Origin of the sequence: Pseudomonas sp. W2Oct36 (assembly GCF_041060465.1) — a bacterium.
In the GTDB taxonomy this organism is placed as follows: Bacteria; Pseudomonadota; Gammaproteobacteria; order Pseudomonadales; family Pseudomonadaceae; genus Aquipseudomonas; species Aquipseudomonas graminis_B.
The window spans coordinates 115344-229384 of sequence record NZ_JAUERW010000004.1; the positions used below are offsets into that span (position 1 = coordinate 115344).

At 61.4% G+C, this 114041-nt stretch carries 106 protein-coding genes, 4 tRNA genes and 5 pseudogenes (2 of these 115 cut by a window edge); 49 read left to right on the forward strand and 66 right to left on the reverse strand.

Translation table 11 applies throughout. The features are described 5' to 3' along the window. The 25 genes and pseudogenes from purF to QWI18_RS08380 all read right to left on the reverse strand — a co-directional run. A protein-coding gene (gene purF / locus QWI18_RS08260) for an amidophosphoribosyltransferase (RefSeq protein WP_065986403.1) crosses the window boundary here: on the reverse strand, window positions 1–865 show its 5' portion. The gene continues 644 nt to the left of window position 1, outside the view; 865 of the gene's 1509 nt are visible here — the first part of the coding sequence; the start codon lies at window positions 863–865; the stop codon falls past the left edge of the window. Between the two features lie 12 nt (window positions 866–877). After that, a complete protein-coding gene (locus QWI18_RS08265; protein WP_065986402.1) occupies window positions 878–1465 on the reverse strand; it encodes a CvpA family protein in 588 nt (195 codons plus the stop codon). Window positions 1466–1672: 207 nt separating this feature from the next. Further along, the gene (locus tag QWI18_RS08270) at window positions 1673–2377 is read right to left on the reverse strand and encodes an SPOR domain-containing protein (protein WP_296308549.1); all 705 of its coding nucleotides are present in this window, start codon (window positions 2375–2377) and stop codon (window positions 1673–1675) included. Beyond that, a pseudogene (folC, locus tag QWI18_RS08275) lies at window positions 2361–3667 on the reverse strand (bifunctional tetrahydrofolate synthase/dihydrofolate synthase). Before folC ends, QWI18_RS08270 begins: the two are co-directional and overlap by 17 nt. Beyond that, a complete protein-coding gene (gene accD / locus QWI18_RS08280) occupies window positions 3664–4584 on the reverse strand; it encodes an acetyl-CoA carboxylase, carboxyltransferase subunit beta (protein ID WP_065986414.1) in 921 nt (306 codons plus the stop codon). The pseudogene folC and the gene accD overlap by 4 nt, the downstream one beginning before the upstream one ends. Window positions 4585–4868: 284 nt before the next feature. Then, the gene (locus QWI18_RS08285; RefSeq protein ID WP_192136084.1) at window positions 4869–5489 is read right to left on the reverse strand and encodes a phosphoribosylanthranilate isomerase; all 621 of its coding nucleotides are present in this window, start codon (window positions 5487–5489) and stop codon (window positions 4869–4871) included. A gap of 59 nt (window positions 5490–5548) precedes the next feature. Then, window positions 5549–6373: a tRNA pseudouridine(38-40) synthase TruA gene (gene truA / locus QWI18_RS08290; RefSeq protein WP_065986413.1), complete on the reverse strand. Its 825-nt coding sequence runs from the start codon at window positions 6371–6373 to the stop codon at window positions 5549–5551. A 209-nt stretch (window positions 6374–6582) separates the two neighbouring features. Beyond that, window positions 6583–9399 carry a FimV/HubP family polar landmark protein gene (locus QWI18_RS08295; RefSeq protein WP_369318603.1) on the reverse strand — a complete coding sequence of 939 codons (2817 nt, stop codon included), beginning with the start codon at window positions 9397–9399 and terminating at the stop codon, window positions 6583–6585. Between the two features lie 116 nt (window positions 9400–9515). Then, window positions 9516–10526: an aspartate-semialdehyde dehydrogenase gene (locus QWI18_RS08300; protein ID WP_369318604.1), complete on the reverse strand. Its 1011-nt coding sequence runs from the start codon at window positions 10524–10526 to the stop codon at window positions 9516–9518. A 97-nt stretch (window positions 10527–10623) separates the two neighbouring features. After that, on the reverse strand, window positions 10624–11187 hold the full coding sequence (locus QWI18_RS08305; RefSeq protein ID WP_369318605.1) for a DUF1285 domain-containing protein: 564 nt from the start codon (window positions 11185–11187) through the stop codon (window positions 10624–10626). Between the two features lie 10 nt (window positions 11188–11197). Further along, window positions 11198–11803 carry a DUF4823 domain-containing protein gene (locus QWI18_RS08310; RefSeq protein WP_065986396.1) on the reverse strand — a complete coding sequence of 202 codons (606 nt, stop codon included), beginning with the start codon at window positions 11801–11803 and terminating at the stop codon, window positions 11198–11200. 117 nt (window positions 11804–11920) lie between these two features. Next, the gene (locus tag QWI18_RS08315; RefSeq protein ID WP_065986395.1) at window positions 11921–12595 is read right to left on the reverse strand and encodes a TetR/AcrR family transcriptional regulator; all 675 of its coding nucleotides are present in this window, start codon (window positions 12593–12595) and stop codon (window positions 11921–11923) included. A 466-nt stretch (window positions 12596–13061) separates the two neighbouring features. After that, complete coding sequence (locus QWI18_RS08320) at window positions 13062–13847, reverse strand: TatD family hydrolase (protein ID WP_192136070.1); 786 nt, start codon at window positions 13845–13847, stop codon at window positions 13062–13064. A 15-nt stretch (window positions 13848–13862) separates the two neighbouring features. Beyond that, window positions 13863–14219 carry a PilZ domain-containing protein gene (locus tag QWI18_RS08325; protein ID WP_065986393.1) on the reverse strand — a complete coding sequence of 119 codons (357 nt, stop codon included), beginning with the start codon at window positions 14217–14219 and terminating at the stop codon, window positions 13863–13865. A 43-nt stretch (window positions 14220–14262) separates the two neighbouring features. Further along, window positions 14263–15249: a DNA polymerase III subunit delta' gene (locus QWI18_RS08330; RefSeq protein ID WP_369318606.1), complete on the reverse strand. Its 987-nt coding sequence runs from the start codon at window positions 15247–15249 to the stop codon at window positions 14263–14265. Next, window positions 15242–15886: a dTMP kinase gene (tmk, locus tag QWI18_RS08335; protein ID WP_369318607.1), complete on the reverse strand. Its 645-nt coding sequence runs from the start codon at window positions 15884–15886 to the stop codon at window positions 15242–15244. Before tmk ends, QWI18_RS08330 begins: the two co-directional genes overlap by 8 nt. A gap of 43 nt (window positions 15887–15929) precedes the next feature. Further along, on the reverse strand, window positions 15930–17168 hold the full coding sequence (gene mltG / locus QWI18_RS08340) for an endolytic transglycosylase MltG (protein ID WP_369318608.1): 1239 nt from the start codon (window positions 17166–17168) through the stop codon (window positions 15930–15932). 3 nt (window positions 17169–17171) lie between these two features. Further along, window positions 17172–17990, reverse strand: coding sequence for an aminodeoxychorismate lyase (gene pabC, locus QWI18_RS08345; protein ID WP_369318609.1), 819 nt, complete (start codon window positions 17988–17990; stop codon window positions 17172–17174). Then, window positions 17987–19231, reverse strand: coding sequence for a beta-ketoacyl-ACP synthase II (gene fabF, locus QWI18_RS08350; RefSeq protein WP_065993132.1), 1245 nt, complete (start codon window positions 19229–19231; stop codon window positions 17987–17989). The genes pabC and fabF overlap by 4 nt, the downstream gene beginning before the upstream one ends. 107 nt (window positions 19232–19338) lie before the next feature. Beyond that, window positions 19339–19575 (reverse strand): acyl carrier protein, encoded by a 237-nt coding sequence (acpP, locus tag QWI18_RS08355; RefSeq protein ID WP_016973676.1) that lies wholly within the window; start codon window positions 19573–19575, stop codon window positions 19339–19341. Between the two features lie 186 nt (window positions 19576–19761). After that, entirely contained in the window at window positions 19762–20499 is a 738-nt protein-coding gene (gene fabG, locus QWI18_RS08360) for a 3-oxoacyl-ACP reductase FabG (protein WP_065993130.1), read from the reverse strand. 15 nt (window positions 20500–20514) lie between these two features. Then, entirely contained in the window at window positions 20515–21453 is a 939-nt protein-coding gene (fabD, locus tag QWI18_RS08365; protein ID WP_065993128.1) for an ACP S-malonyltransferase, read from the reverse strand. A gap of 138 nt (window positions 21454–21591) precedes the next feature. After that, window positions 21592–22599 (reverse strand): phosphate acyltransferase PlsX, encoded by a 1008-nt coding sequence (plsX, locus tag QWI18_RS08370; protein WP_369318610.1) that lies wholly within the window; start codon window positions 22597–22599, stop codon window positions 21592–21594. A 4-nt stretch (window positions 22600–22603) separates the two neighbouring features. Continuing rightward, complete coding sequence (gene rpmF, locus QWI18_RS08375; RefSeq protein WP_003179396.1) at window positions 22604–22786, reverse strand: 50S ribosomal protein L32; 183 nt, start codon at window positions 22784–22786, stop codon at window positions 22604–22606. Between the two features lie 13 nt (window positions 22787–22799). Then, entirely contained in the window at window positions 22800–23327 is a 528-nt protein-coding gene (locus QWI18_RS08380; protein ID WP_065993122.1) for a YceD family protein, read from the reverse strand. Between the two features lie 106 nt (window positions 23328–23433). Here QWI18_RS08380 and QWI18_RS08385 point away from each other — a divergent pair, with 106 nt between their 5' ends. Continuing rightward, the gene (locus tag QWI18_RS08385) at window positions 23434–24012 is read left to right on the forward strand and encodes a nucleoside triphosphate pyrophosphatase (protein ID WP_065993121.1); all 579 of its coding nucleotides are present in this window, start codon (window positions 23434–23436) and stop codon (window positions 24010–24012) included. Window positions 24013–24082: 70 nt separating this feature from the next. Here QWI18_RS08385 and sppA read toward each other — a convergent pair whose 3' ends face one another. Genes sppA through rluC form a run of 3 tightly spaced genes read right to left on the reverse strand, consistent with a single transcriptional unit; the run spans window position 24083 to window position 26712 of the window. Continuing rightward, window positions 24083–25075, reverse strand: coding sequence for a signal peptide peptidase SppA (sppA, locus tag QWI18_RS08390; protein WP_369318611.1), 993 nt, complete (start codon window positions 25073–25075; stop codon window positions 24083–24085). Between the two features lie 7 nt (window positions 25076–25082). Continuing rightward, window positions 25083–25763 (reverse strand): HAD-IIIA family hydrolase, encoded by a 681-nt coding sequence (locus tag QWI18_RS08395; RefSeq protein ID WP_065993119.1) that lies wholly within the window; start codon window positions 25761–25763, stop codon window positions 25083–25085. Next, entirely contained in the window at window positions 25753–26712 is a 960-nt protein-coding gene (gene rluC / locus QWI18_RS08400; RefSeq protein WP_369318612.1) for a 23S rRNA pseudouridine(955/2504/2580) synthase RluC, read from the reverse strand. The genes QWI18_RS08395 and rluC overlap by 11 nt, the downstream gene beginning before the upstream one ends. A 722-nt stretch (window positions 26713–27434) precedes the next feature. On the opposite strand from rluC, the pseudogene rne reads away from it, so the two are divergent. Beyond that, window positions 27435–30728 (forward strand): annotated as a pseudogene (gene rne, locus QWI18_RS08405) (ribonuclease E); the annotation flags it as partial. Window positions 30729–30865: 137 nt separating this feature from the next. Here rne and QWI18_RS08410 read toward each other — a convergent pair. From QWI18_RS08410 to QWI18_RS08445, 8 genes are all read right to left on the reverse strand, one after another. Then, the gene (locus tag QWI18_RS08410; protein ID WP_369318613.1) at window positions 30866–31462 is read right to left on the reverse strand and encodes a nucleotidyltransferase family protein; all 597 of its coding nucleotides are present in this window, start codon (window positions 31460–31462) and stop codon (window positions 30866–30868) included. A 59-nt stretch (window positions 31463–31521) separates the two neighbouring features. Next, complete coding sequence (gene murB / locus QWI18_RS08415) at window positions 31522–32541, reverse strand: UDP-N-acetylmuramate dehydrogenase (RefSeq protein WP_192133668.1); 1020 nt, start codon at window positions 32539–32541, stop codon at window positions 31522–31524. A gap of 46 nt (window positions 32542–32587) precedes the next feature. Next, window positions 32588–33352, reverse strand: a complete 765-nt coding sequence (gene kdsB / locus QWI18_RS08420; protein ID WP_369318614.1) for a 3-deoxy-manno-octulosonate cytidylyltransferase — start codon at window positions 33350–33352, stop codon at window positions 32588–32590. Then, complete coding sequence (locus QWI18_RS08425) at window positions 33349–33534, reverse strand: Trm112 family protein (protein ID WP_003174668.1); 186 nt, start codon at window positions 33532–33534, stop codon at window positions 33349–33351. The genes kdsB and QWI18_RS08425 overlap by 4 nt, the downstream gene beginning before the upstream one ends. A gap of 17 nt (window positions 33535–33551) precedes the next feature. Beyond that, entirely contained in the window at window positions 33552–34547 is a 996-nt protein-coding gene (gene lpxK, locus QWI18_RS08430; protein ID WP_369318615.1) for a tetraacyldisaccharide 4'-kinase, read from the reverse strand. Beyond that, window positions 34547–34978 carry an ExbD/TolR family protein gene (locus QWI18_RS08435; RefSeq protein WP_369318616.1) on the reverse strand — a complete coding sequence of 144 codons (432 nt, stop codon included), beginning with the start codon at window positions 34976–34978 and terminating at the stop codon, window positions 34547–34549. Before QWI18_RS08435 ends, lpxK begins: the two co-directional genes overlap by 1 nt. Continuing rightward, window positions 34975–35649: a MotA/TolQ/ExbB proton channel family protein gene (locus tag QWI18_RS08440; RefSeq protein ID WP_192133675.1), complete on the reverse strand. Its 675-nt coding sequence runs from the start codon at window positions 35647–35649 to the stop codon at window positions 34975–34977. Before QWI18_RS08440 ends, QWI18_RS08435 begins: the two co-directional genes overlap by 4 nt. Window positions 35650–35733: 84 nt before the next feature. Then, complete coding sequence (locus tag QWI18_RS08445) at window positions 35734–37950, reverse strand: DNA internalization-related competence protein ComEC/Rec2 (protein WP_369318617.1); 2217 nt, start codon at window positions 37948–37950, stop codon at window positions 35734–35736. A 153-nt stretch (window positions 37951–38103) separates the two neighbouring features. Here QWI18_RS08445 and QWI18_RS08450 point away from each other — a divergent pair, with 153 nt between their 5' ends. Beyond that, entirely contained in the window at window positions 38104–38619 is a 516-nt protein-coding gene (locus QWI18_RS08450) for a DUF2062 domain-containing protein (RefSeq protein WP_369318618.1), read from the forward strand. A gap of 94 nt (window positions 38620–38713) precedes the next feature. On the opposite strand, the gene QWI18_RS08455 is transcribed toward QWI18_RS08450, so the two are convergent. From QWI18_RS08455 to QWI18_RS08465, 3 genes are all read right to left on the reverse strand, one after another. Beyond that, window positions 38714–39493 carry an ABC transporter permease gene (locus QWI18_RS08455; protein WP_369318619.1) on the reverse strand — a complete coding sequence of 260 codons (780 nt, stop codon included), beginning with the start codon at window positions 39491–39493 and terminating at the stop codon, window positions 38714–38716. Further along, a complete protein-coding gene (locus QWI18_RS08460) occupies window positions 39490–40422 on the reverse strand; it encodes an ABC transporter ATP-binding protein (protein ID WP_065993102.1) in 933 nt (310 codons plus the stop codon). The genes QWI18_RS08455 and QWI18_RS08460 overlap by 4 nt, the downstream gene beginning before the upstream one ends. 229 nt (window positions 40423–40651) lie before the next feature. Further along, entirely contained in the window at window positions 40652–41275 is a 624-nt protein-coding gene (locus QWI18_RS08465) for a glutathione S-transferase family protein (protein ID WP_296309448.1), read from the reverse strand. Window positions 41276–41488: 213 nt separating this feature from the next. Here QWI18_RS08465 and QWI18_RS08470 point away from each other — a divergent pair, with 213 nt between their 5' ends. From QWI18_RS08470 to QWI18_RS08485, 4 genes are all read left to right on the forward strand, one after another. After that, window positions 41489–43933 (forward strand): acyl-CoA dehydrogenase, encoded by a 2445-nt coding sequence (locus QWI18_RS08470; RefSeq protein WP_369318620.1) that lies wholly within the window; start codon window positions 41489–41491, stop codon window positions 43931–43933. A gap of 199 nt (window positions 43934–44132) precedes the next feature. Then, window positions 44133–44336: a hypothetical protein gene (locus tag QWI18_RS08475; protein ID WP_369318621.1), complete on the forward strand. Its 204-nt coding sequence runs from the start codon at window positions 44133–44135 to the stop codon at window positions 44334–44336. 64 nt (window positions 44337–44400) lie between these two features. Beyond that, entirely contained in the window at window positions 44401–44811 is a 411-nt protein-coding gene (locus tag QWI18_RS08480; protein WP_065993096.1) for a PA2817 family protein, read from the forward strand. A gap of 752 nt (window positions 44812–45563) precedes the next feature. Then, the gene (locus QWI18_RS08485; protein ID WP_369318622.1) at window positions 45564–46652 is read left to right on the forward strand and encodes an LLM class flavin-dependent oxidoreductase; all 1089 of its coding nucleotides are present in this window, start codon (window positions 45564–45566) and stop codon (window positions 46650–46652) included. A 114-nt stretch (window positions 46653–46766) separates the two neighbouring features. Here QWI18_RS08485 and QWI18_RS08490 read toward each other — a convergent pair whose 3' ends face one another. The 3 genes from QWI18_RS08490 to QWI18_RS08500 form a co-directional block, all read right to left on the reverse strand. Next, window positions 46767–48224: a M10 family metallopeptidase C-terminal domain-containing protein gene (locus QWI18_RS08490; protein WP_369318623.1), complete on the reverse strand. Its 1458-nt coding sequence runs from the start codon at window positions 48222–48224 to the stop codon at window positions 46767–46769. 273 nt (window positions 48225–48497) lie between these two features. Continuing rightward, a complete protein-coding gene (locus tag QWI18_RS08495) occupies window positions 48498–49496 on the reverse strand; it encodes an NAD(P)H-quinone oxidoreductase (protein ID WP_296312189.1) in 999 nt (332 codons plus the stop codon). A gap of 96 nt (window positions 49497–49592) precedes the next feature. Then, window positions 49593–50768 (reverse strand): trans-acting enoyl reductase family protein, encoded by a 1176-nt coding sequence (locus QWI18_RS08500; RefSeq protein WP_296312184.1) that lies wholly within the window; start codon window positions 50766–50768, stop codon window positions 49593–49595. Window positions 50769–50878: 110 nt separating this feature from the next. On the opposite strand from QWI18_RS08500, the gene QWI18_RS08505 reads away from it, so the two are divergent. Then, complete coding sequence (locus QWI18_RS08505) at window positions 50879–51778, forward strand: LysR family transcriptional regulator (RefSeq protein WP_192134041.1); 900 nt, start codon at window positions 50879–50881, stop codon at window positions 51776–51778. Between the two features lie 32 nt (window positions 51779–51810). Here the strand turns inward: QWI18_RS08505 and QWI18_RS08510 are convergent, their stop codons facing one another. Further along, window positions 51811–52716, reverse strand: a complete 906-nt coding sequence (locus tag QWI18_RS08510) for a LysR family transcriptional regulator (protein ID WP_296312181.1) — start codon at window positions 52714–52716, stop codon at window positions 51811–51813. Window positions 52717–52927: 211 nt separating this feature from the next. Between QWI18_RS08510 and QWI18_RS08515 the strand changes: the two genes are divergently transcribed. The 3 genes from QWI18_RS08515 to QWI18_RS08525 all read left to right on the forward strand — a co-directional run bounded on the left by QWI18_RS08515 (window position 52928) and on the right by QWI18_RS08525 (window position 56441). Then, window positions 52928–53536 carry a cysteine dioxygenase gene (locus QWI18_RS08515; protein ID WP_369318624.1) on the forward strand — a complete coding sequence of 203 codons (609 nt, stop codon included), beginning with the start codon at window positions 52928–52930 and terminating at the stop codon, window positions 53534–53536. Beyond that, window positions 53533–55113 (forward strand): rhodanese-related sulfurtransferase, encoded by a 1581-nt coding sequence (locus tag QWI18_RS08520; RefSeq protein ID WP_369318625.1) that lies wholly within the window; start codon window positions 53533–53535, stop codon window positions 55111–55113. The genes QWI18_RS08515 and QWI18_RS08520 overlap by 4 nt, the downstream gene beginning before the upstream one ends. Before the next feature lie 305 nt (window positions 55114–55418). Further along, on the forward strand, window positions 55419–56441 hold the full coding sequence (locus QWI18_RS08525; RefSeq protein WP_369318626.1) for an ABC transporter substrate-binding protein: 1023 nt from the start codon (window positions 55419–55421) through the stop codon (window positions 56439–56441). 121 nt (window positions 56442–56562) lie between these two features. Here the strand turns inward: QWI18_RS08525 and QWI18_RS08530 are convergent. From QWI18_RS08530 to QWI18_RS08545, 4 genes are all read right to left on the reverse strand, one after another. Continuing rightward, a tRNA-Gly gene (locus QWI18_RS08530) sits at window positions 56563–56638 on the reverse strand. A 3-nt stretch (window positions 56639–56641) separates the two neighbouring features. Then, window positions 56642–56717 (reverse strand) — tRNA-Glu (locus QWI18_RS08535). A gap of 103 nt (window positions 56718–56820) precedes the next feature. Continuing rightward, window positions 56821–56896: transfer RNA gene (locus tag QWI18_RS08540), tRNA-Gly, on the reverse strand. A gap of 2 nt (window positions 56897–56898) precedes the next feature. Further along, window positions 56899–56974, reverse strand: a tRNA-Glu gene (locus QWI18_RS08545). Window positions 56975–57238: 264 nt separating this feature from the next. Between QWI18_RS08545 and QWI18_RS08550 the strand changes: the two genes are divergently transcribed. Then, the gene (locus tag QWI18_RS08550; protein ID WP_065993078.1) at window positions 57239–58012 is read left to right on the forward strand and encodes a hypothetical protein; all 774 of its coding nucleotides are present in this window, start codon (window positions 57239–57241) and stop codon (window positions 58010–58012) included. Between the two features lie 48 nt (window positions 58013–58060). On the opposite strand, the gene QWI18_RS08555 is transcribed toward QWI18_RS08550, so the two are convergent. Both QWI18_RS08555 and QWI18_RS08560 read right to left on the reverse strand, forming a co-directional pair. Further along, a complete protein-coding gene (locus tag QWI18_RS08555; protein ID WP_065993077.1) occupies window positions 58061–58543 on the reverse strand; it encodes a GAF domain-containing protein in 483 nt (160 codons plus the stop codon). Continuing rightward, window positions 58540–59433: an ATP-binding protein gene (locus QWI18_RS08560; protein WP_065993074.1), complete on the reverse strand. Its 894-nt coding sequence runs from the start codon at window positions 59431–59433 to the stop codon at window positions 58540–58542. The genes QWI18_RS08555 and QWI18_RS08560 overlap by 4 nt, the downstream gene beginning before the upstream one ends. 87 nt (window positions 59434–59520) lie before the next feature. Between QWI18_RS08560 and QWI18_RS08565 the strand changes: the two genes are divergently transcribed. Next, window positions 59521–61839 carry a response regulator gene (locus QWI18_RS08565; RefSeq protein ID WP_369318627.1) on the forward strand — a complete coding sequence of 773 codons (2319 nt, stop codon included), beginning with the start codon at window positions 59521–59523 and terminating at the stop codon, window positions 61837–61839. A 12-nt stretch (window positions 61840–61851) separates the two neighbouring features. On the opposite strand, the gene QWI18_RS08570 is transcribed toward QWI18_RS08565, so the two are convergent. Both QWI18_RS08570 and msrB read right to left on the reverse strand, forming a co-directional pair. Then, on the reverse strand, window positions 61852–62352 hold the full coding sequence (locus QWI18_RS08570; RefSeq protein WP_192133707.1) for a glutathione peroxidase: 501 nt from the start codon (window positions 62350–62352) through the stop codon (window positions 61852–61854). Window positions 62353–62436: 84 nt separating this feature from the next. After that, a complete protein-coding gene (gene msrB, locus QWI18_RS08575) occupies window positions 62437–62835 on the reverse strand; it encodes a peptide-methionine (R)-S-oxide reductase MsrB (RefSeq protein WP_296310297.1) in 399 nt (132 codons plus the stop codon). Window positions 62836–63027: 192 nt separating this feature from the next. On the opposite strand from msrB, the gene QWI18_RS08580 reads away from it, so the two are divergent. Further along, complete coding sequence (locus QWI18_RS08580; protein ID WP_369318628.1) at window positions 63028–64239, forward strand: pyridoxal phosphate-dependent aminotransferase; 1212 nt, start codon at window positions 63028–63030, stop codon at window positions 64237–64239. Between the two features lie 268 nt (window positions 64240–64507). Continuing rightward, window positions 64508–65395, forward strand: coding sequence for a protease HtpX (htpX, locus tag QWI18_RS08585; protein ID WP_369318629.1), 888 nt, complete (start codon window positions 64508–64510; stop codon window positions 65393–65395). 74 nt (window positions 65396–65469) lie between these two features. On the opposite strand, the gene QWI18_RS08590 is transcribed toward htpX, so the two are convergent. After that, window positions 65470–66126, reverse strand: coding sequence for a thiopurine S-methyltransferase (locus QWI18_RS08590; protein WP_369318630.1), 657 nt, complete (start codon window positions 66124–66126; stop codon window positions 65470–65472). A gap of 105 nt (window positions 66127–66231) precedes the next feature. Between QWI18_RS08590 and QWI18_RS08595 the strand changes: the two genes are divergently transcribed. After that, window positions 66232–66999, forward strand: coding sequence for a class III extradiol ring-cleavage dioxygenase (locus QWI18_RS08595; RefSeq protein ID WP_369318631.1), 768 nt, complete (start codon window positions 66232–66234; stop codon window positions 66997–66999). A gap of 332 nt (window positions 67000–67331) precedes the next feature. Then, window positions 67332–67436, forward strand: a pseudogene (locus QWI18_RS08600) (dioxygenase); the annotation flags it as partial. A gap of 412 nt (window positions 67437–67848) precedes the next feature. Here the strand turns inward: QWI18_RS08600 and QWI18_RS08605 are convergent. Then, entirely contained in the window at window positions 67849–69525 is a 1677-nt protein-coding gene (locus QWI18_RS08605; protein ID WP_065993064.1) for a DEAD/DEAH box helicase, read from the reverse strand. Between the two features lie 415 nt (window positions 69526–69940). Here QWI18_RS08605 and QWI18_RS08610 point away from each other — a divergent pair, with 415 nt between their 5' ends. After that, window positions 69941–70732 (forward strand): crotonase/enoyl-CoA hydratase family protein, encoded by a 792-nt coding sequence (locus QWI18_RS08610; protein WP_369318632.1) that lies wholly within the window; start codon window positions 69941–69943, stop codon window positions 70730–70732. 40 nt (window positions 70733–70772) lie between these two features. On the opposite strand, the gene QWI18_RS08615 is transcribed toward QWI18_RS08610, so the two are convergent. Further along, window positions 70773–71528 (reverse strand): spermidine synthase, encoded by a 756-nt coding sequence (locus QWI18_RS08615; RefSeq protein ID WP_065993059.1) that lies wholly within the window; start codon window positions 71526–71528, stop codon window positions 70773–70775. Window positions 71529–71756: 228 nt separating this feature from the next. Here QWI18_RS08615 and QWI18_RS08620 point away from each other — a divergent pair, with 228 nt between their 5' ends. After that, the gene (locus tag QWI18_RS08620) at window positions 71757–73103 is read left to right on the forward strand and encodes a class II 3-deoxy-7-phosphoheptulonate synthase (protein ID WP_065993057.1); all 1347 of its coding nucleotides are present in this window, start codon (window positions 71757–71759) and stop codon (window positions 73101–73103) included. 128 nt (window positions 73104–73231) lie between these two features. Here the strand turns inward: QWI18_RS08620 and QWI18_RS08625 are convergent, their stop codons facing one another. Together QWI18_RS08625 and QWI18_RS08630 are read right to left on the reverse strand one after the other, a co-directional pair. Then, window positions 73232–74479, reverse strand: coding sequence for a winged helix-turn-helix domain-containing protein (locus tag QWI18_RS08625; protein WP_369318633.1), 1248 nt, complete (start codon window positions 74477–74479; stop codon window positions 73232–73234). A 49-nt stretch (window positions 74480–74528) separates the two neighbouring features. Next, complete coding sequence (locus QWI18_RS08630; protein WP_244657006.1) at window positions 74529–74762, reverse strand: DUF1127 domain-containing protein; 234 nt, start codon at window positions 74760–74762, stop codon at window positions 74529–74531. Window positions 74763–74858: 96 nt separating this feature from the next. On the opposite strand from QWI18_RS08630, the gene QWI18_RS08635 reads away from it, so the two are divergent. Beyond that, window positions 74859–75713: a LysR substrate-binding domain-containing protein gene (locus tag QWI18_RS08635; protein ID WP_065993052.1), complete on the forward strand. Its 855-nt coding sequence runs from the start codon at window positions 74859–74861 to the stop codon at window positions 75711–75713. 19 nt (window positions 75714–75732) lie between these two features. Here the strand turns inward: QWI18_RS08635 and QWI18_RS08640 are convergent, their stop codons facing one another. Further along, window positions 75733–76479 carry a sulfite exporter TauE/SafE family protein gene (locus QWI18_RS08640; RefSeq protein WP_296311872.1) on the reverse strand — a complete coding sequence of 249 codons (747 nt, stop codon included), beginning with the start codon at window positions 76477–76479 and terminating at the stop codon, window positions 75733–75735. A gap of 224 nt (window positions 76480–76703) precedes the next feature. On the opposite strand from QWI18_RS08640, the gene QWI18_RS08645 reads away from it, so the two are divergent. The 9 genes and pseudogenes from QWI18_RS08645 (at window position 76704) to QWI18_RS08685 (ending at window position 83425) form a co-directional block, all read left to right on the forward strand. Beyond that, window positions 76704–77177 (forward strand): MarR family winged helix-turn-helix transcriptional regulator, encoded by a 474-nt coding sequence (locus QWI18_RS08645; protein ID WP_369318634.1) that lies wholly within the window; start codon window positions 76704–76706, stop codon window positions 77175–77177. 69 nt (window positions 77178–77246) lie between these two features. Further along, window positions 77247–77372, forward strand: a pseudogene (locus QWI18_RS08650) (organic hydroperoxide resistance protein); the annotation flags it as partial. 244 nt (window positions 77373–77616) lie between these two features. Next, on the forward strand, window positions 77617–78114 hold the full coding sequence (locus QWI18_RS08655) for a hypothetical protein (protein WP_369318635.1): 498 nt from the start codon (window positions 77617–77619) through the stop codon (window positions 78112–78114). Window positions 78115–78222: 108 nt separating this feature from the next. Beyond that, window positions 78223–80085, forward strand: coding sequence for a PAAR domain-containing protein (locus tag QWI18_RS08660; RefSeq protein WP_369318636.1), 1863 nt, complete (start codon window positions 78223–78225; stop codon window positions 80083–80085). Continuing rightward, on the forward strand, window positions 80072–80740 hold the full coding sequence (locus QWI18_RS08665; protein ID WP_369318637.1) for a DUF2931 family protein: 669 nt from the start codon (window positions 80072–80074) through the stop codon (window positions 80738–80740). Before QWI18_RS08660 ends, QWI18_RS08665 begins: the two co-directional genes overlap by 14 nt. Next, entirely contained in the window at window positions 80727–81413 is a 687-nt protein-coding gene (locus tag QWI18_RS08670) for a DUF2931 family protein (RefSeq protein ID WP_369318638.1), read from the forward strand. The genes QWI18_RS08665 and QWI18_RS08670 overlap by 14 nt, the downstream gene beginning before the upstream one ends. 112 nt (window positions 81414–81525) lie before the next feature. After that, window positions 81526–81768, forward strand: a pseudogene (locus QWI18_RS08675) (MarR family winged helix-turn-helix transcriptional regulator); the annotation flags it as partial. A gap of 166 nt (window positions 81769–81934) precedes the next feature. Beyond that, entirely contained in the window at window positions 81935–82354 is a 420-nt protein-coding gene (locus tag QWI18_RS08680) for an organic hydroperoxide resistance protein (protein WP_065993050.1), read from the forward strand. A gap of 51 nt (window positions 82355–82405) precedes the next feature. Further along, window positions 82406–83425, forward strand: a complete 1020-nt coding sequence (locus QWI18_RS08685) for an alpha/beta hydrolase (RefSeq protein ID WP_369318639.1) — start codon at window positions 82406–82408, stop codon at window positions 83423–83425. Between the two features lie 102 nt (window positions 83426–83527). Here QWI18_RS08685 and QWI18_RS08690 read toward each other — a convergent pair whose 3' ends face one another. Both QWI18_RS08690 and earP read right to left on the reverse strand, forming a co-directional pair. Continuing rightward, on the reverse strand, window positions 83528–84097 hold the full coding sequence (locus QWI18_RS08690) for an elongation factor P (protein WP_065993048.1): 570 nt from the start codon (window positions 84095–84097) through the stop codon (window positions 83528–83530). Between the two features lie 87 nt (window positions 84098–84184). Continuing rightward, window positions 84185–85330 carry an elongation factor P maturation arginine rhamnosyltransferase EarP gene (gene earP, locus QWI18_RS08695; RefSeq protein ID WP_369318640.1) on the reverse strand — a complete coding sequence of 382 codons (1146 nt, stop codon included), beginning with the start codon at window positions 85328–85330 and terminating at the stop codon, window positions 84185–84187. A gap of 122 nt (window positions 85331–85452) precedes the next feature. Here earP and QWI18_RS08700 point away from each other — a divergent pair, with 122 nt between their 5' ends. The 12 genes from QWI18_RS08700 (at window position 85453) to QWI18_RS08755 (ending at window position 96652) form a co-directional block, all read left to right on the forward strand. After that, window positions 85453–85848, forward strand: coding sequence for a hypothetical protein (locus tag QWI18_RS08700; RefSeq protein WP_065993046.1), 396 nt, complete (start codon window positions 85453–85455; stop codon window positions 85846–85848). Between the two features lie 46 nt (window positions 85849–85894). Continuing rightward, a complete protein-coding gene (locus tag QWI18_RS08705; RefSeq protein WP_369318699.1) occupies window positions 85895–86377 on the forward strand; it encodes a transcription elongation factor GreAB in 483 nt (160 codons plus the stop codon). A gap of 123 nt (window positions 86378–86500) precedes the next feature. Next, a complete protein-coding gene (locus tag QWI18_RS08710; protein ID WP_065993044.1) occupies window positions 86501–86707 on the forward strand; it encodes a hypothetical protein in 207 nt (68 codons plus the stop codon). A gap of 102 nt (window positions 86708–86809) precedes the next feature. Beyond that, the gene (locus QWI18_RS08715; RefSeq protein ID WP_369318641.1) at window positions 86810–87370 is read left to right on the forward strand and encodes a DUF1003 domain-containing protein; all 561 of its coding nucleotides are present in this window, start codon (window positions 86810–86812) and stop codon (window positions 87368–87370) included. A gap of 222 nt (window positions 87371–87592) precedes the next feature. Next, the gene (gene dkgB, locus QWI18_RS08720; protein ID WP_369318642.1) at window positions 87593–88396 is read left to right on the forward strand and encodes a 2,5-didehydrogluconate reductase DkgB; all 804 of its coding nucleotides are present in this window, start codon (window positions 87593–87595) and stop codon (window positions 88394–88396) included. A 330-nt stretch (window positions 88397–88726) separates the two neighbouring features. Then, window positions 88727–89464: a FadR/GntR family transcriptional regulator gene (locus QWI18_RS08725; protein WP_065993032.1), complete on the forward strand. Its 738-nt coding sequence runs from the start codon at window positions 88727–88729 to the stop codon at window positions 89462–89464. After that, complete coding sequence (locus QWI18_RS08730) at window positions 89461–90465, forward strand: ABC transporter ATP-binding protein (RefSeq protein WP_192133746.1); 1005 nt, start codon at window positions 89461–89463, stop codon at window positions 90463–90465. Before QWI18_RS08725 ends, QWI18_RS08730 begins: the two co-directional genes overlap by 4 nt. Continuing rightward, complete coding sequence (locus tag QWI18_RS08735; protein WP_192133748.1) at window positions 90462–91595, forward strand: ABC transporter ATP-binding protein; 1134 nt, start codon at window positions 90462–90464, stop codon at window positions 91593–91595. Before QWI18_RS08730 ends, QWI18_RS08735 begins: the two co-directional genes overlap by 4 nt. Beyond that, on the forward strand, window positions 91592–93091 hold the full coding sequence (locus QWI18_RS08740) for an ABC transporter substrate-binding protein (protein ID WP_192133750.1): 1500 nt from the start codon (window positions 91592–91594) through the stop codon (window positions 93089–93091). The genes QWI18_RS08735 and QWI18_RS08740 overlap by 4 nt, the downstream gene beginning before the upstream one ends. Window positions 93092–93134: 43 nt before the next feature. Next, window positions 93135–94079: an ABC transporter permease gene (locus QWI18_RS08745; RefSeq protein WP_037011865.1), complete on the forward strand. Its 945-nt coding sequence runs from the start codon at window positions 93135–93137 to the stop codon at window positions 94077–94079. Then, complete coding sequence (locus QWI18_RS08750) at window positions 94079–94987, forward strand: ABC transporter permease (RefSeq protein ID WP_243842309.1); 909 nt, start codon at window positions 94079–94081, stop codon at window positions 94985–94987. The genes QWI18_RS08745 and QWI18_RS08750 overlap by 1 nt, the downstream gene beginning before the upstream one ends. A 69-nt stretch (window positions 94988–95056) precedes the next feature. Continuing rightward, a complete protein-coding gene (locus QWI18_RS08755; RefSeq protein ID WP_369318643.1) occupies window positions 95057–96652 on the forward strand; it encodes a gamma-glutamyltransferase family protein in 1596 nt (531 codons plus the stop codon). 200 nt (window positions 96653–96852) lie between these two features. Here QWI18_RS08755 and QWI18_RS08760 read toward each other — a convergent pair whose 3' ends face one another. From QWI18_RS08760 to QWI18_RS08770, 3 genes are all read right to left on the reverse strand, one after another. Continuing rightward, entirely contained in the window at window positions 96853–97203 is a 351-nt protein-coding gene (locus QWI18_RS08760; protein ID WP_369318644.1) for a DUF202 domain-containing protein, read from the reverse strand. Then, window positions 97200–97640 carry a YidH family protein gene (locus QWI18_RS08765; RefSeq protein ID WP_366927143.1) on the reverse strand — a complete coding sequence of 147 codons (441 nt, stop codon included), beginning with the start codon at window positions 97638–97640 and terminating at the stop codon, window positions 97200–97202. The genes QWI18_RS08760 and QWI18_RS08765 overlap by 4 nt, the downstream gene beginning before the upstream one ends. A 245-nt stretch (window positions 97641–97885) precedes the next feature. Next, on the reverse strand, window positions 97886–99196 hold the full coding sequence (locus QWI18_RS08770) for an L-fuconate dehydratase (protein WP_065993022.1): 1311 nt from the start codon (window positions 99194–99196) through the stop codon (window positions 97886–97888). Window positions 99197–99360: 164 nt separating this feature from the next. On the opposite strand from QWI18_RS08770, the gene QWI18_RS08775 reads away from it, so the two are divergent. The 4 genes from QWI18_RS08775 (at window position 99361) to QWI18_RS08790 (ending at window position 105536) form a co-directional block, all read left to right on the forward strand. Then, the gene (locus QWI18_RS08775; RefSeq protein WP_369318645.1) at window positions 99361–100263 is read left to right on the forward strand and encodes a LysR family transcriptional regulator; all 903 of its coding nucleotides are present in this window, start codon (window positions 99361–99363) and stop codon (window positions 100261–100263) included. A 238-nt stretch (window positions 100264–100501) separates the two neighbouring features. Beyond that, the gene (locus tag QWI18_RS08780) at window positions 100502–102055 is read left to right on the forward strand and encodes a UxaA family hydrolase (protein WP_192133758.1); all 1554 of its coding nucleotides are present in this window, start codon (window positions 100502–100504) and stop codon (window positions 102053–102055) included. A 284-nt stretch (window positions 102056–102339) separates the two neighbouring features. Next, window positions 102340–103665, forward strand: coding sequence for an MFS transporter (locus QWI18_RS08785; RefSeq protein ID WP_369318646.1), 1326 nt, complete (start codon window positions 102340–102342; stop codon window positions 103663–103665). 359 nt (window positions 103666–104024) lie between these two features. Further along, window positions 104025–105536, forward strand: coding sequence for a diguanylate cyclase (locus tag QWI18_RS08790; protein WP_296309860.1), 1512 nt, complete (start codon window positions 104025–104027; stop codon window positions 105534–105536). Here the strand turns inward: QWI18_RS08790 and QWI18_RS08795 are convergent. Continuing rightward, window positions 105514–106296, reverse strand: a complete 783-nt coding sequence (locus QWI18_RS08795) for a DeoR/GlpR family DNA-binding transcription regulator (RefSeq protein WP_192133764.1) — start codon at window positions 106294–106296, stop codon at window positions 105514–105516. The two genes, QWI18_RS08790 and QWI18_RS08795, sit on opposite strands and share 23 nt — an antisense overlap. Before the next feature lie 432 nt (window positions 106297–106728). Next, window positions 106729–108006, reverse strand: a complete 1278-nt coding sequence (locus tag QWI18_RS08800; RefSeq protein ID WP_065993011.1) for a serine/threonine transporter — start codon at window positions 108004–108006, stop codon at window positions 106729–106731. A 357-nt stretch (window positions 108007–108363) separates the two neighbouring features. Here QWI18_RS08800 and QWI18_RS08805 point away from each other — a divergent pair, with 357 nt between their 5' ends. Beyond that, on the forward strand, window positions 108364–108813 hold the full coding sequence (locus tag QWI18_RS08805; RefSeq protein ID WP_296310710.1) for an SgcJ/EcaC family oxidoreductase: 450 nt from the start codon (window positions 108364–108366) through the stop codon (window positions 108811–108813). Between the two features lie 92 nt (window positions 108814–108905). Here QWI18_RS08805 and QWI18_RS08810 read toward each other — a convergent pair whose 3' ends face one another. Together QWI18_RS08810 and QWI18_RS08815 are read right to left on the reverse strand one after the other, a co-directional pair. Next, on the reverse strand, window positions 108906–110240 hold the full coding sequence (locus QWI18_RS08810) for an ATP-binding protein (protein WP_369318647.1): 1335 nt from the start codon (window positions 110238–110240) through the stop codon (window positions 108906–108908). Continuing rightward, a complete protein-coding gene (locus QWI18_RS08815) occupies window positions 110237–110920 on the reverse strand; it encodes a response regulator (protein ID WP_065993005.1) in 684 nt (227 codons plus the stop codon). Before QWI18_RS08815 ends, QWI18_RS08810 begins: the two co-directional genes overlap by 4 nt. A gap of 153 nt (window positions 110921–111073) precedes the next feature. On the opposite strand from QWI18_RS08815, the gene dsbD reads away from it, so the two are divergent. The 3 genes in view from dsbD to dsbG are tightly spaced (at most 5 nt apart) and all read left to right on the forward strand, a layout consistent with a single transcriptional unit that may run on beyond the window. Continuing rightward, window positions 111074–112861 (forward strand): protein-disulfide reductase DsbD, encoded by a 1788-nt coding sequence (gene dsbD, locus QWI18_RS08820; RefSeq protein WP_369318648.1) that lies wholly within the window; start codon window positions 111074–111076, stop codon window positions 112859–112861. After that, window positions 112861–113736 (forward strand): prolipoprotein diacylglyceryl transferase family protein, encoded by an 876-nt coding sequence (locus tag QWI18_RS08825; protein ID WP_369318649.1) that lies wholly within the window; start codon window positions 112861–112863, stop codon window positions 113734–113736. The genes dsbD and QWI18_RS08825 overlap by 1 nt, the downstream gene beginning before the upstream one ends. 5 nt (window positions 113737–113741) lie before the next feature. Continuing rightward, window positions 113742–114041, forward strand: partial view of a thiol:disulfide interchange protein DsbG gene (gene dsbG, locus QWI18_RS08830; protein WP_369318700.1) — the 5' end (the start) only. Its footprint extends 459 nt past the window's final position; only the first 300 of its 759 coding nucleotides appear in the window; the start codon lies at window positions 113742–113744; its stop codon lies off the right edge, out of view.

Sequence of the window (114041 nt, forward strand, 5' to 3'; positions counted from 1 at the left end):
GCTCGCGCAGGATCTTGTCGGCCAGCTTCTCGCCCATGCGCAGACGCGCCTTGTAGACCGAGATGCCGTCGATGATTGAATCAGGACGCGCCAGGTAGACGTGCTCGAAAATGCACGGGGCGTATTTCGGGTTGGTGGCGCACTGGCGGGTGTGCAGCTTGCCGTCTTCGGTGATGTACACCGCTTCGCCCGGGGCGAGGTCACGAATCAGGGTGAAACCGAGCACGTCCAGGGAAACGCTTTCGGACGCGATCATGTACTCGACGCCTTCGTCGGTGTGACGCTGACCGAAGACGATCGGGCGGATGGCATCCGGGTCGCGGAAGCCGACAATGCCGTAACCGGTGATCATCGCCACGACCGCGTAACCGCCACGGCAACGCTTATGCACGTCAGTGACGGCCGCGAAGATGTCTTCTTCGGTCGGCTGCAACTTGCCGCGCACGGCCAGCTCGTGGGCGAACACGTTGAGCAGCACTTCGGAATCGGAATTGGTGTTGACGTGGCGCAGGTCGGATTCGTAAATCTCCTTGGCCAGTTGCTCGACGTTGGTCAGGTTGCCGTTATGCGCCAGGGTGATGCCGTAAGGCGAGTTGACGTAGAACGGCTGGGCTTCGGCCGACGTCGAGCTGCCCGCCGTTGGGTAACGTACGTGACCAATGCCCATGTGCCCGACCAGGCGCTGCATATGGCGCTGGTGGAACACGTCACGAACCAGACCGTTGTCCTTGCGTAGAAACAACCGGCCGTCATGGCTGGTCACGATACCGGCAGCGTCCTGGCCGCGGTGCTGGAGGACGGTGAGCGCGTCATAAAGCGCCTGATTGACGTTCGACTTGCCGACGATACCGACGATGCCACACATGCGACACAACCCCTACTTAGTGGAACTGGATTTACCGAGCACTTCCGGCGGCGTTGTAGGCGGCAGGAGGTGATCCTTGAACGGGATGTCAACAGGTACGCTGACTCCGCTGGCTAGCCACTTGCTGGACATCCCGAGAATCAGGTTTTTCGACCAGTCAGCGACCATGACAAATTGCGGGAGCAGCCTCGACTGCTGCCACCATTGATCCTGTTGCACCGGGCCCAGGCTCAACAGCCCGACCGCAACGACAACCAGCAAGGCTCCGCGCGCCGCGCCGAAGACCATGCCCAGAAAACGATCGGTCCCGGACAGCCCGGTGACGCGAATCAGTTCTCCAATCAGAAAGTTGACCATGGCGCCGACCAGCAGTGTGGCGACGAAAAGAATGGTGCAGCCCGCAATCACGCGCGCCGAAGGTGCTTCGATGTAGTTGACCAGATACTGGGCCAGCGATCCGCCAAACATCCAGGCGACGGCACCTGCGATGATCCACGTCAGCAAGGACAATGCTTCTTTGACGAAGCCGCGCTTGAGACTGATCAAAGCGGAGATGGCGACAATTGCAATGATCGCCCAGTCAACCGGAGTAAATGACACGTCGCAGCCTACAGACTGATAAGGCGGCGGATTTTAGCAGAGCACTCGCCTGCCGGTAAGCAGCGATTGCGGATGAAGGGCATTTAAGGCGAACTATTGGACTTTGTTGGGGATCGGCCGGGGTTAAACCCGAAATCGATGACGTCAGATCGAGCCCCTTCCCGGCTGAAGCCGGTCCTACCAAGGGAAGGCGTCGGCCGGGGACGCTTACTTACGCTCCGGCTGGAAACGCACAACGATGCCTTTGATCTTCTGCTGTTTTTCCAGCGTGTCACGCAGACGATCAGCTTCGACGCGTTCGATCACCGGGCCGACGAAGACGCGGTTCACGCCATCGGAGGTGCGGATGTAGGCGTTGTAGCCCTGAGTGCGCAACGTCTTCTGCAGATTGTCGGCATTGGCGCGGTTGGAAAGGCTCGCCAGCTGTACCGCCCAGGTGACCGACAAACCATTGGCATCGACCCGGCTGGTCTCGGCTGCCGGTGTGACAGGCGCTGCCGCTTGAGCGGGTGCCGGCGTCGGTGCCGGAGCAGGCTTCGCGGGCGCGGTCTGAACGGGTTTCGGCGCAGCAGCCACAGGCTTGGAAGGCGCAGGGGCAATGGGCATGGACGGCGGCTGTTGACTGGTGCGCTGCTGAACGGGCTGGGCAGGACGCGCGGACTGAGCAGGCTGCGTCAGCTCGTCATCGCCTGGCACCGGCTCCTGCGGCAATGGCTGCTGTTCAGGCACGCTGACGGGTTCGACCTTGATCTGCGAGGTGGCCGGCGCTTGCGGCGCGGCAGGCGCATCGACCTGAACACGGCGGGCTTCGTCCTGACGCGAAAACAGCATCGGCAGAAAAATCACCGCGATGGCAATCAGCACCAATGCCCCAACCATCCGCTGTTTGTACGCTTTATCCAGCAAAGCCATGTGTCACTTCCTCCGTGACGCGCCAGCAAGCCATTCCAGGGCTTCGGCTACGCAGTAAAAAGACCCGAACAGAACAATCTCGTCGTCGGCTGTCGCGTGGGCGCACTGAGCTTCAAGTGCCAGCGCGATACTCGGGTGAGACGTCACGCGAGCGCCAAGGTTCTGCAACGCCTGTTCGATCTCTTGCGCCGGACGGCTGCGCGGCGTTGGCAGCGGTGCGACGGCCCAACTGCTGAACGTCTCGCTCAGTTCCGCCAGAACGCCCGGCAGGTCCTTGTCACTGAGCAAACCGAACACCGCCAGACGCTTGCCCGCCACCGGTCGCTGATTCAGGCGCTGGGCGAGAAACGTTGCTGCATGGGGGTTGTGGCCCACGTCCAGCAGCAGGCTTAGGGATTTCCCCTGCCAGTCGACGCTGCGACGGTCAAGGCGACCGGTGACGCGCGTATTGACGAGCGCATCGCGAAGGGTCGACCCATCCCACGGCAAATCCAGCCGCAGGTAAGCCTGCAGCGCCAGCGCGGCGTTCTGCATGGGGAGGTCGAGTAACGGCAGCGAATGCAGTTCGATTGTGCGGCCCTGTGCATCAGTGCCCGACCAGTCCCACCCCGTCGCGTTGATCTGCAGATTGAAATCGCGACCGCGCAGCGACAGCGGACAATGCAGTGCCTGCGCTTTGTCGAGCAACGGCTGCGGCGGATCAAGATCGCCACACAGTGCAGGCCGTCCCTCACGGAATATCCCGGCCTTCTCGAAGGCCACGGTCTCACGGGTATTGCCGAGGAATTCCGCGTGGTCAACGCCAATGCTGGTGACCAGCGCCATGTCGGCGTCGATCAGATTGACCGTATCAAGCCGCCCGCCGAGACCGACTTCCAGCACGACCGCATCCAGCCCGGCCTGCTCGAAAAGCCAGAAGGCTGCCAGCGTGCCCATTTCGAAATAGGTCAGGGAAATGTCGCCGCGGCCGCGCTCGACCACCTCGAACGCCGCGCACAGCGCGGCGTCGGTGGCTTCGACGCCCAGCACCTGCACACGCTCGTTGTAGCGCAGCAGGTGCGGCGAGCTGTAAACGCCGACTTTCAGGCCCTGGGCCTGCAACAAGGAAGCAACGAATGCGCAGGTCGAGCCTTTGCCGTTGGTGCCGGTGACCGTGATCACTCTGGGCGCCGGCCGGGTCAGGCCCATCTGAGCTGCCACCTGCTGCGAACGCTCCAATCCCATATCGATGGCCGACGGGTGCAGGTGTTCCAGATAGCTGAGCCAGTCGCTCAACGAGCGTGCGGTCATAGGTTCGCCGGAACAGGCGGTACAACGATCGGCTCAACTGTCGGCGCCACGAATTTCGGCGTCGGCAGCCCCATCATCTGGGCCAATACGTTACCGAGACGCTGACGCAGTTCCTGACGGTGAATGATCATGTCGATCGCGCCGTGGTCGAGCAGGAATTCGCTGCGCTGGAAACCTTCCGGCAGCTTTTCGCGCACGGTCTGCTCAATGACGCGAGGGCCGGCGAAGCCGATCAGGGCCTTTGGCTCGGCGACAATGATGTCGCCCAGCATCGCTAGGCTGGCAGAAACACCGCCGTAGACCGGGTCGGTCAGCACGGAGATAAACGGCAGGCCCTCTTCACGAAGACGCGCCAGAACGGCCGAGGTCTTGGCCATCTGCATCAGCGAGATCAAGGCTTCCTGCATGCGCGCACCGCCGGATGCGGCGAAGCAGATCATCGGGCAGCGGTTTTCCAGCGCGTAGTTGGCAGCTTGCACGAAGCGCTCACCCACCACCGCACCCATCGAGCCGCCCATGAAGGAGAACTCGAATGCGCTGCACACCACCGGCATGCCCAGCAGGGTGCCGCTCATGGAAATCAGCGCGTCCTTTTCACCGGTCTGCTTCTGTGCCGCGACGAGGCGATCCTTGTACTTCTTGCCGTCGCGGAATTTCAGACGGTCCACCGGCTCCAGATCAACGCCGATCTCCTGACGGCCTTCGGCGTCCAGGAAGATATTCAGACGGGCGCGGGCGCCGATGCGCATGTGGTGGTTGCACTTCGGGCAGACGTCCAGGGTCTTTTCCAGCTCCGGGCGATACAGCACCGCTTCGCAGGACGGGCACTTGTGCCACAGACCTTCGGGCACCGAGCTCTTCTTGACCTCGGAACGCATGATCGAAGGGATCAGTTTGTCTACCAACCAGTTGCTCATGCTTTCTTTCTCCAGTACCGATGGCTCGAACGCGATGGCAATAGGTGCCATGCGCATGCCCTTAAACCAATGTCATGTAAGGTGCCGCGAAATGCCGTACAACGATCGGCGCGAAGCCTGACCTGCCGAGACAACACTCGCAAACACCCCTCTCAACTTCCATCACGAGACGCAAGACGTCTTCGCTCAATCAATTCGGCCACGCGCATCAGCGGATGGCAGGCTAGTGGACGGCGACCGTTGGTCCGCCGTCACATCCCAGCCGATGTTGCCGGGCAAACGACCTAGGCGCCGTGTACTGCACTCATGAACGCACGGATCTTGTCGTGATCCTTCAGGCCTTTGGATTTCTCCACCCCGCCACTCACGTCCACGGCGTAGGGATGCACCTGCGCAATGGCCTGGGAAACGTTGGCCGAGGTCAGCCCGCCGGCGAGGATCACCGGCTTGCTCAAATGTTTTGGAATCAGCGCCCAGTCGAAGGTTTCCCCCGTCCCGCCCGGAATGCCGGCGACATAGGTGTCGAGGAGGATGCCGCAAGCGTTGGCGTAAGCATCGCAAGTGGCCGCGATGTCGTCGCCGGCCTGGACACGCAGCGCTTTGATGTACGGGCGGCTATAGCCTTCGCACTGCTCCGGGGTTTCATCGCCGTGAAACTGAATGAGGTCGAGGGGAACGACATCGAGCAGGGCTTTCAAGTCAGCGCGCTCTGCATTCACGAACAGGCCGACAGTGCTGACGAACGGCGGCAGCGCGGCAACGATTGCCTGGGCCTGCTCGACCGTCACGAAGCGCGGACTTGGGGGGTAAAACACCAGCCCGATGGCATCGGCTCCCGCGTCAACGGCGGCCAACGCATCTTCTATGCAGGTAATCCCGCAGATCTTGCTGCGAACGGCTGACATGTAGTGGAGACCTCAAGCCTTGCGAAAGTCACGGATGGTAGCAAATGCAGTCACCCGCGTCAGCCGTCCAGTTCCGTGAAGCCGGTGAGAAAATGCGGGCCGATGTAGCGATCCGGTAACGGGAACTCGTCGCGGTATTCCACCTGAACCAGATACAGGCCGAAAGGATGAGCCGTCACGCCGCCGGTGCGTCGGACCCGACTTTCCAGCACCTCCCTCGCCCACTCGATTGGCCGCTCCCCTGCCCCGATGGTCATCAGCACACCGGCAATGTTGCGCACCATGTGATGCAGAAAGGCATTGGCGCGGACATCAATGACGATCATCTTGCCGTGGCGGGTGACGCGCAAATGATGAAGCTGCTTGATCGGCGATTTGGCCTGGCATTGACCGGCACGGAACGCGCTGAAATCGTGGGTGCCGACCAGATACTCGGCCGCCAGCGCCATGCGTTCGGCATCCAGCGGGCGATGGTTCCAGGTGATTTCCTGGCCCAGGTGCGCCGGACGGATCTGATCGTTGTAGATCACATAGCGATAACGTCTGGCGATGGCCTTGAAGCGCGCGTGAAAATGCGCGGGCATGACCTTGGCCCAAGTCACGCTGATGTCATGGGGCAGATTGATATTGGCGCCCATGGTCCAGGCTTTCATGCTGCGCTCGGCCTGGGTATCGAAGTGCACCACCTGACCGCACGCGTGCACACCGGCATCGGTGCGCCCTGCGCACATCAGCGACACCGGCGAATCCGCAACTTTCGACAGGGCGTTTTCCAGCGTTTCCTGGACGGTCAGCACACCGGTCAACTGGCGCTGCCAGCCGCTGTAGCGCGAGCCCTTGTATTCCACGCCCAGGGCGATTCTGGAAAAACCTTCGGCCGCCAGTTCGGCTGCCGCTGTTTCTGCCTCGGTGTCTGTAGTTGCCAAGAGCTTAAAGCCTGTCGATGTGCGCAAGGGCGGCCATTATACGGATCGAAAAAAAAGACGCCATCGGCAGCGCTGGTGAACCCGCACGCACGCGAAAAGCCGAAGGGCCCGACCCGGAAACGCAAACGACCGCCGAAGCGGTCGTTTTTTTGCAGCGGTGTATACCGTCAGACGAGGCGCGACAGCATGTCCCGCGCCTCCGTCTTCTGGCCATCGTCACCTTCGGCCACCACCTCATCAAGAATGTCGCGAGCGCCGTCGGCGTCACCCATCTCGATGTATGCCCGGGCCAGGTCCAGCTTGGTGGCCGCTTCATCGGTACCGGACAGGAAATCGAATTCCGGCTCGTCATCCGCCAGCAGCGCATCGTCTTCAGTGAAACGCGGCGACGCGTCCACCGGCTTGTCCAACGCGGTGTCGAACGGCTTGGCAATCGGCGGCTGTTCCAGGCTCTGGGAGAGACGGTCCAACTCGGCATTGACGTCGTCGATCTCGGACGCAAATGCCTCGGACGCTTGCTCGGTCTCCATCTCGTCCGCCAGGGAGAGGTCGAAATCGGCAGGCAACTCAATGTCGTCTTCCGGCCCCGGCTTGTCGGCGCCCAACGATGCAGGCTGTTCGAACGGGGGCAGATCACGCAGATCGTCCTCCATCCCCAGCAAATAATCGTCTTCGGCCTTCAACGCCGGCTGATCTTCCGCCAGGTTGAGGTCGAAATCGTCCAGGTCGGCGGGCTCAGCAGGGCCGGATGTCGCCTGTTGTTCGCGCAGAATCGCGTCGAAGTCCAGGTCATCAGACGCCGATCCGGCAAACGGCGCATCCAGGTCCAGATCGTCGAGGGCAGCGGTGTCCTGTGCCGCAGCGCGGGTCGGCGCAGCAGCAGGCGATTCGCTGTCCAGATCATCAAGGCTCAGGTCAAAGGCGTTGTCGAACTCTTCGTCCAACGGCACTTCGGTCACTGTTTCTGCCACCGGAGCAGGCTGCGCCGCGACTTCAGCTTCGTCGTGAAGCAGGTCCTCGACGTATTTTGCGTCCATTTCCGCCGCCAAAGCCGCTGTGGCCGCCACCCCTGCTACCGCCGCAGCTGCTGCTGCCATGGACGGATAGCGGGATTTCAGCTCTTCGACTTCAGCGTGGTTCTTTCCCGTGGCCACCAGTTGCCGCTCCTGCGCGACAAACCCGGATTTGTTGTCCTGCTCGGCATAGACCTCCATGAGCTTGAGGCGCAGATCGCTGCGCTGCGGCTCATGCTTGATGGCCTCTTCAAGAACGGCAGCAGCCTGATTGCTCCGGCCGTAGGCAATGTGGATTTCGGCCTGAACGAGCGCGTCAGCCGGGTGCTCGCGGACCGGCTCGGCGACGGCCGGCGCCGGCGGCGTCTTTGCGTTGGGCACCGGCGCCTCCAGGCCTTCAAAGCTGCTGGCAGGCATATCCATGTCGGACGCGAAGTCCGACTCTTCGGCCAACGCACGCGCCATCTGGCGATGCCGTTCGGCTTCGATCAGCGCATTGCGTCGGCGAGCCATCAGCAACAGAAGCAGCAGCAAGACCAACAGCGCGCCGCCACCGATCAGGCCCATGAGCATCGGGCTGGCGAGGATCTTGTCGAGGGCGCTGCGGTTGTCTTCATCGACCACCGGCTCAGTCGGTACGATCAGCGCTTGATCAGGCGTTGCACTGGTCACCGCCGCACCGTCAACCGGCAATGCGTCTTCGGGCGCGATTTCGTCAGGTGCCTTCCCGGCAACATCAGGCGCCGCTGCATTCGGCACCACCTGGGCCTGCATCGCCGGGTTGGCGGCGTTGTTGGGGTTGGTCACGCTGTTGGGGCTGACAGCGGGATTGGCAGGATTGGGGGCATCAATGGGCGGCGGAACCGCTGCGCCGGACGCCTGCATTTTCGCCAGTTGGTCATTCTTCAGCTGAATCAGGCGCTGCAGTTTGTCGACCTGGCTTTGCAGATCAGTCATGCGGCTCTTCAGCTCGGCATTGTCCCGACGCGTGGTGTCCAGGCTTTCCTGAGTAGTCGCCAGCTGGTTGCTGATGTCGGCGTTGTCGCTGGCTTTGCCTTTCGCTCCAGCCTTATTGGCAGAGACAAGGCTGAGGTTGTCCTTGGCGTCGATCTGTGACGGCGCTGCGCCCGCACGGTCGCGACGGGTGGCATCGACCTGACGGGCGCCGCTCGGCAGGCGTCGGCCTTCGCGCCAGGCACGATTCTGCTCGGCCACTTCGGCCACCGCGCGAGGCTGAGCCAGCGCGGTTGATTCCTGCGGCGACGGCAAACGCAACACCTGGCCTTTTTTCAGGCGGTTGATGTTGCCGGCAATAAACGCATCAGGGTTCAACGCCTGAATCGCCAGCATGGTCTGTTGCACAGTGCCGCCATTTTTCACGCGCGCGGCAATTTCCCACAGCGTGTCGTTATTAGCGGTGGTGTATTGGGTGAACTTGGGTTCCGGGGCAGGCGCTGGAGCGGGTGTCGAAGGCGCAACGGCTGGCGTCTCGGCGGCGGGTGCCGGGGCAGGTGCGACGCTCGGTGCGGTCGACGGCAATTGCGCGGCGGCCGCAGCGGCCTGTGGCGAGAATTTTGGCGGGTCCAGCAACAGGCTGTACTCGCGCAGCGCCCGGCCGTTGGGCCAGAGCACTTGAACGAGGAATTTTACGTAGGGATCGCGGATAGGCTTGGTGGAGGTGATGCGCAACACACTCTTGCCGCCGGGATTGACGACCGGGGTAAAGGTCAGGTCATCCAGAATCGCCACCCGGCCAACGCCGGCCTGAGCGAACTCCGCAGAGGTCGCCAGACTCGGCACCACCTGGGAGGCATTGAGGTCCTGCACTTCTGTCAGCTCGATTTCGGCCAACAACGGCTGATTCAGGGTCGACTTCACGGTCAGACCGCCGAGGCCGAGCGCTTGTGCCATTCCCGATGACAGCGCCGAAGCCGCAGCGATTGCTAAAACGAGTTTACGAACCTGAACCATAGCCCATCCCTTGTTTGAAATTTCCCCGGCAATCGCGAAGATAATGCCTGCTCGGGTGTAAGGCGTATCGACACGCCGCAGCTAGAATGATTCTTCGAATTGTGGGCAAGTATCTTTTACGCAACATCTTTTATCAACAACTCAGCCACCTGCACAGCGTTCAACGCTGCGCCCTTGCGCACATTGTCCAGCGTGACCCAGAAATTCAGCTCACAACCGTCGTCGACGCCCCCGCGTAAACGTCCTACATAAACAGCATCCTGTCCTACGGCGTCGCCCACCGGCGTCGGGTAATCACCGGGCTCAACCAGCTCGATGCCCTCGGCCGTTTCGAGCGCGGCGTTGACCGCCTTGATGTCGACCGGCTCGCGGGCCTGCACCGACACGCTCAGGCTGTCGCCGAAGAACACCGGCACCTGGATGCAACTCACACCGACCTTGATTAAAGGCAGCGAGAGCAACTCGCGCAACTCGCTGACCAAACGTTTTTCCAATGGCACATGACCCTCGGCGTCAGGCTTGCCCACTTGGGCCAGCACGTTGAACGCCATCTGCCGGTCAAACACCTTCGGCTCCAGCGGGCGAACATTGAGCAGCTCGGCGGTCTGCCGAGCCAGTTCGGTGACCCCCTCTCGGCCCATGCTCGACACCGCCAGGCACGCCGTCACGGTGATCCGCTCGAGGTTCAGCAGTGCGCGCAACGGCGTCAGCACCAGCGCGAGGGCGGCTGCGCTGGAACTCGGGCATGCCACCTGCTGCGGCTTGGTCAGATCAGCCAGGCGGGAGCCATTGACCTCGGGCACTACATTGGGTGCCTGCTCCACGGACAATCCGGCGGACAGGTCGATCACCACACACCCGGCGGCGGTGGCGCGCTCGGCATAGCTGCGGGTCACCGTGGCGCCTGCTGCAAAGAATGCGATCTTCGCCTTGCTGAAATCAAAGGCGTCGACTTCACGCACGCGGACGTTCTTGCCACGGTACGGCACTGAACTGCCGGCCGATTCGGCGCTGGCGAGCAGGTGCAAATCGCCAACCGGGAAGTCGCGCTCTTCGAGAATCTGGACGATGGTTTCGCCGACAGTACCGGTGGCGCCGATCACGGCGATATCAAAGGACTGACTCATGGAAAAACCTCAGGAAAAATCGGGGGGCGGCACTTTAACTGCCCTGTGGTAGTCAGGCAATTGGGCGCAAGCGGATAGCCAGTTTGACAGGGGCCGATCAGGGCTCGAGACCGATGGGGAAAAATTCGCCACCGCTCCACACCCCCAGCCAGCGCTGGCCGTCGATTTCCCGCACGACAGCCAGGTCAACCAGCTGATAGAAGACATTACGGTGGATCAGCGCTTCGAGGTTGTTGCGCACACGGATATAGGGCGCTGGCTCCTGGGTCTGCGGATCGAGGTCGATACGCAGCGGATGTTCAGCCCCCGCCTCTGCCACGTCTTCGACATTGGTGGTGAACCGCAACAACTGCGACTCCCCACTGCCTTCAACGTCCAGCAGCACCGCCACAAAAGGCGCGTCGTCGACCTTGATGCCAACCTTCTCGACTGGGGTAATCAGGAAATAATCGTCGCCGTCACGGCGAATGATGGTGGAAAACAGCCGAACCATCGGCTTGCGACCAATGGGCGTGCCCAGATAGAACCAGGTGCCATCACGGGCGATGCGCATGTCGATGTCACCGCAGAAATCCGGGTTCCACAAGTGCACAGGCGGCAAACCCTTGCCGCTCCTGGCAATCTGGGCCAACAGATCGTTGGCTTTGTCCTGCCCACTCATACGCCACTCCTCAGCGGGCTTCGACGCCCAGCAAACCCCGAGCGTAAGCTTCCATCGGGGGTCCTAGCAAATCCTCGGGCTTGGTGTCGTACAACGTCAGCAGGCCACCACGGAGGTGAATGCGGGCCGAATCGATAAGGTAGCGGGTGTTGGTTTCGATCAGCATCAGCTGTATGACGCCGTTGTCGATGCCAAGACGGTCCACTGCTTCCTGATCCGACCACTCGTCAAACGTGCCGATGCGGTCATCAGCCTTGGCAAAACGGGTGTACAGCAGATAATGCGCGCCGGCAGCCCGAGCCTCGGTCATCGCGTCATCCAGACCTTCCGGGGCGCGGGCGCGGCGGACCATCGGGAAGTATTCGATAAAACCGTTGAAGGCTTCTTCGGCCACGACGTTGGGACGCGGGTAGGCGCTGCCCGGGGGAGCAAAGGCGCCTTGGGCGATATAGATGAACGAGTCAGGTTGCACGCGAAAGTTGTTCAACCGGCGGGTCGAACTGTGATCCAGCAGCCCGGCGTCACTGAGTTCATCGTGAGCGCCTTGTGCCAGATCGCTGACGTGCATGCAGCCACTCAACGCCAGTAGAGCCAGCAGTAAAACCAGGCTACGCATGTTTATCTCCAAAGTCCGGCGACGGAAAACCGGCGAATGGCCGGTTAATGCAGCTTTTGCGCCATGTCGGACCTGGAGAAGGCTTAGCTCGCGGAATCGGGTTTGCGTGGCTTCGCTTTACTCAGCAGCGGGGTCGGGTTGAGCGCCGGGTTTGGTCTCGTGCCCATGATCAATATCCCGCTTGCGTTTGTTGCCCATGCGCACACCGATGTCCATCAGGAACTGGAAGAAACCTTCCTGATCTTCAAGGACATTGCTCCAGAACGGCGAGTGGTACAGCGCCACCGCGCCGTGCACCAGCGCCCAGGCGGCGCAGTAATGGAAGTACGGAGGGACGTCTTCGAGCTTGCCTTCGGAAATCCGTCCCTTGATCAGCAAGGTCAGGTGTTCGAAGTTCGAAGCGCGGATCTTGTGCAGCTCCTCGACCAGCTCCGGCACCTGATTGCCTTTTACGACTTTCTCTTCCAGGCGGTCGAACAGGCGATAGCGCTGGGGGTCGCGCATACGGAATTCAAAGTAGGCGCGGGACAGCGCTTCTTTGTCCTTGTCGACATCCGCCGAATGCAGCAGCTCGTTCAAATCCCGCTCGTAGTCGAGCATAAGGCGCAGATAAATCTCGGCCTTGGATTTGAAATGCTTGTAGATGGTGCCTTTGCCGATACCCACGGCGTCCGCGATCATCTCGACGGTGACGCTGTCTTCGCCCTGTTCGAGGAAAAGCTTGAGCGCGGTGTCGAGGATCTCCTGCTCACGGCGGCGAAACTCACGGACTTTACGAGGTTCTTTCTGCATAGGAGGGGACTGTGGATTCGGGAATCGGAAGCGGCACATTATGCCTATCCCGCAGCAGAATGCACGGATCATCCGACCTGTATCCGTTTTCTGACGGATTTAGCCGCCAGTACGCTAAAACGAAACGCAAAGTGCCCCACCAGTCTCTTTTTTGGCGGGATGGCCTGAGTGGTCAGAAATTCGGGACATCAGTGGGATTGCGGTATCAGCAGCGCGTCAGGTATTCCAAAACTGTTTAAAAATCGTACAGCGGTCGGCTGGACGCCTGCGGATTATAGCCAATACTTATATTCGCCAACGCAGCATCTCCCCCAAGTGCCAGCGTTGGCAAGGACACCAATGGATAGCGTGTCTTTGTTTTACTCCTAATGGTCTTAACCCGGATTCACCCCCCAGAACCCGGGTTTTTTTTGCCCGCGATTTGCGCAGCGCTCGGGGCCTGGCAAGCGGCGCTGTACACGGGGGATCAGCTTTTAACGCGCGCCAGCGGGAACAGCCGCTTGAAGTTTTCGCTGGTCTGTTCGGCAAAACGCTCGTACGTCTCGCCACGTAGCATCGCCAGGAACTCGGCCACTTCACGCACGTATTGCGGCAGGTTGGGCTTGCCCCGATACGGGATCGGCGCCAGGTACGGCGAGTCGGTCTCGACCAGCAGCCGGTCGGCGGGCACCTTGCTGGCGACGTCCCGGAGCGCGTCGGCGTTGCGGAAGGTGACGATACCGGACAGCGAGATATAGAACCCCAGATCCAGCGCGGCTTTGGCCATGTCCCAGTCTTCGGTGAAGCAATGCAACACGCCGGCTTGAGGCAACGCGGCCTCACGCAGCAGCGCCAGCGTGTCGGCCCGCGCGCCGCGGGTGTGGACGATCACCGGCTTGCCGGTCACGTTGGCGGCCTGCAAATGAAGCCGGAACGAGGCCTGTTGCAACTCGGCAGCCTCGGGTTCGTAGTGATAATCCAGACCGGTTTCGCCGATGGCCACGACGCGCGGATGATTCAGCTCGCCGAGCAGCCACTCCAGCGCAGGCGCTTCGCCGGGCTTGAGGTCCAGTGGATGGATGCCGACCGAGCAATCAACGTCGTCGTAGCGGTCAGCCAGCGCTTTCACGGCACCGGCATTCTCGGCGCTGACGCCGATGCACAGAAAGTGCCCGACGCCCCGCTCTCTCGCCGCATGCAGCGCGTTGTCGAGGGAGCCGTCATGGGCACTGAGGTCGAGGCGGTCGAGGTGGCAATGGGAATCTACAAGCATGGCGGCAGGGGCAACTTACATCGTATGGGTAGGACGGTCGGATTTCAGGGCTCCGGCCAGGTAGTTTTCAATCATGTTGCGCGCGGTGTTGTCGCCGTCGTTGAACTGCACCCCAACGCCTGCGGCGCGGTTGCCCTGAGCGCCCTTCGGCGTGATCCAGGTGACCTTGCCCGCGACCGGAATCTTTTCAGGCTCGTCCATCAGGTTGAGCAACATGAACACTTCATCGCCCAGCTTGTAGCTTTTGCTGGTGGGAATGAACAGGCCGCCGTTCTTGATGAATGGCATGTATGCGGCGTACAGGACGGACTTGTCCTTGATGGTCAGGGACAGGATGCCGTTACGCGGACCTGGACTCGGTGGCACGCTCATCTCGTTTCCTCAGGCAATGCATGATGCCATGCAGAGGGCCAGTCTAACCTTGTCCGGTCAGGCCTGCCCACTGCACCAATAACGCTTCGAGCAACAGAACCCGGTTCAGGTTCGCTTTTGACATGACCTTCTGGCGCTGCAGCAGCACCCAGTCCTGAATCGCCAGCACATTGCGCTGGGACGATTTCTGCGCCAGATACTGCACGACCTTGCGCATGTCGGTCAGGCCCAGGCCCTCTTCGTCCTGGGTCAGTTGATAGCGCAGGATCAGGCTTGACCAGTCGCAGAACCAGTCAAACAGCAACAACAGCGGAATGTCTTTCCAGCCTTCGGCCAGTTGAGTCGGCGATTGCTGGCCCTTGAGCAGCTTTTTAACGCCCTCCACCACCAGCGCCCGCTGCTCATGCACACCCTGGGCGTGCAGCTTGACTGCGACCAACGGCGAACCTGCTGCGAGGGTCAGCAGATCGACACGCTCCTGCTCGTCGCAATCTGGCAGTGCATCGGCCAGCCAGGCGATGCTCATGGCGTCGCTGGGCAGCGGACACGCCTGTTGCACGCAGCGGCTCTTGACCGTGGGCAGCAGCCGGCTCGGCTGATGGCTGACCAGCAACAGAATAGTGTTGCCCGAAGGCTCTTCCAGACTTTTCAGCAGAGCGTTGGCGGCGTTGATGTTCATCGCCTCGACCGGCTCGATCAGCACCACCTTGCGCCCGCCCATTTGCGCGGTCTGCACCACGAAGCTGACCAGGTCGCGCACCTGATCGACCTTGATCGCCTTGTCGGCCTCTTCAGGCTCCAGCACGTAATGATCGGGGTGACTGCCGGCCGCCAGCAGCGAGCAGGATTTGCATTGGCCGCACGCCTCAAGGCCTGTCGGGTGCTGGCACAACAGCAGGTACATCAAACGCTCGGCCAGCGCCCGCTTGCCGATGCCGGCCGGGCCGTGGAGCAGGTAGGCGTGAGCATGTTGCTTGCGGCCTGCCAATTGCTGCCACAGGCCGTGCTGCCAGGGATAAGCCTCAGCCATGCCGGCGAGCCGCCAGCAGAGCAATCAGTTCGGGAACCAGCCCATCAAGGGACGACTGGACTTCGGTCAGCGGCAGCGCCGCGTCCACCAGGCGATAACGCTCGGGTGCCGCGGCGGCGCGCGACAGGTAGGTGCTGCGCACGGCATCGAAGAACGCTCGGCCCTCCTGCTCGAAACGGTCCAGCTGACCACGGGCGGATGCGCGGGCCAGGCCTATCTCGATGGGCAGATCGAACACCAGGGTCAGATCCGGACGCAGCGCGCCCTGGACAAAATCTTCCAGCACGGCGATGCGCTCGATGGGCAGGCCTCGGCCGCCTCCCTGATACGCGTACGTGGCATCGGTGAATCGGTCGCAAAGCACCACGGCACCCCGCGCCAGCGCCGGGCGAATCAGGCCAGCGAGGTGTTGCGCGCGGGCGGCGAACATCAGCAGCAGCTCGGTATCCACAAACATCTGCTCGCCGCCGGGCGTCAACAGCAGCTCGCGAATGCGCTCGGCCAATGGCGTACCGCCGGGCTCGCGGGTCAGGACCACATCAATGCCTTCACTGCGCAGGCGCTCGGCCAGGTACTCGCGGTTGGTGCTTTTGCCCGCGCCTTCGGGGCCTTCCAGGGTAATAAACAAACCGGTCACGGGCAGTCCTTGGTGAGATTCATGGCGAGTGTGCTCGCGGTTGTCATTGGCCGGGGTCACTGGCCGGGGTCGACGGAGCCTCAGCGTCCGTCTGCGGCTTCGGCGGTTGCTCGCTCGCGCCCGGCTCTGCGTCCCTGGGTTCTGCCGCTTTGGATTCTGTTGGCTGCACATCAGCAGGTTTCGGATCTGTGGGCTGCTGCTCGGACGCGGGCTTATCGACGGCGTCCACGGGCAGCGCCGGTGCATCGACAGGCGCCGGGCTGGAGCGGTAGTCCGCACGACGCTTGAGCTGGAACGCCTTCACCGCCGCGTTGTGCGCATCCAGATCGGCGGAGAACACGTGACTGCCGTCCCCTCTCGCCACGAAGTACAGGCTGTTGCCGGCCACCGGGTGCATCGCCGCATGGATCGCCTCACGCCCGACCATGGAGATCGGCGTTGGCGGCAAGCCGGAGATGACATAGGTGTTATACGGCGTAGGCTCCTTCAGCAACGCCCGGGTGATCTTGCCGTTGTACCGGTCGCCGAGGCCATAAATGACGGTCGGATCGGTCTGCAGCAACATGCCCTGCTGCAAGCGACGCACGAACACACCGGCAATCTGGCCGCGTTCCTGGGGCACACCGGTTTCCTTTTCCACCAGCGACGCCATGATCAGAGCCTGGTAAGGATCGGAGTACGGCACATCGGCAGCACGCTTCTCCCATTCCTCCTGAAGCACTTCATCCAGGCGGCTGTAGGCTTGTTTCAGCAACTCGACGTCAGTCATGCCGCGCACGTAGCGATAGGTGTCCGGGAAAAACCGGCCTTCGGGAAAGACGTCCGGATGCCCCAGCTTCGCCATAAGCTCCGGGTCGCTGAGATCGCTCGCCGTTTGCTCCAGCTTGACCTGTTTAGCCAGCGCCGCGCGCACCTGACGGAAAGTCCAGCCCTCCACCAGGGTGACGCTGTACTGAACCACTTCGCCTTTTTGCCAGAGATCGAGCAGTGACTCGGCGTTCATGCCTGGCGCCATACGGTATTCGCCACTGTGCAGCGACTGCCCTTGCAGATTGAAGCGCCAGTACAGCCGCAGCCAGAATGCATCCTTGATGACGCCGTCGGCCTGCAGCCGATTCAGCACGCCGGTGGGCGAAGAACCCGACGGCACATCCAGCAGTTTTTCCTGGGTCAGATTGAGTGGCTGCCGCAGCACGCTGCTCTGCTCCCAATAAGCCAGTCCCAGCAATAGCCCTGCCAGAACCACACCTGTTTCCAGCAAGACGAGTAATTTTCGGATCACGAATCAGATATCCAGAAGCCCGCGAACAAGGTGTTGGAGTTTACGGGTCAGCGGCCCAACCGGCCAGTTCAGATGCTCGACGCCGCGCACCGGCCAGATGCCGTACACGCTGTTGCAGACAAACACCTCATCGGCCTTTTGCAGGTCGGACATTTGCAGCTCCAGCTCGCGGGCCGGCATGTTCTCGCGCTCCGCCAGCGCCAGAATCTCGGCCCGCATCACACCAGCCACGCCACAGCGGCGCAGGTCCGGCGTCAGCAACACCCCGCCCTTGACCATAAACAGATTGCTGTAGACCGCCTCGACGATCCGCCCCGACACGTCCCGCATCAGCCCTTCGGCGTACTCGGCACCTTGCCATTCCCCACGGGCCAGCACTTGCTCAAGGCGATTGAGGTGCTTGAGCCCGGCCAGCAGCGGCTGTTCGGCGAGACGGGTCTGACAGGCGAACAGTTTGACGCCCTGCTCTGCATGGGCCTCGGGATACACCGGCAGCGCACTTGCCTGGAGGATGCGTCTCGGCTGTGCGTCCGCAGCGGGTGCATAGCCACGTACGCCGTCGCCACGGGTGACGATGAGTTTCATCACGCCTTCACCCAATTGAGCGGCGAAGCGGCAGCACTCCTCCTCGACCAATGCCAGATCGAGGTTCAACGCCAGGCGCTGAGCACCCAGTGCCAGACGCTGCAAATGACGCTGGAAGAGCAATGGCTGTCCGGCCTTTACAAGGACAGTCTCGAAGAGACCATCGCCGTACGCCAACCCCCGGTCCTTGACGGCCAGGGAGTCAGCTGTAAGGCCATCGATCCAGCTCACGGTCATTCGGCGTACCGGCGGAAGACCAGCGAGCCGTTGGTGCCACCGAAGCCGAAGGAATTGGAAATCACCACGTCGATCGGCATTTTCCGCGGTTCGTGGGGAACGAAGTCCAGGTCGCAGCCTTCATCAGGCTCGTCGAGGTTGATCGTCGGTGGCGCGACCTGATCCTTGATCGCCAGCACACTGAAAATCGCTTCGATGGCCCCGGCGGCGCCCAACAGGTGGCCTGTCATCGACTTGGTCGAACTGACAGCCAGTTTGTAGGCGTGCTCGCCGAATACCTTCTTGATGGCGCTGACTTCGGCCAGATCGCCCGCAGGCGTGGAGGTGCCATGGGCGTTGATGTATTGCACGTCCTCGGGACGAATCTTGGCATCGCGCAGCGCGTTGGTGATGCAGCGCGCGGCACCGGCGCCGTCATCCGGCGGCGAGGTCATATGAAACGCATCGCCGCTCATGCCAAAGCCGATCAGCTCGGCGTAGATGGTCGCGCCACGCGCTTTGGCGTGCTCGAGCTCTTCGAGGACCATGGCGCCAGCACCGTTGGACAGCACGAAGCCGTCGCGGCCCTTGTCCCAGGGACGGCTGGCGCGCGCCGGCTCATCGTTGCGGGTAGACAGCGCGCGCGAGGCGCCGAAGCCGCCCATGCCCAGGCCGCAGGCCGCCATTTCAGCGCCGCCGGCGATCATCACATCGGCTTCGTCGTACGCGATGTTGCGCGCGGCCATGCCGATGCAGTGCGTGCTCGTGGTGCAGGCGGTGGCGATGGCGTAGTTGGGGCCCTGTGCGCCGAGGTGGATCGACAGGAACCCGGAAATCATGTTGATGATCGAACCCGGTACGAAGAACGGGGAGATCTTGCCCGGCCCCTGCTCATGCATCAGCCGGCTGGTGTTCTCGATGTTGGTGAGGCCCCCGATGCCTGATCCCATCGCCACGCCGACGCGCTCGCGATTGGTGTCGTCGATCTTGATACCGGAGTTGCGCACGGCCTGAAAGCTGGCAGCCAGCCCGTACTGAATGAACAGATCGAGTCTGCGGGCCTCTTTGGCCGACAGGTATTCCTCGACATTGAATCCCTTGACCGAACCGCCAAAGCGGGTGGTGTATTGGGACAGGTCCGTGTGTTCGATAGGCCCAATGCCACTCTGGCCAGCCAGAATGCCTTGCCAGGTGCTCGGCACATCCGTGCCCAAAGGCGTCAGCATACCCATACCGGTGACCACGACGCGTCTACGCGACACAGGACTCTCCTTTCTTCTATTGATGAAACGCTGCCCTATTCAAAGAAAAAACCGCACGCCAGGGGCAGTGCGGTTTCTCCAGGACAGCAAACTACGATTACAAAATCTTACGCCTGGTGGGCAGTAACGTAATCGATAGCCGCTTGAACAGTGGTGATCTTCTCGGCTTCTTCGTCAGGGATTTCGGTCTCGAATTCCTCTTCCAGAGCCATTACCAGCTCAACGGTATCAAGGGAGTCGGCACCCAGGTCTTCAACGAAGGAAGCACTGTTGGTGACTTCCTCTTCCTTGACGCCAAGTTGTTCGGCAACGATTTTCTTGACGCGCTCTTCGATGGTGCTCATACCGTGTTTTAACTCCTAGTGGACAAATTCAGGCAGCTGGCCGATGGGTAAGTGTATAGAAGAGGTTTTGCGCATTTCAAGCTAAACGCAATTCCCGCTACGCCCGACAGCCTTCTGCCCCTTAAAAGATTTCAGCTTTATAACGGATTTTAGACAGCCCGTATGACATTTTTTCGATACGACCGGTCACATGTACATGCCGCCGTTAACGGGGATTGTAGCCCCGGTCACGTAGCCTGCACCTTCCGAGGCAAGAAAAGCGACAACATGCGCGATCTCTTCTGCCTGCCCCAGTCGGCCCAGAGGAATCTGGGCCGTCAGGGAATCACGTTGCGCTTCTGGCAGCTCGCGGGTCATGTCGGTGTCGATGAAACCCGGCGTCACCGAATTGACCGTCACTGCACGCGACCCTACTTCACGTGCCAGGGCACGGCTGAAGCCTTCCAGACCCGCCTTGGCGGCTGCGTAGTTTACTTGACCTGCGTTGCCCATGGCACCCACCACGGAGCCGATGCTGATGATCCGGCCCCAACGCGCCTTGGTCATCCCGCGCAGGACGCCCTTGGACAGGCGGAACAGACTGCTCAGGTTGGTGTTGATGACGTCGTGCCACTCGTCATCCTTCATGCGCATCATCAGGTTGTCACGGGTGATACCGGCGTTATTGACCAGGATCAACGGCGCGCCAACGCGTTCGGTGATCTGGGCGAGCGCGGCGGCAACGGATTCGTCGCTGCCCACGTCCAGCGCCAGACCGAAACCTTCGATGCCGCTTTCCTTGAAATAAGCGGTGATTTTCTCGGCACCGGACTCGGAAGTCGCCGTGCCCACGACGATGGCGCCGTTACGACCCAGCTCAAGGGCGATCGCCCGGCCAATGCCACGGCTCGCGCCGGTGACAAGTGCAACTTTACCCTGACTCATGCAGGCGTCTCCTAATCAGGCCAGCGCCGCACGAGCGGCGGCGAAGGCGTCTGGGGTATTGAGGTTGTGGGTGGCCACGCCATCGGCGCAACGCTTGTTCAATCCGGCGAGAACCTTGCCCGGGCCGCACTCGACCAGTTGCAGGGCGCCCTGGGCGGCCAGGGTCTGGATCGATTCGACCCAGCGCACTGGCTTATAGAGCTGCTGCAGCAGATCGGCTTTCAGCGTACCGAGGTCGGACACGACACTCGCGGTGACGTTCTGCACCAGCGGGATCTGAGGCACCTGCCAGTCAATGGCAGCGATCGACTCGGCGAAGCGTTCCGCCGCCGGGCGCATCAGCTCGCAGTGCGAAGGCACGCTCACCGGCAACGGCAAGGCACGCTTGGCACCCTTGGCCTTGCAGATTTCGATGGCGCGCTCCACGGCGGCCTTGGCGCCGGCAATCACGACTTGTCCGGGCGAATTGAAATTCACCGCGCTGACCACGTCGCCCTGAGCCGCTTCGGCACAGGCAGCAATGACCACCGCATCGTCCAGGCCGAGAATGGCCGCCATGCCGCCCTGCCCCGCAGGCACGGCTTCCTGCATCAACTGACCCCGGCGCTCGACCAGCTTCACCGCATCGGCAAGGGTCAGGCTACCGGCTGCGACCAGTGCGCTGTACTCACCCAGACTGTGCCCGGCGACATACGCAGGGCGCACGCCGCCTTCCGCCAGCCACAGACGCCACAAGGCAATCGATGCGGTGAGGATGGCAGGCTGGGTTTTATCGGTCTGGTTGAGGCTCTCTTCCGGGCCCTGCTGGGTCAGCGCCCAGAGGTCGTAGCCCAGAGCAGCGGAAGCTTCTTTGAACGTCTCCAGCACCAGCGGATGCTGCGCGCCCAGCTCGGCCAGCATGCCGAGGGACTGCGAGCCCTGGCCCGGAAAGACAAATGCGACGGAAGCAGACATTAACAAGCCCCTGATTATTCTCGTCAAAATGAGCGTCCGGCGGGCCGAACGCGAGGTAATTCAATGTGTTGCGGTGGACAGTTGGATGACCACGCGGTCACAGGCGTCACATTCTAGCCCAAGACTCGCGTCGAAGCCCTAAAGCAGATCCTCGAGACGACCGCGCAAGCGCTGGGGCAGGTTTTCCTGAATCTCGATCAGTGCCCGCTGTATTGCGCTCTGGAAACCCTGGGCATCGGCCGAGCCGTGGCTCTTCACCACAATGCCCTGCAGCCCGAGAAAACTGGCACCGTTGTGACGCGCCGGGGCCAGGTCGGTCTTGAGCTGGCCGAGCACAGGCATTGCCATCAACCCCACCAGCCGCGACAGCACGTTGCGGCGAAACAGCCCCTCGATACGCTCGCCAATCATCAGCGCCAGTCCTTCGCTGGACTTCAGCAACACATTGCCGACGAAGCCGTCACAGACCACGACATCCGCTTCACCCCGATACAGACCATCGCCTTCGACAAAACCGATGTAGTTCAGCCCCGGCGCAGCCTGCAACAGACCGGCAGCCAGCTTGACCTGCTGATTGCCCTTGATGTCTTCGGTGCCGACGTTCAGCAGTGCGACTCTGGGTCGCACTACGCCCAGCGCCTCGGCCGCCACCGAACCCATCACGGCAAACTGATAAAGATGCTCGGCGGTGCAATCGACGTTCGCACCCAGATCCAGCAACTGGCAATAACCGCCCCGGGTCGGCATTGCTGCCACCATGGCCGGGCGGTCGATGCCCGGCAAGGTTTTCAACACGAATCGGGACAGCGCCATCAACGCACCGGTATTGCCTGCACTGACACAGGCGTGGGCCTTGCCCTCGGCGAGAAGCCCCAACGCGACACGCATCGACGAATCAGGTTTGCCCCGCAAGGCCTGGGACGGACGCTCGTCCATGGTGATGATTTCACCGGCGTGCACAACGTGCAGGCGCGAGCGATCGACACCGGAGTGGCGTGCGATGAGGTCTTCAAGAAGGGAGGATTGACCAACAAGGGTCAGGTTTAGCGAGGGGCTAGCAAGCAGGCAGGCGACGCAGGCCTGAACAATGCTGCGGGGACCGAAGTCCCCGCCCATTGCGTCGATCGCGATGACCGGAGCAGACAAGAAATTACTCGTCAGCGCCCTTGTCGATCACTTTACGGCCACGGTATACGCCTTCTGGCGATACGTGGTGACGCAGGTGAACTTCACCGGTGGTTTTTTCTACAGACAGAGTGCTAGCCTCGAGAGCGTCGTGAGAACGACGCATGTCACGGGCAGAGCGGGATTTTTTGTTCTGCTGAACAGCCATAATTGATTAACTCCTAAACGTTTGGGTCACGCTTTAACTGCGCCAATACACTGAACGGGTTGGACCGCGTTACCTCGTCCTCGCTCGGCTCGGACTCGTTGAGGTCCGCCGGCGGCTGGCATTCTTTCGGATCATGAGTTGGAACAATGGGCAAGGCGAGCAGAAGCTCATCCTCGATCAAAGCCAGCAGATCCATGGGATCTTCGCCGAGTTCCAGCACGTCATAGCCTTTCGGCAACGACTGGGTGTTTGCACCCTCCTTCACCACCGCATAACTGCATTCGCTGTGGATAGGAAAGGTGACCAGCTCAAGACAACGCTGGCAAACCATTTTGACTTCGACGTCAATTGCACTGTGGATAACCACAGCGCGCTGCTCGTCACGCTCAAAAACGAATTTCGCCTGCACCGTACCGAGATTGTCAGCAAGCGGGTCGCAGAGTCTCTCCAAATCAGCCAGCAGCATCTCTCCCTGAAGAGTAGTGCCACGATCAGCTAATTTGCGCGGGTCAACGTGAGGTGGAATCGGGTCATTCAACATAGGCGCAGCATTCTAGGGACGACCCTTGCGACTGTCAAAGGAAATTCAGGCCTGTTCGCAACCTGAGCCGCTGATTACACTCGACTTTCATGTTACGGAGACACCCATGCTGCCTCTACTCCTTGCTTCCAGCTCGCCCTACCGCCGCGAATTGCTGAATCGCCTGCGGTTGCCATTCGTCTGCGCGTCGCCCGACATCGATGAAAACCGTCGGCCAGACGAGCCGGCAATCGACCTCGTGATTCGCCTGGCACGCGAGAAAGCCATGGCACTCGCTGAACAATTCCCCGACCACCTGATTATCGGTTCAGACCAGGTGGCCGTGCTTGGCGAGCAGATCCTCGGCAAGCCGCACACGTTCGACCGCGCGCTGGCACAGCTGAAGGCGAGCAGCGGCAACAGCGTCAGCTTCCTCACCGGCCTTGCGCTCTTCAACAGCCGTACGGGTGAGTGCCAGGTTGATTGCGTGCCTTTCACCGTGCACATGCGCCAGCTGGACGACGCCCGCATCAGCCGCTACCTCCACGCCGAGCAGCCATACGATTGCGCAGGCAGCTTTAAGGCCGAGGGACTGGGCGTCAGCCTGTTCCGCAGCACCGAAGGCCCGGATGCGACCAGTCTGATAGGCCTTCCTTTAATACGCCTGGTGGACATGCTGATGAACGAAGGCATCGAGCTGCCCTGACCTCGATAAAAAATAGATGCGAAAAGCCCGACCAATGGCCGGGCTTTTCATCACATCAACACTGTAGCGATCAGCGCAGGGACGGCCCTTTGAAGCCTGCCCACATCGCGATCTGCTCAGCGACGCTGGCGCCCATCTTTTTCGAGAAGCGATCGAATGGCGACTCTTTAACCGTGTAATCGACCATCTCTTTCTCGCCAATGATGTCGCGCGCCACATAGCTGGCACTGCCAAGACCATCGACCAGCCCCAGGCCGACTGCCTGCTCACCGGTCCAGACCAGGCCCGAGAACAGCTCCGGATGGTCCTTATCTTTCAGGCGATCACCGCGGCCCGCTTTTACGCTGGCGATGAACTGGTTGTGGGTGGTGTCCAGGACACCCTGCCAGAAAGCGGTCTCGTCAGGCTTCGGCGGCTGGAACGGGTCAAGGAAGGCCTTGTGCTCGCCCGAGGTGTAGGTACGACGGTCAACACCCAGCTTCTCCATCGTGCCGACAAAACCGAAACCGGCCGCCGTGACACCGATCGAGCCCACCAGACTGGCCTTGTCCGCGTAGATCTGGTCGGCGGCGCTGGCGATGTAATACGCACCAGACGCGCCGAGATCAGTGATCACCGCGTATACCTTGATGTTCGGCTTCTGCGCACGAAGACGACGAATTTCATCGTAGATGTAGCCGGACTGCACCGGACTGCCGCCCGGGCTGTTGATGCGCAGAATCACGCCCTTGGTTTTTTCGTCTTCGAACGCGGCCCGCAGGCTGCCAACGATATTGTCGGCACTGGCGGCCTCGGTGTCGGCGATCATGCCCTTCACTTCAATCAGCGCGGTGTGGCTGGTGCTGCGTGAAGCGCCCTTGCCGAAATCCATCAGCGGCGAGAACAACGCCAGCGCGCCGAACAGATAAAGAAAGGTCAGGGATTTGAAGAAGATCCCCCAGCGCCGCGACCGACGCTGCTCCTGCACGCTGACGAGCAGGGTCTTTTCCAGCAGTTTCCAGCTCTTTGCATCCCCTGCGTCGTCGCGCTCTGGCGAAGACGGAGATTTCCATTCGTCCGACATAGATCAGTTACCCCAACAACGAAGTTTCAGCAGTCCGCGCACCCAACCAGGTGCGCAATTCGGAAAAGTGTTCGATCGCCAGACGCGGCCGGTATTGAAGCAGCGAGCCAAGCGCTTGCGCGCCATACCCAACCGCCACCGAATCCATCCCGGCGTTGCGCGCCATGAGCAGATCGAACGAAGCATCGCCAACCATCAGCGCCCTTTCGGGCCTGACGCCGCAATGCTGCAGGATTTCATTGAGCATCAGCGGATCGGGCTTGCTGGCCGTTTCGTCCGCTGCGCGCGTGGCGTCGAAGAAGTCGAGCCAGCCGTGGGCCTTGAGGACCCGATCCAGACCACGCCGGGCCTTGCCTGTGGCGACCGCGAGGCGATAGCCCTCGGCACGAAACACCTCCAGCGACTCACGCACCCCGTCGAACAGCTTCGAAGGCTCAACGTCCATGGCCATGTAACCGTCAGCGTAGTGCTGGCGGAAAACGATCAGGTCGCTGTCGGTGATGTCCGGGTACAGCGTGCGTATCGCCTCCGGCAAACCCAGTCCGATGATGCCCTTGATTGCGTCATCATCACGCACCGGACGACCGGCAAGGCGCGCGGCGGCCTGCATCGAATCGACGATACGACCGACGGAATCGGACAGTGTGCCGTCCCAGTCGAAGATCAGCAGTTCGTAATCAGGGCGCAAGCAGCAGTCGCTCCACGGTCTTGGCCCACATCTCGTCGACGGGCGCTTCGAGCTTCAGCTCGCCGCCATCGGGCAGCGGCACCGTCAGGGCATACGCATGCAGAAACAGGCGCTTGCCGCCGAGGTCACGGATTTCGCGACTGAAATCCTCGTCACCGTATTTGGGGTCACCGGCAATACAGTGGCATGCATGCAAAGCGTGAACGCGAATCTGGTGGGTACGGCCAGTGATGGGCCGGGCTTCGACCATGGTGGCGAAGTCTCCGAAGCGACGCAGCACCTTGAACAGGGTCAGCGCCTCCTTGCCTTCATCATTGACCTCGACCATGCGCTCGCCAGAGCGAAGGTTGCTCTTGAGCAGCGGCGCACGGACCTGCTTCTGGGCGGTCGGCCAGTTTCCGCGGACCAGCGCCATGTAGCGCTTGTCCACGCCGTCGCCGCGCAACTGCTCATGGAGGTGACGCAACATGCTGCGTTTCTTGGCGATCATCAGCAGCCCGGAGGTGTCACGGTCCAGACGGTGGACCAGCTCCAGCTCCTTGGCATCGGGCCGCAGCTGACGGAAGGCTTCGATAACGCCAAAACTCAAGCCGCTGCCGCCGTGAACCGCGATGCCAGCAGGCTTGTTGAGGACGATCAGGCCTTTGTCTTCGTGGACAATGGCGGCCTCGAGGCGCTGCAGCAGACCCTGGGCAACCGGCACAGGCTCGTCGCGCTCAGGCACGCGAACGGGTGGCACGCGCACGACATCGCCGGCCTGAAGCTTGTACTCGGGCTTGATCCGCCCCTTGTTCACACGCACTTCGCCCTTGCGCAAAATGCGGTAAATCAAGGTCTTGGGAACGCCCTTGAGGTACGTGATCAGAAAGTTATCGATGCGTTGACCGGCAAATTCCGGCGCAACCTCTACCAGCCGGACGCCGGGGGTTGGGGGGGTGAGATTTGTCATGGCGCAAATCATAACAATTTTTTATGGATTTGAAGCACTTAATGATTGCTGCTATAGTCGCGAACGCCGCCAAAAGCGGCCTGGACAGCGGACAAACGGTATGACAGCCGGCCCTGCCCAACGCAATTCACGAGGGCGCGAGGCCGTCCTACGGGGCTTTCGGTGACAACGGAAGATATGCAAGCGTAACGAGCGCAGGTGACATGAGGCCTGAAACAAGCCCGATCGCAGAGTGAGTCACTCGCCATCGAGGCCCACGTTCAAGGCCAGTTCACAAAGTGCAGTCGCTGGCAGTCGCACCGGGCGAATGCTTCGGAAACCACGCCTTATTTGAGCCATGACGCGCGAACTTCCCATGGAAGCTTGCGATAAATGCAACCCGCTGCGGATTCAGCGCGCGGCAGCACCCGAATTATCAGGGATACGTGTGGGGTGGAGACGCACAACCGTCGGACTGTGTAGCACAAGGCTTTATTCAAGACGCTTCATATCGTCCGCTACCGATGGTTGATTCCTCCTCCTGACAAAGCTTTTGCTGACAGGGTGTCATTTGTCACCACAGCAAGCAGGAACGTCGTCGCGACTCGGCCCCGCTGGCCGAACCTCGTTAGACACTGGAGTGTTCAAGCACTCCTGACGTGCCCTGACACCGACCGTGAGAAGTCGTGTGTGCCGAACGCCGTTTCCGGCAGCCCGGAAACCGACGGTACTACATGAAAAGAATGCTGATTAACGCAACTCAACCCGAAGAGTTGCGTGTTGCGCTGGTAGACGGCCAGCGCCTCTACGACCTGGACATCGAATCCGGGGCCCGCGAACAGAAGAAGGCCAACATCTATAAAGGCCGGATCACGCGTATCGAACCCAGCCTTGAAGCCGCGTTTGTCGACTTCGGCTCCGAGCGTCACGGCTTTCTGCCGCTGAAAGAAATCTCCCGCGAATACTTCAAGAAGTCGCCTGAAGGCCGCGTCAACATCAAGGACGTCCTGAGCGAAGGCCAGGAAGTCATCGTTCAGGTCGAGAAAGAAGAACGTGGCAACAAGGGCGCAGCCCTGACCACGTTCATCAGCCTCGCAGGCCGTTACCTGGTCCTGATGCCGAACAACCCGCGCGCCGGCGGCATTTCCCGTCGTATCGAAGGCGAAGAGCGCAACGAACTGCGTGAAGCGCTGAACGGCCTGATCGCCCCTGCCGACATGGGTCTGATCGTTCGTACTGCCGGCCTTGGCCGCAGCAGCGAAGAAATGCAGTGGGACCTCGATTACCTGCTGCAGCTGTGGACCGCGATCAAAGAGGCTTCCCTCGACCGCTCCGCGCCGTTCCTGATCTATCAGGAAAGCAACGTCATCATCCGCGCCATCCGCGACTATCTGCGCCAGGATATCGGCGAAGTGCTGATCGACAGCGTCGAAGCCCAGGAAGAAGCGCTGACGTTCATCCGTCAGGTGATGCCGCAGTACGCCAGCAAAATCAAGCTCTACGAAGACAGCGTCCCGCTGTTCAACCGTTTCCAGATCGAAAGCCAGATCGAAACCGCGTTCCAGCGCGTCGTCGAACTGCCGTCCGGTGGGTCCATCGTCATCGATCCAACCGAAGCTCTGGTGTCCATCGACATCAACTCGGCGCGCGCCACCAAAGGCAGCGACATCGAAGAGACCGCCCTGCAGACCAACCTTGAAGCGGCTGAGGAAATCGCCCGTCAACTGCGTCTGCGTGACATCGGCGGCCTGATCGTCATCGACTTCATCGACATGACCCCGGCCAAGAACCAGCGCGCCGTGGAAGAAAAGGTCCGTGAAAGCCTGGAGGCCGATCGCGCCCGCGTTCAGGTCGGTCGCATCTCGCGCTTCGGCCTGCTGGAAATGTCCCGTCAGCGTCTGCGCCCCTCCCTGGGCGAGAGCAGCGGCATTGTCTGCCCGCGCTGCAACGGCACCGGCATCATCCGTGACGTTGAATCGCTGTCGCTGGCCATCCTGCGCCTGATCGAAGAAGAAGCGCTGAAGGACCGCACTGCCGAAGTGCGCGCCCAAGTGCCGATTCCGGTCGCTGCATTCCTGCTCAACGAAAAGCGCAACTCGATCACCAAGATCGAACTGCGTACCCGCGCGCGCATCATCATTCTGCCGAACGATCATCTCGAAACTCCGCACTTCGAAGTGCAGCGTCTGCGTGATGACAGTCCGGAAGCGCACAGCCTGCAGACCAGCTATGAAATCGCTGCCGCTGCTGCTGAAGTGGAAGAAGTTGCACCGCCTGCCGCCGCTACCCGCACCCTGGTTCGCCAGGAAGCCGCAGTCAAAACCGCACCGGCCCGCGCCAACGCACCGGTTCCGGTTGAAGCCGCTGCGCCGGTTGCCGCTGCGCCTGCACCGGTCGCCCATGAGCCAAGCCTGTTCAAGGGTCTTGTGAAATCGCTGGTCAGCCTGTTCGCTTCCAAGGAAGAGCCTGCTCCTGCGCCTGCCGCCGTGGTCGAAAAACCGGCTGCCGAGCGCCCTGCGCGCAACGACGAGCGCCGTAACGGCCGTCAGCAGAGCCGCAGCCGTAACGGCCGTCGTGACGAAGAACGCAAGCCGCGTGAAGAACGTGCGCCGCGTGCCGATCGCGAAGAACGCGCACCCCGTGAAGAACGTGCCCCACGTGAGGAGCGCGCGCCTCGTGAAGAGCGTGCAGCGCGCGAGCCGCGTGAAGCCCGTGACGAAACCACTGCACCGCGCGAAGAGCGTGCAGCCCGTGCTCCTCGCGAAGAGCGTCAGCCACGTGCCGGGCGTGAAGACCGCAAGCCGCGTGAAGAGCGTGTGCGTGAACTGCGTGAGCCGATCGACGCCGCACCGGCTGTCAACCTGCCCCGCGAAGAACGCCCTGAACGCGCCCCGCGTGAAGAGCGTCAGCCGCGTGCACCGCGTGAAGAGCGTCAACCACGGACCGAGCAGGCTGCAGTGGCTGCCGAAGACGAAACCCTGCTGACCACCGAAGAGCAACAGGATGACAACCAGGAGCACGCCGAAGGCGATCGCCCTCGTCGTCGTTCACGCGGCCAGCGTCGTCGCAGCAACCGTCGCGAGCGTCAACGTGATGCCAACGGTAATGAAATCGAAGGCAGCGAAGGCGTTGAGGGTTCGGAAGGTTCTGAAGCACTCCACGGCGAAGGCAGCGAGCCGGGTCATGAATCCCGTGACGAAGTGCACGCGAACGCTGACCGTGGCAACGTTGCCGCCAGTGCAAGCGTTGCTGCTGTAGCGGAGCGCGTCATCAGCGCCACCGCCGAAGCCGATGCCCACCGCCAGGCTGAACGTGCGAACACGCCCGTTGAAGCCAGCGCAACTGAAGCGGCACCTGTCGCTCAGGCCTCCGAAGCAGCGCCTGAAGCGCCGGTCGTCGAAATCCCTGCGCCTGAAGCCAAGCGTTCGGTGATGCCGGAAGTGGAAGTGGCAACCTTCGACGCCTCGTTGAGCCCGTTCGAGCGTCAGGTGAAAGCAGCCGCTGAAGCCGAGTCGACCGACGCGCCAGCCAGTGCCGAGATCCCGGTCGCTGTTGAAGCGCCAGCGGTTGTGGAAGCCCCTGCGTTTATGCCAACTCCTGCGCTGGAGCATGAGGCGGTTGAGGTAGCCGTCGCTGAGCCGGTTCACGTCGTTGAGCCTGTCAAAGCGGCTGAGCCTGTTCAGGCTGCCGAGCCTGCCAAGGCACCTGAGCTTGTTCAGATTACTGAACCGGCTCAGGCCGCAGAGCCAGAGCACGCCAAGGCGCCGGCAATCGAAGCACCGAAAGCCGTCGAGCCCGTTGCTCAGCAGCCAGTGGTCGCTGAACCGGTCATCGCGCCAGCCGTCGAAGCAGCCGCTCAGACCGCGGCACCGGAGATCGTCGCCGCACCAGTGGCGGTCGAACCTCCTCAGGCGCCGGTTGCAGAACCTGTCGCTGAAGAGGCGCCTGCGCTGCCGGTTGCCAGCAATGGCCGTGCACCGAACGATCCTCGTGAAGTGCGCCGCCGTCGTCTGGAAGCCGAGCGTCAGCAGAAAGAGGCGCAAGCCTCGGATGAGCCTAAACCGCTCGTTTAATCGGCCGTGACCAAAAAGCCCCACCTGTGTGAGCAGGTGGGGCTTTTTTGTGCTTGACGGTCAGGACCGCGGCATGGAGGGCGGTTCGGCCGGGGTTGAGATCACCGCGGTTGAAAGGTCAACGCCGCAGGCACGTCCACATCCCATAACACACCCGGGTCGTCGACCTCGATTTCCTTGATGCGCGCACCCTGGAAAAGCCGCTTGGCGCCCTTCTCCCCGGCCAGTGCCATGAGCGCTGGCCCGAACGCACGACCAAAGGCGACGGGATGCCCATACTGTCCGGCATGGACCGGCACGCTGATGGCATCGTCTTCCACCGAGCGGGCCACGCGTTCGAGTGTGTCAGCATGAATGAAGGGCATGTCGCCCAAGGCAATCAGCCAGCCGCGATGGGCGGGCTCGGCGGAAACGGCAGCGGCGATGCTGTCGCCCATGCCGGGGGAATCCAGCACCACCACTTCATAGCCATGGCGCAGGCCCAACTCGGCCACACTGCAGTAATCGGCTCGGGTCAGCAGGACGGTTTTATCGGCAAGGGCGCTGACGTTGACCAGCACCTGCTCCAGCACCGAACGCTCCGTGCCGTCACGCCCGAGGCATTGCGCCAGCAGCTTGTTGCGGTGCTGACCGGCAACCGCTCGGTAGCGGCTGCCGAGACCCGCTGCCAGCACGATGGCACACAGGGTTTCACTCATGCTCAACCCTCACTGAGTACAGGCGAAGTGGCGCTCAGACCGGAAGACGACGCAGCCGGTCAATAAAGGTTGGGTTCCATTTCCAGCGCAACACCGAAGCGCTCCAGAATGTCCGCCTGAATCCGCTGCGCGAGGCCGAGCAACTGTCCGCCGGATGCTTCGCCATAGTTGACCAGCACCAGAGACTGCAACGCATGGACGCCGGCGTCGCCGTCACGAAAGCCTTTCCAGCCCGCCTGCTCGATCAACCAGCCGGCCGCCAGCTTTACCTGGCCATCGGCCTGAGGGTAGCCGACCACGCCTGGGTGCGTGAGTTTGATCACGGCAACCTGCTCAGCGGACACCAGCGGGTTCTTGAAGAAGCTCCCCGCATTGCCCAGCGTCGCGGGGTCCGGCAGTTTTTCGCTGCGAATGGCGCAGATCGCCCGGCTCACGTGCATCGGCGAAGGTTCTTTGATGCCCTGCTCTTCCAGCCGCTGCCGCACCGGACCGTAGTCCAGATGCAGACTCGCAGAATAGCTGAGCTTGAAGCGAACCCGCAGGATCAGCCAACGGTTTGGCTGACGCTTGAACAGGCTGTCTCGATAACCGAATTCGCAGTCAGCCAGGGTAAATTCCCGCAGCTCGCCGCTGTGTCGATCCATCGCGGTCAGGCTGTGGAAAACATCCTTGAGCTCAACGCCGTAAGCGCCGATGTTTTGCATCGGTGCAGCGCCGACGGTGCCGGGGATCAGGCTGAGGTTTTCCAGCCCGGCCAGCCCCTTGGCGAGGGTGTCCAGCACGAAAGGATGCCAGGGCTCGCCCGCCTCCGCTTCAACAATGGCGCCGCCGCAGTCCTCATGGGTGATGCGGATGCCACGGTTGGCCATGCGCAACACGAGGGCGTCGACATCACGGGTCAGCAGCAGGTTACTGCCACCGCCAATGACCATCAGCGGCACGTCGTGGCCAGACGAATACGCCAAGGCCTCGCGCACGTCGTCGTCGCTGAACGCCTCGGCAAAACGCCGGGCGCGCACCGCCACGCCGAACGTGTTGTAAGGCTTGAGTGGCACGTCGTGCTGCACATTCAGCGTCATGGGTGCATCCGCGAAAACAGTGGAAGAACGACCAGACCCATGCTCATCACACCTCCAGCAGACGACGAACGCGTTCCAGGTCTTCAGCGGTGTCGACGCCGGCCGGTGGCGCTTCCAGGGCGTCGGCCACATGGATGCGCACGCCATGCCAGAGCGCACGCAATTGCTCCAGGTTTTCGGTGTTTTCCAGCCAGCAAGGACCCCAGCTGACGAAATCGTGGAGGAACCCGGCGCGGTAGGCATAGATGCCGATGTGACGGCGGTACGGCACGCCTTCCGGCAGTACGTCGCGGGACTTCGCCAGCGCATCGCGAGCCCAGGGCAGCGGCGCGCGGCTGAAGGTAAGGGCCAGGCCACTAAGGTCCGAGCAGACCTTGACCACGTTGGGATTGAACAGCGATGCCACGTCCTCGATCGGCTCGGCGAGGGTCGACATGCGCGCTTCAGGGTGTGCGGCGAGGTTGTCGGCAACCTGATCGATCACGGCCGGCGGGATCATCGGTTCATCGCCCTGAACGTTGACCACGATGGCGTCGTCGGCCAGACCCAGCTGGGCGGCGACTTCAGCCAGGCGATCGGTCCCGGAATTGTGATCGTCGCGTGTCATCAGTACTTCGGCGCCGAACGCCCGGCAGGCCTCGACGATGCGCTGATCGTCAGTGGCAACCACGACACGCTCTGCGCTGCTTTTGCGCGCCTGTTCCCAGGCGTGCTGGATCATCGGCTTGCCGGCGATGGTTTTCAGCGGCTTGCCGGGAAAGCGACTCGACCCATAGCGCGCCGGAATGACAACGGTAAACGCTGCGGTCATTTGTCCAGACGCTCGTCAGTGGTGAGGGTGCGCGCTTCGCTCTCCAGCATCACCGGGATGCCGTCGCGGATCGGGTAGGCAAGGCCGGCGCCTTTGCTGATCAGCTCGGTTTTGTCGGCGCTGAGCTTGAGCGGACCTTTGCAGATCGGGCAGGCAAGAATGTCGAGCAATTTGGTGTCCATAAGAGATCCTGAGCGAGTCATGGCAAAAGACGGGTTAACTGCGAATCAAACCAACTGACGAACGCCGGCGAAGGCACGGCTTCCACGGCCAGGTACCACCAGTCCGACGCAGCAAAGGACGCGCATTTGACGGCGTCCTTCTCGGTCATGACCACGGGCAATGCCGGGGTAAACGACAGGGCCTGGGCGCTGAACACGGCGTGGTCGGCGAACGCATGTGGAACAGGCCGCCAGTGTAGTCCTTCGAGGGTGTTGAAGAAACGTTGCGGATTACCGATACCGGCCACCGCGTGGACCTGCTGCCCCGGCGGGAAATGATCGACCGGCCGGCGTTCACCGCTGACCAGGTTGACCAGCGCCGAGGGCTTGAGTTGAAACCCGAAGCCGTCTTCGCGTTCGGAGCCCGCGCCGTTGTACAGCAGCGCATCCACGCTTTGCAGCCGCCCGACCGGTTCGCGCAGCGGGCCCGCCGGCAGGCAACGGCGATTGCCAAGGCCGCGGACGGCATCGATCAGCACCAGTTCGAGGTCGCGGTTCAGGCGATAGTGCTGCAGGCCGTCGTCCGAGAGAATGAGATCGAGGGGCTCTTCAGCCAGCAAGGCGCGCACGGCCTGCGAGCGGTCCGGGTCGATCATCAGCGGCACGCCAGTGCGATTGACGATCAGCAGCGGTTCATCGCCCGCGTGCGCAGCGGCCTGTTGCGGCAGCACGCGCCAAGGCAGGCTTGGCGGTTTAGCGCCGTAACCGCGACTGACCACACCGACGCGCAGCCCGCGGGCCCGGCAATGGTCGATCATCCACAGAATCAGCGGCGTCTTGCCGGTGCCGCCAATGGTGATATTGCCGACGACCACGACCGGAACAGGCGCTTTGTAAATGCTGCCCTGCCCGGCGAGAAAACGCGCGCGTTTGCGGTTCACCACGCGCCGGTACAGGCATTCGAGCGGGCGCAGCAGCACCAGCGCCGGATGGCCGTTGTACCAGGCGTCGAGCAGTCGGTCGGTGAATGCCATCAGTTAGCCGATGCGGCCTCAACCGTGGTCATGCGCAAATGAGCGAAACCGAGTTTGCCGGCGGCATCCATGGCGGTAATCACCGCCTGATGGGGGGTCTTACCGTCAGCGCTGATCGACAGCGGCAGACTGGTGTCGCCCTCGGATTTCTTTTGCAGGGCATCGATGAGGGTTTCCAGCTTGCTGTCGCCCAGCAGCGTGTTGTTCACCGAATAAACGCCATCGGCGTTGATGGTGATGTCGAGGTGTTTTTTGTCGACGTCATCGGCTGAAGCGCCGGTCACCGCCTGGGGCAGGTCGACGCGCAGCTGAGTTTCCCGGGTGAACGTAGTGGTCACGACGAAGAACAGCAGCAGGATGAACACCACGTCGATCAGCGACACCAGATTGATGTCGATGGTCTCCCTGGGCTTGCGACGGCGGAATTTCACTTCTTCTTGCCCTCGCCACGCGCGGCAGCCTTGAGGTCCGGCTTGGCGTCGGTGAGGTCGACGTCACGATCGCCCTGCACGACTTCCACCAGCTTGATGGCTTCCTGTTCCATGCCGACCACCAGCTCATCGACGCGGCTTTGCAGATAGCGGTGAAAGAAGATGGCGGGAATCGCAACGGTCAGGCCCGAGGCCGTGCAGATCAGCGCCTTGGCAATACCGCCGGCGAGCATACCGGCGTTACCGGTCATGCCGCTGCTGGTGAACGAGCTGAAGATGTCGATCATGCCGAGCACCGTCCCCAGCAGACCCAGCAACGGCGCCATGGCAGCGATGGTGCCGAGTGTTGCCAGATAGCGTTCCAGCTCGTGAATGACCCGGGCCGCGGCTTCCTCGATGCACTCCTTCATGATCTCGCGACCATGGCGGGAATTGGCCAGACCGGCGGCGAGGATTTCACCCAGCGGCGAGTCGGCGCGCAGCTCCTTGAGCTTTTCGGCGCTCAGCTGTTTGTCCTGAATCCAGCGCCACACCTGACCGAGCAAATGCGGCGGCGTGATGCGGCTCGCGCGCAGGGTCCAGAGGCGTTCAATGATGATTCCGACGGCGGCAATGGAACTCAAAATGATCGGTAGCATCATCCAGCCACCTGATTTGACCAGCTCCCACACAGCGACCACCCCCTGAAAAAAAGTGGCGCCACTCTAACATAGCGTCAGCGCCTCGCCGAACGTGTCGATGAATAACCCTCCCTTTCAGTCACGCCAGAAGCGTGGTGTCCTGCGTTCAGCCCGGGCGTCTTCGTAGGCGCCCAGTTGCAAGGTGATGGCACCCAGCACGGCACTGTCGTGAACCTCCATGGCGGACCACGCATAACGCGACATCACCAGCGGATGGGGATGACCGAACGCATTATTGCGGCCTCGGGAAATCAGCACACCGCGTGCACCCACCGCGCGCAGAAACGCCCGTGACGAAGAACTGCGGCTGCCGTGGTGAGGGGACTGAAGCCAGTGGGCGCTGACGTTGAAGCTGTCGTCGAGCATCGCGCGTTCTGCCGCCACGTCGATATCTCCGGTGAGCAACAGCCGCTCGCCATTGGCCTCGACGCTCAGCACGCAGGAGGCCTGATTGCCCACGGCGGCGTGCTCCCAAATCCAGGTGGAGAAAATGACTTCATCCCACGTCCATGTTTCCCCGTTACGACAGGACTCGGCCGACAACTCGGCAGGCATGCGCCCTACGTCACCCGCCAGCACACGTGCAACCGGCAGGCCTTTGCGAACGGCGGCAGCACCACCGGCATGGTCGGAATCGGCATGACTGAGCAGCAGCGTATCAAGCTGTCTGATTCCGGCGCGCCGAATGGCCGGCAATACCACGCGCTCGCCGATATCGAAATCACCGAAGCGCGGCCCCGCGTCATACAGCAATGCGTGGTCGCGGGTGCGCAGTAGAATGGCGAGGCCCTGCCCCACGTCCAGCTGCAGCACGTCGACTTGCCCCATGGGCACGGTTTTCTGCGGCGGGAAGATGCACAGCAACAGCAGGGGCCAGCCCAACGGGCGCATCGGCAGGCCTTTGGGCAGCAACAGCAGCAAAGCGCCGAGCAGGCTCACCGGCCAGACCCACATCGGCACCTGCGGACCGGTCCAGGCGGGGGCGAGACCGGCCATGAACGTCAGCCAGCGAAACAGGCCGTCCATTGCGCCGCCTGCCAGCCACAGCAGGCTTTCCCCCAGTGGCGGAATCGCCAGCAGCAGCGTACCAATCAACGCCAGGGGCAAAATCAGCACGCTCACCCACGGCACCGCGAGCAGATTGACGACCGGGCCGCTCACGCTCACCGGCAGGCTCAGCGCCAGCAGCACCGGCAACAGGCCCAACGCGATCAGCCATTGTGCGCGGGTCCAGCTCTGCAACCAGCTCCACCGCCCGAGTCGCCCGCTGAAAATGAGCATCAAGATACCCACCGCCAGGAACGACAGCCAAAAGCCGGGGCGTAGCGTGATGAGAGGCTCGGCGATCAGCACCAGGTTCAGCGCCAGCAACAGCGGCCACGTGGTGCCCAGATGACGGAAGCGCAGACGCCACAGCAGCACCAGACCCAGCATGATGACGGCCCGCTGGACCGGCACTTCAAAGCCTGCCAGCACGCCGTACGCCAGCGCCCCCGCGAACGCCGCGATGCAGGCCGAGGGCAGCCAGGGCAGAAACGGCGGCCATACCCCCCATCGAGCCAGTCCTGCGACGAGGCCGTAAAGCAAACCGGCGAGTAAGCCGATGTGCGTCCCGGAAATGACCAATAGGTGAACGGTGCCGGTGTCCTGAAGGACTTGCCAATCGGCGGCGCTCAGTCCGGAATCGTCGCCCAACACCAGGGCGGCCAACCCGCCCTGTCGGCCCTGGGCATCCACACTGAGCAGGCGCTGGCGAATCCCGTCGCGCCAGTTGTCCCGCGCCGGCTCAAGCAGCTGGCCGTCCACCACGGTGCCGGTGGCGCCAATACGCTGGGCCAGCAGCCACGCCTGGTAATCAAACGCGCCGGGATTGACCAGCCCGCCCGGCCGCTTGAGTTTGACGGCCAGACGCCAGCGCTCGCCGCTGCTGATCGGCGGACCGCCGTACCAGCCAACGCGGATCTGCTCCGGCAGCCGCGCGCGCCGTGAAACCGGATCCTCCAGCTGAAACCGCACCACGCCGTCGAGGGTCTGGGGCAGGCCGACGACGCGTCCTTCCAGCCAAAGTGTCTGCCCGTCGAGGCGCTCGGCCAGCCGATCGTCCAGCGCGGACGAGGCCGACACACAGGCCCACGTCAGGCCGAACAGGTAAAACGCCAGGGGGTAGGTGCGAAACGGCAGCAGCATCAGCGCGACCACGGGCATCAGCAGCAGCAACCAGACCGGCGGTAATGCGGGCAAAAAACGCAACGTCAGCAATCCGAGTGCAAGCGCGAGCATCCCTGTGCGCATGAGGCTTTCCTTGTCTGCGGGCGAAATCGACTTCCATGGCTTAGCTGATGCCCCGGCCCTCGCGTTTATTAATTGTCACAAAGTCTGAATTTGCGTTTGCGACTATCCGTGCATACTTCCCCGAATTTCCCGCCCACCTCGCCGGATTCCCGTATGCCACGCCACCTGATCAAGCGGTACATGCCCGATCCGAACAGCATCCGGGAACACAAATCCTTACGCTTTCTTGGCGCTCTTCTGCACGACCCCAACCTCTGGCACCTCAATCGACACTCCGTGGCGCGCGCAATGGGGATCGGGATGTTCGCCGCCTTGATGCCGATGCCGTTGCAGATGCTGCTGGCCGCTGTGCTGGCGATCTGGGTGCGGGCCAACATGCCGATCGCTGTCAGTCTGTGCTGGCTGACCAACCCGCTGACGATGCCGCCGGTGTTCTATTGCACCTATAAAATCGGCGCGCTGTTAATGGGCTTGCCGCCGCGGCATTTCCCGGACGAGCTGAGCTGGGACTGGATCAGTGGACAGCTGTCGACCTTGTGGCAGCCGTTTTTGCTGGGATCGGTAGTGGCGGGAATTGTGCTGGGCGTGGCGGGGTATTTCGGGACGATGGCGTATTGGCGCTGGTGGGTCGGACGGCAGTGGCGGCGTCGCAAGGCTCAACGCCGATAGCAAGGACACAACAAAACATCTGGGAGTGAGCTTGCTCCCACATTGGAACTCACCATGTGGGAGTGAAATGCCCACTCCCACAGTATGCGGCGACTTACTGACGCATCCCGCGTCCGCTCACCAGCAGCCGCGCGCAGCCCAGGTACAGCACGATGGTCGCGACGACCATGAAAGCCAAGGCAATGCTGATCTTGATGTCCGACACACCGAGAATGCCGAAGCGGAAGGCGTTGACCATGTGCAGCACCGGGTTGGCCAGCGACACGGTCTGCCAGAACGGCGGCAGCAGGTTGATCGAGTAGAACACCCCACCCAGATAGGTCAACGGCGTCAGCACAAAAGTCGGGATGATGGAAATATCATCGAAATTGCGCGCAAAGACGGCGTTGATGAAGCCCAGCAGGGAGAAAACCGTCGCGGTCAGCAGCACCACAATGATCGTGATCCCCAGGTGATGCACCTGCAAATCGGTGAAAAACATCGACAGCATCGTGACAATCACCCCCACCGCCAGCCCGCGCAGCACGCCGCCGATGGTGTAACCGATCAGGATGGTGTGGGGCGACACCGGCGAAACCATCAACTCTTCAACCGAACGCTGGAACTTGGCGCCGAAGAAGCTCGAGACCACGTTGCCGTAGGAATTGGTGATCACCGACATCATGATCAGCCCGGGCACGATGTACTGCATGTAGGTGAAGCCACCCATGTCGCCGATCTGCCGGCCGATCAAGTTGCCGAAGATCACGAAGTACAGAACCATGGTGATCGCCGGTGGCAGCAGGGTCTGCGGCCAGATCCGCATGAAGCGCCGGACCTCACGATAAACGATGGTGTTCAGGGCGATCAGGTTGGGGCGCAGCTCCGAGCTCATATCGCCACCTTCGCCAGATTCTTCTCGACCAGACCCACGAACAGCTCCTCAAGGCGATTGGTTTTATTGCGCAGGCTCAACACCTGAATGTTCTGCAGCGACAGCTGGCTAAACAGCGACGTGATGCCGATGGTCTTGTCGACCTGCACCTCGAGTGTCTGGTTATCTACCCGCTTCACCGGGTAGCCATTGAGCTGAGGCGCGGCCTGCAGCGGGTCGCGAAGGTCCAGCAGGAAGGTCTCGACGTGCAGCTTGTTGAGCAGCGTCTTCATGCTGGTGTTTTCGATGATCGTGCCGTGGTCGATGATGCCGATGTTGCGGCACAGCTGCTCAGCCTCCTCCAGGTAATGGGTGGTGAGGATGATGGTGATGCCCTTCTCGTTCAGCTCGGTGAGGAAGGTCCACATCGAACGGCGCAGCTCGATATCAACGCCCGCGGTAGGCTCGTCGAGGATCAACAGACGCGGCTCGTGGATCAACGCGCGAGCGATCATCAGACGGCGCTTCATGCCGCCGGACAACGAACGTGAAGGCGAGTCGCGCTTGTCCCACAAGCCCAGCTGGGTCAGGTACTGCTCGGCGCGTTCCTTGGCGATCTTCGGCGGAATGCCGTAATAGCCCGCCTGGGTCACGACAATGTCGAAAGTCTTCTCGAACTGGTTGAAATTGAATTCCTGCGGCACCACGCCGATCGAGCGCTTGAGCTGCGCCGGGTTGCGATCAAGGTCGTGGCCGAAGATGTTCACGGTGCCGCTGGTTTTGTTGACCAGCGTCGACATGATCCCGATGGTGGTGGATTTGCCGGCGCCATTGGGGCCGAGCAATGCGAAGAAATCACCCTCGGCGACGTCCAGATCAATGCCCTTGAGGGCCTGGAAACCGTTGCCGTAGGTCTTGGTTAGCTGCCGGATGGACAGAGCTGAACTCATGACTGAACACACACCAATAAAATGAAAAGGAAGATAAACGAATACGAACGTGCAGTTGCCGGGCCGATAAGGCCGATCACAGGGGGCGCTGACATTGACGGCGCCGCGCAGCCGGAATGTCAGGCGCAACACATCACTTCAAATGCAGTGGCCGCAATGTTGCGTCCCGATGCCGCCCAAGTACAGCGACATCGATTGATAGTCAGTATTAACTCGACACGGGCTGAACTCAGGTCAGCGCGGTCATGACGGCCTTTCGATACGCCGGACGCTGTTGCAAACGTTCGTACCAGGCTTTGAGGTGGGGCAGCTCGCGACGTTCAATCGGCATTTCGAACCAGGGATAAGCGAAGCAGCCGAGGGGGATGTCGCCCACGCCGAATTCATCGCCCGAAAGATACGGCTGACGCGCCAGGGCTGCATCGACGATGACCAGCAGGCGCTCGACTTCGGCTTTAGCCGCATTGATCTGCGTCCAGTCCTGCTGCTCGGCGGGGGTACGCAATACGCCCCAGAAGACCGGACGGAAAGGACCGGCCAGCGTCGAGGTGGTCCAGTCCATCCATTTCTCAGCCTGGGCACGTAGCTTGGGGTTGCCGGGATACAGAGACGAGTCAGGCGCGTATTGCGCCGCCAGATAGCGAACGATGGTGTTGGACTCCCACAGCACGAACTCGCCGTCTTCGATCATCGGCACCACGCCGTTGGGGTTCTTCGCCAGGTACTCGGGCTGATCGTTGATACCGAAAGCGCCGCCGGCATTCAGCGACTCGTAATCGAGCCCCAGTTCCTCGGCGATCCACAATGCCTTGCGCACATTGGACGAGTTCTTGCGGCCCCAGATCTTCAACATGTTGTCATTCTCCGTGTGGTCAACGAGCGATGAGTGGCGTTTGCGGCGGGCCACAGTCTACTCCGGGATGCGGGTGTTCAAGCCACAACTTCCTGCGCATCGGCCAGCCCCCGAACTCCCTTGGTAGCACGGGGTCACTATCGATGCGCGGGCCAGAGCGGTCGACTGCGCAGCCGGTTGCGCTTATCGCGCCGTCATCATGGAGGGCTGTTTATGTTGTTGCTGTGGATCGTAGTGTTGGTGGTTGGCGTGGCCTGGCTGCCCCATCGCAGAATTGCGCCCTTCCCCGCCCTGGGCATCGTCGCGGTGTACCTGCTGGCAATGGGCGCGTTCAGCCATGCCCATGGCTGGATGGTCATTCCATGGGTGTTGTGGCTGGGCGTCGCGTTGCTGCTGGCGTTGCCGGACCTGCGCCGCAAGCACTTCAGTGCGCCGATGTTCTCGTGGTTTCAGAAAGTGCTGCCGCCGATGTCCGCCACCGAGCGCGACGCCATTGACGCTGGCACGGTGTGGTGGGATGGCGAGCTGTTCAGCGGCCGTCCGGACTGGAACACGCTGCTCAGCTACCCAAAGAGCAAACTGACCGACGAAGAGCAGGCCTTCCTTGACGGCCCGACCGAAGAACTCTGTGCCATGGTCAGCGACTGGGAAATCGGTCAGGCCATGGACCTGCCGCCGCAAGCCTGGGCGCATATAAAAGAACATGGCTTCTTCGCGCTGATCATTCCCAAGGAATACGGCGGCAAAGGCTTCTCGGCCTACGCCCACTCGCAAGTGGCGATGAAGCTGGCGACCCGCAGCGGCGATCTGGCCTCCACCGTGATGGTGCCCAATTCACTGGGCCCGGCAGAGCTCCTGCTGCATTACGGCACCGACGAGCAGCGGAATCACTACTTGCCACGCCTGGCCCGAGGCGACGAGATCCCGTGCTTCGCCCTGACCGGACCGCTGGCCGGCTCCGACGCAGGGGCGATGCCCGACACCGGGATCATCTGCAAGGGCCAGTGGGAAGGTGAGGAAGTCATCGGCCTGCGCCTGAACTGGGAAAAGCGCTACATCACCCTGGGCCCTGTCGCCACCCTGCTCGGCCTCGCCTTCAAGGCCTACGACCCTGAGCATCTGCTCGGTGACGAAACAGACTTGGGCATCAGCCTGGCGCTGATTCCAACCGACACCGCCGGTGTGGAAATCGGTCGTCGTCATGTGCCACTGGGCGCGGCGTTCATGAACGGCCCGAACTCGGGCAAGGATGTGTTCATTCCGCTGGAATACCTGATCGGCGGCCAGGCCATGCTCGGCAAAGGCTGGATGATGCTGATGAATTGCCTGTCGGTCGGGCGTTCGATTTCTCTGCCTGCAGTCGGTACCGGCGCTGCGAAGTTCACCAGCCTGGTCACCGGCCAGTACACCCAGGTGCGCGAGCAGTTCAACGTACCGTTGGCAGCGTTCGAAGGGATTCAGGAATCCCTCGCGCGCATCGGCGGCAACGCCTGGCTGATGGACAGCGCGCGCATCCTGACCGCCAATGCGGTGGACCTGGGCGAGAAGCCTTCGGTGCTGTCGGCGATCCTTAAATACCACCTGACCGAGCGCGGCCGTGAGTGCATCACCCACGCCATGGATGTGCACGGCGGCAAGGGCATCATCATGGGCCCGAACAATTACCTGGGTCGCTCGTGGCAAGGCGCGCCGATCTTTATCACCGTGGAAGGCGCGAACATTCTGTCGCGTAACCTGATGATCTTCGGTCAGGGCGCCATTCGCTGCCACCCGTTCGTGCTGAAGGAAATGGCCCTCGCCGGCCGCAAGGATCAGGACCGGGCGGTGGTGGAATTCGACGGCCTGCTGATGCAACACATTGGTTTCGCCGTGCGTAACGCGGCCAGTACGCTGGTGTTGAACCTGGGCCTTGGGCATTTCGAAAGCGTGCCGGGCGACCGGCTGAGTCAAGGTTATTTCCGCGCGCTGAACCGTCAGGCGGCGGCGTTCGCGATGCTGGCTGATCTGAGCATGATGTTGCTGGGCGGCGAGCTGAAACGCCGCGAGCGTCTGTCGGCGCGGCTGGGCGATGTGCTGAGCCACATGTACCTGGCGTCCGCCGCCCTCAAGCGTTACCACGATCTGGATTACACCGAAGCGCTGGCGCCGCTGTTTTGCTGGTCCATGGAAGAAGCGCTGGGTGAGTCGGAGCGCGCGCTGGATGAGCTGCTGAGCAATTTCCCGAACCGCATTCTAGGTGGATTGCTGCGAGTGATCGTGTTCCCGTTCGGCCGTCGTCACAAAGGGCCTTCGGACAGGCTCGATGCCCAGGTCGCGGAAATTCTTGGCCGCGCCAAAGGCGATCCGGCGTTGGAATCAGTGCTTGCCGGTTGCTATCGCCCGACTGACGCAGAAGATCCGGTCGGCGCATTGCAGCACGCGAGCGACTTGCTCAGCGGCGCCAAGGCTATCCGCAGCAAACTCCATCACGCGGTGAAAAGCGGTCAGGTCAAGCCGGCGGGGGGTGAGCATCTGATCGGTGCAGCCCTGAGCGCAGGCGTGTTGCAGGCGGCGGAAGCGGAAACGTTGCGCGCGGCAGAAACGGCGCGACGCAAGGTGATTGATGTGGATGATTTCGACAAGGAAGAGCTGGTTGCCACCGAAGGTAAAATCCGCTGATTAATTGAGGCAAACCCTGTAGGAGCGCGCATGCCCGCGATTGCGGTGGGTCAGCACCATAAACGTTAGCTGACAAGCCAACATTCGCGGGCAAGCGCGCTCCTACAGGCGCTGCCCGCGACTTACGTCTACATACACCGCTCTGGTGAATTGTCCTACACTCCTTGGTAACAACAAGAAAAACCCAAGGGGACGCACCATGATTGACCAACGCCTGACTCATCGCTGCCTGCTCTCTGAAATTGCCTCGGGGGAGGATCTTTACAGCGGCAAGCCGACACCCACCCTGCAAACCCTTCTGATGATGGGCTTTGTCACCCGTCTGCCCAGTCCCGACCGCACTTTTGCCCACCTGGCCCTCACTGAGGCAGGCCATCGGTATCTGGCCGGGTTGTGGCATTGAGATAGCCGCAGGCGGCGGGGGGATCTATACTCCCGCGCCTGTTTTTGTCTCTGAGGGTTTCATCATGGCCGACGCCAATCTCGACCACATCATGAATCAGCTGTTGCATTTGCGCGGCATCCTGGTCGCGCTGGGAGAGGCCGAGCAGGTCCCCGAGGAAAGTCATGCGCTGTTTCTGGAGCGTTACGATGAGTTGCTGACGCTGTTGCCGGCTGATCCGATCGAGAGTCAGTATCTGGGGCAGGATTTGTTGTGTCAGGTGATTCAGCGTTATCCGCAGATTGCGCATTTGGTGCCGCGGGATTTGTTGTGGTTTTTCGCCGGCGATTGTCTGCATTTCATGCCGGATGATGAGATTGATTTGTATACGGCGCTGGAGGAGCGTCGGTTTGAGGCGATGGAGAACGAGGAGCCGTTCGACTGGAATCAGGAGAAGCAGTTGTTGGCGATGTCGCAGTCTGAGTCCAAGCATTGATCTGAAGCTATCCGGATCAATAGCATTGAGGGGACTGATTTATTTACAGCGCTTCACCGTAAATTAATCTGTCCCCGGCCGTCATGCGGCGTGGCTTATGACGCCAAGATCAAAGGCGTCAGCCTAACGGCCTCTGTTTCGCCTTCGGCGAGTTACTTTTAAAAAGCACTAAAAGTAACCAAAAGTGCCTGCTCTCGGTTTGGCCCGACTTCGTCGGGTTCCCTCACTCCGACGACGCTCCGTGGGCCCGCGCCGAACGGACATCCATGTCCTGACGGCGCTCTCGCCGCATCCATGCGGCTCGGCCCACTGCGCATCGTCTGCGTTCGGCCTGCACCCAAGTCGCGTTCTGCGGTGTCTGGGATATTTATGTATGAAGATCAAAGCGTGGAGCAGATCAACGGCTTCCCGGCTAAAGCCGGTCCTACAGGGAGCGTCGCCGGTCCTACTGACTGCGCTCATTTTGTAGGACCGGCTTTAGCCGGGAAGAGGCCAGTGCGGGTGCCGCAAATTGATCGTTCCCCCGCTCTCCGTGGGAATGCATCCCTTGACGCTCCGCGTCACTCTGAACCGGCAGTAATACTTCCACTTTATAAAAGATTCCCTGATCTTACCGATCCGCTAAATGCATTTTTTTTATAATTAGCTTAGCGCCAAATCGAATTTCACAGACCCTCCGCTTGCCCCTATGTTGCTGACTTGCTCCCGCGTGTCCTCTCGCGTCGGTTTGCCCATCAGTGCAAGGAGTTGTCATGAGCGTCGAGTTCATCGGTTATATCGCTACCCAGCCCGGATCGGAAATTCATCCCCGCAGCGGGCCGGCCGTTCAGCCTGAGTACGTGGAGAAAGTCGCCCGAGCCCATGAAGAGGCGGGGTTTGATCGGGCACTGGTTGCCTACCATTCCAACAGCCCGGACAGTGCGTTCGTGGCGTCTTATGCGGCGAGTGTTACGCGTACGTTGAAGTTCCTCGTGGCCCATCGTCCGGGCTTTATTTCCCCCACCGTCGCCGCTCGGCAATTCGCTACGCTGGATGTGTTCACTGGCGGGCGTATTGCGGTGCACATCATTACCGGCGGGGACGATCAGGAGCTGCGCGCTGACGGCAGTCTCATTGGCAAGGATGAGCGTTACGCCCGCACGGACGAGTACCTCGGCGTGGTGCGCCAGGAATGGACGGCCGACAAGCCGTTCGATCATCAGGGTGATTACTACCGGTTCGAGGGCGCTCATTCGTTGGTCAAGTCGCCGCAGCAGCCTCACATTCCGCTGTATTTCGGGGGTGCCTCTCAGGCTGCGCTGGAAGTCGCCGGTAAGCATGCCGATGTCTATGCCCTCTGGGGCGAGACCTACGAGCAAGTAAGAGACATCGTCAAGCAAGTGCGGGCCGAAGCCGCAAAACACGGCCGGACAATACGTTTCAGTTTGTCGTTACGGCCGATTCTGGCGGAGACGGAGGAAAAGGCCTGGGCGCGTGCGGACGATATTCTTGAGCGGGCGAAGGCGTTGGCCCAAGCGTCGGGATTGGAGCGACATGAGCCGCCGAATGAAGGCTCGCGGCGTTTGCTGGAAGCAGCGGCCCAAGGTGCGCGTCTGGACAAACGCTTGTGGACCGGCATTGCCGGACTGCTCGGCGCGAAAGGCAACTCCACCTCGTTGGTGGGTACCGCAGAGCAAGTGGCCGAGGCGCTGCTAGATTATTACGACCTGGGGATCACGACGTTTCTGATTCGAGGTTTTGATCCGCTAGAAGATGCGGTGGATTACGGCAAAAAGCTGATCCCGCTGACGCGCGAACTGGTCGCGCGGCGTGAGCAGGATAAGAACGAAAAGGTCGCGTGAACGGCGGCCGTGGCTCTCGATTCCCGCTAAGCCCCGCGTATTCAGCAGGCCCCGGTCTGCTGACTACGCGCCGGATAAGACGCCGCCCTATTGAACTGTCGTCGGGCAAACAGGTTACACAGGCGCAGGCTCGGCTGGATTGATGCCGACAATAGCAATCAGCGGTTCATCCAGATAAAGGCCGTCATAGAGGACCGGAACGCTTGTGTGGTTGCCGCTCAGTGCAATCTGGAAGAAACGCCCGTCTGCATCGGCTTCAAAGGAGCGCAGGTAGGTCCTGTCCTGGTCTTCGTTGTAGTCGAGCTTCAAGGTGCCATTTCGTCCATCGCCCGTGCGGTCGAACCCCAGATCGAGAATGAACAGACGGTCTCCGCTTTCAAAGTCGGTGATAAGGTCCGAATGACTGACGTCCGCCGTGCGATAGCTGTCGGTCATGCGGTAATAAACGAAGTCATCAAGGCCGCTGCCACCGGTGAGTGTGTCCTTGCCCATGCCACCGGCCATGACGTCGTTACCAGCGCCCCCGTTTATGATGTCGTTGCCCTGAAAACCCACCATCTGATCATCGCCCACGCCGCCGGCCAAGACGTCATTGCCGCCGGTGCCGAGCACATCCATGTTATCGCGGGTCATCGTATTGACGATCTTGGGCCCGCTGGTGTTGCCGAAATCCACCGTGTCGCGATTCAGATCGGCCCTGAGATTGCCGCTGAACAGGATTTCAAACTGATTGCCGTCAGCATCGGCTTCCAGCGACTTCAAGGCTGTCTGCGTACCTGCGCCATTGACCACAACCTTCAGAGTGCCATTGAAGCCATTGCCCAGGCCGCTGAACCCCAGGCTGGACAGATCCACGAGGTCGCCCTCAGCTGCATTGAAATTAGTGACCAGATCCCGACCGGCAGTGTGCGCAAAACCTGTCGAGGTGCGGATGCTGTCGGACACGGAACTGAATACGAACTCGTCGGCGCCGGTGCCGCCAGTGAGGGTATCGCCGCCCCCGCCCCCCACCAGACGATCATCGCCGGCCAGGCCAGTCATGGTATCGCGACCCTCGTAGCCCATCAGGGTTTCTGCGCCAGCCGAGGTGCCGACAACGCTGTCGCCCGAATCACTGCCGGCAATCAGGCGCTGGAAGTTGGCGTTGGTCAGGGTGTAATCGCCACTCAGGAGCAGTTCGAACCGGTTGCCGCTTTCATCGACATCGTAGCTTCTGAGAATCGTCCGATAATAGCCGTCATCTGTATTGCTGACGATCTGAACGGTTCCGTGTGTGCCGTCACCAATGCCGGAAATGCCTAGCGCGGTCAGGTCAAGGCGATCAGCCTTATCGAAATAATCGATGTAGTCGACATGCGAGCCGCTACTGTCGCTGATGGACGCATAGCGCAGTACGGCGTTTCCATAGGCGTAGAAACTGTCCGAACCAGCCCCGCCGATCAGTACGCTGTCACCTCGACCCTCGATGTAATCGTCGCCAGCACCGCCGTAGATAACATTGAGATCGAAGGAACTGAAAAATTCATCCTTACCCGCGGTGCCGTACCAGAAAACCTTTTGTTGATCTGCCATTGAAACGCTCCCTGAGCTGCCGCCAGAGTGGGCGGCAACAGCTGTGATAGGCAAAGCGGCAGTTGGTTCGCGGGCCAGCAGTGGCCATTATCGACTTTCCGTGAGCAAAGGCTCTGCGGGCGTTCAGAAGATGCTTGAGGCCAGCGCAGTCGCTCTGCATGGAGCTTGAAGCGTACAGAGAAGCCGGTCGCCCCAAGCCAACCATGGCACCTCAAACAGAAAATGAACAACGCCCGGCGGGGCAGTCAATGACACGCACCGGGCGATTCACGTTCACACCACCTTCAGCACGATTTTGCCGACATGGTCACCCTGTTCCATTCGCTGATGCGCTTGTGCTGCGTCGGCGAGAGGAAAAATCCGGTCAATGATAGGCAGGCACTCGCCTTGCTTGAGCAACGGCCAGACATTGGTATGTACGGCGCGAGCAATCTCGGCTTTTTCCTCCGCGCTACGCGAACGCATCATCGACCCTGTCACCGAGCCTTGCTTTTCCATCAACGCCAGCAGATTGAAGTCCTTGACGGAGCTGCCGCCCAGAAAACCGATAACGACCAGTCGACCACGTCGTGCAAGTGACGCCACGTTGTTCTCGAAATAGCTTCCGCCCATGATGTCGAGAATCACGTCTACGCCCTTGTCCTGGGTTTGCCGCGCGATCTCCTCAGCGAAGTCCACCTCGCGGTAATTGATCGCTTCGCCACCCAGTGCGCGGATCCGGTCGCACTTTTCCTGGCTGCCGGCCGTTGCAAAAGCCTTGATCCCCAAGGCCTTGCACAGCATGAGCGCAGTAGTGCCGATGCCGCTGGTGCCGCCATGGATCAACACGGTGCCGCCCTTTCGGGCCTGGCCCAATTCGAACAGATTGGCCCATACGGTGAAGAATGTTTCCGGAATGGCGGCGGCCTGAATCATGTCCACGCCGTCCGGGACAGGTAGTGATTGAGTCGCTGCCACAACGCAGTATTCGGCGTAACCACCGCCATTGGTCAGCGCACATACCTTGTCGCCCAGCTTGAAGTCGGCCACCTTTGCGCCAACCGCGACGACCTCACCGGCCACTTCCAGCCCGGGCACAGGGGTCATGCCGGGTTTCATCGGGTACTTGCCAGAACGCTGTATGACATCAGGACGATTGATGCCGGCGGCGTGAACCCGGATCAGCAACTCATGATCACCCGGCGTTGGCACATCGGCCTGCATTATCTTCAATACTTCGGGGCCACCGGGTTCGGTGATCTCGATGTAGTTCATGCGGTTTGGCACATTCATGGGACACCTTTTGTTGACTAGGCTAATTGTTGAGAGAGCTAAAGACTCTGAAAGCTGAACGTCAAAGACATTCAGCCTTTTTAGCGGCCCATCGAATCAACCCTCGACGGTAAACCTCAGCCCGGCTTTCTCCGTCAGGCGCTTGAGCAGCGCTTCATTCAGCGCCGCCGCGGGCGTCCAGCAACCGCCCGGGGTCTCCTCACGTGTTACATCGAACGCCAGCGCCATCGCTGACTCGGCCAACATCTTGGATGTCGACAGGTAGCCCGGGTCCTCGTCGCAACTCACGGATGCCTTGAGCACCTGACCATCGGCCAGTTCAGCGATGAACAGCACGTCATAAAAGCCCGCCTCAAGCTCATTCTGTGTCGGCCCTTGCCCCGGTTGAGGATGACCGCCCTCATTAAAGGAGAAGCCCGCCAGACCAGGCTCATCGTCGTCGCTCGGCTGCGCACTGAGCATCAGCATTTCGTCGTACTGAAAGGACGTGCCCCACAGGTGCCCTTCCAGCAAGTTTGTGCGATGCACCGCCTTGGAATTGATGCCCGACATGATGAAAGGCCCGACCCAGGTCTGCGCCAGTTCATCCCTGTAAGGGGTCTGATCATCAGGTTGCTCGACGCCTCTGAATCCTGGTGTGTAGGCAAATGGATCGGCCACCAGTTCACCGAGAGCAGGATCCTGCGCCGCCGCTGCAACCACAGCGTCGACACTCAGGAACGTGCCACCCGACAGCACGCCTTGCATCTTGCGCACCCGCCCCCTGATCCGAGGTGCGTAGCGAGCGAACTTCTTCATGACCTGCTGCTGGGTGAACCATACGCCGAGGTCGAACGGCACCGAATCGAAACCACAGGAGAACACCAGTCGCGCGCCCGATGCCTGGGCTTGGGCCTGATGGCTGCCGATCATCCGGGCAATCCAGGGGATCTCCCCGGAGAGGTCAACGTAGTCCGTCCCCGACTCGGCGCAGGCGGCCACCAGGTCAGAGCCGTAGACCGAAAACGGCCCTGCGGTGGTGATCACCACCCGGGTCGTGGCGACCATGTCGCGCACGGACGCACGGTCCCGGGCATCGGCCACGATCAGCGGCAGCGCTGCGGCGTTTGCCCAACTGTCCCGAATGGCTTCCAGCTTGCTCAAGCTGCGACCGGCAATTGCCCACTTAACAGGGCCGTCAACGCCGTATTGAGCGAAGAGGTATTCAGCGACCAGCCGACCGGTGTAACCCGTGGCGCCGAAAATGATCACATCGAATGTTTGTTTACTCATGGAAAAGATGATTCCTGAAAGCGCCGCGAAGCGAAGGCGACACTCTAGCCATCCTTCCTACAAATGATTAGATGGTATGGTTGGAATAGACCTATAACCGCAGAGCATTAATTGTGCGCGACACCGTAACTGATCTGGTGGCCCTCCTGCGGGTCGCCCGTGAAGGCAGTTTTACCAAAGCGGCGGCGCAGCTTGGCGTTTCCCAACCTGCGCTGAGCCGCACCATTACCAAACTGGAATCGCGCCTGGGCGTGCAACTCCTGACACGCAGTACCCGCAGCGTCGCGCCGACCGAAGCCGGGGCGCGCTTGATCGACCGCATCGGGCCGCATTTTGACGGGATCGAGTCAGGGCTGAACGAGCTGAGCGAACTCAGCGGAACGCCGGCCGGCAGTCTGCGCATCACCTCTCTGGAGCACGCAACCCATCTGGTGCTTGCACCGGCTGCGCTGCAATTGATGACCGACTATCCAGGCATCAAGGTTGAGATCAACGACAGCTACGCCTTGGTGGACATCGTCGCCGAGCGCTTCGATGCCGGTATCCGCCTGGGCGCACAGCTGGCTCAGGACATGATCAGCCTGCCCATCGGCGGGGATTTTCGCATGGCCTTGGTGGCCGCCCCCGCCTATCTGGAACACCGCGCTAAACCACTGACGCCACAGGACCTGACCGAGCACGCCTGTATCAACCTGCGCCAGCCCACCTCGGGAGGATTGTGGGCTTGGCCTTTCGCCAAAAACGGGAGAGAAATCAAAGTACGCGCCGACGGGCATCTGGTGAGTAACAACATCTGGCTCATGCGTGATTTTGTCAGGGCGGGTGCCGGACTGGGTTACTTCCCGGAGCACCTGGTTGAGCAGGATCTGGCACAAGGTCGCCTGGTGCGGTTGCTGGAGGACTGGACTGAGACCGTCACCGGGTATCACCTCTACTACCCAAGCCGGCGCCAACACAAACCGGCTTTTCGTTTGCTTCTGGAAGCCCTGCGGGATCGGGCGGACCGCTGACTGTCTCCTTCAGGCCGAAACCGTCACAGCCCTCAAGCCGCATCCCGCTCCTGCTCCAGCGCTTGCGCCACCACACGACCGAAGGACGCCACCGGCGCCTGCAAGTTGCCGAGGAAGCGCGGGTAGATCAGCCACAGATCCATCACCGGCTTGAAATCCTTGAGCGGCATGACCGCCAGTGAATCGCGATGAACGCTGCGCTCCAGCAATTGACGCGGCACAAGACCCAAGCCCATGACGTCGGCGACGAGCCCCAGTTGCAGCTCGGTGCCGAAGGTTTCCAGATTGACCTTCAGGCTCAACCCCTGGTCAGCCAGCGTCCGTTGCAGCCCGGCACGGAAACCGCAGCCGTCGGGGTTGAGCACCCAGCCCAGCGCGTAGCAGTCGGCCAGTTTCACCGGCTTTTTCGGCAGCACGCTCTTGGCGCAGACCACCACCAGCTCCATCTTGCCGATGGACTCGCCAACGATGCCTTCGGGGAATATCTTGCCCGCAGGGAACAGCGCCGCCGCTGCGTCCAGTTCGCCGTTCTCGATTTTGCCAATCAGGTGGCTGCCCCAACCGGTAATCACTTGGGCGCGCAGGTCGGGAAATTGGCCGCGCAGGTGTTTCAGCGCATCCAGCAGCACGACGTCGCCGATGGTTTGCGGCACGCCCAGTCTGAGCAATCCGGTGGGCGGCGTGTCGCTGGCAACGAGTTCGCGTAACGAGTCCATTTCCCGCAGGATCGCCAGGCATTTCTGATAGACCTGATTGCCCATTGCCGTGGGCTTGAGCGGCTTGGTATTACGGTCGAACAACTCGACGCCCAGTGCCTGCTCGAAATTCTGCACCCGGCGCGTGATGGCCGGCTGGGTCAGGTCCAGGGATTCAGCGGCATGGCTGATTGACTGGCAGCGAATGACCGCCACGAAAGCATCGATGTCATCAATTTTCATTCGGATCGCACATGGAATAAGGGAAATAAGATAGGCAAAAATCATAATCGCCACAGAAGGCTGTGGATAGCCTCTGTTTAGCCACAGAACGGCCAGCAACCTGTGAGTCAGTTATCAGCTAAGTTTCGGTTATAACCTAATCATCAATGAATCGCATATTAGGCGGCTTAATTATGCTTATATTAAGCATTCTTCTGTGTCCGGAGCCGACATGACCCACATCCGACACCCTGAACGACTCAGGGCGTTCATCGGCGCGCTGGCCGAGCTGATCGATAGCAATCCGAGGGAAGGCGACCTGCTTTCCCGGGGTGGCAAGCTGCTGGGGCAACTGGTCAGCTATGACGACTGGCTGCCGGATGAGTTTGCCGTTCCCGATCCGACGCGCTATCAACAGTTTCTGTTGCACGCCGACTCACGGCAGCGCTTTTCGGTCGTCAGCTTCGTGTGGGGACCGGGCCAGAGCACGCCGATTCACGACCACCGCGTCTGGGGCTTGATCGGCATGCTGCGCGGGGGCGAGTATTCCCAGGGGTTCGCCCGCAGCGCCGATGGCCGACTGGAACAGGAGGGCCCGGCGATCCGCCTGGAGCCCGGCCATGTCGAGGCCTTGTCGCCGCGCAGCAACGACATTCATCAGGTCAGGAATGCCTTCGACGATCAGGTGTCGGTCAGCATTCATGTCTACGGTGCCAACATTGGCGCCGTGAAGCGCGCCGTTTACCAGCCCGATGGCAGCGAAAAGCTGTTCATCTCGGGTTATTCCAACGCCTTGCTCCCGAACATCTGGGATCTGTCCAAAGAGAACCAAGCTCAATGAGCCATAACACCCGTTCCTGCGCCGACATCCGCCGCGCCCTGCTCGCCCATGAAGAAGTCGCGCTGGTCGATGTTCGCGAAGAAGCCCCTTTCGCCGAAGCTCATCCGCTGTTCGCCGCCAACATCCCTTTGTCGAAGCTGGAACTGGAAGTGCTCGCGCGCATCCCCCGGCGCGACACCGCCGTGACGGTGTACGACAACGGCGAGGGTCTGGCCGAACGCGCCTTGCAGCGCTTTCAGGGCCTGGGTTACAGCGACGTCAGCCTGCTTGAAGGCGGATTGCAGGGCTGGCGCGACGCCGGCGGCGAGGTGTTCATCGACGTCAATGTGCCGAGCAAGGCGTTTGGCGAACTGGTGGAGCACCATCGCGAGACGCCGTCGCTGGCCGCCGAAGAGGTCAAGCAGTTGCTCGACGCCAAGGCCGACGTGGTGGTGCTGGATGCGCGGCGGTTCGATGAATACCAGACGATGAGCATTCCCTCCGGAGTCAGTGTGCCCGGCGCCGAACTGGTGCTGCGCGCGCGCGAACTGGCACCCGATCCCAAGACCCGAATCATCGTCAACTGCGCCGGTCGTACGCGCAGCATCATTGGCACGCAGTCGCTGGTGAATGCAGGCCTGCCCAACCCGATTTCCGCCCTGCGCAATGGCACGATTGGCTGGCTGTTGGCCGGCCAGACCCTGGACCATGGGAAATCCCTGCGCTTCCCGCCGGTCAGTGATGCAACCCGGGAAGTCGCTCGGGCGGATGCGCGCAACGTGGCGGACAAAGCGCGAGTGAAACGCGCCAGCCGCGGGGACTTGCCGGTCTGGCAGGCCGAGACGACTCGCACGACGTACCTGTTCGATGTGCGCACGCCGGAGGAATTCGAAGCCGGCCATGTGCCCGGTGCCCGTTCGACGCCGGGCGGCCAGCTGGTGCAGGAGACTGACCATTACGCCAGCGTGCGCGGCGCGCGGATCGTGTTGCTGGATGACGACGGCGTGCGCGCAAACATGTCTGCTTCGTGGCTCGCGCAACTGGGCTGGGAGGTGTTCGTGGTGGACGACCTGCGCCCAGAGGATTTCAGCGAAGAAGGCGCCTGGAACGCGCCGAGTCCGCCCGCGCCGCAGGTCGAGGAGATCAGCGCGCAGACATTACGCGAGTGGCGCGAACACGGTGGCGCGGCGGTGCTGGATTTCACTGCCAGCGCCCACTACGTCAAGCAGCATATTCCCGGCGCCTGGTGGACACTGCGTGCCGACCTCGCCAACGCGCTGCAAAACACACCGGTGGCCGAGCGTTACGTGCTCACTTGCGGCAGCAGCAAACTCGCGCGGCTGGCCGTGCCGGAGGTCGAAGCGCTGACCGGCAAGCCGGTGTTTGTGCTGAAAGACGGTACCGCCAGTTGGGTGGCTGCAGGCTTTGAGCTTGAGCACGGCGAGAGCCATCTGGCCTCCCCGCGCATTGACCGCTACCGCCGGCCTTATGAAGGCACTGATGCGCCGCGTGAGGCGATGCAGGCGTATCTGGATTGGGAGTATGGACTGGTCGAGCAATTGAGCCGCGACGGGACCCACGGGTTTTATGTGATCTGAGCCACGCTGCATTCCCTCCCCTTGTAGGAGTGAGCTTGCTGACGAAAACGGCGTTCCAGTCGCTGAAAATTCAGCAAGCACGCCCGCCAACTCACGGGCAACCGCTCCTGCAAAAAACGCATTGCCTCAATATATCTATGCAATGTTTTTATAGAGTCAAGCTAGATAATCACAAAAGTACATAATTAGAATATAACCAAAAGATACTTCTATTCCATTTCTTATCGGCATATGGTCAATCCCCTTGCCGACCCCTTCTCCAGGCGGAGGCCGAGAACCCTTTTTCATGCCTGGAGAGACGCACCATGCCCGCCCCTTTCACTCCCCTGCTCCGCGCCCGACACGTGATACTCGGCGCACTGCTCGCATTATCATTCAGCCAGACCACACAGGCCGCCGAGCCACTCCAGCCGCTGCTCGTCGCCAACCAGAAGTCCGCGCTGAAGGTGCTGCTGGAGGTGTCCGGCGAGCTGAAGGACGTACCCTACGAGATCAAGTTTTCCGAATTCCCCTCGGCGTCGCCATTAGGTGAAGCCCTGAACGCGGGGGCCGTCGACGTCGGCGCGCTGGGCGACGCGCCGTATGTCTTTGCGCTGGGCGCCGGTGCGGCGTTGAAGGTCATCAGCATTACCCACGTCAGTGGGCGCTACACGACTGCGCTGATTGTGCGCAACGACTCGCCGGTCCACTCGGTTGCGGACCTCAAAGGCAAGCGCATCGTCACCGGTCGCGGCTCCATTGGTCATTACCTGGCGATTCGCGCGCTGAACGAAGCCGGCCTGAAGACCAGCGACGTGAACTTCGTTTACCTGTTACCCAGCGAGTCGCGGCTGATCCTCGACAACGGCGACGCTGACGCCTGGGCCACGTGGGCGCCCTACACCACCGTCGCCACGCAGAACGGCGCGCGGATCCTGCCCAACGGGCCGGACCTGCTGACCAACCATTCCTATCTCGCCGCCACCAGCAAGGCCATCGCCGACAAGCGCGTGCAACTGGACGATTTCGTGGTGCGCCTCGACCGCGCCTACCGCTGGGCCAACGCCCACCCGGCCGAATACGCCGCCGCCCAGACCAAGGTCACCGGCCTGCCGTTGGCCGTGCATCTGGCCGTCAACCAGGACACGAAAATGGAACGCGTGAGCATCGATGACGGCGTCATCAAGGGCTTGCAGAATACGGCGGACATCTACCAGCGCGAAGGCATCCTCAACAAACACGTCGACGTGTCCCGTGGCTTCGACCCGGATTTCAATGCCATCCGCCTGGCCGCCGAGCCATCAGCCGAGCAAGCTGCCAGTCAGAACAATCCCCAAGCTGCGCGCTAAGGGAGCGGGCTAATTTGGAAGCCTGTGGAATGAGCGGGACAAAATCGATTTGAGGCGCGTGTGCGTTGTAAATCCCGCACACACAAAAACGCCGCTCTGTTGAGCGGCGTTTTTGAGAATTTGGAGCGGGAAACGAGACTCGAACTCGCGACCCCGACCTTGGCAAGGTCGTGCTCTACCAACTGAGCTATTCCCGCAAATGGCGTCCCCTAGGGGACTCGAACCCCTGTTACCGCCGTGAAAGGGCGGTGTCCTAGGCCACTAGACGAAGGGGACACAGCCTGGAAACACCATGGTGTTGTGTTCCAGTTCCAGAAACACATCCGAAGACGCTTCCTGGTTTCACTCAACTTCGCCCGAAAGCAAAGCTGCTTAAAAATGGAGCGGGAAACGAGACTCGAACTCGCGACCCCGACCTTGGCAAGGTCGTGCTCTACCAACTGAGCTATTCCCGCAATGGCGTCCCCTAGGGGACTCGAACCCCTGTTACCGCCGTGAAAGGGCGGTGTCCTAGGCCACTAGACGAAGGGGACACGCTACAACATTCACTCCCTGCTACGCTCTGCTGTGTGCTTTACGCTGCAAGTGGCGCGCATTCTATGGATGGATATAGGGGTCGTCAACCCCTCAGTGAAAATATATTCAAATCAATGACTTCGCCCTCTATTTAGGCAAAGGACGGCCGATACACACGTGTCAGCCGCCATGGGCAATATCAGGCGGAGTGACAGGACCACCTTCCCGCGATAGTGGATAGCCACTACACTCGCGCAAATTACTTGATTGAGGCTTGTGCGGTGACACCACTCTTTATCACCTTCTTGGTTGTAGCAGGCATCGTGCTCCTCATTGCGGTGGGCTATCTGAATCATGTCGCAGAAGGCAAAAAGGTCGAGCGCGCGCGCAGCATGGTCGAGCTCAACGACCGGCTACGCCGCTGCAGCGAGCTGTCCGAAACCTTCCCCGGTCAGTTGATGACGCCGCAGTTGAAGCTGCTGCTGGTTCGGCTGGAGCTGAACGTGGTCAAACGCCTGCTCGCTCTGGAAAAAAGGAACAACCCGAATCTTCAGGAGCGCCAGTCTGAACTGGAAGCCCTGGTAGCGCAGGGCGACGCGATCACCGTCAGCAACCCGCCCAGCCCGATTCAAACCGAAGCCAAGGCCAAGGACGTGCGCTTTCTGCTGGAAGCCATGCACGGCCAGGTGACGCGAGCGGCCCACGACGGTTTCCTGCAAACGTCCGAAGCCAAGCAATGGATTCGCGAGATCCGCAACTTGCTGGTGCTGCTGCACATCGAGTTCTTCAACAACCTGGGCCAGCACGCGATGAGTCAGGAACAGCCCGGTCAGGCGCGTCTGGCCTTCGAGCGCGGCGTTCAGTACCTGAAAAACCAGCCTGAACCCGCGCCGTGGAAAAGCCACTTGCAGGCCATGGAGCGGCAATTGGCCAAGGCGAACTCCATGGTGCTGGACACCATTGCACCGACCGAAGACGACAACAACGAGCTGACCGAAGGGTTGCGCGTCGTGGACGCCGAGGCAGAGTGGAAAAAGAAAGCCATCTACGACTGATGGCTCGACACCGACGCACCGCGCCAAGCGGTGCGTCGGGGCTTCACATCAGCAATCGGTCGAATTCAGGAAAATCGCCGCCAGCCGTTCAATCCCCGCCTGATCTTCCTCGTTAAAGCGCCCGACGCTCGGGCTGTCCAGATCCAGAACCCCGATCAGCTGTCCATCCTTCACCAGTGGCACGACCAATTCGCTATTGGAAGCGCTGTCGCAGGCGATGTGGCCGGGAAACTCATGGACATCGACCACGCGTTGGGTTTCGCGGCTTTGTGCCGCCGTACCGCACACGCCCCTGCCGAACGGAATGCGCACACAGGCGATCTGGCCCTGAAACGGACCCAGCACCAGCTCTTCGTTGCGGTTGAGGTAGAAGCCTGCCCAGTTCAGGTCGTCGAGCTGGGTATAAAGGAAGGCCGAGAACTGCGCGGCGTTGGCGATGAAGTCGCGCTCATCCGCCAGCAGGGATTCCAGTTGTGCAGCGAGCAGGCGGTAGCCATCAAGGCCCTCCCCTGCGGAATTCAAATCGATCATGCGTCTTGCTCCAGCATTTTCAAACCAACCCAGTAACGGGCGAACTGATACGCGCAACGGCCGTTGCGGTTGCCACGGCCGGTTGCCCAGCGCACGGCGTGAATCTCGAGCGCTTCATCGCGCTGCCATTGCAGGCCGGCCCTGATCGCCAGCTCGCCAATCCAGTGCTCCACCACATCCAGAAAATGCTCCTGAGTGAACGGATAGAACGACAGCCAAAGGCCGAAGCGGTCGGACAGCGCGATCTTGTCTTCGACGGCTTCACTCGGGTGAATCTCGCCGTCGTCACCGCGCTGCCAGTGAGCGTTGTCGCTCTCCTTCTCAGGCACCAAATGCCGGCGGTTGGAGGTGGCGTACAGCAGGACATTGTCAGGCGCCTGTTCCAGCGAGCCATCGAGCACGCTCTTGAGCACCCGGTAGTCGCCTTCGCCGGATTCGAACGACAGGTCGTCGCAGAACAATACGAAACGCTGGGGTGACTTCTGCAGTTGCTCGACCACGCGCGGCAGATCGCCCAAGTGGTCGCGCTCGATCTCGATCAGGCGCAGACCGGCCTTCGCGTGCTCGGCCAGCAACGCCCGGACCAGCGACGACTTGCCCGTCCCACGTGAACCCCAGAGCAGCGCGTGGTTGGCGGGCAGGCCGTCGATGAACTGCTGCGTATTGCGGCCCAGTTGCTCACGCTGGCGGTCAACGCCGATGAGGTCGGACAGGCGCATGTCCAGCGTGACGTCCAGTGGCATCAGGTAACCGCCGCGACCTTCGTGGACCCAGCGCGCGGCCAGGGTCGTTTCCCAGTCCACGGGCTGCCGAACGGCAGGCAAGAGAGGTTCGAGACGCGCCAGTACCGACTCGGCGCGCTCCAGAAATGCGTTCAATCGAGAATCCACGGTTTCTCCTTGATTTAACGGGTTAACGCGTGGCCGCGATCAGCTATGCTTGCCACGCGACGGACACAAGAAGTGACAGTGCCTTTTATGGATATAGCGATCACCCACCGGCTGTCATTCAAACAGGCCCGATTGACTGTGCTGATCGGCTTTGTATTGGGCACGCTGCTCAGCCTGTCTCAAATTGCGCTCGATTATGCCAGCGAAGACGCGTCCATCGATCGTGAAATTCGCTCCCTGTTGCAAATCAGTCATAACCCCGCCTCACGCATTGCCTACAACCTGGATGCAGAACTCGCCCAGGAACTGACCCTCGGCCTGCTGCACTCCCCGGCCGTGGTCGGCGCGCGGCTGACGGATAACAACAACGTTCAGCTCGCTGCGGTATCACGGCCGCTGGCGAAAAGCGCCTACCGCATGGTCAGTGATTTTCTGTTCGGCGGGAGTCGGCAGTTCGAAGACGTGCTGCACCTGGACCATATCCCCGATGAGTCCATCGGCACCTTGCACCTTGACGTCGATACGTTCGCTTTCGGCAACCATTTTCTGCAGCGCGCCGGCATCACTCTGGTCAACGGCTTCGTGCGCAGCCTGGTGCTGGCCGGCCTGCTGCTGGCGCTGTTCTATTTCACGCTGACCAAACCGCTGACGGGCATGATCCGTGCGCTGTCGGAACGTGATCCGCGCAGCCCCGTTCAACCTCCGGTGCCCTGCCCACCCGGCCACGAAGATGACGAAATCGGCGTGTTGGTGGCGGTCACCAATCGGCAGTTCGAGAGCGTTGCCAGTGAGTTTGCGCAGCGGCGGGAGGCTGAGAACCGGCTGACCGATCACCTCAACGAGCTGGAAGACATCGTCTCCGCGCGCACCCAGCAGCTCGAATCCAGCAATGCCCGGCTCAGCCAGTCAAACGAAGAACTGCAGATTGCGCGCAGCACGGCGCTGGACATGGCCCACGCACGCTCGGCGTTTCTCGCCCACATGAGCCATGAAATCCGCACGCCGCTCAACGGCTTGCTGGGCATGCTGGCGTTGTCCCTCGATGGCCCGCTCAGCGCAGAACAGCGCCAGCAGCTGTCCATTGCCCACGACTCGGGCAAGGTGCTGGTCGAACTGCTGAATGACATTCTCGACCTGTCGAAATTCGACGCCGGCCAGGTGGAGCTCGAGCGCATTCCGTTCGATCTGGCCACCTTGATCGAAGACACCGCCAGCCTGCTGTCGCAAAACGCGGCGCCGAACGTCGAGCTGACCTGCCTGATCGACCCGCGCTTTCCGGCGTCCGTGCTGGGTGACCCGACGCGGGTGCGGCAGATCGTCAGCAACCTGCTCTCCAACGCGCTCAAGTTCACCCGCGCCGGGCGTGTGGATGTGCGGCTGGGTCAGTATGGCGACCGCGTGCGCATCGAGGTGTGCGACACCGGCATCGGCATCGCCCAGGACGCCCAGGCGAAGATCTTTCAGCCATTTACTCAGGCCGAAGCCGCGATCACCCGGCAGTACGGCGGCACCGGCTTGGGCCTGACCCTGACCCATAACCTGACCGATGCCATGAACGGGCAATTGAGTATCGAATCCGCCGTGGGCGTCGGCAGCCGCTTCCGTGTGGACCTGCCGCTGCCGGCGCACACGCCGGCGCTGAAATGGCCAATGCTCAAGGGCAAAGTGCTGGTGGCCAGTGACGCGAACAGCGGGTTGCTGGAAATGCTCAGCCGGCTGCTGCCGGAATGGGGCGTGACCTGTCAGCCGCTGGCGGACGGCGCGGCGCCCGATGCCGGTGCGGACTTGCTGATCAGCGATTGCCCGGAATGCCTGGTGGCCATCCGAGAAGCGTGCACGGTGCCGGTCTTGCTGGTGACGGCGTACGGCAACTTCATGCCCGGCGAGCAGGTGGCGGCCCTGGCGCCGCTGCAACAGCAGGCCCGGCCACTCTCGCGCACTGTGTTGCATCAAAGCCTGGCGCGCATTCTGGACGCCGACGGTCAGGCAGGTATCCGCCAGGAACAGGGCGACCCTTCACCCACCCATCGGGCGCGTATCCTGCTGGTGGAGGACAACCCGGTGAATCAGCTGGTGGCGAAAGGCATGCTCGGCAAGCTGGGCTGCGATGTGGTCGTCAGCAGCAATGGCGCTGAAGCCCTGCAGCAGCTTGAGCAGGATCACTTCGATCTGGTGCTGATGGACTGCAATATGCCGGTGATGAACGGCTATGACGCGACGCGACGAATCCGGGAGAACGAGCGCTGGTCGGGTCTGCCGATCATCGCGCTGACGGCCAACGCGATGCCGGAAGAGCGTGAACACTGCAAGGCCGCGGGCATGAGCGACTACCTCGCCAAGCCTTTTCGTCGCGAGGAATTGATGGCGTTGCTGGATCAGTGGATCCCGGTAGAACTGCCGCATTAAACGCTGCACCGATCAGCCGGCCGCTTGTTCCTTCAGCAGCGCTTCGATGTCAGCCTTGATGTCTTCCGGCTTGGTCAGTGGGGCGTAACGTTTGACCAGCTTGCCGTCGCGGCCTACCAGAAACTTGGTGAAATTCCACTTGATGCCTTCCGAACCGAGCAAGCCCGGCGCGCGCTTCTTGAGCTGCACGAACAGCGGGTGGGCATGGCTGCCGTTGACGTCGATCTTCTTGAACAGCGGAAAACTTACCCCGTAGTTCAGTTCGCAAAAGTCGGAAATGGAGCCTTCGTTGCCCGGCTCCTGCTTGCCGAACTGGTTGCACGGAAAGCCCAGCACCACCAGTCCGCGATCCTTGTAGCCCTGCCACAATTCCTCAAGGCCCTTGTATTGCGGCGTGAAACCGCACTTGCTGGCGGTATTCACCACCAGTAGCGCCCTGCCGCCGAAGTCAGCCAGGGTCTTTTGTTCGCCCTTGATCGTTTGCACCGGAATGTTCAGCAATTCGTCGCTCATGGCGATGCCTCGATTGAGTAAACCGCAACGCTAGCGCGCCATTGCCTGGCGCGCTATCCCATTGTTACCGGTGATAGGCCTGCATCAGGCGTTGCGTGGCACCAGGTCCAGGCACACGGAGTTGATGCAGTACCGCAGACCAGTAGGCGGTGGGCCATCCGGAAACACGTGGCCGAGGTGAGCGTCGCACTTGCTGCAGACCACTTCGGTGCGAATCATGCCATGACTGACGTCGCGCACTTCGACCACTGCGCTGCCTTCCAGCGGGGCGTAGAAGCTCGGCCAGCCGCAGCCCGAATCGAACTTGGTCTTGGAGTCGAACAGCGGCTCGTTGCAGCAAATGCAGTGGTAAACGCCGTCGGTCTTGGTCTCGTTGTATTTGCCGCTGAATGGACGCTCCGTGCCCTTCAGCCGGCAGACGTTGTACTGCTCGGGATCGAGCATCGCTTTCCATTCTTCAAGGGTTTTATCCAGCTTAGCCACGGGTTGACCTCCGTAAATGAAAAAGCCCGATCTGTGTCTTTTCCACGGATCGGGTGGCACGTATGATTGCGCCTTCGTTGGACGCCAGTCTGTCACCCGCGTTTCTCGCGTACAAACCCATTTTGATGGCGTCATGCTCAGCGGTCCGCGCTTCTTCTTACAGCGGGCCGTCTCTTTTCGGGACCAATCACCATGCAGTTCAGCAAATCGAACAAGCTCGCCAACGTCTGCTACGACATTCGCGGGCCGGTGCTCAAGCACGCCAAGCGCCTGGAAGAGGAAGGCCATCGCATCCTCAAGCTGAACATTGGCAACCCGGCGCCGTTTGGTTTCGAGGCGCCGGACGAAATTCTGCAGGACGTCATCCGCAACCTGCCCATGGCCCAGGGCTACAGCGATTCCAAGGGCCTGTTCAGCGCGCGCAAGGCGGTGATGCAGTACTACCAGCAGAAGCAGGTCGAAGGTGTCGGCATCGAAGACATCTATCTGGGCAACGGCGTCTCGGAACTGATCGTGATGTCGATGCAGGCCCTGCTCAACAACGGCGACGAAGTGCTGGTTCCTGCGCCGGACTACCCGCTGTGGACCGCCGCCGTTGCGCTGTCCAGCGGCAACCCGGTGCATTATCTGTGCGACGAGCAGGCCAACTGGTGGCCTGATCTGGAGGACATGAAGGCCAAGATCACGCCGAACACCAAAGCGATGGTGATCATCAACCCGAACAACCCGACCGGCGCCGTTTATTCCCGCGAAGTGTTGCTGGGGATGCTGGAGATTGCCCGTCAGCACAATCTGGTGGTCTTCTCCGACGAAATCTACGACAAGATTCTCTACGACGACGCCGTGCACATCTGCACCGCCTCGCTGGCACCGGACCTGCTGTGCCTGACCTTCAACGGGCTGTCGAAATCCTATCGCGTGGCGGGCTTCCGTTCGGGCTGGATCGCGATTTCCGGGCCCAAGCACAACGCGGTCAGCTATATCGAAGGCATCGACATCCTGGCAAACATGCGTCTGTGCGCCAACGTGCCGAGCCAGCACGCGATCCAGACCGCGCTGGGTGGTTATCAGAGCATCAATGACCTGATCCTGCCGCCGGGCCGTCTGCTGGAGCAGCGCAACCGGACTTGGGAATTGCTCAATGATATTCCGGGTGTGAGCTGCGTGAAGCCGATGGGCGCGCTGTATGCCTTCCCGCGCATCGACCCGAAAGTCTGCCCGATCCACAACGACGAGAAGTTTGCGCTGGACCTGCTGCTGTCGGAAAAGCTGCTGATCGTTCAGGGCACGGCGTTCAATTGGCCGTGGCCGGACCATTTCCGCGTGGTGACGCTGCCGCGTGTGGATGATCTGGAGCAGGCCATTGGCCGGATCGGCAACTTTTTGAAGACCTACAAGCAGTAACGCAGCGTGCTGCAAGCGCCGGCTTTTGGATGAACGCTGGTGATGATTGACGACGATGTTGTCTGACTCACCGGGTTCGCCCCCAAGCCGGCTGCTGTTGTTCCGGGGGCCAGTCGCACCGCCCTCACCCTCTTGCCGATGAGGCTTTTCGCCAGCGCGACAGCAAACGACACAGTTTGAAATGATCGCCCGGTTGAATACACCCCGACATCACCTTATATACCCCCGCAGTACGTTACATATTCTTCCCGAGGAGAAACTCTTAACCATGATGCGCATTTTGCTGTTTTTGGCCACTAACCTTGCGGTCGTGCTGATTGCCAGCATCACCCTGAGCCTTTTTGGCTTCAACGGGTTCATGGCGGCCAACGGGGTTGATCTGAACCTCAATCAGCTGCTGATCTTCTGCGCTGTGTTCGGTTTCGCCGGTTCGCTGTTCTCGCTGTTCATCTCCAAGTGGATGGCGAAGATGAGCACAGGCACCGAGATCATCACCCAACCCCGCACCCGTCATGAGCAATGGCTGCTGCAGACCGTGGAACAACTGTCCCGCGATGCAGGCATCAAGATGCCGGAAGTGGGTATTTTCCCTGCCTACGAGGCCAATGCCTTTGCCACCGGCTGGAACAAGAACGACGCGCTGGTCGCGGTCAGCCAGGGACTGCTGGAGCGCTTCTCGCCCGATGAAGTGAAAGCAGTGCTGGCTCACGAGATCGGTCACGTTGCCAACGGCGACATGGTGACGCTGGCGCTGGTCCAGGGCGTGGTCAACACCTTCGTCATGTTCTTCGCCCGAATCATCGGCAACTTCGTCGACAAGGTGATCTTCAAGACCGAAGAAGGCCGTGGCATCGCGTTCTACATCGCGACCATCTTCGCTGAAATCGTGCTGGGCTTCCTCGCCAGCGCCATCGTCATGTGGTTCTCGCGCAAGCGTGAATACCGCGCCGACGACGCCGGTGCCCGCCTGGCCGGTACGGGCGCGATGATCAGCGCTCTGCAGCGTCTGCGTTCGGAACAGGGCGTTCCGGTGCAAATGCCCGAAAGCATGACGGCGTTCGGTATCAACGGTGGTTTGAAGCACGGCCTGGCCGGGCTGTTCATGAGCCACCCGCCGCTGGAAGAGCGCATCGAGGCGCTTCGTCGCCGCGGTTGATTGCGTAGAGGCTGCATCCAGAAAGGGCGACGTGAAGTCGCCCTTTTCTTTTGTGCTGATTTCTTTGCGCTGCGCTATCGGCGATACAGCCGATACGCATATTCCATGAGGGACGTCGCCCCCGCCTGCTTGAACTTCACACCCTCCTCCAGCACGTCCAGATCCGCGACGCGCTTGACTCGCCAGTCCGGGGAGAGCAACTGCAGCACCTCGTCCTCATCCACCGAGAACGGCGGGCCGGCAATCAGCGACTGATCGTAATCCAGCGTCACCAGCAAGCCGCAGGCATCGTTCGACAACAGATGATTGAGCTGTTTGACGTAACGCCAGCGCAGGTCCGGCGGCAGCGCGATCAGGGCGGCTCGGTCGTAGAATGCGGTGCAGTCGCCAACGTCTTCCGGCGTGAGGGCAAAGAAGTCGCCGCACCAGATCTCGCAGCCCTCCCCACGATAGACCTTGAGCGCGCCACGCTCTTCAATCGTGGGCTGCCAGCCGTTCTCGCTGAAGAAGCCAGCCACCGCTAACTCAGACAATTCCGCGCCCACCACGTGAAACCCCTGGTTGAGCAGCCAGACCATGTCGATGCTTTTGCCGCACAAAGGCACCAGCACGCGCTCCCCTGGCATGGCGGTGAGCTCTGGCCACAGGCGCAACAGGTGCGGATTCACAGACGCCTGATTGAAACCGATCTGATTGATCGCCCAGCGCTCATGCCAAAAACGCGGCTCCATAGACACTCCTGATATCCCGATCAAAACGGACGAAAACTTATATTAGATTTAGATGGATGCACTGCCCGATGATGCCACTCACCTTATACGCTCAGGACACTGCAAATGCTGCCTAGCCTGTTCATTTCCCACGGCTCGCCCATGCTTGCCCTCGAACCGGGCGAGAGCGGGCCGGCGCTCGCGCGTCTGGCCGCCGCCCTGCCGCGCCCCAAGGCCATCGTAATGGTCTCGGCGCACTGGGAAAGCAACGAGCTGCTGGTCAACGGCAATCCGCAGCCTGAGACCTGGCATGACTTCGGTGGCTTCCCCCCTGCACTCTTCGCCGTGCAGTACCCGGCGTCCGGCATGCCGGAGCTGACGCAGCGCGTGCTGGAGCTGCTGGCAGAGGCTGACCTGCCGGCGCGCATGAACACCGAGCGACCGTTCGACCATGGGGTTTGGGTGCCATTGTCGTTGATGTACCCGCGGGCGGACATTCCCATCGTGCAGGTTTCACTGCCCACGCGGATGGGCCCTGCCCTGCAGACACGCGTTGGGCAGGCGCTGAATCGGCTGCGTGAGGAAAACGTTCTGCTGATCGGCTCTGGCAGCATCACCCACAATTTGCGCGAGCTGGACTGGCAGGCGGGACCTGAGAGCATCACGCCCTGGGCCCTCGCATTCCGCGACTGGATGGTGGAAAAGCTCGCGGCGGACGACCTGGAAGCGCTGCACGACTATCGAAATCAGGCACCAAACGCCGCGCGCAACCACCCGACCGATGAACACCTGCTGCCGCTGTATTTCGCGCGGGCGGCGGGCGGACAGTTCAGCATTGAGCATCAGGGCTTCACCATGGGTGCGTTGGGGATGGACATCTATCGGTTTGGTTGAGGAGAGCTGATTCAGCTCCGTAGGACTGGCTTTAGCCGGGAAGAGGCCAGGTCAAACGCCATCGATTATGGGGTGTCACCTGCACTTATAGGGGACTCACTTATAGGGGACTGATTTATTTACAGCGCTTCATCGTAAATTAATCTGTCCCCGGTCAGTTGTGTGGCATCCGACGCCTTCTCGGCTGAAGCCGGTCCTACCCAACCAAAACCCACTCGGCCTCGTGCCTCCCCCTCCGTCTATGGGATCGGCGCCAAGACAAAACGGGGACAGATTAATTTACGGTGAAGCGTTGTAAATAAATCAGTCCCCTTCAAATAAGTGCCCTTCAAATACTGCCGCTGTATTTCGCGCGGGCGGCGGGCGGGGAATTCAGCATCGAGCACCAAGGCTTTACCATGGGTGCGTTGGGGATGGACATCTATCGGTTTGGTTGAGGGGGTTGGTTTTGTCCCCGTGGAGCGGCTTCAGCCGGGAAGCGCACTTATAGCGCACTTATAGGGGACTGATTTATTTACAGCGCTTCATCGTAAATTAATCTGTCCCCGGTCAGTTGTGTGGCAACGACGCCTTCCCGGCTGAAGCCGGTCCTACCCAACCAAAACCCACTCGGCCTGGTGCCTCCCCCTCCGTCTATGGGATCGGCGCCAGAGACAAAACGGGGACAGATTAATTTACGGTGAAGCGTTGTAAATAAATCAGTCCCCTTCAAATATACAAATAGTTGTAAATAAATCAGTCCCCTTCAAATAGTCATCCAAACGCAGTACTAGCCCCCAAATCCCACGCAAAAAAAATCCCCGAACCAGTCGGGGATTTTTTTATTCAGACGATCAGCTCAAGAGCAGATCAGTCCTCACGATAGCGACGCAGCTTCAGCTGCTTGCCGGCAACGCGGGTGTCTTTCAGCTTGGCCAGCAGGCGCTCGAGACCGTCTTCCGGCAGTTCGACGAGGCTGAAGCTGTCACGCACCTGGATGCGACCGATTGCTTCACGAGCCAGGCCACCTTCGTTGAGGATGGCCCCCAACAGGTTTTTCGCAGCGATGCCGTCACGGGCACCGAGCGCGGTACGGCAGCGAGCACGGCCTTCGGCCAACGGCACCGGGGCACGACGTTCGCGGTCGCCACGATCAGGACGGTCGCCTGCTGGACGCTCCGGACGATCACCACGTGGTGCGTTGTTCGGCACCAGTGGGCGTTCTTTCTCGATCGCGCCCAGGGTCAGCGCCTGACCGTTGGTGGCCTTGCGCAGCAGAGCAGCGGCCAGGGCACGCGGGGTGCAACCGATGTCGGCAGTCAGGCGGTCCAGCAGTTCGCCATGGCTTGCTTCGGCATCAGCGACCAGCGGCGACAGGCTGTTGGTCAGTTTCTTGATGCGGGCATCGAGAACGGCCTGGGAGTCCGGCAGGCGGACTTCGGCGATTTTCTGACCGGTCATGCGCTCGATCACTTGCAGCATGCGACGCTCACGCGGGGTGACCAGCAACAGGGCGCGACCTTCGCGACCGGCACGGCCAGTACGGCCGATACGGTGAACGTAGGCTTCCGGGTCGTACGGCATATCAACGTTGAACACGTGAGTGATGCGCGGAACGTCCAGACCACGGGCAGCAACGTCAGTCGCAACAACGATGTCCAGACGGCCATCCTTGAGGGAGTCGATGACGCGTTCACGCTGGTTCTGGGCGATGTCGCCGTTCAGCGCAGCAGCCTTGTAGCCTTTGGCTTCAAGGGCGCTGGCCAGATCCAGAGTGGCCTGTTTGGTGCGCACGAACATGATCAGGGCGTCGAAATCTTCGACTTCCAGCAGGCTCAGTACGGCAGAGGTCTTCTGGTCAGCGTGAACCAGCAGGTGAGCCTGCTCGATCGCGGTAACGGTCTGGGTCTTGCTCTGGATCTTGACGTGCTTCGGGTCTTTCAGGTGACGCTCGGCGATCGCGCGGATCGACTGCGGCAGGGTCGCCGAGAACAGCACGGTCTGACGGGTTTCAGGCATGGCCTTGAAGATGACTTCGAGGTCATCCATGAAGCCCAGCTTGAGCATTTCGTCGGCTTCGTCGAGAACCAGGTGGTTAACGGTGGCCAGGACTTTCTCGTCACGACGCAGGTGGTCACACAGACGACCCGGGGTGGCGACGACAATCTGAGCGCCGTTGCGAATGGCTTTCAGCTGTGGGCCCATCGGCGCGCCGCCGTAGACAGCCACAACGGTCACGCCCGGCATTTGCTTGGCGTAGGTTTCGAACGCGGTGGCCACTTGCAGGGCCAGCTCACGAGTCGGCGCGAGGATCAGCGCTTGCGGCTCGCGTTTCGCCGGGTCGATCAGGCTCAGGATTGGCAGAGCGAAGGCGGCGGTTTTACCGGTACCTGTCTGCGCCTGGCCGATCATGTCGTGACCGGCGAGGATGATTGGAATCGATTGCTGCTGGATGGCCGAAGGCTCTTCGTAGCCGGTGGCTACTACAGCTGCAACAATTGTCGGGTGAAGGTTAAGAGCGGCGAAGCCGCCGGTTTCCTGGGTCATGGGTCTGCCTCTGAGTGCATCCGCAAAGACCCATGCTTCAAAGCTGCGCGTGCCGTGTAAGACCCTAGAGTCACCCTGGCTGCTTTGTCGGCGGGGATTTGCGAAAACGTATTGATGAATGGATCGTCATGGGTGGTTCGTGACCGAACCGGTTCGAGAAGATGGCTTCGCGAACCCATACCGTGACGAGGGCCCTATGAAAGGCCGGCGCGCACTATACCGGAAATGCTGAAATAAGTGAGGATTTTTTTCGCGAATCAGCCCCTTGCGGCCAACTGTCACAGGCTTTGCGCAAAGCTGCGTCAGTGTCTACTTTTCATGTGCCCGGTATCGGTAGCGGGCAGAGCTTAAACGATTCACCCAGACAGTGCGACACCCCACCCTCCCTTTCTCCTCATCTGCAGGAAACAGCGACATGACCTCTTCGATCAAAGGCCACGTCAGCCGGGAACAGCGCGGCGCAATCATGCTCATCGGCCTGGACCGCGCCGCAAAACGCAACGCCTTCGACCTGGATATGCTCAACCAGCTGAGCCTGGCCTACGGGGAGTTCGAGCGTAACGACCAGGCGCGGGTCGCGGTGGTGTTTGCCCACGGCGACCATTTCACCGGCGGGCTCGATCTGGCCGAGGCCGGCCCGGCACTGAGAGAAGGCTGGACGCTCCCGCCCGGCGGTTACGATCCCTGGGGTCTGTCGGTCGGTCCGCGAGTCAGCAAGCCGGTGATCGTCGCGGCCCAGGGCTGGTGCCTGACCCTGGGCATCGAGCTGATGCTCGCCGCTGATATCAACCTGTGCGCGAGCAACGCCCGCTTCGCCCATCTGGAAGTGCAGCGCGGCATTTTCGCCTTTGGTGGCGCGACCCTGCGGCTGCACCAGATCGCGGGCTGGGGCAATGCCATGCGCTGGCTGCTGACGGGCGATGAATTCGACGCCCACGAAGCCTGCCGCATGGGCCTGGTGCAGGAGGTGATGGCCCCGGAAGACCTACTGCCCTCGGCGTTGCGCCTGGCCCGGCACATCGCCGACCGGGCACCCCTGGGAGTCCGCACCACCCTGGAGTCCGCGCGTCAGGCTGTGCTCGAGGGTGAAAGCGTCGCGGCGAAGGCGTTGCCGGCGCTGGTCCGGCGGGTGCTCGACAGCGAAGACGCCAAGGAAGGCCTGCAGGCGATGATGGAAAAACGCACCCCGGTGTTCAAAGGCTGCTAATCAGAGTTTGCTGACAGAGCCGGCTGAACGGGGATGCTGATCACGTCGCAGGCCGCAGCGTCTTGATCAGCGGCAACAGCGAATAGCCCAGCTGCGGCGCGAGGCTTTCGGCGCGCTGGGTCAGCGCGTCGATGTCGAGCGTCTGATCAAGGTCAGCGGGGACGATAAGGATGACGTTGCCCTCCTTCACCGGCAGTTCCCAGTAATGCCGGTGATAAAGCCCGCGCAGCAGCGCCGCCCCAAGTGGTTTGCCATCGTCCGACGCCCACTGGTTGATGATCAGCCAGCCGCCGGGGTTGAGGCGCTGTTGGCATTTTTCGAGAAACCCCCAGGCCAGATGGCCCACGGCAGGGCCGGTGTCGGTGTAGAGATCGACGAAAATCAGGTCAGCGTCTTCGGCGGTCGGCAGCAGGTCGAGGGCGTCGCCGATGCGCACGTACAGCCGGGGATCGTCCTGCAGGCCCATGTACTCCATGGCCAGACGCGGCACATCGGGGCGCAGTTCGATGGCTTCGACGTCGTCGAGGGGGAGAAACTTCAGGCACGCCTGGGTCAGCGTGCCCGCACCAAGGCCCATGAACAGCGCGCTTTCCGGGGCGGGATGGCACAGGGCGCCAATGAACATGGCGCGGGTGTAGTCGTATTCGAGCCAGGCCGGATCAGCCGTGAACGTGCAACTCTGTTCGATGGCGTCACCGAACTCCAGGAAGCGGTAATCGGCCACTTCAAGTACGCGGATTTTGCCGAATTCGTCGTGAACTTCGGCCAACACGTGCTCTACGCGTTCCTCGGTCATTGCTGTTCTCGTGCCCATGGTCAGAGTGATTCGGGATAGCGCCCGCAGGGATTAGCATCGCCGCGCTCAGCGATCGACGTAGCCGCGCACCGGGCCTGGCGTGCAAAAGGGAGCTGAAAGCGGCCCGCAAAGGCGCGGATTGTCGGCGAATCACGCCCCGCAGGTCACGCAAATTCTCGGAGCGAGCTGCTAACATGCCTGTCCGATCGCACTGACTTCGAGTTCAACATGAGCCAACCCTGGAGCCCCGACAGCTGGCGGAACCTGCCTATCCAGCAGCAACCTCAATACCCGGACGCCGAGCACGTTCGCCGTGTCGAACAGACCCTTGCCAGCTACCCGCCGCTGGTGTTTGCCGGGGAAGCACGCGAGCTGCGCCGACAGTTTGCCGAGGTCACCGAGGGCCGGGCGTTCCTGCTGCAGGGTGGCGATTGCGCGGAGAGCTTCTTCGAATTCTCGGCGGCGAAAATCCGCGACACCTTCAAGGTGCTGCTGCAAATGGCGATCGTCATGACGTTTGCAGCCGGTTGTCCGGTGGTCAAGGTCGGGCGCATGGCCGGGCAATTCGCCAAGCCGCGCTCGTCCAACGACGAGACGATAGATGGCGTGACCTTGCCGGCGTACCGCGGCGACATCGTCAACGGCATCGGCTTCGACGAGAAGAGCCGCGTGCCCGACCCTGATCGCCTGCTGCAGGCGTATCACCAGTCCACCGCGACCCTCAATCTGCTGCGCGCTTTCGCCCAGGGCGGTTTTGCCGACCTGCATCAAGTGCACAAGTGGAACCTGGATTTCATCGCCAACTCGGCGCTGTCGGACAAATACAGCCAGCTCGCCGATCGCATCGACGAGACCCTGGCCTTCATGCGCGCCTGCGGCATGGACACCTCGCCGCAATTGCGCGAAACCAGTTTCTTCACCGCCCACGAAGCGCTGCTGCTGAATTTCGAAGAAGCCTTCGTCCGCCGCGACAGCCTGACTAATGACTTCTACGATTGCTCGGCGCACATGCTGTGGATCGGCGACCGCACGCGGCAGCTGGACGGCGCCCATGTGGAATTCCTGCGCGGCGTGAAGAACCCGATCGGCGTCAAGGTCGGCCCGAGCATGAACACCGACGACCTGATCCGCCTGATCGACATCCTCAACCCGGACAACGACCCGGGACGCTTGAACCTGATTGCGCGCATGGGCGCCAACAAGGTCGGCGACCATTTGCCGGGGCTGATCCGTGCAGTGGAGCGCGAAGGCAAGAAGGTGCTGTGGAGTTCGGACCCGATGCATGGCAACACGATCAAGGCCAGCAGCGGTTACAAGACCCGCGACTTCGCCCAGATCCTTGCGGAAGTGAAGCAGTTCTTCCAGGTGCATCAGGCCGAAGGGACCTACGCCGGGGGCATCCACATCGAGATGACCGGACAGAACGTCACCGAATGCATCGGCGGCGCGCGTCCGATTACCGAAGATGGCTTGTCGGACCGTTACCACACCCACTGTGATCCGCGGATGAATGCCGATCAGTCGCTGGAGCTGGCGTTTTTGATCGCCGAGACGTTGAAGCAGGTGCGTCGGTAGGGGGGCTGCGTCTGACTGCCATGGCCCCTTCCCGGCTGAAGCCGGTCCTACTAACGGCGCGCTGTTTTCTGTAGGACTGGCTTTAGCCGGGAAAGCCTCGGATGTCAGACCCGAGAATCTACATTTGATTACAGGTGATCGAAGCCGCTGGCCACAAACGCCTCCCGCAAGCGCGCCGCACTGGCGCGCTGGCAGTTGATCAGCACGTGCGGCAGTTCCAGCCAGTTCGCCAGTTGCCGCAGGTGCATCGCCAGGGCGTGCATGCCTTCGTCATCCAGTCCGGGTTGCTCTTCGTGAACCCCATGGACCGCCAGACGCCCTGCCGCCCGTTCAGCACGCAGGTCGATGCGCGCGGCGATGCGTTCGTTGTGCAAAAACGGCAGCACGTAATAGCCGTAAATCCGCTTGTGCGCCGGGGTGTAGATCTCCAGACGGTAGTGGAAATCGAACAGCCGCTCGGTGCGCGCCCGCTCCCAGATCAAGGAATCGAAAGGCGACAGCAACGCGCTGGCCGCCACCTTGCGCGGCACCGTCAGGCCAGGAAGCGTATACGCCGGTTGCTTCCAGCCCTGCACCTGAACCCGTTGAACCGCGCCCTCCTCCACCAGCTCTGCCAGCCCGCGCTTCGCCGGGGCCGGGTCCTGCCGGAAATAATCGCGCACGTCCTTTTCGGTAGCGACGCCCAGCGCTTTGACCGCATGCAGCAGCAAGCCGCGCTGTGCGTCGGATTCGCCAATATCGGGGTGACAGACGATCGCCGACGGCAGAACGCGCTCGGGCAAATCGTACAACCGCTCGAAACCGCGACGGCCGACGACCGTGACCTCACCCGCTGCAAAGAGCCACTCCAGCGCATGCTTTTCGGCGCTCCAGTCCCACCACGGCCCGGCCCGATCCTGTCGGGTGCTGATACTGCCCGCACCCAACGCGCCCTGCTCGCGAACGGTCTGTAACACCCGGGCGATGGTGGTTTGCTGCTCGCGACCAAACTTGGCCAGTTGCTGATAAATGCCCTCTCCCTGGGCCGCGCGCTGCATTCGCCAGCGCATCATCGGATACAGTTCCAGGGGCAGCAACGACGCCTCGTGGCCCCAGTATTCGAACAGCTTGCGCTGCCGACCCTGGCCCCATGCCGCCTGTTCCAGCAACGTGCGCGGGTAAGGGCCGAGCCGGGAAAAGAGCGGCAAGTAGTGCGATCGCACCAGCGCGTTGACCGAATCGATCTGCAGCACGCCGAGCCGTTCGATCAGCTGTGTGACGTGGGCTGCCTTGATCGTCGCAGGCGGCTGGCGACTGCTGAAGCCCTGGGCGGCCAGCGCCAGCCGGCGCGCGTGCTTGAGGGAAAGTGGCGGGTGGATCGGCAGTTCGGCGGGCATTGCAACCTCCATGGCGGTGCCCAACGCTAACCGATCATCCGCTGCCCTGTCAGCGCTTCATCGGGTCATCCCAGAAAGGACGCTGCATTTCTTCGTAGACATCCGCCCGACTCAGGCCCAGATCCTTCAGCGCATCATCGCTCAGCATGGCCAGTTCGACGCGCTGCTGATGCAGCTTGCGCCAGCGAGCAACCTGCGCCACAAATCCTTTCCACCAATGTTTCAGCGCGAATGCCCGCGACAGAGGCTTTGCGACCAGTACATAACCTTTTTGACCTTTCATCGTCCTGCCCTCCAGTGGGGATGGGCAGATTCTCTCGCCGGGCCTAAGATCAATCCAACGAATGTTTCTTATGCACTGCATCTGGGAGATTGATGCATGACCACCTACCCGAGTATCGACAGCGAACTGCTGCGCACCTTTGTCGCGATCGCCGACGAGGGCGGTTACACCAAGGCGGGCGAGGTGGTGAATCGCACGCAGTCGGCCGTCAGCATGCAAATGAAACGGCTGGAGGAGGACGTGGTGCGGCGCCCGTTGTTTCTGAAAGACGGCCGCACCATCAGCTTCACGGCGGAAGGCCAGGTGCTGCTGGGCTACGCGCGGCGGATCCTGAAACTGCACAGCGAAGTGTTCAACACCCTGCGCGAGCCGCACATGGTCGGCACGGTGAAGATCGGCACGCCGGACGATTACGTGATGCGCTTTCTGCCGGGGATTTTGCAGCGTTTTGCCCAGGCCTATCCGCTGGTGCAGGTGGAAGTGCATTGCGAGTCTTCGTCGCAGTTGCTGCAACGCCAGGACCTGGACCTGAGCATTGTCACCCGCGAGCCCGGCAAGGAAATCGGCCAGATCCTGCGCCAGGAGCGGTTCGTCTGGGCCGTCGGCGCAGGCTTTTGCCCACAGGAGCAAACGCCGATGCCGCTGGCGATGTTCAACACCGACTGCTTTTGCCGGCAGTGGGCAATCAACGCGCTACAGGCGTCCGGCCGCGAGTTCCGGGTGGCCTACACCAGCGCGAGCCTGTCAGCGATCATGGCGGTGGTCAGCGCCGGGCTGGCGGTGACCGCGCAGTTGCAAAGCCTGATCACCTCGGACCTCGAAGTGCTGGGAGAACAGCACGGGCTGCCGCAATTGCCGTCGGCGAGCATCGTGCTGCTGCGCAACCCCAACAACCCGTCGCCGATCACCGAGTGCCTGGCCGATCACATTGCCGAGGGGTTCAGGCTGTAAAAAGACTCAGGCTGTGAGATCACAGCTTGAAGCACAGCATGATCGCGCAGATCACCAGAAAGCCGCAGAACAGCGAGCGCAACGTACGCTCCGGCAAACTGTGCGCCAAGGCGACGCCCCAGCTGATGCTGGCCAGCCCGCCGATGGCCAGGGGAATGCCCATCAGCCAGTCGACGTGGCCGTGCAAGGCGTAAGTGGCCAGGGTAATCGTGGTGCTCGGCGCCGCCAGTGCCAGCGCCAGGCCCTGAGCGGCCACCTGCGTTGCGCCAAACAGGCCGGTCAGAATGGGTGTCGCGATCACCCCGCCGCCGACGCCGAACAGCCCGGCGGTGACGCCCGAGCCCACGCCCAGCAGCCACAACCATCGGGTGTGGCGCAATTGGGCGCCTGCAGTGCCCTTGCGCCAGACCATCTGGATCAGGTTGAACAGCGTCAGCACGATGAGAAACCCGACGAAGCCCAGGCGCATGCTTTGCGGGTCAACGCGCACCGCCCACAGTGAGGTCAGCCAGGACATCGTGAAACTGGGCACGATGAGCGCCAGCGCATGGCGCACCGACACCCGATTGCGCTGGTTGTAACGCCACAGCGCCAGCAGCACGTTGGGCAGCACCATCAACAACGCCGTGCCCTGGGCCAGTTGCTGATCGAGCCCGAACAACACGCCCAGCGCGGGAATGGCGACCAGCCCGCCGCCAATGCCGAACAGTCCACCCAGTGTGCCCATGGCGGCGCCCAGCAGCAGGTACATCAATACGTCGACAATCACGGGCGTTCCTCTGATCCGATTTCAGCGCGCATGCTACGCAGTCAGCGCCGTCGAGGAAATCCGCGTTGACGATTCCAGGGTGTACCACCGATTCACAGCATTGTCGGCGCCTGCCGCCGATCGATAGAAAGCTACACGCCCAGCCATTACCGAAATTATCTGGTGCATTAAACATCTGGGTACTAAATTACCGACCATTACTGACCGAGCGAGGGACACCCATGAACGCCAACGAGCCATCCCAAAAGGCTGGCGCTGGCAGCTGCGACGCGCTGCTGCTGGACAACCAGCTGTGTTTCGCCCTGTACTCGACGTCGCTGATGATGACCAAGGTGTACAAGCCGCTGCTGCAGGCGCTGAACCTGACCTACCCGCAATACCTGGCGATGCTGGTGTTGTGGGAGCGCGACGGCCTGACCGTCGGAGAAGTGAGCACGCGCCTGCTGACCGATCCGGGCTCGCTGACGCCGCTGCTGAAACGACTGGAAGCTGAAGGCCTGATTCGCCGTACCCGCAGCAAGGAAGACGAGCGCGTGGTGCTGCTGACCCTGACCGAGCAAGGCAAGGCGCTGCACAAAAAGGCGCAGAGCGTTCCGCAATGCATTCTGGCCGCTAGCGGCATTAACCTTGAACAGCTCAAGGCCCTGCAGAAAGACCTGCTCGCCCTGCGTGGAAATCTGCACGAGAGCCTCTGATCGGCTGCCGTAATCGGCAATTCTCAAAAAGCTCAAAATTTAATGTGCGCACTCAGCAGTAGCGCAGTACTGCACATCAGTCTGCTGGCTTTGAACAAGCCGAAGCCCAGGCGCCGGTCGATGCAGCCCGCCAAGTGCCCTAACTCCAATGCCACGCGCGGCAACGTCGATGTCCGTCTGCACATGACTGTCTGACACTCGCCCACACGCACAGTGAAGCCCCTGAACTCGCAAGAGTCAGGGGCTTTTTGCTGAGTACGAATAGACACTTTCTGCAAGAAATGGACGACGCGCTTTTCATTTCCGTCCTACATCATCGCAGGCAAGACGCTTCGGTTTCCGGCTTTGACCCTGATCATCATTTCTGTCCGACCCGCTCAATCATTCCGCATTGATTGATACGGCCTCTCTCAGAATGATCACGACTCAGGACCTGGGCATGACGACCTCACTCGCTCCGATGTACACCAATGAAGTGACAGGCGAATTTCTTCAGTCACTCGACGAGCCCACCTTCACCTCTGAGCAAATGGCTGAATTTCACGAAGACGCCGTGGCGGTTATTCGCAGAAACGAAGCCTATTGCCTAACCCATCCGCCCATCGGCATCTACCGGCTTGCCACTGAAGGCAGCCAGACCCGCAACGGCGGCATTGTTCAAAAAACGCAGTCGACCATCACTTGCATCCTGGAGAACGGCGAGCAAGTGCGCTTAGCGCACAAGGGAGACTGCGTTCTTTATCCGGATGGTTCCACCGCCCACATCATCACAGGCGCAGGCCACAGCAATGGTCACGTCGCGTTGGTGGGGAGCCGCTTGTGCAACGGCGACGAGATCATCAACACGCCACAGCCCCACAGACCGTTCGTAGCCCGCCAGGGCGTCCCTTTGGCTGCCGACTTCCTGCCTGCCGTTGGCAGCGCTAACGCCGAATAACACCCCACTTGGTTCCATTGCGCGACCTGCCCATCAGGCTTTCGCGTGGATTCCCCACATCTCCACTCTTTCGCATGGACGCGACACCTGAACAGGGAACGAGCACTGATGGCTACCGGTTATTACATCCGACTGAACGACAAGACCAGCTGTGGCGGATTCGTCACGCAAGCAACCTCCCGCATGGTGTTGCACGGCATTGAACAGTCGCGAGAGGGCGACGCGGTGAAGTGCGGTGTCGACGGTAAAACGTATCGTATCAGCGGCGGAATTTCCCACATGACCAGTGACGGCATTCGCCTGGCCGGCACCCTGGACAGTGTCAGCGGTTGCCCCTGTAAAGCCCGGTTGGAGCCGTCGCTGTTCTGTGCCACCTACGAGAACGAGGAGAGTTCGGCGGCAGTAGCCGGCAGGCCTTTTTCCGCCGCTGGTTACAGGCAGGGTGCTGCCGTTGCAACTACGTCGATGCCACTCAGCGCACGTACTGCCAACGCGGAGATGGAGCAGGACCTCGAAGAAGAGGAAGAAGAAGTCGAGCAAGAGCAACTGATCACTCTGCGCCTTGGCGTGTTCTTTGATGGCACCGGGAACAACCAGGCCAACAGCGAAACGGTTGCAGGTTGCATGGCGCGGGATGTCGGGCTGGAAAATGAAGCCGAAGAAATTCAGAAGTTCTGTGCCGAGTTTGGCTATGGGATTGACGGGAGTGCGCCAGACAACAGCTTTGGGAATGACACCTCGAATGTGGCGCGGCTTTATGATTTGTACATGGACCATTCCGACGTCTCGATCGAGCCGGATGCTGAAGAAGCGGCATTAAAGGTTTATCTGGAAGGTATTGGGACTGTCAGCGGTGGTGAGGATGATCTGTGGGGGCAAGCAACTGGGAGAGGTAAAAACGGGGTTATTGCGCGGGTTGAACGGAGCTCTGAACTAATTCTAAAGAACTTAAGGCCGTTTATCCGGAGCAACCCGGATGTACTTATCTCACGGATCGAAGTGGATATTTTCGGTTTCAGTCGCGGTGCCGCTGCTGCTCGTCACTTTGCCAATGACCTGCGCAAAGGGGCTGACAGCCTTATAGCGAAAGTATTACCTGCGGACTCACCTTTATTTGCCAAGAGTTTCTGCTGGCGAGTTCAGCACGACATTCAACTGAACTTTATTGGCCTCTTCGATACCGTGCCGGCCATTGTCACACCGTTAATGCTGGATTTCAGCCCCGGCAATGACCGCAACGGGGTGCTCAACCTGGGACTTCCAACCGGTGCCGCTCGCAAAGTGGTGCAGTTCGTGGCGCGGGATGAGCATCGATTGAACTTCGCCCTGATCCGCACCGAGAACGATATCGCTCTGCCCGGCTCGCACTCAGACATTGGCGGCGGCTACCGGCCTCGTATGCGTGAACGGCTGCTGGTCGCGAAACCGGCAAGTAGTCGTGAACGAAAGACCACGCCTAATGAACAGTCCCTTGCCTTTTTACAATCCATTCAAAGCGTCGGTCCTTTGGTCAAACGCCTGGTCGATCAGGGGCTTGAGGTGGATATACATTGCCGCTCCGAAGACGAAGAGCGCACGCAGGAAAATCAAATCCCCCTTCACAAGCAGGTTTACGTCATCACCACACTTGATCGTGAGGTGGAGGGAGATTTGTCGAAGATTTATCTGCGGGTGATGCGTGAGATGGCAGTACAGCACGGCGCCCCGCTCGATGTTATCAACGAGCACGACCAGCGCCTTTCCTTGCCGACTGATCTCGCCACCATTTCAGCGAAGATTCTGGGTTATGCAACAGGCAGGAGAACAACGCTTGATCTGACCACCGCTGAAGAGGATTTGTTGTTACTACGGTACATACATCTTTCAGCCGGTTGGAATGCGGTGAAAGACAGGAATAGAACAAGCATCGGACCAATGTTTATCAACCGGCCAACCGATGACTACCAGCGGATCGCTCATGACAATCGGTAAGTTCAAAGCGCAGCTTGGATGCGTTTTGGGTCTGATCTTCAGCGGGTGCAGCACAATTTATGACGACGTAGAACTTCCTTACGACTCTTGGCGATTGGGCTTCTTTGCTCCCAACTATATGGAGGTCTGGATCGAAACCGCTGACGCTGTGGATATCAACGACAGATGGTTCAAGCGGGCAATGAGTGGCGTAGCAGCCGTGCAGACGCCTCCTAATTTAACGGGCAATCCGAAGGGCTGGCCAAAACATCCGGGAGCAGGCGCTGGAAAACAAGTCTCGGGTGCTAATCTTCCTCGCTTTATATACGTGCGTTGGCAATCTCTGGCCGAACCGAAGACCTATCAAGCCTACATAGAACTACCTGAGGGCATTCGCAAAGCCATGCTGAAAGGTGAGCGCGCATATTGCAGGGCAGATAACAAATGGATCAACGATTATAGAGACCTGATTACAGTGGGCTTGGCTCCGGGAGGCGTGACTAAGACCTGGATTCAGGGAGGCTGCCTAAATGCAATTGAAGTCAGCCGCGTGCAGGGTCACATAGTCGAGAAAGGTCCTCATGAAGGCCATTCAAACGGTCATTACTATCGCCCTCCCAATGAGGCATCGCAGGCCTACATCGACAAGTTCGGCATCCCTTATGACTCTTGGTGAAGGCCGATCAGAAAACATCAACGTCCTGCTCGGATGCGTTTTGAGCCTGATCCTGAGCGGATGCAGTAGCGCTAACGACTACGGGGTGGAGCTGCCTTATGACGCATGGCGACTGGGCTTCTTTGCTCCCAACTACATGGAAGTCTGGATTGAGACAGCCAATGTCGTCGATGTCAAAGGCCGGTTATTCAGACGGGCCATGAGTGGCGTGGCGGGGATCCAGACGCCACCCAATCTCCGGGGGAATCCAAAAGGCTGGCCTACACGACCGGGCGACGGAAAAGGTAAACACGTGTGGCGTGCAGATGTCCCTCGGCAGGTCTACGTGCGATGGCAGTCGTTGGCCGAGCCACAGACCTACGAGGCTTACATTGATATCCCGAAGCAAATTCAGCAATCCATGCTTGAAGGGGGGAAAACCTATTGCGATACAAGCAAGGTATGGATCGATGACTACCGAAAGAATCTGGTGGTAGGTCTGGCTCCTGGTGGCGTTGTCAAAACCTGGCTCATGGGAGTTTGTATTGACGCAGTCGAAGTCAGTCGGGTGCAAGGCAAGGTGGTTGAAAAAGGACCTGACCAAGGGCGTACAAACGGTCGTTATGCCTTGGAGCTAGAACCAGAGTCGCGAGCATACATCGACAAGTTCGGCATCCCTTATGACTCTTGGTGAAGGCCGATCAAAAATCATCAACGTCCTGCTCGGATGCGGTTTGAGCCTGATCCTGAGCGGATCCAGTAGCGCTAACGACTATGGGGTAGAGCTGCCGTATGACGCATGGCGACCGGGCTCGCTGACGCCACTGCTCTAACGCCTGGAAGCCGGAGGCCTGATCCGCCGGACCCGCAGCAAGGAAGATGAACGCGTGGTGCTGCTGACCCTGACCGAGCAAGGCAAGGCGCTGCACAAAAAGGCCCAGGGCGTTCCGCAATGCATTCTCGCCGCCAGCGGCATTAACCTTGAACAGCTCAAGGCCCTGCAGAAAGACCTGCTCGCCCTGCGTGGAAATCTGCTCGAGAGCCTCTGATCAGACCCCTTCATCGACTCACCTCAAAAATCTCGAAAATTTATCTTGCGCACTAAACATTGGCACAGTACATTTCACTTCACTTGCTTAGCGCACAAAACTTTAGCGCAAAGCAGACCCTGATTCATTCAACGCTATTCAACCCATCAGCACGTGAGGAATTACCATGCAAGCGCTCTACACTGCAGTCGCAACCGCAACCGGTGGCCGTGATGGCCGCGCTGTTTCCGACAACAAAATTCTCGACGTCAAACTGGCCACCCCGAAAGAACTGGGCGGCGCTGGCGGCGAAGCCACCAACCCAGAGCAACTGTTTGCTGCCGGCTACTCGGCCTGCTTCATCGGCGCACTGAAATTCGTCGCCGGCCAGAGCAAGAAAACCATCCCGGCTGACGCGTCGATCACTGCCCACGTCGGCATCGGCCAGATCCCTGGCGGTTTCGGTCTGGACATCGACCTGCACATCAGCCTGCCGGGCCTTGAACAAGCCGAAGCCCAGGCGCTGGTCGATGCAGCCCACCAAGTCTGCCCTTACTCCAACGCCACACGCGGCAACGTCGACGTTCGTCTGCACGTGACTGTGTAAAAACCTGGCGTAAGGCCTCGCCTCCAACCCTCGTCTGACCGGGAGAAGAACATGAACACGTTTGGCAAGATTCTGGCTGGCTCGCTCCTCGCACTGTCCATCGGCAACGCTTTTGCTGCGACCGATACGGGCGTCGAGCACAACACGCAGGCGTTTCTGGACGCGCTGAATTCCGGAAGCGGCAAGCCGATCGAACAGCTTTCGCCCAAAGATGCCCGCGCCGTCCTGACCGGTGCCCAGGCCGGGGTCAAGTTGACCCTGCCCAAGGCCGATGTCAGCCAGAAGACCATTTCGGTGGATGGCCAAGACATCAGCCTGACGATCGTTCGTCCGGCCGGCGTCAAAGGCACCTTGCCGGTGTTCATGTATTTCCACGGCGGCGGCTGGGTGCTCGGCGATTACCCGACCCACGAACGTCTGGTGCGGGATCTGGTCGAGGGTTCGGGGGCAGTGGCGGTGTTCGTCAACTACACCCCATCACCTGAAGCCCACTACCCGACGGCGATCAACCAGGCCTATGCGGCGACCAAATGGGTCGCCGAGCATGGCAAGGAAATCAACGTCGACGGCAAGCGTCTGGCGGTGGCGGGCAACAGCGTCGGCGGCAACATGGCGACAGTTGTCAGCCTGATGGCCAAAGACAAAGGCACGCCGGCCATCCGTTACCAGGTGCTGTTGTGGCCGGTGACTGACGCCAACTTCGATACCGGTTCGTACGATCAGTTTGCCGAGGGTCACTTCCTCACCCGCAACATGATGAAGTGGTTCTGGGACAACTACACCACCGACCCGAAACAGCGCGCCGAGATCTATGCCTCACCGCTGCGGGCCACGACCGAGCAGCTGAAAGGTCTGCCGCCTGCCCTGGTGCAAACCGCAGGGGCTGACGTGCTGCGCGACGAAGGTGAAGCCTACGCCCGCAAGCTGGACCAGGCCGGTGTGCCGGTGACGGCGGTACGTTACAGCGGCATGATTCACGATTACGGGCTTTTGAACGTGATCAGCCAAGTGCCGGAAGTGCGCTCGGCAATGCTGCAGGCTTCGCAAGAACTCAAGGCTCATCTGAAGTAAATGCGTCAGCGGGCGTCAACTCGGCGCCCACAAAAAAGCCCGACTCGATGGTCGGGCTTTCTCGTGTCCGGCGTTACATCACCGGCATTACAAAAACTGTGCTTATTTGGCACGGCCTTTGTAGGAACCGCCTTCACGGGTATCGATTTCGATCTTGTCACCGATTTCGATGAAGTCAGCCACCTGCAGCTCGGTGCCGTTGGCCAGTTTGGCCGGCTTCATGACCTTGCCCGAGGTGTCGCCACGAGCCGAACCTTCGGTGTAGTCAACGGTGCGCACGATGGTGGTCGGCAGCTCTACGGAAACCAGACGCTCTTCAAAGAAGATCGCTTCGCAGACGTCGGTCATGCCTTCTTCAACGAATGGCAGAACGGCTTCGATGTCTTCGGCGTTCAGCTCGTACATGGTGTAGTCGGTGGTGTCCATGAACGTGTAAGTGTCGCCGCTGATGAAAGACAGCGTGGCTTCTTTACGGTCCAGGATCACGTCGTCCAGCTTGTCGTCGGCGCTGTAGACGATTTCAGTCTTGTAGCCGGTCAGCAGGTTCTTCAGCTTGGTTTTCATGATCGCGCTGTTACGGCCCGACTTGGTGAATTCAGCTTTCTGAACCAGCCAAGGATCGTTTTCCAGCTTGATCACGGTACCGGGTTTAAGCTCTTTGCCAGTTTTCATTACGAGTATCCGAATTTGGATGAAAGATCTTTCTAAGCCCTGTACGAAAAGCCACTTTTCGTACAGGGCTTAATACAAGGCCGCGTATCATATCCAACTTTGGTAAAACCTTACCAGCGCAGTCGTCAGATCCTCCTGCAAGGCCTGTTCCAGACACCAGCGCCGGGCATGGGCGGCGAGTTCATCGGTGTGCTGATCCAGCGCATTCCAGCCCTGAGTCATGGCTGTTCCGCCATTCCAGCTGCGCCAGACCTCGGTCAGCGCCTGCCCTGCAGCCTCCGACAACCCCCCCCGATACAGCTCCAGAAACGCATCGAGCTTGGCCCAGTGGGCATCGTCATCCTGCTCATAGATGTGCCAGATCAGCGGCCGCCCCGCCCATTGCGCGCGGACGAAGGAGTCCTCGCCGCGCACCACGTTGAAATCACAGCACCACAACAGCGAATCGTAGTCTTGCTGATGCACGAACGGCAGCACCTGAATGGTCAGGGCATCGCGCGCATGCACGGCGCCCGCCGTCAATTCATCCACGCCCAACCAGCGCTGAACGTCGCCCAGAATGCGGCCCTCAGGCACCAGCAAATGGGTAGTGCAATCAGCCTGGGCCAGGCAATCCAGCCAGCTCCCGAGCCCGGCGTGTTCGTAGGCAAACAGTGACATCAGCCGCGCATCGGCGTGGGGCGCGATGTTCAGGCGCTGGAGGAAGGATTGTCGTGCGGCGGGATTGGCCTGGAACGTCTGGCGCTTTTCGATCAAGCCGGCTTCACGCAACAACCCGCCGGTCTTCGCGGTGAATCCGGGGAAAAAGAAGTACTTGCGCAGGCCCGAAGACTGGATCGACGGCAGGCCGTGGCAGCCCGACACCCAGTCTTCGGCACTCAGGTACTCGAGGTTGAACCACAGCGGCCGTTTCTCTGCCCCGAGCATGGCGTCGATGTAGTCCGGTGGCAGGCGACAGGCAAAGGCCTCGACCACGACGTGCGGCAGCTGCAACGGCTGCCAGGTCTTGGGCCATGCCGCTGGCCAGCGACAGACGATAACGCCATCCTGCATTTGCTGATCAGCCAGGGGGTCGGCACCCGGGCACAGCCGGGCGAAGGCGTTCAGGTCATCGATCCAGAGGCGAACCTGCAGGTCGTGTTCGGCGACCAGTTGTCGGGCCAGGCGAAAGGTCACGCCGACGTCGCCGAAATTATCGACAACGCTACAGAAAATATCCCAAGAGGCTTTCATCCGGGCTCCCTGAGGATGTTCAAAAAACCGATTGTCCGTCATTGCGGCGCAGAATCGCCAGCCCCGGTCGTGCGACAATCGCCGCCACTGCTGGCCACATGCATACAAGTCTGGAGTCTGTCATGTACGTCAACCCACGCGAACTGTCCGTCACGCTGCGCCCGCTCAAGCTGATCCTGTCGATTGCCGCCGGCATCTGGCTGGGGGTTCTCGCTGTCCTGCTAAGCCTGTGGCTGATCTATAAACTGCTCCCCGCCGAGCAGACCCAGGCACTGAACAATGCCGCGGCGCAGATAACTGCCCCGCCCGCGGCCAGACCAAAACCCGAAACTGATAACCCGATGTTCGATCAGTACCGGCAGATTCTGCGCGACAGCGAAACGCGGCAGACCCAGGAGGCTGAGCAGGCGGAGCGGCAACGCAGCTTCAACGGCCCGAAATGTCAGTTCTGGATGCAGCAGAACCAGACCGCGCCCAGCGAGAAAAGCCGTGCGAGCGTCTATCAGTTCTGCGGTTGAATCCCTTTTTGTCGAGCCATTCCATGCCACCGAATACGCCATGCCCGTGAACAAGCAAACCGTCCTGCAGTGCATCGTCGAGAAACTGCAGGTCGACCTCGATGTGGCCGTGCGTGCCGCGCAAACGGCGTACGAAACCGCGACCCACGAAGAGAACATCGCCGAGAACAAGTACGACACGCTCGGGCTGGAGGCGTCCTATCTGGCGGCGGGTCAGGCGCGGCGCGTGGAAGAAATCCGCCAGTCGCTGAACCTCTGCCGCCACCTCGTGCTCAAGCCCTTCGATGAGCAGCGCGGCATTCAGACCGGCGACCTCATTGCCCTTCAGGCAGGCAACGGCGCGCAACAGCGGTTGTTTCTCGCGCCTGACGCGGCGGGGCTGAAACTCACGGTCGAAGAGCAGGTGATTACGGTGATCACCGCACGTTCGCCACTGGGACAAAGCCTGCTTGGCAAGTTCGATGGCGATGAGGTGGAAGTGGTAGTGAACGGCAGCCGTCAATCGTTCGAGATCACGCAAATCCTGTGACCCACTGATCATTTGCAGGGTTGTAGCGTCCGAGTTTTTGTGGGTAAGGTGCGCAGTCGCACCACAAAGGGTGAACCCCGGAACACGGAGCCGGGGACACGGATTTAACCAAGGAGATATTTCATGACGAACGTCATCACTTTCCCTGACGCCCATGAACGTGATCGCCTCAAGTCCAGTGACCACCACGGGTTGAGATACCTGAACAAGAAAGAGCGACAACTGATCGACCGCCTGCGCATGACCAGTCACGCTGGCCGCCAGTACGTTTACGACTACGCCAGCATCATGCAGCGTTCCAAACCGCTGTACCCCGAGCCGGTGGACTGACGCGGCGCAACCGGGACACGCGCCGGTTCAGCAGAGGTTCAGTACAACGCCAATGAGCGCGGGCCTATAGTGGGCAGGTGTTTCTGTCCTCAGGAAAGCATCATGCCCACTGCCACGCCCAGGCCCGTCCCCTCGCCCGTCGAACCGAGCGCTGCCGCTGCGCCGGCAGATCATCTGCGCTTTCACAAACGCCACGCCCACCTGGCGCCGACCTTTGGCACCGATGCCTTCGCCCTCAAGGCCGAGGCGTTTGCGCGCTTTTTCGGCACGCCCACCTTTCTCGGCGCCCAGACGTTTCTGGTGGTGCTGTGGGTTGGCGCCAACCTGAGCGGGCTGGTGTCATTCGATCTCTACCCGTTCATCCTGCTCAATCTGGCGTTCAGCCTGCAATCGGCCTACGCCGCGCCGCTCATTCTCCTCGCGCAAACACGACAGGCTGCCCGCGACAAGGCCAGCGCCGATGCCGACGCGCTCCACCGCGAGGCGTTGGCAACGGCTAATGAAGAACGCATGGCGCGAGCGGCGCAAAACACCGCACAGATGCTGGAACTGCTGGAACAAAACACCCGGCTCACCGAAATGACCAAAGTGCTGACCGAACGGGTGGAAGCGCTGACGGCGGACATGCACAAGCATTTCGTAAAACGCGATGGGCATGTCTGATCTGGAGCCGGTCGCAGAACCCTGTGGGAGTGACCGCCACAGGCCCTCCGAAATCACATCCCGTTGAACGATCACGATCAAGCGCTGCCCCAAACTTCATGGCATTCATGATCCCCCGTCAAAAGTCCCGTGCCCGCGCTGTGGTTTTTCCCTGCCAGCCGACGCGGGATACTGGGAATCTGCTTCCTTCATCCCTACCCCCTCGAACTCTGGAGTCTTCCCATGACTGTTCCCGCATTTGGCCTCGGCACCTTCCGTTTGAAAGATCAGGTCGTCATCGACTCGGTCAGCAACGGCCTGGATCTGGGCTATCGCGTCATCGACACCGCGCAGATCTACGGCAATGAAGCCGAGGTCGGTCAGGCCATCGAGCAAAGCGGCGTGTCCCGTGATGAGCTGTACATCACCACCAAGATCTGGACTGACAATTTCGCCGCCGACAAGCTGATCCCGAGCCTTAAGGAAAGCCTGGCCAAGCTGAAAACCGATCACGTCGACCTGACGCTGATCCACTGGCCGTCGCCGAAGGGCCAGGTGCCTGTCGCCGAATTCATGGGCGCACTGCTGGAAGCCAAGCGGCAAGGCCTGACCCGCGAGATCGGCATTTCCAATTTCACCGTGGCGCTGATGGGTGAAGCCATCGCTGCGGTCGGTGCCGAGAATATCGCCACCAACCAGATCGAACTGCACCCGTACCTGCAAAACCGTACCGTGGCCGCTTTCGCTCAACAGCACGGGATCAAGATCACGTCCTACATGACCCTGGCCTACGGGGAAGTGCTGAAAGACCCGGTGATCGAGCAGATCGCCCAGCGCCACAACGCGACGCCTGCGCAAGTGACCCTGACGTGGGCCATGCAACTGGGCTATGCGGTGATTCCGTCGTCGACCAAACGCGCCAACCTGGAAAGCAACCTGAAAGCCGTCGACCTTACGCTCAGCCAGGACGACATGGCGCAGATCGCCCAGCTGGACCGCGGCCATCGCCTGACCAGCCCGGCCAGCCTTGCGCCGCAGTGGGATTGATAAAGCGCTGATTCTGGCTTCGGCCAGAATCACCCCAATCAGCGCCCCCTAATAACGCACCCGAACCATAAACAGGCGCCCTGCCTGGACCCTCCCCCGAAATTGGTTCGCTTCCCGGCTGAACCAATCCCGCTCCTCCTCGCGAACCAGACTTCCGAACCTTTGCCGATTGGCCCGAAGCGGCGGGATCACGCCTGCCCTTGTGCCGGCCATCGGACCTTGCGGGTGAACCAATTTTCATTGGCATCGCTATTGCACTCCTATTCTGCAGCCAGGCCCTGCTTCACGCAGCCCATGGCCTCCGGTTCACCCCCGTGACGAGAGACGCAGATGGACAGCATCGACACCGACGCAACCCACGACACTTCGTCAAAGATGGCCCTCGACGCGTTGCGCCAACTGGTCGCGCAGCAGGCGGCCTTCCCGCAACGGCCGTTGCCGACCGAGCGCGATCTGGCGGTGGATTTCGGCGTCAGTCGCCGGGCCATTCGCCGCGCGCTGGCGGTGCTCGAAGCCGAGGGGCACATCTGGCGGCGGCAGGGCAAAGGCACTTTCGTCGGCCCTACCCCGCCGAGCGCGGCCATGAGCTTTGCCAAGCTGTCGAGCCGGACCAATTTCAGCGAGGTCATGGAAGCGCGCATCTATCTGGAACCGGCGCTGGCGTCACTGGCCGCCCTGCGCGCCAGCGGCGAACAGATGGCGATCCTGCGCCGGCTCGCCGAGCGCACCACCCACCAGCAACATGCCAGCGAACCCGACGCCGAAGGCATCGAGCTGTGGGACAGCGCGCTGCATCGCGGGATCGCCGAAGCCGCCGGCAACCGCCTGATGCTCGATATCTTCGAAATGCTCGACGCCATTCGTCTTGACCCGGCCTGGCGCGACCTGCGCCAGCGCGCCCGCAACACCGATCGCCTGAGCACCTACAGCCACGACCACCACGACATCATCGGCGCCATCGAGAGCCGCGATCCGGCCAAGGCCGCCACCGCCATGCGCGGGCACCTGCGTGCGCTGCAACAGGCGCTCGATCACGTCATCCAGCAAGACCTCGAGGCCAGCGTATGAGTGCTTCACCCGCGAACACCCCATCGGTATTGAGCGTCAGCGACCTCACCGTGCGCTTCAAGGATGCCCCGGCCAATGTCGTCGACGGCGTGTCGTTCGCCATTCAGCCGGGCAAGACCCTGGCCATCGTCGGCGAGTCCGGCTGCGGCAAAAGCGTGACGTCCATGGCGTTGATGGGCTTGCTGCCCGACACCGCCACCGTCCAGGCCAGCGCCTCGAATCTGCTGGGCGAACCTTTGATCGGTATGTCCGACGAGCGCCTGCTGGACGTGCGCGGAAACCGCATGGCAATGATCTTTCAGGAGCCGATGACCTCGCTCAATCCGGTGTTCACCATTGGTGACCAGATCGCCGAGAGTGTGATTCGCCATCAGGGTCTGTCTGCCAGCGCCGCCCGCCAGCGCGCGCTGGAAATGCTGGAAAAGGTCCGCGTGCCCGATGCCCTTCAACGCCTCGACGCTTACCCCCACGAGCTGTCCGGCGGCATGCGTCAGCGCGCGATGATCGCTATGGCACTGGCCAACGACCCTGCGCTGATCATCGCCGACGAACCCACCACCGCCCTGGACGTGACCATTCAGGCGCAGATTCTTTCGCTGGTCGCCAGCCTCCAGGCCGAAACCGGCACCTCGATGATGCTCATCACCCACGACCTCGGCGTGGTCGCCGAAGTGGCCGACGAGGTCATCGTGATGTACGCCGGGCGCGTCGTCGAAAGCGGTTCGGTGAAGACCTTATTCGATGATCCGCAGCACCCTTACACCATCGGCCTGATGGGCTCGATGCCCTCGGTTGGCCCTCGCGAAGGGCGTTTGGCAACGATCAATGGCCGTGTGCCGACGCCGGCTGAAATGCCTACGGGCTGCCGCTTTGCCAGCCGTTGCCCGTTCGTCATCGCTGCCTGCCGGGAAGCCCGTCCGCCGTTGCAGGAAGTCTCCGCCGGGCATTTCGCCGCCTGCATTCGTGTGCCACTTGAACAGCATCTGGGAGTCAGCGCATGAGCCTGTCAGGCCCACACATCGTGAACAACGGGGTGGCTGAATCGGCGCTGGAAAAGCCGATTCTGGAAAGCATCGCGGTGAGCAAACACTTTCACAGCGAAGCCGGGTTGTTCCAGCGCAAGAAGCCACCCGTGCAGGCGGTCAATGAGGTTTCCCTGGCCGTGCGCCGGGGCGAAACCCTGGCGCTGGTGGGTGAGTCCGGCTCGGGTAAATCGACCCTGGGCCGGGTGCTGCTGAACCTGCTCAAGCCCACCGCTGGCGACGTCATTTATGAAGGCCGCAACCTGGGCAACCTGCCCGCCGACAAGCTGCGTCAGGTACGCCGCGATCTGCAGATCATTTTCCAGGACCCGTTCGCCTCGCTGAACCCGCGCATGAGCGTGGAATCGATCATCGGCGAGCCGATCTGGCTGCATCGCGACGACAGCCGCAGCGCGCGTCAGGACAAAGTCGCCGAGCTGCTGCGCACGGTGGGTCTGGCGCCGGAGCACGGCAGCCGCTTTCCCCACGAATTTTCCGGTGGTCAGCGTCAGCGCATCGGTATCGCCCGGGCGCTGGCCTCGGAACCACGGCTGATCCTCGGCGACGAACCGGTGTCGGCGCTCGACGTTTCGGTGCAGGCCCAGGTGGTGAATCTGCTGGAAGACCTCAAGCACCAGTTCGGCCTGACCCTGCTGATCGTCGCCCACGGCCTCGCGGTGATCCGCCACATGAGCGACCGTGTGGCGGTGATGTACCTCGGCGAGATCGTCGAACTGGCGCCGGTCAACGCGCTGTTCGAAACGCCGTTTCATCCTTACACGCAAGCGCTGATGGCCGCCGTGCCGGTCAGCCATCCCGATCTGCGCCGTCCGCGGCCGTTACTCGGCGGTGACATGCCAAGCCCGAGCAAGCCGCCGTCCGGTTGCCGCTTTCACACCCGTTGCCCCCACGCCAAGCCGCTGTGCCGCGAGGCGAAGCCGCTCTTCGAAAGCGTCGAGCCGGGGCGTCAGGTGGCCTGCCATTACTGGCGCGAAATCGCCAATGCCGGCGCCGGTTCGCTGATCGTGCCCACGCCCAGCGCCGCCTACAGCCAGCGCCTGAACCTGTTCAAAAGCCATCAAGCCCTTTCTCTGGAGAGTCAGCCATGAAATTCGCCCACCTGATGACAACCACGTTGTTGCTGCTCGCTGCGAATGCGGCTGTCGCCGAAACCACCCTGCGCATCGGCATTCAGGACGACCCTGACATGCTCGACCCGCACCGCTCGCGCACTTACTCGGGGCGTCTGGTCTACACCGCGCTGTGCGACAAGCTGGTGGACGTCAATCCGGACCTGACCTACGCGCCGCAACTGGCCACCGCCTGGAACTGGAGCGAGGACGGCAAGACGCTGACCATGACCCTGCGCGACGGCGTGACCTTCCACGACGGCGAGGTATTCGACGCCGCCGCCGTGAAGTTCAACCTCGACCGTGCGCGCACCCTGCCCGACTCCCTGCGCAAGAGTGAACTGGCGTCGGTGGAAAGCGTTGAGGTGATCGACGCGAAGACCGTGGCGATCAAGGTCAAGCAGCCCGACGCGACGCTGATCTCGCAGCTGTCGGACCGCGCCGGGATGATGCTCGCACCCAAGGCCTCGGCGACCGACGTGGCCTCCAGGCCGGTGTGTTCCGGGCCCTACAAATTTGTTCAGCGCGTGCAGCAGGACCGCATCGTGCTGGAGCGCTTCGACAACTACTGGAACAAGCAGGCGTACCACTTCGACAAGGTGATTTTCCTGCCGATTCCGGACACCTCGGTGCGCCTGGCAAACCTGCGTTCCGGCGACCTGGACATCATCGAACGCGTCGCGCCCACCGACGTGAAGACCGCCAAGGCCGACAGCCACGTGCAGGTGTTCAGCACGCCGGGCCTGGGCTACATGCAGCTGATGTACAACACCAACAACGGCGACAAAGCCAACACCCCGATGGGCAAGGACAAGCGCGTGCGCAAGGCTTTCGAGCTGGCGATCGACCGTGACGCGATCAATCAGGTGGTGTTCGAAGGCCTGTACGCGCCGAGCGCCCAGCCGTTCCCGAAAAACAGCCCGTATTACGACAAGGACTTGCCGCTCCCGACCCGTGACGTCGAAGCCAGCAAAAAACTGCTTGCGGAAGCCGGGGTCAAGACGCCCCTCGCCGTGGAGCTGAAAGTCGCCAACAACCCCATCGCCCAGCAGGTCGGCCAGATCATTCAGGCGATGGCGGAAGAAGCCGGCTTCAAGGTCAATCTGATCGCCACCGAATACGCCACGCTGCTCAGCGAGCAACAGGCCGGCAACTTCCAGATCGGCATGAGCGCCTGGTCGGGCCGCCCTGATCCGGATGGCGACATCCACCAGTTCGTGACCTGCAAGGGCGGCCAGAACGACGGGCATTTCTGTGACCCGAAACTCGACGAGCTGCTGAACAAGGCGCGCACCGTGAACGATCAGGCCCAGCGTCAGGCCATCTACTTCGAGGCCCTGCGCCTGCTCGCCGAAGACGTGCCGACCAGCTACCTGTACTTCGATCCGCGAATCATCGCCATGCGCAGCAACCTCACCGGTTTCGTGCCCAATCCCGATGGTTTGATTCGCCTGAACAACGTCGCTTTCAAATGACAGCGGCGCCCGTGGACAACCGCTTCGGCCGCGAGGATTCGTCATGCTGACATTCATCCTGCGACGCCTGCTCAGTGCCATTCCGACGCTGATCCTGGTTTCGCTGTTTGTCTTCACCCTGCAAAAGCTGCTGCCCGGTGATCCGGTGCAGGCCATGGCGGGTGAAGAGCGCGACCCGGCGGTGATGGAATACCTGCGCGAGAAATACCGGCTCAACGACCCGCTGCCGCTGCAGTATGTGCACTGGGTCGGCAATGTCCTGCAGGGCGACTTCGGCACCTCGTTGCGCACTGAGCAACCGGTGACCGTGCTGCTGGCCTCAAAGCTGCCGGTGACCATCGAACTGGCGGTGCTGGCGCTGATCATCGCGCTGGTGATCGGCATTCCGACGGGGGTGATCTCGGCGGTGCGCAAGGGCACGTCGGTGGACTACGCGGCCAACGTGTTTGCCCTGTCGGGGATCTCGATTCCGCACTTCTGGCTGGGGATTCTGTTGATCATGATCTTCGCCGTGAAGCTGCAATGGCTGCCGGCCTCGGGCTTTGTGCCGCTGGGTGAAGACGTCGGGCAGAACCTGAAAACCCTGATCCTGCCGGCCTTCGTGCTGGGCGCCGGGCTGTCGGGCGTGCTGATGCGCCACACCCGCAGCGCGATGCTCGAAGTGCTGCGCGCCGACTACGTGCGCACGGCACGGGCCAAAGGTCTGTTCCCGCGCACGGTGATCTTGAAGCACGCCCTGCGCAACGCGCTGATGCCCATCGTCACGCTCACTACGCTGCTGTTCGGCGAATTGCTCGGCGGCGCGGTGCTGACCGAGCAGGTCTTCAGCATTCCCGGCTTCGGCAAAATGATTGTCGATGCCGTGTTCAACCGTGATTACGCCGTGGTGCAAGGCGTGGTGCTGTGCGTTGCGATCGGCTTTCTGCTGCTCAATCTGCTGGCAGACGTGCTCTATCGCCTGATCAATCCGCGTCTGAGGACTGCCTGATGACTTCGATTGCGACCCATCCTTCGGCGCCGCTGAACGCGCCCTCCCAGGCGCCGTTGAGAGAACCATTGCGACCGCGCACCCGCTCGCCGTTCGTGAAGAAATTCCTCGCCAACAAGGGCGCGGTGGTCGGCGCGGTGGTGCTGATCATCTTCATTCTCGCCGCGCTGCTGGCGCCGTGGATTGCGCCCCATGATCCGCTGAAAGCCAACTTCCTCGCCGTGCGCAAGGCGCCGTCGCTGATCTACTGGCTGGGCACCGACGAGCTAGGCCGCGACCTGTTCTCCCGCCTGCTCTGGGGTGCGCGCAGTTCGTTGCTGGCCGGTGGGGTTTCGGTGGCGATTGCCATGGTCATTGGCGTGCCGCTGGGCCTGTTGGCCGGTTACTTCGGCGGCAAGCTCGACGCGGTGATTTCACGCATCATGGAAGCGCTGCTGTCGTGTCCGTTTCTGGTGCTGGCGATTGCCCTGGGCGCGTTTCTCGGCCCGAGCCTGAGTAATGCGATGATTGCCATCGGGCTGTCGGCGATGCCGATTTTCTCGCGCCTGACCCGCGGTCAGGTGCTGGCGATCCGTCACGAAGATTACCTGGAAGGCGCCCGTGCCATCGGCCTGCCGGACCGCTGGATCATCCTGCGCTACGTGCTGCCGAACGTGCTCTCGCCGCTGGTGGTGCAAGCGACGCTGACCATCGCTTCGGCGATTCTGGCGGAAGCGAGCCTGTCGTTCCTTGGCTTGGGCCAGCAACCCCCCTCGCCGTCCTGGGGCTCGATGCTCAACACTGCGAAGAACTTCATGGAACAGGCGCCGTGGATGTCCATCGCCCCCGGCGTGGCGATCTACATTACGGTGCTGTGTTTCAACCTGCTGGGCGACGGGCTGCGTGATGCCCTCGATCCGAAAAGCTGACGGCGGTCGCGCTTAAACGCCGAAGCTGCGCCTCTATAACCGATCAACTGCCAAGAAGAGAACGACTGCATGTTCGATGATCTGGATTACAGCCAACCCTACGCGTCCGCCCGCTCGCCGGTGATGGGCAACAACATGGTCGCCTGCTCGCAACCGCTGGCCGCCCAGGCCGGGTTGGACATGTTGCGTCAGGGCGGCAACGCCGTTGATGCTGCCATCGCCGCCGCCATGGTGCTGACCGTGGTCGAACCCACCGGCTGCGGCATCGGCAGCGACGCCTTCGCCATTGTCTGGGACGGCAAGACGTTGCAGGGCCTCAACGCCTCGGGCCGCTCGCCGCAGGCCTGGACGCCGGAGCACTTTGCCGGTCAGCCGGAAATGCCCCAGCGCGGCTGGGCCTCGGTGACGGTGCCGGGCGCGGTATCGGCTTGGGTCGCGTTGTCCGAGCGCTACGGCAAGCTGCCCTTCGCCACCCTCGCCGCACCCGCCATCGGCTATGCGCGGGACGGCTATCAGGTGACGCCGATCATTGCCGAACTGTGGCGTCGCGGCGCCGGGTTGTTGAAGGATCAACCCGGCTTTGCCGAGTGCTTCCTGCAAGGCGGCAAAGCGCCGAAGGCCGGGGAGAAAGTCGTGCTCAAGGATCACGCTAAGACGCTTGAGCTGATTGCCGAAACTAAGGGCGAGGCGTTCTATCGCGGCGAACTGGCTCAGGCGATGATCACTCACGCCAACGCCAATGGCAGCGTCATGAGCCTTGAGGATCTGGCGAACCATCGGGTGGACTGGATCGATACTTTGTCGGTGCCGTACGCCGGCGCCGTGGTCCACGAGCTGCCGCCGAATGGTCAGGGCATCGCCACGCTGGCGGGTCTGGGCATCTTAGAAGCGCTGGGCGTGGGCGAGCAGCCGGTGGACAGCGTCGAGACCGTGCATCCGGTGCTGGAAGCGATGAAGCTGGCGCTGGCCGATCTCAACCAGCACGTCGCCGACAACGACCACATGCGCGTCGCCGCTGAACACATGCTGGACCCGGCCTACTTGCGCGACCGCGCGGCGTTGGTCGGCGAACAGGCAGAAGACCCGCTGCACGGCGCACCCAAGGCTGGCGGCACGGTGTACCTGTCGGCGGCGGACGAGAGCGGCATGATGGTCTCGTTCATCCAGTCGAACTACATGGGTTTTGGTTCCGGTGTGGTGGTGCCGGGCACGGGCATCAGCCTGCAGAATCGCGGCGCGGGTTTTACCCTGGACCCTGATCACGTCAACACCGTGGCACCGGGCAAGCGACCGTTTCACACCATCATTCCGGGCTTTGTGATGAACGCCGACGGCACGCCGCTGATGTCGTTCGGCTTGATGGGCGGGCCGATGCAGGCGCAGGGGCATTTGCAGATGATGCTGCGCATCCTGCGCTACAAGCAGAACCCCCAGGCCGCCGCCGACGCGCCGCGCTGGCGTATTGAGTCCGGGCTGAAGGTCGCAGTGGAGCGCTCGTTTGATCCGCAGGTGATCGAAGCGCTGCGCGCCAAGGGCCACGACGTGGAAGTGGAAGACCCCAGCGGCGTGTTTGCCTTCGGCGGCGCGCAGATCATCCAGCGCACGGCCCATGGGTATGTGGGCGGGACCGATCCGAGGAAAGACGGGCTGGTGGCGGCGTATTGAGTCACCCGGGATTGTAGGACCGGCTTCAGCCGGGAAGAGGCAGGGCCTGCTGAGCCCTAATGTTTTGATCCACCGGGGACAGATTAATTTACGGTGAAGCGCTGTAAATAAATCAGTCCCCTTTACCGCGGTAAATAAATCAGTCCCCTTTACCGGTCCCCTTTACCGTTTACACGAATTCATTCGATTCACTCCCTGATTCAGCCAGACACCACCGCAACAATCCCCACCAGACTCAACACCATCACTGTGCAACCCAGCACCGCCACTTCACGCAATGGCGGCGGAATGCGCTCGTGGGTGATGCCCCGGGCGCTTTTGCGGTAGCGCGCGTTGAGGCCGATCTGGATCAGGAGGCCCGCCATCAACGAAAAAATGACCGGCAGCAGCGCCACCCACCCAAACGGCGGAATCCAGCGCAAAAACAGAATGCACACCCCGATCAACGTCAGCAGCGTCCGGCGCCAGGCCAGCAGTGTGCGTTCGGGCTGCAGACCGGGATCGTCGTGGCGCAATAGCGTCGACGGCACGGCATGACCGCGCCGGTTCAAGACGCGCCGTAAATCAGAAAGACGATCAGCCCCGCCGCCACCAACGCGCCCCCCATCGACAGAATCGGCACCAGCACCGGCAACGGCAGCGGCTTGCGTTGACGCATCGCCCGTTCGACTTTCAGCCAGCGCACACAGGCACTGGCGCTCACCAGCAAGGCCAGCACCAGCAACGACAGGGCCACAGCACGACGAAGGCCGGGGCTGAACACGTCGCTGGTGAAGGCTTCGACCGCGATACCGCCCGCCAGGAACGCCAATGCCGTGCGGATCCAGGCGAGAAAGGTGCGTTCGTTGGCCAGGGTGAAGCGCGGGTCAGGCTCGCAGCCGCCGCCGAGCAGCGAAGCCGACAGCCGATCACGCTCGGGCGGCGTGACGGGGGCGCTTGCTGGAGGAGTGGCGGGAGGAATGACGTTGCCGGGCTCGGGGGAATTCATGTCGCACCGTGGTCGGGTAGATGCGACGGATCATACCGGTCATGCCGGGTAAAGGCCCGTGTCCACAGCGACATGGGGTTGCCTGTTGCCGCAACGTGCATAACCTGTAGGAGCGTGGCTTGCCCCGCGATCGGGGACGCAGTCCCCGTAAATCCTGGCAACGCGCTGTGTCTGGAAAAACGCGTTGGGCGGGCCACGACGGGTTCCCCGCCGATCGCGGGACAAGCCACGCTCCTACAGTCGGATTATCGGTTCGCCAGGTCCACCCACACTGCGCCATCGGGATACTGATAGCGCTCCAGCGTCTCGGCGTGCATTTCGATGCTGTACCCCGGCCGTTGCGGGGGCATGTAGCGGCCGCGGCGGATGACCACCGGATCGAGGAAATGCTCGTGCAGGTGATCGACGTATTCCAGCACGCGTTTGTCCAGGGAGCCGGACACGGCGATGTAATCGAACAGTGAGATGTTCTGCACGTATTCGCACAACCCGACCCCGCCCCCGTGGGGGCACACCGGGATGTCGAACTTTGCGGCCATCAGCAACACGATCAGCACCTCATTCAGCCCACCCAGCCGTGCCGCGTCGAGCTGGCAGAAATCCAGCGCGCCGGCCTGGAACATCTGTTTGAACATCACCCGGTTGTGGCAATGCTCGCCGGTGGCCACGCCAATCGGCGCGATGCGCTGGCGGATCGTCGCGTGACCGAGGATGTCGTCGGGGTGGGTCGGTTCTTCGATCCACCAGGGCTCGAACGCCGCCAGACGGCGCATGTTGCTGATCGACTGCTCGACGCTCCAGACCTGATTGGCGTCCATCATCAGGGTGCGTTCCCAGCCCAGTTCGTCCCGCAGGATCGCGGCGCGGCGCAAGTCTTCTTCGATGTCCGCACCGATCTTCTGCTTGATATGGGTCCAGCCTTCGGCCACGGCTTCGCGGGCCAGCCGGCGCATCTTCTCTTCCGAATAACCCAGCCAGCCCGGCGCGGTGGTGTAGCCCGGATAGCCCTCCTCCCGCATCTGCGCCTCGCGCTTCGCTTTGCCCGGCACTTGGCGACGGAGCAGAGCGATGGCTTCTTCGGGGGTGATGGCGTCGGTGACGTAGCTGAAGTCCAGGCATTTCACCAACTGCTCGGGGGTCATGTCGGCCAGCAACTTCCAGACCGGCTTGCCCTCGACCTTGGCCCACAAATCCCACACCGCATTGACCAGCGCGGCGGTGGCCAGATGGATCACGCCTTTTTCCGGCCCCAACCAGCGCAATTGGCTGTCGCCGGCCGTGATGGTGTGCCAGAACGCGCCCATGTCCGCAGTGATCGATTCCAGGCTCAGCCCCACCACGCAGGGCGCCAGGGAGTGAATCGCGGCGGCGCAGATCTCATTGCCCCGCCCGATGGTGAACGTCAGGCCGTGGCCTTCCAGCCCGTCCGGTGAATCGGTGTGCAGCACGACATAGGCAGCGGAATAGTCCGGCGCGCTGTTCATTGCGTCGGAGCCGTCGAGGGACAGGGAGGTGGGAAAGCGGATGTCGCGGACGGAAATGGATGTGATCTGCATGAACGGCCCTTATTTTTTAGAGACGGGCGGCAGCAAGGCTACCCTTGATGAACTCACTGTAGGACGGTTTGCGATACAGGCATAATCGCCAAATCCTAATCATCGATATCAAATCCGATATGTCAGATTCACCACCCTCCCCCGATCTGCCTGGCCCTTTCCCGATGCTGAAAATCTCCAGCCGGCAGATCGCGTTGCTCAACGCGTTGGGCGAACTGGGCAATCTGCGCAAGGCTGCCGCCGCCATTCACACCACCCAGCCCGCCGCCAGCCTCTTGTTGCAACAGCTGGAAGAGCGCCTCGGCGTGCAACTCTTCGAACGCTTGCCGCGCGGCATGCAGCCGACGCTGTCCGGCGAGGTGATGATTCGCTACGCCCAGGGCGCGCTGCATGAGTTCGAATACGCCGAAGCGCAGCTGGCCGAGCTGGCACGCGGGTCCACGGGGATGGTGCGCATCGGCACGGTGATGGGCCCGGTGCCGACGCTGCTGACCCGCGGCGTGCTGGCGTTCAAGGCCGCGCACCCGAAAGTGCGCATCGCCCTGGAAGTCGGCACCAGCGATGAATTGATACCGGCACTGATTCGCGGCGATTTCGATGTGGTGCTGGGCCGGCTGCCCGATCAGCTCGACGGCCAGAGCCTCGATATTCAGCTGTTCGAACAAGGCGAATGCATGCGCATCATCGCCCGGCCGCAGCACCCTCTGGTGAACCACAGCAACCTGACCCTGACGGAGCTGGCGCCGCTGACCTGGATCCTTCACCCCATCGGCAGCCCCATGCGGCGCCAGGTTGAGAACGCATTGCAGGCAGCGCAATTGATTGAGCCCCTGGACATCATCGAAACCCGTTCGATTCTGGCGACCACCTCGATGCTGGAATCCTCGGACATGATCGCCGTGGTACCCAATGACGTCGCCCGGCACTACGCCCGCTACGGCATGGTCGCCATTCTGCCGGTGGAGTTGCCGTTGAGCATGGCCAATCTTGGCCTGATGACGTCGAAAGCCCGGCCGATGTCGGCAGCGGTGAAGGCACTGCTCGCTTTCCTGAGCTCACGTTTCTAAAGTCGAAGAGGGTCGGACGAATCGATAACCCCGCGTTATCGCTCAATCGAAACCTTTCATTGGGAAATTACCCACCGGCTTCATAGAGTGGCTGAAAATCGGCCAGAAACGTCCGCACTTACGGGGCGGCTGCTAGAGAGGTCGTGAATAACAATAACCGGCCAGCCACGGGGCCGACCCCGACGCAAGCCGTCGTCTCGCCCCGCTGATGCAGGCCGCCACCGTCATGAGAGGCCGCATGGAACTCATCGCCAAAACGCCTGCGTTCGACAGCAGCGCGCTGTTCATCCGCCTGAATCCCCTCGATAACGTGCTGATCGCTCGCCAGGCGCTCAACGAAGGCACGCACCTGGACGAAGAAAACGTCACCGTCTCGCAGCCGATTCCTTCCGGGCACAAGGTCGCGGCGGTTCGGGTCGAGCAGGGTCAGCCGCTGCGGCGTTACGGCCAGATCATCGGCTTCGCTTCACAGCCCATCGAAGCCGGGCAGCATGTGCATGTGCACAACGTCGAGATGGGCGACTTCTCCCGTGACTACGCCTTTGGCGTCGATGCCCACGAAACGCCGAAAACCGAAGCGTTCTTTCAGGGCATCGTGCGCGCCGACGGCCGTGTCGCGACGCGCAATTACATTGGCATTCTCACCTCGGTGAACTGCTCGGCCACCGTGGCCCGGGCCATCGCCGACCGTTTCCGCCGCGATATCTTCCCCGAGGCACTCGCGGACTACCCAAACATCGACGGCGTGGTCGCGCTGACCCACGGTTCGGGCTGCGCCATCGATTCCAAGGGCGAGGCCATCGACCTGCTGCGCCGGACCCTCGCGGGCTACGCCGTGCACCCGAACTTTGCGGCGGTGCTGGTGGTGGGCCTGGGCTGCGAGACCAACCAGATTCAGGACATGCTCGACAGCCAGGGCCTGAAAGCCAGTGACCAACTGCGCGCCTTCACCATTCAGGGCACCGGCGGCACGTCGAAGACCATCGCCAGCGGCATCGTCCAGGTGCAATCGCTGCTGCCCCAGGCTAACCGGGTCACCCGCGAGACCGTCAGTGCCCGGCACCTGATCGTCGGCCTGCAATGCGGCGGCTCCGACGGCTATTCCGGCATCACCGCCAACCCGGCGCTTGGCAATGCGGTGGATCGGCTGGTGGCGGCGGGCGGCACGGCGATTCTGTCGGAGACCCCGGAGATTTACGGCGCCGAGCATTTGCTGACGCGGCGGGCGGCGACTCAGGCGATCGGCGAAAAGCTCGTTCAGCGCATTCACTGGTGGGAAGACTACTGCCAGCGCATGAACGCCGAGCTGAACAACAACCCGTCCGCCGGGAACAAGGCCGGCGGGCTGACGACCATTCTGGAGAAGTCCCTGGGCGCGGTGGCCAAGGCCGGCTCCACCAACCTGATGGGCGTGTATGAATACGCTGAAGCCGTTCGCGCCCAAGGCCTGGTGTTCATGGACACACCGGGCTACGACCCGGTCTCTGCCACGGGGCAAGTGGCCGGCGGCGCCAACCTGATTGCATTCACTACCGGTCGCGGTTCCGCCTACGGTTGCGCGCCGACGCCGTCGATCAAGCTGGCGACGAATAACCGCGTGTTCGAATTTCAGCAGGAAGACATGGACGTGAATTGTGGGGGCATCGCCGACGGCACGACGACAATCGAAGAACGCGGCGCGTACGTGTTCCAGATGATGCTGGACATTGCCTCCGGCGCCCGCAGCAAAAGCGAACAACACGGTTATGGGCAAAACGAATTTGTGCCGTGGCACATCGGTGCGGTGACCTGACAGGACAGGCTGCCTTGGTAGGACCGGCTTCAGCCGGGAAGCTGTCTGGCTTTCAGTGGGACCGGCTTCAGCCGGGAAGCTGTCTGGCTTTCAGTGGGACCGGCTTCAGCCGGGAAGCTTTTCCAGCGTCACACCGCAACACGGATGGTGCCCAAACCGGACCCTTCCCGGCTGAAGCCGGTCCCACAGGGGAAATGCGTCGCCTGCTGCACCGCGTTTTCCTGGTAGGACCGGCTTTAGCCGGGAAGCTTTTCAAGCCCTTACAACAATAAAAAAGGTGCGCAATGAAATCCCTAAAGACCTACCAGACGATCACCATCGTCTTCCTGATGCTGTTCGGGATCGTCAATTATCTGGACCGCAGCGCGCTGTCCATCGCCAACACGACGATTCAGAAAGACATGCTCATCAGCCCCTCGGAAATGGGCATTCTGTTGTCGGCGTTCTCGCTGGCTTATGCCTTTGCGCAGTTGCCGATGGGCATGATCATCGACAAGCTCGGCAGCAAGATCGCCTTGGGCGGCGCGCTGATGGTGTGGTCCCTCGCGCAGACGGCATCGGGCTTCGTCAACAGCTTCAGCGGCTTCTTCGCCCTGCGCGTACTGCTGGGGATCGGCGAAGCACCGATGTTTCCGTCAGCCGCCAAAACCCTCAACGAGTGGTTCGAGGAGCACGAGCGCGGCACCCCGACGGGCATCGTCTGGTCGGCGACCTGCATCGGGCCGTGCCTGGCGCCGCCGCTGCTGACGCTGTTCATGGTCAACTTCAGCTGGCGCGGGATGTTCATCATCACCGGTGTGCTCGGCATCGTCCTGTCGCTGTGCTGGCTGGTGTTCTACAAAAGCCGCGCGCAGTACCTGAAGGCGCTGGCGGCTGAGGGCCGTGAACCGGCCGTTCAGGTGGTTCAGGCCGATGCTGCGCCAAAGGCTTCGTTCTTCGCCGGCTGGCTGGACCTGTTCAAGCACCGCAGCACCTGGGGCACGTTCCTCGGTTTCATGGGCGTCATCTACATGCTCTGGTTGCACCTGACCTGGCTGCCCGGCTACTTCCAGCGCGAACACGGCCTTGACCCCTATCAAACCGCCTGGGTGGTGTCGTTCGCCTATGTATTCGGTGCGATTGGCACCATCGCCGCCGGACGCATCTGCGATCGGCTGGTCAGGCGCGGCGTCGGTGTGCTCAACAGCCGCAAATACACAGTGATCGGCGGGCTGGTGTTCGCTGCGGTCTTCACCCTGCCATTGACCTTCGTTACCGGCCTGAGCGGTTGCGTCGCCCTGCTCTGCCTGGCGCTGTTCGGCATCAACCTGTCCAGCGCCACGGCGTGGATGGTGGTCAACACCGTAGTCGACACCAAACGCGTGGCGTCACTGGGTTCTATCCAGAATTTCGGCGGCTACATCGCAGGCTCCATCGCGCCGATCGTCACCGGGTTCAGCGTGCAATATTCCGGCACCTTCGCCACGGCCTTTGCGGTCAGCGCCATCGTGGCGTTGCTCTCGGCGGTCGCCTACTTTTTGCTGCTCAAGGCGCCGATACCCGAACACACCAACACGGCGCAGAAGGACTGGCAGGCGAATCTGGATGAGGTGCAAGGGCGTCGGGTTTGATCGGTGCTCCTTCAGCGGATTCCCGGGACCTCGCACCCGGTCCCAGGAATGCTGCAGTAGCCCGCCGAACGCAACCCCGGTGTCAACATCAGCCAAACTCGCACACGGCTCTATAACCACGTCACGCCCACACCGCAGCACATCTCCCGCAGATGATTTATACGCCATAAATTTCCCTTCAAAATCCCGCACTTGTCCTACGCTGTGATTCAGACGGGTCGCTGTTGCGATGCTGCGTGTCCGAACGAGTGGATTGTTCGTCACAGTGGCGGGTCTGAAATCGTGACAGTCAGCGAGGGTGGGGTTTGAGACAGGTAGAAGGATCGGAGTTCGGCGTCAGAAACCGACGACTCAAACGCATGCCCGTATTGTGGCTGGCGGGGCTGTTTACCTTGTTGGTGTGCATCTCCATCACGAGCATCACCGTCTGGCAATTGCGCCAGACGCGCATTCACGAGCTGGAAATCGCCAACACCAACGTCGCCAACCTTTCGCGCTCGATGGCGCAGCACGCCGATGACGCCTTCGATCAGGCGCACATCGCCGTGTCCGCGGTGGTCGAGCGGCTTTCATTCGACGGTTTCGGCGCCGCCAGCGGTTCGCGGATGCACGATTATCTGCGCGCCACTGCCGCCAGCGTCGAACAGCTCCAGGGCCTGTTCATCTACGACAAGGACGGCAACTGGGCGGCCACCTCCCTCAACCACATGCCGGCCGGCGCCAACAATGCCGACCGTGAGTACTTTCGGTTCCATCAATCCATTGCCAGCAGCCTGCCCCACGTCGGTCCCGCCATCCAGAGCCGCACCACGGGTGACTGGATCATCCCGGTGTCGCGACGGGTGGACGATGAAATGGGCAACTTCGCCGGTGTGGTGCTGGCCACCGTCGAACTGAATTACTTCGAACGGTTCTTCGAGCGCTTCGACATCGGCAAGCATGGCGTCATCACACTGACCATGGCCGACGGGACCGTGTTGGCACGACGTCCGCTCATTCAAAACGTGCGCGGTACCTCCATTGGCGACGGCGAATTGTTCCGCCTTTACGTCCGCGAACACTACGAAGGCACGGCGAACGTCGTCTCGATGCTCGACCACGAACAGCGCCTGTACGGCTACAAGAAACTGGACCGCTACCCGATGGTGGTGCTCGCCGGTCTGTCCCAGCGCGAAGTGCTCGACGAGTGGCGGCAATACGCCTGGCGCTCGCTGGCGATCATCATCTGCGTGGTGGTCGCCAACCTGCTGTTTGGCGTGTTGCTGTTCCAGCAGATCCGTTTCGGCCTCAACGCCGAATCACAGCTGCGCATTGCCAGCCACTCGCTGGAAAAGCTCGCGCTGCAGGACAGCCTGACCGGCCTGGCCAATCGTCGGCATTTTCAGGAGATTCTCGGTCTGGAGTTTCTCAACGGGCAGCCGAACTTGCATCCGCTGAGCCTGATCATGATCGACATCGATTTTTTCAAGAGCTACAACGACAACTACGGGCACGTCGCCGGCGACAAATGCATCGTTGCCGTGGCCGAGTGCATTCGCAGCAACATCAATCGCACCGGCGACCTGGCGGTGCGTTACGGCGGGGAAGAAATGGCCGTTTTCCTGCCCTACAGCGATATGCAGGGCGCGGTGAGCCTGGCGGAGAAAATCCGGCTGGCCGTGCTCACTCGAGCCCTTGAACACCACGGCAACCCGATCGGCATCGTTAGCATCAGTCTGGGGGTGTATGGCTGTAAAGCGCAGGAATGCGAGACCCTGGAAGACTTCGTCAAACGGGCGGATGCGGCGCTGTACGCCGCCAAACACCAAGGTCGCAATCGCACTGTGGCCTGGCAGGAGACGAAGCTGCTCAGTGCGCTGCCCGCGCCGTAACCATCTGCGCGACCTTGCCGCGAAACAGCTCCAGACGGTCGGCCGGCGCGTCGTATTCAACCACCAGCGCGCCCACCTCCTCACACTGCGCGACCTGGTAATGCGCAATGCTGGAGAGCTTCTCGTTAATCACCGCCACCGCCACCTGACCGCTGCGCGCCACCACGGCGCGCTTGAACTCGGCGACGTCCATGTCGAACGCGGTCACGCCTTTCAGCGCGTCCAGCGCACAGGCGCCGAGAAAGCACAGATCGAAATTGAAGTGGGCCAGTTGCTGAATGGTGGTGAAGCCGTAGGTGCTACCGGCGACGGGACTCAAGCGCCCGCCCAGCAAAATCACCTCCACCGACGGCAGCTTCATCAGCTCGACGGCGATCAGCGGCGCGTTCGTGGTGACGGTCAACGGCATGTGAGGATCAAGGGCTTTGGCGATGGCCAGATTGGTCGAGCCGCCGTCGATAAACACGTGCTGCCCGGCGCTGATCAATCCCGCCGCCGCGATACCCAACTGACGCTTGCGCCCGGGCTCATGCTCGACACGCATGGCCAGCGGCCCGTCCGACGCCAACGAAATCGCCCCGCCGTACACGCGTTTGCACAATCCGGCAGCCGCCAGCGCGCCCAGATCACGACGAATGGAATGCTCGGACACATTGAATTCAGCCGCCAGGTCCGCGGCGATCACCCTACCGTGCACGGCCAGACGCTCGGAGATCAAACGCTGGCGCTCGCCGGGAAATGCTTCAGGGTTGGCAGACATGAGGCCTCGGTAAAGGGCTGAATCGATCAGAAACGAGCAGGATCATGCGGCGACGCCATTGGCAAAGTCAATGTGGCGGCGATTGAGTAGACCCAGCTGGGCAGTGGATCTAACTGCGGCCAGACCACCGCCTTCGTGAGCAAGCTCACTCCCACATGGCCAGTGCTCGCCGTCGGACATCGCGGTTGCCTGAATGAACGGCCGGCGCCTCCAGTCTCTCAACTTGCGCCAATTTCCAAGAAAACAGAACACCGTGTGGGAGCGAGCTTGCTCGCGAAGATGCCGGTACATTCGCCGGATTTTCAGCGATGAAATACCGTGTCCTTGAGCCATGGGACGCGCCACCCCGGTCACGCCCACACGATCAATGTTGGCTACCCGCAGTGCAGCTTCAGGAAGACGGACGATCTGCCCTCCGCCCCACTTGAAGCGTCACTGCAACAACGAATAAACCAATGCCGAAATCGAGATCAACCCGATCACCACCACAAACACGTTCGACAGTTTGCCCGCATACCGGCGCATGGCCGGCACTTTGCGCACGGCGTACATCGGCATGAGGAACAGCAGTGCGGCAATGACCGGGCCGCCGAGGGTTTCGATCATCCCCAGAATGCTTGGGTTGAGCGTCGCCACCAGCCAGCAGACCACCAGCATGAAGCCTGCGGTCAGGCGATCGAGCAGACGTGGCGAAGGACGGCGGCCGGTCTTCATTACCAGACCTTTGAGGCCTTCGCTCGCGCCGATGTAGTGGCCCAGAAACGACTTGGTGATCGCGACGAAAGCAATCAGCGGCGCCGCAAACGCGATGGTCGGGTTGCTGAAGTGGTTGGCCAGATAAGACAGGATCGACAGGTTTTGCGCCTTGGCTTCCGCCAGTTGCTCCGGCGCCAGGGTCAGCACGCAGCTGAAGACGAAGAACAGCACCATGACCACCATCAGCAGGTGGGCGCGGGCCAGGATTTGCGAGCTGCGCGGTTCGGCCTGCTCGCCGTATTGACGCTTCTGGTCGACGGCAAATGCCGAGATGATGGGCGAATGGTTGAACGAGAAGACCATCACCGGAATCGCCAGCCACAGGGTGTGCAGCAACGACGAGGGTGCCGGAAAGCTGCTGGCCGTGGTGAGAATGCCGCCGTTCCAGTGGGGAATCAGAAACACCGCGAGGAACAGCAAAGCCACGATAAACGGGTACACCATCAGGCTCATGGCCTTGACGATGATCTGCTCACCGCAACGCACCACCGCCAGCAAGCCAAGGATCAGCACAAACGCCAGCAGCGCCCGGGGCGGCGGCTGCACATGGAGTTGGTGCTCCATGAAACTGCCCACGGTGTTGGTCAGCGCCACGCTGTAGATCAGCAGGATCGGAAACACGGCGAAGAAATACAGCAGCGTGATCAAGGCACCGGCTTTCCTGCCGAAATGCTGCTCGACCACTTCGGTGATGTCCGCTCCATCGCGCCCCGACAGCACGAAACGGGTCAGCCCGCGGTGCGCGTAGAAAGTCATCGGAAAGGCCAGCACGGCCAGAATCACCAGCGGCCAGAACCCGCCGATACCTGCGTTGATCGGCAGAAACAACGTGCCTGCGCCGATGGCGGTGCCGAACAGCCCGAGCATCCAGGTGGTGTCGTTGCGGTTCCAGGTCGTTACGCTCGCGGGGGCGGCGTCGACGGTGTGTTCGACGCTGTTGGCCTGATCATTCATCCGGTCGATTCTCCGTTGCCGGTGATAGCTACATGGTCAAAAGCGCGTCGAAAAACGTGGCAGTCGGCGCCCCTGACCGGTTCTCTACAGGGAAAGGGGCGCGATTGTCCGGGATTGGAGAGCAGAATCAAAGGCTTGTCGGACCAAAAGCGTGCGGAACCGGAGGATGAAAGTTTCAAACCGGCTTAACTTCCGGCGCAAATAAGTAACTCTTCTTACTTATCAAAGCGGAAACTTCCCACGCGGGATATGCAAAAATTAGTTCGCGAAACGAATTGTAAATCCACGGCAGTACACGTTTACGTCCTCCTGCACTAGGCTCTCGATCTACATTCAACCGCCCATGGAAGGCAACTCATGTTCAAGACTTTCGCTGTTATCACATTACTCACTGCCAGCTCGTTCGCCAGTGCAAACACTACCTCCGATCAATGCGCAACACTTGACAAGCAGCAGGCCGCAATGCTGTTCGACCGCTGGAATAACGCCCTGAAAACCGGCGATTCGAGCAAGGTGGCGGCGAACTACACCGCCGATGCCGTGCTGCTGCCCACCCTCTCCAACCAGCCCAGAACAGACCTTGCGGGCAAACTTGATTACTTCAATCACTTCCTTAAAAACAAACCGGTGGGCACTGTCGACAGCAGCACTGTGATGACAAGTTGCAATACCGCAATCGACACAGGCCTTTACACCTTTCGTTTTAACGACCACTCAAGCGTCAAAGCGCGTTACACCTTCACTTATGCACACGTGGATAACCAGTGGCTGATTACATCCCACCATTCCTCAGCCATGCCCGAGTAACGCTCATTCAGTAACGAGTAACGCTCATTCAGTAAACAGCCGGCCTGACGTCCAACGCCAGGCCGACTCACATTTCAGACCCTTCCCACACATCACTCGCCTGCGGCGTCGCGCCGCAACGGCATGCTCAGCTCCACCCGCAAACCGTCCTGACGGCTGTCAAAGCGCAGCGAACACGCACAGCGTTGAACGATGGCCTGGACAATCGCCAGGCCCAGGCCAGCGCCGGGGCTTGTGCCGTTGCGCCAGAAGCGCTGGGTGAGCTTGTCCAGGTCCGGTTCGGGAATCCCCGGTCCATGGTCGCGAACGCGGAAATGCGCCTGCCCGTCGAAGGTTTCAACACTCAGTTCCACCTGCGCCGCGGCCTGGCTGTGGCGCAGCGCGTTGTCCAGCAGATTGCGCAGCGCGGCCACCGCCAGCGCCGCCGGCATCTGTACGGCGGCGCTGGACAACTGCGACGGCAGTATCAGGTCGATGCGCTGCTCGTCGCCGTGACTGGCGTCGTGAATGGCCAGCCGAGCGACCTGTTCGGCGTCGCACTGCACACCGTCATCGAACGACAGGCTGCCCTCGACCCGCGCCAACAAAAGCAGCTGTTCAAGGGTGCGGTGCATGCGATCGGCGCCCTCCTCCGCATGGGCCAGCGCTTTATCGCGTTTTTCGCCCTCGGTCATGCGCGCCACTTGCAGATGGGTTTTGATGGCAGTGAGCGGGCTGCGCAGTTCATGGGCGGCGTCGCCGGTCAGCCGACGCTCGCGCTCAAGGGTCTGGGCAATGCGCTGAAACAGCTGGTTCTGGCTGACCAGCAGCGGCTGCAACTCGCTGGGCAGGTTGGGCACGTCCAGCGGCTCGACCGAGTCGGCGCTGTGCCGATTCAAGGCATCGCGCATGCGGTTGAGCGGCGCCAGCCCCCGGCCGATGCCGAACCAGACCAGCGCCAGGCTGCCGAACAGAGCGACCAACACCGGCACCGACGCCGCCAGCAGCACCGAGTGCCCCAGCACGTCGCGCTCGATCTGCCGGTCGGCGGTGCTCACCCGCACGTTGCCATGCATCATCGTGTACACGCGCCAATGGTCGCCGTTGATCATCTGGTCATGGAAGCCGCTGGCGTCGGCCTTGAGCGGTTCGCTCGGCGAGCTGTCGGTGCGCGCCAGCACCTGCCCGCGCAGGGAGCTCAACTGACACGCCATGCCGTTGGGCAACGCCGGATCGTCGGCCCGCAGCGAGCGGGTGTCGCTGCCGGTGGGCATCTGCATCTGCTCGAGCAGTCCGGCGACCATGCGCGCCGAGGCCTCAAGGCGTTGATCGAGGGACTGCATCATCTGCGTGCGCAAGTCGCGCAACATCCACGCCGCCGCCAGCACCCAGATCAGAATGAACGCCGAGCCCAGAATCAGACTCAGCCGCGTGCGCAGGCTCATCATGGCGTGGGCTCAGAATCATGGCCGGCCGGGCCGAGGCGATAACCGAGCCCGCGGACGGTTTCGATAATGCGGCCACCCAGCTTGCGCCGCAGGTGATGGATATGAACATTGAGGGCGTTGCTCTCCACTTCGTCGCCGAAGCCGTACACGCAGTCCTTCAACTGTTCGCCCGAAAGCACGCGACCGCTGTTGTTGAGCAACGCTTGCAGCAGGGCCTGTTCCCGGCGGGACAGATCGACCGGCTGACCGGCAAGGCGGGTTTCCCGGCTGCTCGGGTCATAGCTGAGCACGCCATGTTCGATCACATTGACGCTGCGCCCGGCCATGCGTCGCACCAGGGTGTGCAGGCGCGCGCTGAGTTCACGCAGGTCGAAGGGCTTGAGCAGGTAATCGTCAGCGCCGGCCTGCAAGCCGTCGACACGGTCGGTGACGGTATCGCGAGCGGTAAGAATCAGCACCGGGATTTCCACGCCCTGCTGGCGAATCTGGCGCAACAGCTTCAGGCCATCTTCATCGGGCAGGCCGAGGTCGAGGATCATCACGTCGAAATGTGCGGCCGACAGCATCGCCCGCGCCGATGAGGCCGTGGCCACGCGGTCCACCGTCAGGCCTTGGGCATCAAGGCCTGCGACGATGCCGCTGGCAATCAGGTCGTCGTCTTCACAAAGCAGTACGTGCATGGTCGGCCCCGAAAAAAAGGCGATTGAAGCGCAGAGGGATTAACGGCGGATTATGCACGAGCCGCCGCAGACACGACGCGCCGCACAGCGTTAATCGACTGTTAATCGCCACTGCGCAGGCTGCGCCCCATTCATAAGGATTGGAAGGTGAGCATGCGTAGGTTGTGGTTGATGATTCTGATGCTGATCCCGTTACTGGCGCAGGCAGTGCCCGGCGGGGATCCCTTCCCGGCGAAATCCGGTCCTTCACTCTTCAGCGAGAAGCCTGATTTTCTGTCGGCGAAGGACGCCTTCATTTTTACCTCGGAGCGACTGGCGTCCGGGCAAACCCGCCTGTACTGGCAGATTGCGGACGGTTATTACCTGTATCAGCAACGGCTCAAGTTCGACGGACTGAGCCAGGAGCAGCAGCCCGGCCTGCCGACCGGCGAGGACCATCACGACGAGTATTTCGGCCAGCAGCAGGTCTATCGGCAGGCCCTTGAACTGACAATCCCGGCCTCGGCCAACGGTCAGATCAAAGTGAGCTGGCAGGGCTGCGCCGATGCCGGGTTGTGCTATCCACCGCAAAGCCAGCTCGTTGATGTGGGCAGCGGCAACGCGCAACCGGCCAGCACTGAAAAAGGCAACAACGTCGGCAATCAGGCAGAGGACGAGGCACTGGCGAGTGGCCTGGCGCAACGTTCACTGGCCCTGAGCCTGCTGGCGTTTTTCGGGTTGGGTCTGCTGCTCGCGTTCACGCCGTGTTCACTGCCGATGCTGCCGATCCTGGCCGGCGTGGTGGTCGGCAGCGGCGCAAGACCCGCCCGGGGCTTAGCGCTGGCCAGCGTTTACGTGCTGAGCATGGCGATGATCTACGCCGGGCTGGGCGTGGTCGCCGCGCTGTTGGGCAGCAACCTGCAATCGACCCTGCAACAGCCGTGGCTGCTGAGCAGTTTCGCGGTGCTGTTTGTGGTGCTGGCGCTGCCGATGTTCGGCTTCTTCGAGCTGCAGTTGCCGGGCTTTCTGCGCGATCGTCTGGAGAAGGCCGGGCGTCAGCGCCACGGCGGCAGTCTGTTGGGCGCCTCTGCGCTCGGCGCGCTGTCGGGACTGATGATCGGCCCGTGCATGACCGCCCCACTGGCCGGCGCGCTGCTGTATATCGCCCAGAGCGGCAATGCGCTGCACGGCGCGCTGGTCTTGTTCGTCATGGGCGTGGGCATGGGCCTGCCACTGTTGCTGCTGGTCACGCTCGGCACGCGCTTTCTGCCAAAACCGGGCGCCTGGATGAATCTGATCAAAGGCCTCTTCGGCTTCCTGTTGCTGGGCACCGCGCTGATCATGATTCGGCCGTTGCTCGCCGAGGTACTGTGGTTGGGGCTGTTCGGTGCATTGCTGATCATCTTTGCCTACAGCGCCATCGTGCAGACCCGGCCGTTGCAACGCGCCTCACGCCTCTGCGCACCCGTCGGTCTGCTCGTGGGCCTGTGGGGCATGATGATGGTGATCGGCGCGGCGGCGGGTGGCGACGACCCCTGGCAACCGCTCAAGGTCTACAGCGGGTCGAAATCATCCACCCCAAGCGCGGCCCATGACGCGTTCACCACGATCAATGAACCGCAGGCCCTGGACCGCGAACTCGCCGCTGCAGCAGCCGCTGGGCAGTGGGTGCTGGTCGACTATTACGCTGACTGGTGCGTGTCCTGCAAAATCATGGAAAAGACCTTGTTCGCCAAAGCTGAAACCCTGCAGGCCTTGAACGGCGTGCGCCTGCTGCGCCTTGATGTCACAGCAGACAACGACGCCAGCCGGGCGCTGCTTGATCGTTTCAACGTGCCGGGCCCGCCGACGCTGGTGTGGATCGCACCGGACGGCAGCGAACGACGCGACCGGCGTATCACCGGAGAAGTGGGCCTCGACGGGTTTTTGCAGCACTGGCAAACCACCCGGGGGCGCGACTGATGCTGAGTTTTTCCGTGGGGCCGTTCGCCCTGTCGCTTAATCATTTGCTGCTGCTTGTTGCCTTGGCGCTGGCCACTTTGGTCGGCTGGATCAGTGGCCGCAAGCAGCGAATAAACCCGGAACGCGCCGTCTTCGGCCTGTTTATGTTCGGACTGCTGGTGGCGCGTCTGGCGTTCGTCGCGCGCTACTGGGCGCAGTATGAAAGCGACCTGCTGCGCATCGTTGATATCCGCGACGGCGGCTTCAGTGCCTGGCCCGGTGTTCTGGCAATTGTGGTCGGCGCCGCTGTCATCGCGTGGCGCCGACCGTTGCAGCGCAGGCCACTGGGATGGGGGGTCGCCAGCGGATTGCTGTTCTGGTGGCTGAGTAGTCTGGCCATTGAAAGCCTGCGTCGGGATGTCCCGCTGCCGGATCTGACGCTGCGCAACGGCGCCGGCGAGTCCGTGCAGCTGCGCGATTACACAGGCCGCAAACTGGTGATCAACCTGTGGGCGACGTGGTGCCCGCCATGCCGCCGGGAAATGCCCGTGCTGCAAGCCGCGCAGCAGGCCAATCCCGACGTCGTATTTCTGTTCGTCAATCAGGGAGAAAGCCCCCGTGAAGTGGCGACGTTTCTCAGCAGCCAGGGTCTGCAACTGGACAACGTGCTGTTCGATGACAGCGGCGAACTGGGCCGCCGCGCCGGTTCAGCCGCCCTGCCCACCACGCTGTTTTACGGGATGAACGGCCGTCAACTGGACGGGCATCTGGGCGAACTGTCCAGCGCCAGCCTCACCCATTACCTGGACGGCTTCAGCCAGCCGTCGAGCGCTTCTTCACCGACGTCTTCACAGCCTTCGTCACCCCCTTCTTCGCAACAGAGGACCACCCCATGAACATCATGCGCCCTGCGCTCATCGCTATCGCCGTTTCGCTCAGCCTGCCAGGCGCGCTGGCCCACGCCGAAGAACTGCCCGCCCCGATCAAGGCGCTGGAAGCCAAGGGCGCGACCATCAAAGGCAGCTTCGACGCGCCGGCAGGACTGAAGGGCTACGCCGCCGAGTACCAGAATCAGGGTATGGCGCTGTACCTAACCCCGGACGGCAAGCATGTGCTGGCCGGCAATCTGTTCAATGAAAAGGGCGAGGACCTGAGCACCGCGCCCCTGCAGAAGCTGGTCTATGGGCCGATGGCCGAGGCG

Bases quoted from the DNA above. Each gene is read 5' to 3' on its own strand.
- QWI18_RS08490 (WP_369318623.1), bottom strand. From the start codon at position 48,224: ATGGCAGATCAACAAAAGGTTTTCTGGTACGGCACCGCGGGTAAGGAT.
- QWI18_RS08525 (WP_369318626.1), top strand. From the start codon at position 55,419: ATGCCCGCCCCTTTCACTCCCCTGCTCCGCGCCCGACACGTGATACTC.
- QWI18_RS08630 (WP_244657006.1), bottom strand. From the start codon at position 74,762: ATGAAAGGTCAAAAAGGTTATGTACTGGTCGCAAAGCCTCTGTCGCGG.
- QWI18_RS08775 (WP_369318645.1), top strand. From the start codon at position 99,361: ATGCTGAAAATCTCCAGCCGGCAGATCGCGTTGCTCAACGCGTTGGGC.
- QWI18_RS08765 (WP_366927143.1), bottom strand. From the start codon at position 97,640: ATGAATTCCCCCGAGCCCGGCAACGTCATTCCTCCCGCCACTCCTCCA.
- QWI18_RS08510 (WP_296312181.1), bottom strand. From the start codon at position 52,716: ATGAAAATTGATGACATCGATGCTTTCGTGGCGGTCATTCGCTGCCAG.
- QWI18_RS08815 (WP_065993005.1), bottom strand. From the start codon at position 110,920: ATGCACGTACTGCTTTGTGAAGACGACGACCTGATTGCCAGCGGCATC.
- fabD (WP_065993128.1), bottom strand. From the start codon at position 21,453: ATGTCTGCTTCCGTCGCATTTGTCTTTCCGGGCCAGGGCTCGCAGTCC.
- QWI18_RS08790 (WP_296309860.1), top strand. From the start codon at position 104,025: ATGCCCGTATTGTGGCTGGCGGGGCTGTTTACCTTGTTGGTGTGCATC.
- QWI18_RS08485 (WP_369318622.1), top strand. From the start codon at position 45,564: ATGAGCGTCGAGTTCATCGGTTATATCGCTACCCAGCCCGGATCGGAA.
- QWI18_RS08660 (WP_369318636.1), top strand. From the start codon at position 78,223: ATGGCTACCGGTTATTACATCCGACTGAACGACAAGACCAGCTGTGGC.
- QWI18_RS08735 (WP_192133748.1), top strand. From the start codon at position 90,462: ATGAGCCTGTCAGGCCCACACATCGTGAACAACGGGGTGGCTGAATCG.
- earP (WP_369318640.1), bottom strand. From the start codon at position 85,330: ATGAAAGCCTCTTGGGATATTTTCTGTAGCGTTGTCGATAATTTCGGC.
- pabC (WP_369318609.1), bottom strand. From the start codon at position 17,990: ATGACCGTGAGCTGGATCGATGGCCTTACAGCTGACTCCCTGGCCGTC.
- QWI18_RS08635 (WP_065993052.1), top strand. From the start codon at position 74,859: ATGACCACCTACCCGAGTATCGACAGCGAACTGCTGCGCACCTTTGTC.
- QWI18_RS08620 (WP_065993057.1), top strand. From the start codon at position 71,757: ATGAGCCAACCCTGGAGCCCCGACAGCTGGCGGAACCTGCCTATCCAG.
- QWI18_RS08295 (WP_369318603.1), bottom strand. From the start codon at position 9,399: ATGGTTCAGGTTCGTAAACTCGTTTTAGCAATCGCTGCGGCTTCGGCG.
- QWI18_RS08710 (WP_065993044.1), top strand. From the start codon at position 86,501: ATGACGAACGTCATCACTTTCCCTGACGCCCATGAACGTGATCGCCTC.
- QWI18_RS08450 (WP_369318618.1), top strand. From the start codon at position 38,104: ATGCCACGCCACCTGATCAAGCGGTACATGCCCGATCCGAACAGCATC.
- QWI18_RS08465 (WP_296309448.1), bottom strand. From the start codon at position 41,275: ATGTTGAAGATCTGGGGCCGCAAGAACTCGTCCAATGTGCGCAAGGCA.
- QWI18_RS08475 (WP_369318621.1), top strand. From the start codon at position 44,133: ATGATTGACCAACGCCTGACTCATCGCTGCCTGCTCTCTGAAATTGCC.
- QWI18_RS08330 (WP_369318606.1), bottom strand. From the start codon at position 15,249: ATGGCTGAGGCTTATCCCTGGCAGCACGGCCTGTGGCAGCAATTGGCA.
- QWI18_RS08800 (WP_065993011.1), bottom strand. From the start codon at position 108,006: ATGAATGATCAGGCCAACAGCGTCGAACACACCGTCGACGCCGCCCCC.
- QWI18_RS08780 (WP_192133758.1), top strand. From the start codon at position 100,502: ATGGAACTCATCGCCAAAACGCCTGCGTTCGACAGCAGCGCGCTGTTC.
- QWI18_RS08565 (WP_369318627.1), top strand. From the start codon at position 59,521: ATGGATATAGCGATCACCCACCGGCTGTCATTCAAACAGGCCCGATTG.
- QWI18_RS08805 (WP_296310710.1), top strand. From the start codon at position 108,364: ATGTTCAAGACTTTCGCTGTTATCACATTACTCACTGCCAGCTCGTTC.
- QWI18_RS08305 (WP_369318605.1), bottom strand. From the start codon at position 11,187: ATGAGTGGGCAGGACAAAGCCAACGATCTGTTGGCCCAGATTGCCAGG.
- QWI18_RS08740 (WP_192133750.1), top strand. From the start codon at position 91,592: ATGAAATTCGCCCACCTGATGACAACCACGTTGTTGCTGCTCGCTGCG.
- QWI18_RS08310 (WP_065986396.1), bottom strand. From the start codon at position 11,803: ATGCGTAGCCTGGTTTTACTGCTGGCTCTACTGGCGTTGAGTGGCTGC.
- QWI18_RS08270 (WP_296308549.1), bottom strand. From the start codon at position 2,377: ATGGCTTTGCTGGATAAAGCGTACAAACAGCGGATGGTTGGGGCATTG.
- QWI18_RS08410 (WP_369318613.1), bottom strand. From the start codon at position 31,462: ATGAGTGAAACCCTGTGTGCCATCGTGCTGGCAGCGGGTCTCGGCAGC.
- QWI18_RS08380 (WP_065993122.1), bottom strand. From the start codon at position 23,327: ATGTTGAATGACCCGATTCCACCTCACGTTGACCCGCGCAAATTAGCT.
- QWI18_RS08685 (WP_369318639.1), top strand. From the start codon at position 82,406: ATGAACACGTTTGGCAAGATTCTGGCTGGCTCGCTCCTCGCACTGTCC.
- QWI18_RS08745 (WP_037011865.1), top strand. From the start codon at position 93,135: ATGCTGACATTCATCCTGCGACGCCTGCTCAGTGCCATTCCGACGCTG.
- QWI18_RS08770 (WP_065993022.1), bottom strand. From the start codon at position 99,196: ATGCAGATCACATCCATTTCCGTCCGCGACATCCGCTTTCCCACCTCC.
- rluC (WP_369318612.1), bottom strand. From the start codon at position 26,712: ATGACAAATCTCACCCCCCCAACCCCCGGCGTCCGGCTGGTAGAGGTT.
- QWI18_RS08785 (WP_369318646.1), top strand. From the start codon at position 102,340: ATGAAATCCCTAAAGACCTACCAGACGATCACCATCGTCTTCCTGATG.
- QWI18_RS08610 (WP_369318632.1), top strand. From the start codon at position 69,941: ATGACCTCTTCGATCAAAGGCCACGTCAGCCGGGAACAGCGCGGCGCA.
- murB (WP_192133668.1), bottom strand. From the start codon at position 32,541: ATGACGCTGAATGTGCAGCACGACGTGCCACTCAAGCCTTACAACACG.
- QWI18_RS08495 (WP_296312189.1), bottom strand. From the start codon at position 49,496: ATGAATGTGCCAAACCGCATGAACTACATCGAGATCACCGAACCCGGT.
- QWI18_RS08445 (WP_369318617.1), bottom strand. From the start codon at position 37,950: ATGCGCACAGGGATGCTCGCGCTTGCACTCGGATTGCTGACGTTGCGT.
- QWI18_RS08810 (WP_369318647.1), bottom strand. From the start codon at position 110,240: ATGATGAGCCTGCGCACGCGGCTGAGTCTGATTCTGGGCTCGGCGTTC.
- QWI18_RS08615 (WP_065993059.1), bottom strand. From the start codon at position 71,528: ATGACCGAGGAACGCGTAGAGCACGTGTTGGCCGAAGTTCACGACGAA.
- htpX (WP_369318629.1), top strand. From the start codon at position 64,508: ATGATGCGCATTTTGCTGTTTTTGGCCACTAACCTTGCGGTCGTGCTG.
- QWI18_RS08315 (WP_065986395.1), bottom strand. From the start codon at position 12,595: ATGCAGAAAGAACCTCGTAAAGTCCGTGAGTTTCGCCGCCGTGAGCAG.
- QWI18_RS08690 (WP_065993048.1), bottom strand. From the start codon at position 84,097: ATGAAAACTGGCAAAGAGCTTAAACCCGGTACCGTGATCAAGCTGGAA.
- QWI18_RS08605 (WP_065993064.1), bottom strand. From the start codon at position 69,525: ATGACCCAGGAAACCGGCGGCTTCGCCGCTCTTAACCTTCACCCGACA.
- QWI18_RS08700 (WP_065993046.1), top strand. From the start codon at position 85,453: ATGTACGTCAACCCACGCGAACTGTCCGTCACGCTGCGCCCGCTCAAG.
- dsbD (WP_369318648.1), top strand. From the start codon at position 111,074: ATGCGTAGGTTGTGGTTGATGATTCTGATGCTGATCCCGTTACTGGCG.
- QWI18_RS08825 (WP_369318649.1), top strand. From the start codon at position 112,861: ATGCTGAGTTTTTCCGTGGGGCCGTTCGCCCTGTCGCTTAATCATTTG.
- QWI18_RS08725 (WP_065993032.1), top strand. From the start codon at position 88,727: ATGGACAGCATCGACACCGACGCAACCCACGACACTTCGTCAAAGATG.
- QWI18_RS08580 (WP_369318628.1), top strand. From the start codon at position 63,028: ATGCAGTTCAGCAAATCGAACAAGCTCGCCAACGTCTGCTACGACATT.
- QWI18_RS08750 (WP_243842309.1), top strand. From the start codon at position 94,079: ATGACTTCGATTGCGACCCATCCTTCGGCGCCGCTGAACGCGCCCTCC.
- QWI18_RS08595 (WP_369318631.1), top strand. From the start codon at position 66,232: ATGCTGCCTAGCCTGTTCATTTCCCACGGCTCGCCCATGCTTGCCCTC.
- QWI18_RS08655 (WP_369318635.1), top strand. From the start codon at position 77,617: ATGACGACCTCACTCGCTCCGATGTACACCAATGAAGTGACAGGCGAA.
- QWI18_RS08755 (WP_369318643.1), top strand. From the start codon at position 95,057: ATGTTCGATGATCTGGATTACAGCCAACCCTACGCGTCCGCCCGCTCG.
- rpmF (WP_003179396.1), bottom strand. From the start codon at position 22,786: ATGGCTGTTCAGCAGAACAAAAAATCCCGCTCTGCCCGTGACATGCGT.
- QWI18_RS08480 (WP_065993096.1), top strand. From the start codon at position 44,401: ATGGCCGACGCCAATCTCGACCACATCATGAATCAGCTGTTGCATTTG.
- dkgB (WP_369318642.1), top strand. From the start codon at position 87,593: ATGACTGTTCCCGCATTTGGCCTCGGCACCTTCCGTTTGAAAGATCAG.
- QWI18_RS08715 (WP_369318641.1), top strand. From the start codon at position 86,810: ATGCCCACTGCCACGCCCAGGCCCGTCCCCTCGCCCGTCGAACCGAGC.
- fabG (WP_065993130.1), bottom strand. From the start codon at position 20,499: ATGAGTCAGGGTAAAGTTGCACTTGTCACCGGCGCGAGCCGTGGCATT.
- QWI18_RS08515 (WP_369318624.1), top strand. From the start codon at position 52,928: ATGACCCACATCCGACACCCTGAACGACTCAGGGCGTTCATCGGCGCG.
- lpxK (WP_369318615.1), bottom strand. From the start codon at position 34,547: ATGGCATTCACCGACCGACTGCTCGACGCCTGGTACAACGGCCATCCG.
- QWI18_RS08730 (WP_192133746.1), top strand. From the start codon at position 89,461: ATGAGTGCTTCACCCGCGAACACCCCATCGGTATTGAGCGTCAGCGAC.
- QWI18_RS08680 (WP_065993050.1), top strand. From the start codon at position 81,935: ATGCAAGCGCTCTACACTGCAGTCGCAACCGCAACCGGTGGCCGTGAT.
- QWI18_RS08500 (WP_296312184.1), bottom strand. From the start codon at position 50,768: ATGAGTAAACAAACATTCGATGTGATCATTTTCGGCGCCACGGGTTAC.
- QWI18_RS08300 (WP_369318604.1), bottom strand. From the start codon at position 10,526: ATGAGTCAGTCCTTTGATATCGCCGTGATCGGCGCCACCGGTACTGTC.
- QWI18_RS08325 (WP_065986393.1), bottom strand. From the start codon at position 14,219: ATGAGCGTGCCACCGAGTCCAGGTCCGCGTAACGGCATCCTGTCCCTG.
- QWI18_RS08625 (WP_369318633.1), bottom strand. From the start codon at position 74,479: ATGCCCGCCGAACTGCCGATCCACCCGCCACTTTCCCTCAAGCACGCG.
- QWI18_RS08645 (WP_369318634.1), top strand. From the start codon at position 76,704: ATGAACGCCAACGAGCCATCCCAAAAGGCTGGCGCTGGCAGCTGCGAC.
- QWI18_RS08520 (WP_369318625.1), top strand. From the start codon at position 53,533: ATGAGCCATAACACCCGTTCCTGCGCCGACATCCGCCGCGCCCTGCTC.
- QWI18_RS08670 (WP_369318638.1), top strand. From the start codon at position 80,727: ATGACTCTTGGTGAAGGCCGATCAGAAAACATCAACGTCCTGCTCGGA.
- QWI18_RS08385 (WP_065993121.1), top strand. From the start codon at position 23,434: ATGCTGCCTCTACTCCTTGCTTCCAGCTCGCCCTACCGCCGCGAATTG.
- accD (WP_065986414.1), bottom strand. From the start codon at position 4,584: ATGAGCAACTGGTTGGTAGACAAACTGATCCCTTCGATCATGCGTTCC.
- QWI18_RS08470 (WP_369318620.1), top strand. From the start codon at position 41,489: ATGTTGTTGCTGTGGATCGTAGTGTTGGTGGTTGGCGTGGCCTGGCTG.
- QWI18_RS08795 (WP_192133764.1), bottom strand. From the start codon at position 106,296: ATGTCTGCCAACCCTGAAGCATTTCCCGGCGAGCGCCAGCGTTTGATC.
- QWI18_RS08570 (WP_192133707.1), bottom strand. From the start codon at position 62,352: ATGAGCGACGAATTGCTGAACATTCCGGTGCAAACGATCAAGGGCGAA.
- QWI18_RS08320 (WP_192136070.1), bottom strand. From the start codon at position 13,847: ATGCTTGTAGATTCCCATTGCCACCTCGACCGCCTCGACCTCAGTGCC.
- QWI18_RS08665 (WP_369318637.1), top strand. From the start codon at position 80,072: ATGACAATCGGTAAGTTCAAAGCGCAGCTTGGATGCGTTTTGGGTCTG.
- QWI18_RS08285 (WP_192136084.1), bottom strand. From the start codon at position 5,489: ATGTCAGCCGTTCGCAGCAAGATCTGCGGGATTACCTGCATAGAAGAT.
- QWI18_RS08460 (WP_065993102.1), bottom strand. From the start codon at position 40,422: ATGAGTTCAGCTCTGTCCATCCGGCAGCTAACCAAGACCTACGGCAAC.
- kdsB (WP_369318614.1), bottom strand. From the start codon at position 33,352: ATGACCGCAGCGTTTACCGTTGTCATTCCGGCGCGCTATGGGTCGAGT.
- sppA (WP_369318611.1), bottom strand. From the start codon at position 25,075: ATGTCGGACGAATGGAAATCTCCGTCTTCGCCAGAGCGCGACGACGCA.
- QWI18_RS08590 (WP_369318630.1), bottom strand. From the start codon at position 66,126: ATGGAGCCGCGTTTTTGGCATGAGCGCTGGGCGATCAATCAGATCGGT.
- QWI18_RS08455 (WP_369318619.1), bottom strand. From the start codon at position 39,493: ATGAGCTCGGAGCTGCGCCCCAACCTGATCGCCCTGAACACCATCGTT.
- QWI18_RS08425 (WP_003174668.1), bottom strand. From the start codon at position 33,534: ATGGACACCAAATTGCTCGACATTCTTGCCTGCCCGATCTGCAAAGGT.
- QWI18_RS08555 (WP_065993077.1), bottom strand. From the start codon at position 58,543: ATGATCGATTTGAATTCCGCAGGGGAGGGCCTTGATGGCTACCGCCTG.
- acpP (WP_016973676.1), bottom strand. From the start codon at position 19,575: ATGAGCACCATCGAAGAGCGCGTCAAGAAAATCGTTGCCGAACAACTT.